Source organism: Collinsella sp. CLA-AA-H167 (assembly GCF_040095305.1).
GTDB lineage: Bacteria > Actinomycetota > Coriobacteriia > Coriobacteriales > Coriobacteriaceae > Collinsella.
Genome location: NZ_JBBNGA010000003.1, coordinates 57,672 through 170,106, shown reverse-complemented (window position 1 = coordinate 170,106; position 112,435 = coordinate 57,672). Strand labels below are relative to the sequence as shown.

General features: G+C 59.9%; 91 protein-coding genes and 2 tRNA genes (1 of these 93 running past the window's edge). 72 read left to right on the top strand and 21 right to left on the bottom strand.

All coding sequences use genetic code 11. The features are described from left to right. Nucleotides 1-260: 260 nt before the first annotated feature. From AAAT03_RS03700 to AAAT03_RS03690, 3 genes are read left to right on the top strand one after another with little or no spacing between them, the layout of a single operon-like run. Nucleotides 261-899 carry a hypothetical protein gene (locus AAAT03_RS03700; protein WP_349102618.1) on the top strand — a complete coding sequence of 213 codons (639 nt, stop codon included), beginning with the start codon at nt 261-263 and terminating at the stop codon, nt 897-899. Further along, the gene (locus AAAT03_RS03695; RefSeq protein ID WP_349102617.1) at nt 896-1,621 is read left to right on the top strand and encodes a metallophosphoesterase; all 726 of its coding nucleotides are present in this window, start codon (nt 896-898) and stop codon (nt 1,619-1,621) included. The genes AAAT03_RS03700 and AAAT03_RS03695 overlap by 4 nt, the downstream gene beginning before the upstream one ends. Continuing rightward, nucleotides 1,621-2,358, top strand: coding sequence for a metallophosphoesterase (locus AAAT03_RS03690; protein ID WP_349102616.1), 738 nt, complete (start codon nt 1,621-1,623; stop codon nt 2,356-2,358). Before AAAT03_RS03695 ends, AAAT03_RS03690 begins: the two co-directional genes overlap by 1 nt. 42 nt (nt 2,359-2,400) lie before the next feature. Here AAAT03_RS03690 and AAAT03_RS03685 read toward each other — a convergent pair whose 3' ends face one another. The 10 genes from AAAT03_RS03685 to AAAT03_RS03640 form a co-directional block, all read right to left on the bottom strand. Continuing rightward, entirely contained in the window at nt 2,401-2,970 is a 570-nt protein-coding gene (locus AAAT03_RS03685; protein WP_349102615.1) for a hypothetical protein, read from the bottom strand. A gap of 459 nt (nt 2,971-3,429) precedes the next feature. Then, nucleotides 3,430-3,816: a hypothetical protein gene (locus AAAT03_RS03680; RefSeq protein WP_349102614.1), complete on the bottom strand. Its 387-nt coding sequence runs from the start codon at nt 3,814-3,816 to the stop codon at nt 3,430-3,432. Between the two features lie 9 nt (nt 3,817-3,825). Further along, nucleotides 3,826-4,071, bottom strand: coding sequence for a hypothetical protein (locus AAAT03_RS03675; protein WP_117629696.1), 246 nt, complete (start codon nt 4,069-4,071; stop codon nt 3,826-3,828). Between the two features lie 218 nt (nt 4,072-4,289). Continuing rightward, nucleotides 4,290-5,537: a tyrosine-type recombinase/integrase gene (locus tag AAAT03_RS03670; protein ID WP_349102613.1), complete on the bottom strand. Its 1,248-nt coding sequence runs from the start codon at nt 5,535-5,537 to the stop codon at nt 4,290-4,292. Nucleotides 5,538-6,052: 515 nt separating this feature from the next. Next, nucleotides 6,053-8,020, bottom strand: a complete 1,968-nt coding sequence (gene pknB / locus AAAT03_RS03665; protein ID WP_349102612.1) for a Stk1 family PASTA domain-containing Ser/Thr kinase — start codon at nt 8,018-8,020, stop codon at nt 6,053-6,055. 132 nt (nt 8,021-8,152) lie between these two features. Beyond that, nucleotides 8,153-11,023 (bottom strand): FtsW/RodA/SpoVE family cell cycle protein, encoded by a 2,871-nt coding sequence (locus AAAT03_RS03660; protein WP_117778759.1) that lies wholly within the window; start codon nt 11,021-11,023, stop codon nt 8,153-8,155. 16 nt (nt 11,024-11,039) lie between these two features. After that, entirely contained in the window at nt 11,040-12,836 is a 1,797-nt protein-coding gene (locus tag AAAT03_RS03655; RefSeq protein WP_349102611.1) for a Stp1/IreP family PP2C-type Ser/Thr phosphatase, read from the bottom strand. Next, complete coding sequence (locus AAAT03_RS03650; RefSeq protein ID WP_006235180.1) at nt 12,833-13,249, bottom strand: FHA domain-containing protein; 417 nt, start codon at nt 13,247-13,249, stop codon at nt 12,833-12,835. Before AAAT03_RS03650 ends, AAAT03_RS03655 begins: the two co-directional genes overlap by 4 nt. Before the next feature lie 6 nt (nt 13,250-13,255). Continuing rightward, complete coding sequence (locus AAAT03_RS03645) at nt 13,256-14,269, bottom strand: FhaA domain-containing protein (RefSeq protein ID WP_035136732.1); 1,014 nt, start codon at nt 14,267-14,269, stop codon at nt 13,256-13,258. Beyond that, a complete protein-coding gene (locus tag AAAT03_RS03640) occupies nt 14,266-16,119 on the bottom strand; it encodes a serine/threonine-protein kinase (protein ID WP_349102610.1) in 1,854 nt (617 codons plus the stop codon). Before AAAT03_RS03640 ends, AAAT03_RS03645 begins: the two co-directional genes overlap by 4 nt. Before the next feature lie 395 nt (nt 16,120-16,514). Here AAAT03_RS03640 and AAAT03_RS03635 point away from each other — a divergent pair, with 395 nt between their 5' ends. From AAAT03_RS03635 to AAAT03_RS03610, 6 genes are all read left to right on the top strand, one after another. Continuing rightward, the gene (locus tag AAAT03_RS03635; protein ID WP_349102609.1) at nt 16,515-18,692 is read left to right on the top strand and encodes a LuxR C-terminal-related transcriptional regulator; all 2,178 of its coding nucleotides are present in this window, start codon (nt 16,515-16,517) and stop codon (nt 18,690-18,692) included. 109 nt (nt 18,693-18,801) lie between these two features. After that, nucleotides 18,802-19,314: a hypothetical protein gene (locus tag AAAT03_RS03630; RefSeq protein ID WP_124785772.1), complete on the top strand. Its 513-nt coding sequence runs from the start codon at nt 18,802-18,804 to the stop codon at nt 19,312-19,314. A 54-nt stretch (nt 19,315-19,368) separates the two neighbouring features. After that, nucleotides 19,369-20,250, top strand: a complete 882-nt coding sequence (locus AAAT03_RS03625) for a hypothetical protein (protein WP_089573265.1) — start codon at nt 19,369-19,371, stop codon at nt 20,248-20,250. 38 nt (nt 20,251-20,288) lie between these two features. After that, the gene (locus AAAT03_RS03620) at nt 20,289-21,086 is read left to right on the top strand and encodes a hypothetical protein (protein WP_147326479.1); all 798 of its coding nucleotides are present in this window, start codon (nt 20,289-20,291) and stop codon (nt 21,084-21,086) included. Nucleotides 21,087-21,115: 29 nt separating this feature from the next. After that, nucleotides 21,116-21,727 carry an ATP-binding cassette domain-containing protein gene (locus AAAT03_RS03615; protein ID WP_231500810.1) on the top strand — a complete coding sequence of 204 codons (612 nt, stop codon included), beginning with the start codon at nt 21,116-21,118 and terminating at the stop codon, nt 21,725-21,727. 5 nt (nt 21,728-21,732) lie between these two features. Then, nucleotides 21,733-22,392, top strand: coding sequence for a DUF5028 domain-containing protein (locus AAAT03_RS03610; RefSeq protein ID WP_117584193.1), 660 nt, complete (start codon nt 21,733-21,735; stop codon nt 22,390-22,392). A gap of 105 nt (nt 22,393-22,497) precedes the next feature. On the opposite strand, the gene AAAT03_RS03605 is transcribed toward AAAT03_RS03610, so the two are convergent. After that, on the bottom strand, nt 22,498-23,214 hold the full coding sequence (locus AAAT03_RS03605) for a hypothetical protein (RefSeq protein ID WP_349102608.1): 717 nt from the start codon (nt 23,212-23,214) through the stop codon (nt 22,498-22,500). Between the two features lie 115 nt (nt 23,215-23,329). Between AAAT03_RS03605 and dnaX the strand changes: the two genes are divergently transcribed. Beyond that, entirely contained in the window at nt 23,330-25,807 is a 2,478-nt protein-coding gene (gene dnaX / locus AAAT03_RS03600) for a DNA polymerase III subunit gamma/tau (protein ID WP_349102607.1), read from the top strand. A 21-nt stretch (nt 25,808-25,828) separates the two neighbouring features. On the opposite strand, the gene AAAT03_RS03595 is transcribed toward dnaX, so the two are convergent. Next, the gene (locus AAAT03_RS03595; RefSeq protein ID WP_006235175.1) at nt 25,829-26,302 is read right to left on the bottom strand and encodes a hypothetical protein; all 474 of its coding nucleotides are present in this window, start codon (nt 26,300-26,302) and stop codon (nt 25,829-25,831) included. Nucleotides 26,303-26,642: 340 nt separating this feature from the next. Here AAAT03_RS03595 and AAAT03_RS03590 point away from each other — a divergent pair, with 340 nt between their 5' ends. The 7 genes from AAAT03_RS03590 to arcC all read left to right on the top strand — a co-directional run bounded on the left by AAAT03_RS03590 (nt 26,643) and on the right by arcC (nt 37,312). Further along, the gene (locus AAAT03_RS03590; protein ID WP_006235174.1) at nt 26,643-26,963 is read left to right on the top strand and encodes a YbaB/EbfC family nucleoid-associated protein; all 321 of its coding nucleotides are present in this window, start codon (nt 26,643-26,645) and stop codon (nt 26,961-26,963) included. A 13-nt stretch (nt 26,964-26,976) separates the two neighbouring features. Next, nucleotides 26,977-27,573: a recombination mediator RecR gene (recR, locus tag AAAT03_RS03585; RefSeq protein ID WP_006235173.1), complete on the top strand. Its 597-nt coding sequence runs from the start codon at nt 26,977-26,979 to the stop codon at nt 27,571-27,573. Between the two features lie 243 nt (nt 27,574-27,816). Next, nucleotides 27,817-28,722: a hypothetical protein gene (locus AAAT03_RS03580; protein ID WP_349102606.1), complete on the top strand. Its 906-nt coding sequence runs from the start codon at nt 27,817-27,819 to the stop codon at nt 28,720-28,722. Continuing rightward, the gene (locus tag AAAT03_RS03575; protein ID WP_349102605.1) at nt 28,719-30,563 is read left to right on the top strand and encodes a hypothetical protein; all 1,845 of its coding nucleotides are present in this window, start codon (nt 28,719-28,721) and stop codon (nt 30,561-30,563) included. The genes AAAT03_RS03580 and AAAT03_RS03575 overlap by 4 nt, the downstream gene beginning before the upstream one ends. A 3-nt stretch (nt 30,564-30,566) precedes the next feature. Further along, complete coding sequence (locus AAAT03_RS03570) at nt 30,567-31,505, top strand: FHA domain-containing protein (protein ID WP_349102604.1); 939 nt, start codon at nt 30,567-30,569, stop codon at nt 31,503-31,505. Nucleotides 31,506-32,125: 620 nt separating this feature from the next. Next, nucleotides 32,126-35,665, top strand: a complete 3,540-nt coding sequence (gene nifJ / locus AAAT03_RS03565; RefSeq protein WP_349102603.1) for a pyruvate:ferredoxin (flavodoxin) oxidoreductase — start codon at nt 32,126-32,128, stop codon at nt 35,663-35,665. Nucleotides 35,666-36,349: 684 nt separating this feature from the next. Beyond that, on the top strand, nt 36,350-37,312 hold the full coding sequence (gene arcC, locus AAAT03_RS03560) for a carbamate kinase (RefSeq protein ID WP_260700059.1): 963 nt from the start codon (nt 36,350-36,352) through the stop codon (nt 37,310-37,312). A 279-nt stretch (nt 37,313-37,591) separates the two neighbouring features. On the opposite strand, the gene AAAT03_RS03555 is transcribed toward arcC, so the two are convergent. Next, complete coding sequence (locus AAAT03_RS03555; RefSeq protein ID WP_349102619.1) at nt 37,592-38,206, bottom strand: C39 family peptidase; 615 nt, start codon at nt 38,204-38,206, stop codon at nt 37,592-37,594. Between the two features lie 749 nt (nt 38,207-38,955). Here AAAT03_RS03555 and AAAT03_RS03550 point away from each other — a divergent pair. From AAAT03_RS03550 to AAAT03_RS03445, 22 genes are all read left to right on the top strand, one after another. Then, nucleotides 38,956-40,407 carry an APC family permease gene (locus AAAT03_RS03550; RefSeq protein WP_349102602.1) on the top strand — a complete coding sequence of 484 codons (1,452 nt, stop codon included), beginning with the start codon at nt 38,956-38,958 and terminating at the stop codon, nt 40,405-40,407. A gap of 131 nt (nt 40,408-40,538) precedes the next feature. Continuing rightward, the gene (locus AAAT03_RS03545; RefSeq protein ID WP_117584177.1) at nt 40,539-41,816 is read left to right on the top strand and encodes an amidohydrolase family protein; all 1,278 of its coding nucleotides are present in this window, start codon (nt 40,539-40,541) and stop codon (nt 41,814-41,816) included. Between the two features lie 117 nt (nt 41,817-41,933). Further along, a complete protein-coding gene (locus AAAT03_RS03540; RefSeq protein WP_349102601.1) occupies nt 41,934-43,319 on the top strand; it encodes a histidine kinase in 1,386 nt (461 codons plus the stop codon). Nucleotides 43,320-43,357: 38 nt separating this feature from the next. Then, the gene (locus tag AAAT03_RS03535; protein ID WP_349102600.1) at nt 43,358-44,092 is read left to right on the top strand and encodes a response regulator; all 735 of its coding nucleotides are present in this window, start codon (nt 43,358-43,360) and stop codon (nt 44,090-44,092) included. Between the two features lie 92 nt (nt 44,093-44,184). After that, nucleotides 44,185-45,129: a zinc dependent phospholipase C family protein gene (locus AAAT03_RS03530; protein WP_349102599.1), complete on the top strand. Its 945-nt coding sequence runs from the start codon at nt 44,185-44,187 to the stop codon at nt 45,127-45,129. Nucleotides 45,130-45,230: 101 nt separating this feature from the next. Then, nucleotides 45,231-46,490: an MFS transporter gene (locus AAAT03_RS03525; protein ID WP_022093926.1), complete on the top strand. Its 1,260-nt coding sequence runs from the start codon at nt 45,231-45,233 to the stop codon at nt 46,488-46,490. 170 nt (nt 46,491-46,660) lie between these two features. After that, the gene (locus AAAT03_RS03520) at nt 46,661-47,848 is read left to right on the top strand and encodes a glycosyltransferase (RefSeq protein WP_349102598.1); all 1,188 of its coding nucleotides are present in this window, start codon (nt 46,661-46,663) and stop codon (nt 47,846-47,848) included. Next, the gene (locus tag AAAT03_RS03515) at nt 47,845-49,188 is read left to right on the top strand and encodes a histidine kinase (RefSeq protein WP_343001629.1); all 1,344 of its coding nucleotides are present in this window, start codon (nt 47,845-47,847) and stop codon (nt 49,186-49,188) included. Before AAAT03_RS03520 ends, AAAT03_RS03515 begins: the two co-directional genes overlap by 4 nt. Before the next feature lie 72 nt (nt 49,189-49,260). Further along, complete coding sequence (locus tag AAAT03_RS03510) at nt 49,261-49,977, top strand: response regulator (protein ID WP_118080682.1); 717 nt, start codon at nt 49,261-49,263, stop codon at nt 49,975-49,977. Between the two features lie 94 nt (nt 49,978-50,071). Further along, nucleotides 50,072-50,539 carry a YfcE family phosphodiesterase gene (locus AAAT03_RS03505; protein ID WP_349102597.1) on the top strand — a complete coding sequence of 156 codons (468 nt, stop codon included), beginning with the start codon at nt 50,072-50,074 and terminating at the stop codon, nt 50,537-50,539. A gap of 409 nt (nt 50,540-50,948) precedes the next feature. Continuing rightward, nucleotides 50,949-51,026, top strand: a tRNA-Asp gene (locus AAAT03_RS03500). A gap of 344 nt (nt 51,027-51,370) precedes the next feature. After that, a complete protein-coding gene (locus AAAT03_RS03495) occupies nt 51,371-51,856 on the top strand; it encodes an Rrf2 family transcriptional regulator (RefSeq protein ID WP_118080686.1) in 486 nt (161 codons plus the stop codon). A gap of 21 nt (nt 51,857-51,877) precedes the next feature. After that, nucleotides 51,878-52,783, top strand: coding sequence for an adenine glycosylase (locus tag AAAT03_RS03490; RefSeq protein ID WP_271743082.1), 906 nt, complete (start codon nt 51,878-51,880; stop codon nt 52,781-52,783). Nucleotides 52,784-52,896: 113 nt separating this feature from the next. Further along, entirely contained in the window at nt 52,897-53,436 is a 540-nt protein-coding gene (gene rbr, locus AAAT03_RS03485; RefSeq protein ID WP_349102596.1) for a rubrerythrin, read from the top strand. Between the two features lie 438 nt (nt 53,437-53,874). After that, nucleotides 53,875-54,297, top strand: a complete 423-nt coding sequence (locus tag AAAT03_RS03480) for a hypothetical protein (protein WP_349102595.1) — start codon at nt 53,875-53,877, stop codon at nt 54,295-54,297. A 123-nt stretch (nt 54,298-54,420) separates the two neighbouring features. Continuing rightward, nucleotides 54,421-55,776 (top strand): DNA recombination protein RmuC, encoded by a 1,356-nt coding sequence (gene rmuC / locus AAAT03_RS03475; protein ID WP_349102594.1) that lies wholly within the window; start codon nt 54,421-54,423, stop codon nt 55,774-55,776. Between the two features lie 123 nt (nt 55,777-55,899). Further along, complete coding sequence (locus AAAT03_RS03470; RefSeq protein WP_271743086.1) at nt 55,900-57,702, top strand: ABC transporter ATP-binding protein; 1,803 nt, start codon at nt 55,900-55,902, stop codon at nt 57,700-57,702. 63 nt (nt 57,703-57,765) lie between these two features. Further along, nucleotides 57,766-58,431, top strand: a complete 666-nt coding sequence (gene nth, locus AAAT03_RS03465) for an endonuclease III (RefSeq protein ID WP_271743087.1) — start codon at nt 57,766-57,768, stop codon at nt 58,429-58,431. Nucleotides 58,432-58,588: 157 nt separating this feature from the next. After that, nucleotides 58,589-62,221: a transcription-repair coupling factor gene (gene mfd / locus AAAT03_RS03460; RefSeq protein ID WP_349102593.1), complete on the top strand. Its 3,633-nt coding sequence runs from the start codon at nt 58,589-58,591 to the stop codon at nt 62,219-62,221. An 87-nt stretch (nt 62,222-62,308) separates the two neighbouring features. Continuing rightward, entirely contained in the window at nt 62,309-63,172 is an 864-nt protein-coding gene (locus AAAT03_RS03455) for a phosphatase PAP2 family protein (RefSeq protein WP_271743089.1), read from the top strand. A gap of 45 nt (nt 63,173-63,217) precedes the next feature. Then, nucleotides 63,218-64,243: an aminotransferase class V-fold PLP-dependent enzyme gene (locus AAAT03_RS03450; protein ID WP_118271027.1), complete on the top strand. Its 1,026-nt coding sequence runs from the start codon at nt 63,218-63,220 to the stop codon at nt 64,241-64,243. 78 nt (nt 64,244-64,321) lie between these two features. Further along, nucleotides 64,322-64,924, top strand: coding sequence for an N-acetyltransferase family protein (locus AAAT03_RS03445; RefSeq protein ID WP_349102592.1), 603 nt, complete (start codon nt 64,322-64,324; stop codon nt 64,922-64,924). A 374-nt stretch (nt 64,925-65,298) separates the two neighbouring features. Here AAAT03_RS03445 and AAAT03_RS03440 read toward each other — a convergent pair whose 3' ends face one another. Next, on the bottom strand, nt 65,299-66,021 hold the full coding sequence (locus AAAT03_RS03440) for a GntR family transcriptional regulator (RefSeq protein ID WP_117637435.1): 723 nt from the start codon (nt 66,019-66,021) through the stop codon (nt 65,299-65,301). A gap of 205 nt (nt 66,022-66,226) precedes the next feature. Here AAAT03_RS03440 and AAAT03_RS03435 point away from each other — a divergent pair, with 205 nt between their 5' ends. From AAAT03_RS03435 to AAAT03_RS03380, 12 genes are all read left to right on the top strand, one after another. After that, the gene (locus AAAT03_RS03435) at nt 66,227-67,219 is read left to right on the top strand and encodes an SIS domain-containing protein (RefSeq protein WP_118226093.1); all 993 of its coding nucleotides are present in this window, start codon (nt 66,227-66,229) and stop codon (nt 67,217-67,219) included. Nucleotides 67,220-67,529: 310 nt separating this feature from the next. Then, nucleotides 67,530-68,612: a DMT family transporter gene (locus AAAT03_RS03430; RefSeq protein ID WP_349102591.1), complete on the top strand. Its 1,083-nt coding sequence runs from the start codon at nt 67,530-67,532 to the stop codon at nt 68,610-68,612. 183 nt (nt 68,613-68,795) lie between these two features. Then, on the top strand, nt 68,796-69,719 hold the full coding sequence (locus AAAT03_RS03425; RefSeq protein WP_349102590.1) for a PTS sugar transporter subunit IIB: 924 nt from the start codon (nt 68,796-68,798) through the stop codon (nt 69,717-69,719). Between the two features lie 36 nt (nt 69,720-69,755). Then, on the top strand, nt 69,756-70,550 hold the full coding sequence (locus AAAT03_RS03420) for a PTS sugar transporter subunit IIC (RefSeq protein ID WP_022095161.1): 795 nt from the start codon (nt 69,756-69,758) through the stop codon (nt 70,548-70,550). Nucleotides 70,551-70,563: 13 nt separating this feature from the next. Further along, entirely contained in the window at nt 70,564-71,397 is an 834-nt protein-coding gene (locus AAAT03_RS03415) for a PTS system mannose/fructose/sorbose family transporter subunit IID (RefSeq protein WP_346971924.1), read from the top strand. Between the two features lie 200 nt (nt 71,398-71,597). Then, nucleotides 71,598-72,581 (top strand): SIS domain-containing protein, encoded by a 984-nt coding sequence (locus AAAT03_RS03410; RefSeq protein WP_226790479.1) that lies wholly within the window; start codon nt 71,598-71,600, stop codon nt 72,579-72,581. A gap of 156 nt (nt 72,582-72,737) precedes the next feature. Next, a complete protein-coding gene (locus AAAT03_RS03405; protein WP_271743096.1) occupies nt 72,738-73,367 on the top strand; it encodes an HAD family phosphatase in 630 nt (209 codons plus the stop codon). A gap of 354 nt (nt 73,368-73,721) precedes the next feature. Further along, entirely contained in the window at nt 73,722-74,729 is a 1,008-nt protein-coding gene (locus AAAT03_RS03400; protein ID WP_271743097.1) for a YitT family protein, read from the top strand. Between the two features lie 219 nt (nt 74,730-74,948). Further along, a complete protein-coding gene (locus AAAT03_RS03395; protein WP_349102589.1) occupies nt 74,949-75,668 on the top strand; it encodes a GntR family transcriptional regulator in 720 nt (239 codons plus the stop codon). A gap of 307 nt (nt 75,669-75,975) precedes the next feature. Further along, nucleotides 75,976-77,958, top strand: a complete 1,983-nt coding sequence (locus tag AAAT03_RS03390) for an ATP-dependent DNA helicase RecQ (RefSeq protein WP_349102588.1) — start codon at nt 75,976-75,978, stop codon at nt 77,956-77,958. Between the two features lie 2 nt (nt 77,959-77,960). Then, nucleotides 77,961-78,716, top strand: coding sequence for a GntR family transcriptional regulator (locus tag AAAT03_RS03385; RefSeq protein ID WP_349102587.1), 756 nt, complete (start codon nt 77,961-77,963; stop codon nt 78,714-78,716). 144 nt (nt 78,717-78,860) lie between these two features. Further along, a complete protein-coding gene (locus AAAT03_RS03380; protein WP_225094173.1) occupies nt 78,861-79,829 on the top strand; it encodes an SIS domain-containing protein in 969 nt (322 codons plus the stop codon). Between the two features lie 132 nt (nt 79,830-79,961). Here AAAT03_RS03380 and AAAT03_RS03375 read toward each other — a convergent pair whose 3' ends face one another. Next, entirely contained in the window at nt 79,962-80,939 is a 978-nt protein-coding gene (locus tag AAAT03_RS03375; protein ID WP_225094174.1) for an L-lactate dehydrogenase, read from the bottom strand. A gap of 211 nt (nt 80,940-81,150) precedes the next feature. On the opposite strand from AAAT03_RS03375, the gene metA reads away from it, so the two are divergent. After that, the gene (metA, locus tag AAAT03_RS03370) at nt 81,151-82,077 is read left to right on the top strand and encodes a homoserine O-succinyltransferase (RefSeq protein WP_117583845.1); all 927 of its coding nucleotides are present in this window, start codon (nt 81,151-81,153) and stop codon (nt 82,075-82,077) included. Nucleotides 82,078-82,100: 23 nt separating this feature from the next. Here the strand turns inward: metA and AAAT03_RS03365 are convergent, their stop codons facing one another. Continuing rightward, entirely contained in the window at nt 82,101-82,697 is a 597-nt protein-coding gene (locus tag AAAT03_RS03365; RefSeq protein ID WP_225094175.1) for a 5-formyltetrahydrofolate cyclo-ligase, read from the bottom strand. A gap of 44 nt (nt 82,698-82,741) precedes the next feature. Here AAAT03_RS03365 and AAAT03_RS03360 point away from each other — a divergent pair, with 44 nt between their 5' ends. Continuing rightward, a complete protein-coding gene (locus AAAT03_RS03360; RefSeq protein ID WP_263634082.1) occupies nt 82,742-82,870 on the top strand; it encodes a hypothetical protein in 129 nt (42 codons plus the stop codon). A 215-nt stretch (nt 82,871-83,085) separates the two neighbouring features. Here the strand turns inward: AAAT03_RS03360 and AAAT03_RS03355 are convergent, their stop codons facing one another. After that, entirely contained in the window at nt 83,086-86,130 is a 3,045-nt protein-coding gene (locus tag AAAT03_RS03355; protein ID WP_349102586.1) for an insulinase family protein, read from the bottom strand. 838 nt (nt 86,131-86,968) lie between these two features. Between AAAT03_RS03355 and AAAT03_RS03350 the strand changes: the two genes are divergently transcribed. The 12 genes from AAAT03_RS03350 (at nt 86,969) to AAAT03_RS03295 (ending at nt 98,382) form a co-directional block, all read left to right on the top strand. Then, nucleotides 86,969-88,003 carry an SIS domain-containing protein gene (locus tag AAAT03_RS03350; RefSeq protein WP_349102584.1) on the top strand — a complete coding sequence of 345 codons (1,035 nt, stop codon included), beginning with the start codon at nt 86,969-86,971 and terminating at the stop codon, nt 88,001-88,003. Nucleotides 88,004-88,375: 372 nt separating this feature from the next. After that, nucleotides 88,376-89,164, top strand: a complete 789-nt coding sequence (locus AAAT03_RS03345; RefSeq protein ID WP_117790910.1) for a GntR family transcriptional regulator — start codon at nt 88,376-88,378, stop codon at nt 89,162-89,164. Nucleotides 89,165-89,172: 8 nt separating this feature from the next. Continuing rightward, nucleotides 89,173-89,877, top strand: coding sequence for a GntR family transcriptional regulator (locus AAAT03_RS03340; protein ID WP_349102585.1), 705 nt, complete (start codon nt 89,173-89,175; stop codon nt 89,875-89,877). A 215-nt stretch (nt 89,878-90,092) separates the two neighbouring features. Continuing rightward, a complete protein-coding gene (locus AAAT03_RS03335) occupies nt 90,093-90,509 on the top strand; it encodes a hypothetical protein (protein ID WP_055287649.1) in 417 nt (138 codons plus the stop codon). Nucleotides 90,510-90,522: 13 nt separating this feature from the next. Then, nucleotides 90,523-90,984, top strand: a complete 462-nt coding sequence (locus AAAT03_RS03330; RefSeq protein ID WP_099432598.1) for a PTS sugar transporter subunit IIB — start codon at nt 90,523-90,525, stop codon at nt 90,982-90,984. 27 nt (nt 90,985-91,011) lie between these two features. Then, complete coding sequence (locus tag AAAT03_RS03325; RefSeq protein ID WP_055310757.1) at nt 91,012-91,797, top strand: PTS sugar transporter subunit IIC; 786 nt, start codon at nt 91,012-91,014, stop codon at nt 91,795-91,797. Then, entirely contained in the window at nt 91,784-92,614 is an 831-nt protein-coding gene (locus tag AAAT03_RS03320) for a PTS system mannose/fructose/sorbose family transporter subunit IID (RefSeq protein WP_055310758.1), read from the top strand. Before AAAT03_RS03325 ends, AAAT03_RS03320 begins: the two co-directional genes overlap by 14 nt. Nucleotides 92,615-92,662: 48 nt before the next feature. Continuing rightward, nucleotides 92,663-93,661 (top strand): SIS domain-containing protein, encoded by a 999-nt coding sequence (locus AAAT03_RS03315; protein ID WP_055310759.1) that lies wholly within the window; start codon nt 92,663-92,665, stop codon nt 93,659-93,661. Nucleotides 93,662-93,691: 30 nt separating this feature from the next. After that, nucleotides 93,692-94,576: a PfkB family carbohydrate kinase gene (locus tag AAAT03_RS03310; RefSeq protein WP_270226973.1), complete on the top strand. Its 885-nt coding sequence runs from the start codon at nt 93,692-93,694 to the stop codon at nt 94,574-94,576. 98 nt (nt 94,577-94,674) lie between these two features. Continuing rightward, nucleotides 94,675-95,709, top strand: coding sequence for an SIS domain-containing protein (locus AAAT03_RS03305; RefSeq protein ID WP_349102584.1), 1,035 nt, complete (start codon nt 94,675-94,677; stop codon nt 95,707-95,709). A 128-nt stretch (nt 95,710-95,837) separates the two neighbouring features. Continuing rightward, complete coding sequence (locus AAAT03_RS03300) at nt 95,838-96,485, top strand: PTS system mannose/fructose/sorbose family transporter subunit IID (protein ID WP_349102583.1); 648 nt, start codon at nt 95,838-95,840, stop codon at nt 96,483-96,485. Between the two features lie 430 nt (nt 96,486-96,915). Continuing rightward, nucleotides 96,916-98,382: an ATP-binding protein gene (locus AAAT03_RS03295; RefSeq protein ID WP_349102582.1), complete on the top strand. Its 1,467-nt coding sequence runs from the start codon at nt 96,916-96,918 to the stop codon at nt 98,380-98,382. A 100-nt stretch (nt 98,383-98,482) separates the two neighbouring features. Here the strand turns inward: AAAT03_RS03295 and AAAT03_RS03290 are convergent, their stop codons facing one another. Continuing rightward, nucleotides 98,483-98,974, bottom strand: coding sequence for a hypothetical protein (locus AAAT03_RS03290; protein WP_117648206.1), 492 nt, complete (start codon nt 98,972-98,974; stop codon nt 98,483-98,485). Nucleotides 98,975-98,985: 11 nt separating this feature from the next. Here AAAT03_RS03290 and AAAT03_RS03285 point away from each other — a divergent pair, with 11 nt between their 5' ends. Further along, nucleotides 98,986-99,555, top strand: a complete 570-nt coding sequence (locus AAAT03_RS03285) for a hypothetical protein (RefSeq protein ID WP_117839824.1) — start codon at nt 98,986-98,988, stop codon at nt 99,553-99,555. Nucleotides 99,556-99,874: 319 nt separating this feature from the next. Here AAAT03_RS03285 and AAAT03_RS03280 read toward each other — a convergent pair whose 3' ends face one another. Both AAAT03_RS03280 and AAAT03_RS03275 read right to left on the bottom strand, forming a co-directional pair. Beyond that, nucleotides 99,875-100,561 (bottom strand): DUF5710 domain-containing protein, encoded by a 687-nt coding sequence (locus AAAT03_RS03280; RefSeq protein ID WP_117839823.1) that lies wholly within the window; start codon nt 100,559-100,561, stop codon nt 99,875-99,877. A 335-nt stretch (nt 100,562-100,896) separates the two neighbouring features. Then, a tRNA-Val gene (locus tag AAAT03_RS03275) sits at nt 100,897-100,971 on the bottom strand. Between the two features lie 289 nt (nt 100,972-101,260). On the opposite strand from AAAT03_RS03275, the gene AAAT03_RS03270 reads away from it, so the two are divergent. The 3 genes from AAAT03_RS03270 to glmM all read left to right on the top strand — a co-directional run bounded on the left by AAAT03_RS03270 (nt 101,261) and on the right by glmM (nt 106,160). Beyond that, the gene (locus AAAT03_RS03270; RefSeq protein ID WP_172674587.1) at nt 101,261-102,283 is read left to right on the top strand and encodes an EamA family transporter; all 1,023 of its coding nucleotides are present in this window, start codon (nt 101,261-101,263) and stop codon (nt 102,281-102,283) included. A 149-nt stretch (nt 102,284-102,432) separates the two neighbouring features. Then, nucleotides 102,433-104,745, top strand: coding sequence for a DUF4012 domain-containing protein (locus AAAT03_RS03265; RefSeq protein ID WP_117839822.1), 2,313 nt, complete (start codon nt 102,433-102,435; stop codon nt 104,743-104,745). 83 nt (nt 104,746-104,828) lie between these two features. Beyond that, on the top strand, nt 104,829-106,160 hold the full coding sequence (glmM, locus tag AAAT03_RS03260) for a phosphoglucosamine mutase (protein WP_117637400.1): 1,332 nt from the start codon (nt 104,829-104,831) through the stop codon (nt 106,158-106,160). A gap of 205 nt (nt 106,161-106,365) precedes the next feature. Here the strand turns inward: glmM and AAAT03_RS03255 are convergent, their stop codons facing one another. After that, the gene (locus AAAT03_RS03255) at nt 106,366-107,907 is read right to left on the bottom strand and encodes a carboxypeptidase M32 (protein WP_349102581.1); all 1,542 of its coding nucleotides are present in this window, start codon (nt 107,905-107,907) and stop codon (nt 106,366-106,368) included. Nucleotides 107,908-108,413: 506 nt separating this feature from the next. Here AAAT03_RS03255 and pheS point away from each other — a divergent pair. The 3 genes from pheS to cbiM form a co-directional block, all read left to right on the top strand. Continuing rightward, nucleotides 108,414-109,490 carry a phenylalanine--tRNA ligase subunit alpha gene (gene pheS, locus AAAT03_RS03250; RefSeq protein WP_349102580.1) on the top strand — a complete coding sequence of 359 codons (1,077 nt, stop codon included), beginning with the start codon at nt 108,414-108,416 and terminating at the stop codon, nt 109,488-109,490. Nucleotides 109,491-109,650: 160 nt separating this feature from the next. Continuing rightward, a complete protein-coding gene (pheT, locus tag AAAT03_RS03245; protein ID WP_349102579.1) occupies nt 109,651-112,104 on the top strand; it encodes a phenylalanine--tRNA ligase subunit beta in 2,454 nt (817 codons plus the stop codon). Between the two features lie 325 nt (nt 112,105-112,429). Then, on the top strand, nt 112,430-112,435 hold the 5' portion of the coding sequence (gene cbiM, locus AAAT03_RS03240) for a cobalt transporter CbiM (RefSeq protein ID WP_349102578.1). 1,077 nt of this gene lie beyond the right edge of the window; only the first 6 of its 1,083 coding nucleotides appear in the window; it begins with the start codon at nt 112,430-112,432; the stop codon falls past the right edge of the window.

The following is a 112,435-nucleotide window of genomic DNA, read 5'->3' as shown; positions in this document are numbered from 1 at the left end:
GGCCTCCATAGCCTCTCCACCTGCGGAAACGAGGCGATAGCCAGGTGCCGGGGGCTATTTCCGCGTTGCGCTAGCTGCGGAAACGCGGGGTCCGTTCAGACTGTTGCGTTGAGATTGAAAATCAACCGGCGTAAACTTTTAGTTGGGCAAATCCGGCAGATTGGAGTATGAAACATGAGGGATATGCACCTCATGTCGCTCATAAAACGTCTCCTGACCTCGAAGGAGAACGTTTTTTAGCGATAAAAGGAGACATAAATATGATCTGGTTTACCAGCGACATCCACTTCGGGCATGAGAACGTGCTGAAGTTCACCGACCGCCCGTGGGAGACGATTTGGCAGATGAACGACGCCATCGTCGACAGCATCAACGGCAGGGTTGCCGTGGACGACGAACTCTACATCCTGGGGGATTTCTCATTCAAGATGACCGCCCAGGACGCCTACGGGCTGCGCAAGCGGATCGCCTGCAGGCGCATCCACCTCGTCCCGGGAAACCACGACAAGGACTGGACCCAGCCGGCGGTCGCGGGCGCCTTCACCGTGGAGCCGCCGATCTGCGTGCTCAAGATCGACGGGCAGAAGATCGTCCTGAGCCATTACCCCATGGCCGACTGGCAGGGCATGAGCCATGGATCGTGGCACCTCCACGGGCACATCCACAGCAGCGGCGGCGCGTACAACGAGTTCAACCGCAAGCAGGGCCTTCTGCGCTACGACGTCGGTTGCGATGCCAACGGGCACTCCCCGGTGAGCCTCGACGAGCTGAGGGGATGGTTCGCCGGAGTCGACGAGCCGTGCGGCCGGGTGAAATGGCCCTGGTGGGTCAACGAGACCGGCGACAGGCAGGTCGAGCGCGAGCTGGCGGCGTACAAGAGGGAAGAGGTGATTCGATGACGGTCTATGTGACGGGCGACATCCACGGTGGGCTCGACATGCAAAAACTCCGCGACTGGGAGCTCGGCGACAGTCTTACCAGCGACGACTATCTCATCGTCGCCGGTGACTTTGGCTTTCCGTGGAACTTTTCCGCCGAGGAATGTGCCGACATCGCTTGGCTGGAGTCGCGCCCCTATACCGTGCTGTTCGTCGACGGCAACCACGAGCGTTTCGATCACTGGGCGGAGCGTCCCATGGAGCTGTGGCACGGTGGGCTGACGCAGCGCCTGTCGGATACCTCCCCCATACGGCGCCTGACGCGCGGCGAGGTTTTTGAGCTCGACGGCTCAACGGTCTTTACCATGGGCGGCGCCACGAGCGTGGACAAGGAATACCGCATTCCGTATTCCAGCTGGTGGCCTCAGGAGCTCCCGGACGAGCGCGAATTCGATGCCGCGCGGACAAAGCTCGACGAGGTCGGCTGGAAGGTCGACTGCGTCATCACCCATACCTGCGCCACGCGCATGCTCTCGCCGACGCTCTACCCCGACCCAGGCTGGGAACGCCCTGATGTGGACCGGCTGACCGGATTCCTCGACGAGCTCGAGAATCGCCTGGACTACAAGCGCTGGTATTACGGCCATTTTCACCGAGACGGCAACCCGGACGAACGTCATACCGTGCTGTACGACCGGATCGTGAGGCTCGGGGACAAACTCCTGCCGTGGGGCGCGTACTGATGGCTGTCTATGTGACAGGAGACGTGCACGGCAGGGCCGAGTACGGGGCCAGCAGGTTCGCCTTCAGGTCTTGGCCACTGGGCCGGACCCTGACGCGCGATGACGCGGTGATCGTGGCCGGCGACTTCGGCTTTGTCTGGGACGGCTCGAATGCTGAGAGGTATTGGCTCGACTGGTTCGAGTCGAAGCCCTGGACCACGTGTTTCGTAGACGGCAACCATGAGAACCACCACGCCCTGGCTGGGCTGCCGGTGCGGGAGTGGAACGGCGGGCTCGTCCATGAGGCGCGACCGCACGTGTTGCACCTGATGCGTGGAGAGGTGTTCGATATCGACGGGCTCACGGTCCTTGCCATGGGCGGTGCCGCGAGCAACGACAGGCGGTACCGCAGGGAGGGGAGGAGCTGGTGGCCCGAGGAGATGCCGAGCGAGGAGGAGATGGACCGTTGCCGCGCCTCACTCGACCGCGTGGGCTGGAAGGTCGACTGCGTTGTGACTCACGAGGCTCCTGCCGCCCTAGCTAGAGAGCTGTGCCGGAAGCGCGGACGTGAGTACCGTGGGGATCAGCTGCAAACCTTCCTGGGCGAGCTCGACGGGCGGCTTGACTATCGCGTCTGGCTCTTCGGCCACTACCATGGCGACGAATGGCGCGGCGGCAGGCATCGCCTTATCTACCGAGACATCGTGCCGATCGAAGATGCTGCGCCCGGTTCTAGGAACCTTCTAGAAGCGCTCTAGAAGGTTCCTAGAAATCAGCAGCCTGGCAGGAGAAGCGCGTGGCTACTCGCCCCTCATCTGGGCCATGACCTCGACCTTGGCCTCGGCCACGGCCGCACGCTGCTCGGAGGCGGCAAGGCGGTCCTTGAGGGCGGCGATCTCGGCCATCAGGTCGTGCTGGGCCAGGAGCGCATCGCTCAGCTCGGCTTGGGCTTTCAACGCGGCGTCACGCTCGACGCGCAGACGCTCGATCTCATCGGACATGGCCTCAGCCTCGGCGTGGAGCTGGACGACCTGCCTGCCGAGCTCCCTGGCATCGGCGAGGTATCTGACGCTCGCGGCATGGAGCTCATTGTTCTCGAGCTCGATGCTCGCGGTGTCGAGCTCGAACTTCTCCTCGATAAAGGCGACCCGCTCATTGCAGTCGGCCTCAAGTCTTTCGTTCCGGTCTCTCGCCTCGACGAGCTTGCGGTTGAATTCGTCGAGCTGGGCCCTGAGCAACGCGTTCTCGGTTCTGAGGTCGCCCGTCTCGCGCAGCAGCTTCTCCCGCCACGTCGCCTCGATCCGCTCGGCGGCCTCATCGAGGACGGACTTCACGCCGTAGATCTCCCTGATTTTCTTCTCGTCTGCCATGGTGCGGCACTCCAATCAACAACGGGCATGGCTCCGCCATGCCATATGGCTGGGAACAATGCACGGCCGCTGTTGATTTGTGTTCGCCCTGCGATCGGTGAGTTCTAAAAAGGCGTCTCAGATCATGCATTCACGCAGGTTTTCGGTTGGAGAAATACCGCACGTTTTCATGGTATCACGCGCCTTAAAGACCATGAATAGACGGCCATATCGATTCGTTGAAAATGGCACCTACGACGTGTTGGTGGCGGGAGAGTGATGGCGTTAAAGATGCCGAGAATGATTATGGGATTGTTTTAGATGCGGGCATGAAAAAGGGTCGAATCGAAGTGTCTGGCCGGACGCCAATTGTCCGGGAACTGTTTCGGTTCGACCCTGTTTCATTTTACATCCGCGGCATGCTCTTATAGACGCCCGGCGATTACCGACCTTCACGACCTCGATAGTCGGGCTATGGACTTAAGATTTCTTGGGCTCCCAGCCGTTTTCGATTGCGGCGGGGTAGACTGCGGCGTAATTAAGCATCCAGCTGCCATCGCCCGCTTTTTGAATAAACCCCTTATCCTTCAAAGAGGTATAGGCTCGGGAGATCGTGTTCTTACTCAGGTGGTAGCGCTCCTCAATCCATTTGCTTTTTGCGTAAAAGCCCATGGCTCGTTTGTTTTTGGAAGGATTTCCAAGCTTCCATACTAGGCCGAGGATGAGGCGCTCGGCAGCGACAGTGGTGGCACAACACGCCCAGTCGGGCACCGAAATAAAATTCGCGTTATCCATTTTCCTTCTAATCTCTCGTTGCTCAGTAACATCATCGGAATATTTGTCGGAAATCGACGGTAGCTCGCTCATGTTTACCGCCTAGTCAAGGTGGGCGGTACGACCTTCAAGCTGCTTGAAAAGTTCGTAGAAGGAGCTTTCAAACATGTAATTCGAGCGATGGATTTGGATGAGCTTGCCGGACTCGCGCATAAACTTGCGCGCGGTGTTTTCGCTCCAGCCAGTGAGTTCGCGGATATCGTTAACGCGGAGCAACCGATCGCACTGAGCGGCACCAGTGGGGAAAGTCGGTGTGGACGCCTGAGTGCTAATCTGTGGAGTAGCCATGATGAGCTATCCTTTCAATGAGGGCCCTCCCTGTGCTTGTAAGACTTACCAGGTTCATAAGCACATGGGGGGCCGGTTTTTATGACTACATGCGTAGCCATCTGACAGCTTTAGAATCTATTAAAACTCATTAGATGTCAATCAAATAAAGCGTCTACCTGCGGAAATAGTAGTATAGTACCGTAATATTATTGATGAAACGATGAATGAATAACATGCTATTTCTCGCTTTTCTGTATATAGGCGTTGATGAAGTCTTCGTAGCCTTTAACTGCTTTTATTTCTGATTGTTGAACGAGGCTTGTATACGTTTTGAGCGTGATATTGGGGTCCGCGTGGCCAAGAATACCTTGCACGCTTCTAACGTCCGATCCGTTCGCCAGCATAAAAGTGCTTACACAATGCCTGAGCTGATGCGGGCAGATGCCCTTATATAGTTTTCCGCCAGTCGAATTGTTCGGCTCATAGATTCCAAGGTTGCAGCTAACTGCGAAATCGCGAAACCAATGGTTGAAGATGTAGTTTTTCATGTGACAGACAGTAGGGACCCCCTGCTTGACAGCAATATCGCTAATGATGGGAGTGCTGCCAGTCTGGGAGAGCCCCAGAGAGGCCAGGAACTCTTTTTGTATGGCTGACCATGATTGAAGACGTTCGGCCAAGGTTTCTCCAACGGGGATTTTGCGTTGGCTTTCTTGTGACTTGGGTGCCCTCAGTTCATGGTCGTTGGTGTACTGCCTGTCAATTTTCAAGGTTTTATTGGCAGGGTCCCAATCGCGCCATTCGAGGCCCAGCATCTCGCCTTTCCGCATACCCGTATACACTAGTACTAGCGTACCAACAGCTTCGGCGGTGAGCTCAATGTGTTGAAGATGTGTGCATAGGGTAGCTACTTGGTCGATTGTCAGTGATTCTCTTTTGTTGCGTGGTCTGCGAACATGAACGGTAGCGCAGGGGTTTCGGTCAATTATTCTCTTTGCGACTGCATTCGACAGAATTTGACGCAGTTTCGAATTGATTCGTACAAGCTCTGATGGTTTGTATTTTCCCGTACGACGAGCTTCGGCATATGCTTCTTCGATTAGATCGGGAGTTAGCCCTTCAATTGTCTGAAACGCACCGAATAGGTCTTCGATATGCCTGCAATCGTACGCTTCTCTTTCATAGCTCGTTGGCGCAAGCTCGGTGTCCCTATTTTCATGAAAGGCCCAGCAGTAGGACGCAAGCAAAGTGGGCTTTTTAGTTTTAGTGATCGTGCCAGAGGAGTTGATTTCAGCCAGCTTGGCCTGCATTGCAGCCTTAGCTTCTGTTTTAGTCTTGCAACGAATTGTATAAGTTGGGGATCGTTTGTAGCGCCCCGTCTTAGGGTCCTTGACTCCAAGGGAAAAATAATAGCGATAGGTGTTAGGTGATCTCTTGTCTTTCCAACACGTGCCTCTTCCGCTAATGAGTGGCTGTTCTGACATCTTTGCACTCCGTTTCTTTGAATAGTTTTCAACAATTCATTGAGTGCAGTTTAGCTAAAGCTGTTAGTAATATGTTTGTAAAAGCGTAGACGCAGCTACCGGAGGCAAAAGACACAAACTGCTATGTTTATCTGCGGTTATATGATGTTCAATGATGCTTGATGAATGGTAGGGGGTAGCATTAAATCATATCTCCTAAAGCGGGTGTCGACGGTTCGAATCCGCCCGGGGGCACCAGAGGAATATCGAGCCCGGTACCGCTACGGTGCCGGGCTCTTCTGGTCTAAAGGCCGGATTCGGACCGTCGACACCCGCGTCACTCATTTCCCCGCGGGGGGAGTTTTCGAATCCGCCCGGGGGCACCAGAGGAATATCGAGCCCGGTACCGCTACGGTGCCGGGCTCTTCTGGTTCATGTCATGTCAAAAACGAAGCGCCCGCTTGCTGGGGGAGCAAGCGGGCGCCTGTGAGCGAATATGTTTGCGGCGGGAGCCGTAATGGGCGGTGGGGCGGCGACTAGTTGGTCGTACCGGAATCGTCGCCCGTGCTCGTGCCCGAGCCAGAGCCCGAACCCGAGCCAGAAATCGAAACCGTCAGCGTAATCGTGCTGTCGGTGGACTGCTTGCCGGTGGGGGAGACGCCCGTAACGGTGGCGTTTTCGTTGCCGCTCACGGGGTTACCGTTCTGATCGCAGAATGCGATGTTGTAGAACCCGGCGTTGTTGAGCGCGGTAACGGCGGCGGAGATGCTCTTGCCGTACAGGTTGCCCGGAACGCTGGCTTTGCCGGACTTCTTGGCAATGACGACGGTAATCGTGGCGCCAGGCTTCTGCTTGCCGCTGGGGTTCCAGCTAATCACGGTGCCCTCGGTAACCGAGTCGTTCTCCTGGTAGCTCACGTCGACGCCAAAGCCTGCCATATCGAGGGCGTTGCGCGCCTGGGCCTCGGTCATGTCGGTCAGGTCGGGGACGGACGTGGTATCCGGGCCGCTCGAGACCTTGTACGAGATGGTCGTGCCCTTCTCGACTTCCTTACCGGCTTCGGTGCCCTGCTCAAAGACCTGGCCCTCATCGGCCTCGTTGGCCTCCTCGGAGGCGTTGCCCTTCAGGCCAACGCTTGCCAGCGCGGCTTCTGCCTGGTCCTTGGTCAGGCCGACCAGCCGGGGAACCTCGACCTTCTCGGAGGGCTTGGGGCCCTTGGAGATTACCAGGTTCACCTTGGTGCCCTTGGCCTTCTTGGTGTTGCCGTTGGGCGTCTGCTCGGCGACCTTGCCCTCGTCGACATCGTCGTTGTAGCTTTGGTCGATGGTGCCGGCCTCGAGGCCGGCTTCCTTGATCTGCTCGACGGCAGTCTGCTGGTCCTTGCCTAGCACATCGGGCACGGTGACCTGCTCGCCGCCAAAGAGTCCTGTGGCAAAGGCCACCACGATACCGATGACGGCAACGGCTGCCACCACGGCGGCGATGATCTTGTTCTTGTTGGATTTGGGCTTTTCGACCTCGTAGGAGCCGGTGGAGCCCGAAACCGAGCTACGGGCGGTATTCTGGCCGCTCACGCCCGAGACGGGACGCACCATGGCGCGCGTCTGATCGGAAAGCTCGCGAGTCTTGGTGGCGCCCAGCTCACCGGGGGCACCGATGATGCGCGTGGGCTCCGAGATGTTGACGGCACGGCCCGACAGGTAGCTGTTGAGCACCTGACGCAGCTCGTCGGCGGTCTGGAAGCGGTTTGCCGGGTCCTTCTCCATGCACTTGAGGATGATGCGCTCAAGGTCGGCGTCGACACCGGAGTTGATCTGGCTCGGCGGAATAGGCAGCTCGTTGACCTGCTTGAGTGCGACCGAGATAGCGTCGTCACCGTCAAAGGGAACGCGGCCGGTGGCGCACTCGTACATCACGACGCCCAGCGAGTAGATATCCGAGGTGGGGCCGAGGTCCTGACCACGGGTCTGCTCGGGGCTGACGTAGTGGGCGGTTCCCAGCACGTTGTTGTCTTGCGTGAGGTGGCTGTTCTTGGCGCGCGCGATGCCAAAGTCCATCACCTTGATGTTGCCGTCTGGCAGCACCATGATGTTCTGCGGCTTAATGTCGCGGTGGATGATCTCGTGCTTGTGGGCGACCGAAAGCGCGGAGCTGATCTGCGAGCCGATCTGGGCGACCTTCTTGGGGTCGAGGGCGCCGTGGCTCTTGATGCCGCTCTTAAGGTCGGTGCCGCGCAGGTACTCCATGACGATGTAATAGGTGTCGCCGTCCTTGCCCCAATCGTAGACGCCCACGATATAGGGGGAGGAGAGACCGGCTGCTGCCTGGGCCTCCTGCTTAAAGCGTGCGGCGAAGGTTGCGTCGCCAGCATACTGCGGCAGCATGATCTTGACGGCTACCGTGCGGTCGAGGACCTGGTCCTGCGCACGGTAGACGGTCGCCATACCGCCTGTCCCCACCTTATCCTTGAGGAGGTATCTTCCCCCGAGGACCCTCTGTTCCATTCCTGCTCCTAACATAACTATTCGCTCAACGATGTGTGTAGTACCTACGATGTGGCCGCTGGGGCCGTGTGGCGCGTTGCCGCTAACTCTTCGGCCGCGGCGCGCCTCGGGTGTCCGATTCGATCATGGGCATCACGCTCCCTGTGCGGCGAGCGCCGCGGTCAGGACGATGCCGGCAATCTTGGCCGCCTTGACGTCGTGTTTGTCGTAATCCTCCAAGGCCACCGAGATGGCGACCGTGGGTGAATCGTAAGGTGCAAAGCCAACGAACATCGAGTTGACGTTGGTGCCGCCGGTCTCGGCCGAGCCGGTCTTGCCGGCGACCTTGACGCCGGGGACCTGGGCATCGGTGCCGGTACCGGACTGGACGACGGCGAGCATGGCCTGCTTGACCTGGTCGGCCGTGGCGGAGCTGACGGCCTGACCCAGCGAGCGGGACTGCGTGGTCTTGACCACAGTTCCGTCCGGGGCGAGTACCTGGGCTACAAAGTACGGGTCCATGACCACGCCACTGTTAGCGATGGCGGCGGCAATCACGGCGTTTTGCATGACGGTGGTCTGCGGCCCGGGCGTGTGGTCCATGCCGACAGGCTGGCCGGCGCCGGCCCAGGCGGTCTCCCACTCGGTCATGAGCGACGGGTCGGCCATGATGGAGGCCGCGGAGGTCAGGTCTTGGCCGAGCTTTTGGCCGTAGCCAAAGGCGTTGGCAAACTGCACGAGCGTGTTTGCGCCAACTTCGTTTGCCACCTGGCCAAAGACGACGTTGGAAGACACGGCAAAGGCCTGCTGCAGGCTGATGGTGCCGTAGCTCTCGTTGGCATAGTTGGTGACCGGCGCGTTGCCGATGTCCATGGAGCCGGGCGCCTGGTAGGTGCTGGTAAGGCTGGCGGTGCCGGTCTCGAGTGCCGCGGAAAGCGTAACGACCTTAAACGTGGAGCCCGGCGTGTACAGCGCGTCCATGGCGCGATTGTACATGGAGCCGTCCTCGCCGCCGCCCGCCTGCAGCAGGGCGTCGATGTTGGTGTTGTCATAGGTGGGCGAGCTGGCGCATGCGAGCACCGCACCGGTACGCGGGTCGATGACCACTACAGCGCCCTTAAAGCCCTTGAGCGCCTGCTCGGCCGCCGTCTGGATACGCGAGTCGATGGTGAGCTTGGCGGTGTTGCCCGGCTGGGTCTGGCCCGCGAGCGAAGCGATGGCGTTGTTCCAGCTGGAGTAATCCTTAGAGCCGGTGAGCGTGTCGTTCATGACACTCTCGATGGCGGTGGTGCCATACTGCTGGCTCACGTAGCCAACCACGTGCGCTGCCAGGTTGCCGTTGGGGTAGGAGCGTACGTAGGTGCCGTCCTCCTGCTGCAGCGACTCGGCCAGCGTCACGCCGTCGGACGTGATGATGGAACCGCGCTGGATGTACTTGGAGCGGGCGATAGTGTGGTTGTTGGTCGGCATATCCTGATAGTCCTTGGCCTTGATGACCTGGACATAGGTGAGGTTGCCGATAAGGATGGCGAATAGCGCCGTAAAGGCGAGCACCGCACGGGTTAGACGGTTGGCGAGCGCAACGCGGCCGAGCACACCGGATTCAGGCGTGTCGAGCAGGCGACGGCGCATGCGCGAGCCGACGGAATGGCTGCCGCTGCCGTAGGAAGACGAGGTGGCAAAGCGCGTGCCCGTCGGGGCGGCGGCAGATGCGACCTGATCATCGGTGATGGCGGCCATAGTGCCGGTGCCGGTAAGCTCGGCCTCGCGTCCGGTCGCTTCGTCACCGGCGCGCAGCAGGAGCGCGACGATGATAAAGCTCGCCAGCAGCGAGGAGCCGCCCTGGCTCATAAAGGGCAGGGTGACGCCGGTCAGCGGGATCAGGCGGGTTACGCCGCCAACGATCAAGAAGGCCTGGAAGCTGATGGCGGCCGTAAGGCCCGTGGCACTAAAGGCTGCGAGGTCGGATTTAGCGCGGGCGGCCGTGGTGAGGCCACGCACGGCAAAGAGCATAAACAGGATGAGCACGGCGCCGCCGCCCAAAAGGCCCATCTCCTCGCCGATAGCCGAGAAGATAAAGTCGGACTCGACGACGGGGATGTTGTTGGCCATGCCGTTGCCGATGCCAACACCGACCAGACCGCCATCGGCAAGCGAGAAGAGCGATTGGACGATCTGGTAGCCCTGGCCCTGGGCGTCCTTAAAAGGATCGACCCAAACCTGGAAACGTACCTGAACGTGAGACAGGAACTTGTAGGCGCCCACGGCTCCAACGGCTAAGAGCGCAAGGCCGATAACGACATACGAGAATCGTCCCGTGGCAACGTAGAGCATCAGCAAGAAGATGGTGTAGAACAGCACGGCCGAACCCAGGTCGCGTTCGAAGACGACGACGAGCAGGCACACACCCCACACGGCAAACAGCGGCAGCAGCAGTCGCAGGCGAGGGATCTTAAAGCCCAGGATCTTGCGGTTGGAGATGGAGAGCAGCTCGCGGTTCTCAGCCAAGTAGCCGGCCAGGAACAGCACGATAAAGACCTTGGCGAACTCGCCGGGCTGGATGGTAAAGCCCGCGATGCGAATCCACAGCTTGGAGCCCGAGATCGTGGTGCCGATAAAGATAGGCAGCATCAGCAGAATGATGCCGATAATGCCAAAGGTGTACTTGTAGCGCATGACCACGTCGAGGTTTTTGACCAGTGCAAGCGTTCCCACCATGAGCGCCACCGAGACAAACAGGATGATGAGCTGTGAGATGGCGAGAGCGGGGGCGAGGCGTGTCACGAACGTGATGCCGATGCCCGAAAGTATAAATACGATGGGCAGGATGGCGGGATCGGCGCCAGGCGCCAAGATGCGCACGGCGATATGTGCTGCGGCGAAGGCGGCGAAGAGGCCGATCGGTACGGCGAGCGTCTCAAAGGAGATAGCGGCGCCCGCGGTGAGGACGTACATCGCATACAGCAGGATGACGGGGAACGCCGAGGCGATGAGCAAGAGCAGTTCGGTGTTGCGGCGACTCATAAGCGGCACTCCCTTTCTAATTCTTATCGGAGGCTTCGGCCTCGGCGGACTGTTCGGCGGTTTTCTCGGAATCTGATTCGGAGGTCGATCCCTGGTCGGTGTTGTCGCGAATCGTTTGCGCGTCGATCACCTGGCGGGTCTGCTCCTCGTCGATCTGGTGGCGGTACTTGGATATCGTGTCCTGCGCATCGTCGACACTTGTTTGCGGAATGCCCGCCTTGAGGCGGTTTTGCGTGTCTTCGGGCAGGTCGGACAGCTTGATACTGGTTTCGCTTTCGAGCCAGTGGAGCTTGAGTCCGAGCGGCTTGCCGGGCAGGCCGCGCCAGACGGCGACATTGCCCTGGTAGGTACCCAGGTAGTACGAGCCGGTGACACCCGTGTAGGCCCAGATGGCAGCCGCCAGCACCAAGACGAGACCTAAGACGACGCCGATGGTGACGTTGCGGCGACGCACGCGTTGCGCCTCGCGCATAACGCCATCGTCAACCAGGTCAACGACTACTACGGTCACGTTGTCGTGGCCGCCGGCGGCAAGCGCCGCGTCCACTAGGTTGTCGACGCAGATTTGCGCGGTTGAGGACTGCGTGGCGATGTTCTCGATATCGCTATCGGGAATCATGCTCGAAAGGCCGTCGGAGCACAGGATCAGGCGGTCGCCTTCCTCGATATGCAGAGTGAAGTGGTCGGCATACATGGCGGGGTCCGAGCCCAGCGCACGGGTGATGACCGAGCGGTTGGGGTGGACGCGAGCCTCGTCTGCCGTGATCTCGCCGGCGTCCACGAGCTCCTCCACGTAGGAGTGGTCGCGGGTCACGCGGATGAGCGTGCCCTCGTGGAGCAGGTAGGCGCGAGAGTCACCCACGTGGGCGATGGCGAGCGTGTCGTTTTCGATATAGGCGCAAGTGGCTGTGCAGCCCATGCCGGGCTTGCCTAGGCCGTTCAGGGCCGCCTCGATTACGGCGGCGTTAGCTGCCTCGACGGCTGCCGCCAGGCGTGCTGCGTCGGCGGACTGCGGGGCCGTCTTGGCAATAGTCTCAACGGCGATGGAAGAGGCCACCTCGCCGGCAGCGTGACCACCCATGCCGTCGCATACGCAAAAGAGCGGCGACTGCACCAGGTAGGAATCCTCATTGTGCGGGCGTACGCAGCCAACGTCGGAGCGGGCGCCCCACATGAGTTGCGTGGTGGTGCCGGCATCATAGGTCGAGTCGGTCTCGATGCGCTCCTCGGTCAGGGGCTCAAAGCTCATGGTCGAGCCGGGGTCTTTGAGCTTGGCCTCAACGGCGGCAACGTCGATTTCGGCTGTGTCACCGGGAGAGACGGTGTCGGTCTCGGCGTTTGATTCGGAATCGCCGGTGTCCGGGGAGTCGGGCTCCTCGGACACGCGGGCGGTCGACTCGTCGTCTTGCGGGCTGACGTCTATAGGCTCGGGCGCCGGCGTAGACGCGGGCGCAACCTCGGATGCCGGGGCTATGGGAAACGCCGGCGCGGCGGGCTCGGGTGCCGCAAACACCGCAGCGCTCTCGTTAATTGCCGCGGCGACGGGCTCTGCAAAGTGAGCCGGCACCGGGGCTGCTTCGGGCGCTGTGGGCTGTTCCGCAGCATGTGCGCCGATGGGCGCCGCTACGGCATCCTCTTCGTCCTCGTTATCGGCGAGATCCGAAATATCATGCGTTACATGCGAAAGAGGCAGGGAGAACACGGTGTCCTCGGGCTCCACGGGTGCGGAGCCCGCCGGAGCGGCGTGGGCCGGCGCAGCTGTGGCGGCCGGTGCCTCGGTCATAGTTGCGGACTTGTTCTCCTCGTCGATCATCGACGGTTCACCTTCATGACCACATCGCCAATCTGGACTTCGTCGCCCTCGCGCAGCGTCGCGGGCTCCACGAGCTGGCGGCCGTTGACGAGCGTGCCGTTAAGCGAGTTGAGGTCCTCGATGATGAGCGCCGGGCCCTGCAGCGAAAAGCGCGCATGCGAGGCCGAGACGAACGGTTCGTTGATGCAGATGTCCGAAGATGGCGAGCGACCGACGATGACGGGGCCGAGCATGTCTACGTGGATGCCACGGATGCCGCGCGGGCCCTTGTCCACATCGATCGTCCAGATAGCCGAGTCGCGGCGCTGTCCGCGCACAAGTCCCACGCCGGTCTTCATGACGGCGAACAGGAAGATATAGAGCAGGGCGACCAGGACGATGCGGCCTGCAAAAAGGACGATATCGATGTTCATAAGCGACTATCCCCTAAATTCAAAGGTGCTCAGGCCAAACGTCAGCAGATCGCCGTTGCGCAGCGGGCAGCGCGTAATGCGGCGGTTGTTGACGAGCGTGCCGTTGGTGGAATTGAGGTCCTCGATCGACCAATCCGAGCCCGTAAAGGTGAGCTGGGCGTGGCGGCGCGACACGTTGGGGTCGCGCAGGGCAATATCGGAAACCGAGCGCTCGCGACCGATAGTCACCTGTGCGGAGGTGATGCTATGGCTCTCGCCGCTCACGACGTCGACGAGCTGGGCGAGCGGGCGCTGCGGGGCGCGAGTGCTCGCCATGTTGGAGGCGATGCCGGCTGCGGCGCCTAGGCCCACGGCGGCACCGGTCGCGGCGGCTCCGCCCATGCCGGCAAGCGCGTCGCGCGAGACGGTCTGCGGCACCGGGATGGGTGCTGCGGCGGGGTCGGGGACGCTAGGCGCGAAGGGGTCTGCCACGGCAAGCGGGTCGGGAGCGGCGGCGCGAGGCGTCGGCTGCTGCTGGGGCATGGCGGCGGGGCGCTGCTGCTGCGGGGCAGCAAACTGCTGCTGGCCGGCGCGCGGGGCGCTGGCGGCACGGCTTGCCGCGGAGTTGTTTTGGCCCAGACCGTTTTGATAGGCGCGCTCTTCTTCGTACAGGCGGCCGAGCGTGGGGGCATCGACGTTCTCGGCAAAGACCGAGAACTTGCCGGCGCGCAGCTGCGGATCGATCATAAAGCGCACGAGGGGCTCGCCGACAAAGACATAGCGGCGCTTTTCGGCCTGCGCCTTCACAAACTCGCGGACCTCGCGCGAAAGCTCGGGGTAGAACGGGGCGAGCATGGGATCGTCGTCGGCGGCGATCAGGATGGTATAGAGTGCCGGCGCCGTGTTGACGCCGTTGATCACCAGAGTCTGATCCTCCATGTCGCGAGCGGCCTGCTTGGCAAGCTTCTTAAAGGAGAACGGGGCACGGGTGGCACCGAAGATGCCGGCCACGTGGTCCTCGAAGATGTTCAGGAAGTTCACGAAAGATCACTCTCCGTATAGGTTCTTTGGTATCCGAGCAAATATAGGCATATCCCAACGATTATAGAGGATAGGGTTCCCGCAACCGCCGCCTTGGCGACGACCGCGGCTGCAAGGCTGGCAATTTCCATATGGCGTGCAAGACAGGACGCCGCTGCGCAGCCGATGCCGGTGACAGCGATGGCGGCGATTGCGGCAAGGTTTGAGCCCTGATCGGCACGCTTGGCATGGGCATTGAGCAGCGCGGATGACGCTGCGGAAGTTGCCGCGACCAGCACAAAGGCAGCCCAAAGGAGCGGGTCTCCCAGCGCTGCGGCAACGTTACCGAGCCCCAGCACGCCTCCGGCTGAAAGCGCGACCGTTGCCAGACGGGCAAAAAGCGCGCCCATGCCCGTTGCCGCGGCGGCGCTTGCCGGGCCGAGCCAAAATGACGCGACGCCGGCGGCGACCCCAGCTGCCAGGAAGGTATTGCCGGTCAGACAGCCAAGCGCGAGTGCACAGGTGAGCGCGGCGCTCGCGGCAGTCTCGGTGCGACCCCAGGCGATCCACCAACCGGACATGGCGGCGGCAAAGATCACCGCGACGGGCAGCATCGACAGGATGCCCTGTGCCTGCATGGTGGCGTTGGCCATGAGCACCAAAAAGCCCACAGCCGAGATGGCCGAGCCAATCTGGGGGGCCAGGCCAGCCGCCGCTCCGATCGCGATGGCCGCAATGACCAGGCCGGGAAGCGCCGCGACCCCGGCCGTTTGCATCAGCAAAAAGCTAAAGGTGCCGCACGTTAGCGCCGAGATAGCGCGCATGGTGTAGTCGCGCGCATGGCTCCAGCGCGTGCCCGCCCAGCCGAGTGCGGGGTCGACCTCGATGGCGTCGTCCTCGTAGTGCGACGGCTCGATATCGTCGAGCTCCTGCTCGTCATCCGAAAGCTCGCCAACCATTTGCTCCAGGCTGCGACGGCCTTCGCGCACGCTGCCCAGACCGGCAAGGAGCTGGTCGCAAAATGCCTCGATGCTGTTGGGGCGGTCCTGCGGCATGGGGGAGAGCGCGCTCATGAGCGCGGCCTCGGCTCCCGGGGGAAAGTGTGGTATCAGCTCGCTGGGATAGGTGGCGCCGCCGATGATGCGGCCGAGCGAGTCGGCGGGCGTGGCCGCCATAAAGGGAGCGCTGCCGCACAGGCCCTCGTAGATCACGCAGGCGAGGGCAAAGACATCGGCGCGCTCGTCGACCGTGCCGGTCTCGATATCGAGCTGCTCGGGCGGCATGTAGCCAATGGTGCCGCCGCGTGAGCCGCCAAAGCCACCGGCAGACGACAGTCGCGCCATGCCAAAGTCGGTGAGCTTTACATTGCCCGAGTGGTCGATGAGCACGTTGGCGGGTTTAATGTCCAGGTGGAGTACGCCATTACTATGGGCGAAGGTGAGCGCCTGGCCCAGGGCATCGGCAATGGCCGCGGCCTCGTCAAAGGTAAGTGAGTGGCCGTCCACGCGATGCAAAAACTCGGCCAGCGACATGCCATCGACATATTCCATAACCAGGTAGGCATAGGCTGTGTCGTGCGTAAAGTCGATGACCTGCACGATGTTGGGATGTTGAAGCATGGCGGCAGTGTGCGCCTCGCGCAGGACATCCATGATGTCGCTAGCGGGCATGCCGGCACCGTTGATAAGGGGGATGCGTTTAATGGCGACGCGGCGGCGCAGGTGCGTGTCGCGGCAGATCTCGATGGAGCCAAAACCGCCGGTCGCAAGTGTCTCGAGCGGCTGGTACCGCTTGAGCAGCTCGCGAGAGCTGGTGCCCTCCAAAGGAACGTCCGGCGAGAACCGGGCGGTATGTTGCGAGAAAAGCGGCATGGCCAACCCTCGTGCGTTTAAAGTTCGTTTGCGAGCGGCGGGCGCGGAGCCGAGCCATTCGCGGTGGCATAGATGCTGCTAGTGTAGCACGCTCGGGCAGATGGCGAGGAAACGGGGATGAGGTGGTCCGATCGATTCGGGCCGTTTCGGCTCGTTCGGAAAGCGCACCCCAGTTTTCAGCCAAATAATGGGATGCGCCTTCCAAATGGGGTGGGCTGCGGAAACTGCATCCCAGAATATTGGCCTGGAACGGGACGGACTTTCCGAATCGGCGCTCAAAAGGAAACCGCATCCCGCTTTGGGGCGGGGGCTGCGGACAAAAGCCGGACCGTGACCTGGCTCGGATTGGAGTTAGCGTGAATCGTTGATGTTGGCCGGTGTGGGCATGGAGATAGATGAGCGGATCGAGCGATATAATGACATGCTATGGAGGCCATATGCTCTTTTCCCGCCGTTCTGCTACATTTGCCTGCGCCATTGCGCTTGTCGTAATGGCGGTCACCCCTTATCACCGGTTTTCATCTTCAATCGGCCTAGCGTCAGGTGCAATGACCTGGCTCGTTATCCTGGGCGCATGCCTCGCGGCGTTTGTTCATGGTGCTGCGCTATGCAAGGGGGGAATGAGAAGGCCGAGGCATCTCGGTGCCATCGGTGTTTTCCTTGGTGTTATTGCAACGGTTCCCGAATGGGCCGACCTGGCTTTCTATGCTCGCGGAGACTCTATTCCAATCGTGTTTGCACCGATTTGGTTGTTACATGGCGTTTCGTGTGTCTCGTGCTTTGTTGGGTCGCTGCTTCTCTCATATGTTATTTGGGGCACGGCGGACTCTCCTTTGACGCAGAGGTCGACACGGACTGACGAAAGGGAAACTCGTCACCCGCAGGACGCGATTTTTACAGAAACAATAGCCGTCATGTCTTGCCTGCTGTTTTGCTGTCGAGTTTCATGGAGAGTCGTTCCCGAGCCATGGGGGATGCCCCCTGTAACGGCCGCGTCAATTGGCCTTGCGCTTTTAATTCCGTTGGTCTATCTCGCATTGACTGTGGCCCCGCCGTTTTGCCGCCCTCGTGCCTTTGGCCATGGGCGGCGCGACGTGTTTGCCTGTTCTGTGCTCGTAGCAGTTCCTATTGGTCTTATTCCGGCTGTTGAGGCGGCATACTTCGCAAGCGATGCCGTGGTCATTGCATTGCTGGCGATGGGGTCCGTTATCGCTGCTGCCTTCGTATGCATGTTGCTAAGGGGGAAACGGGACAACAATTCGGATATCGCCTGTGCGTCCGACACATTCGATGCGGGGGTGTTTTCCCCTGCCCTGTCGCCTAGAGAAGAGCAGTTTGTTCGACTGCTGCTCAAAGGGAAAACGCCGGCGGAAATTGCCAAGGAGACGGATACGAAGCCATCGACGGTGAGAACAACGCTTCACCGAGCATACGGGAAGGCGTCGGTTGCGGGCTCACGCGAGCTCGTGGCGCTGTTTGCGGGTGAGGGCGATACTGTAGGGCATGAGCTACCGCAGCGGCATGCTGACGATATAGTGGCATCAGCTCGAACGCGCCGGCTGTTTCGATACCTGCTCACATTATTCTTTATCCTCCTTGCGGCGGGGCCCTTGGTAATGGCGGATAGCGATTGGGGGTCCGGTGTTTCGCGGGCTGTCGCCTTTTCCCTCTTAAGCTACGCATTGGGTCTCGGACTGCTTCTGTCGCTACGCTACGCGGGTGGAAAAGCGAATCGTGGCGCTGCGCTGGATAGAGCGGGTGAAGCGATTTGGCTCGGAAGCCCGTACGTATGGGCGGTGCTATCTGCTGTGGAATGGTCTTTTATCTATATCGCGGCATTGATGTGCATACGCGTTCCGTTGATGGCTGTGCCGGTCCTGTTTTGCGGCGTGGCGTCTACGGCTTCGCTCGCTGTTGGGCTGCGTCCGTTTAAGGTGCATGCCCATGCTCGGGCTATCGTGCCGTTGGTGTCAATGGGCATGGTTGCCTTAATCTATGCGGTCGCTAGGGGGCGAATCCATGGACTTGCGGTGCTGACGGGGGTGCTGCTCACATATATAGTGATGCGAAGCTGTCCGCAGCGCAAAATGCTTGGGATATGGATGCTCTGCTTTGGGGCGACGGCTCCTGTTTGGGCTGTCTTGCTCAATATGGTGCAGGATCTGACGGTTTTCGAGCCGTTGTTCCTCGCGTCGTTGTTGGGGCAAAGTTCGGCTGTCAATGTCGTCGTGGCAACGGTGATTGTTTGCTGGTCTGTGCCCATGTTCGTTACGCACATCGCGCTCGCCCGCTCGGTTGAGGACGAGAAGGCCGTCTTGGAGTACCGGGCGAACGGGTCCACCGAAACGGCCCGCGTGCGCCAGCTGGCCCTGCTTACGTCGCGCTCCCTTTCTGATGTTCAGTCGCAAATTTTGCTGATGACGGCAGAGGGGGCAACGACAAAGGCCATTGCGGAGGATGTCGGTTACGCTGCATCTACGGTGCAAGCGCTGCGGTCTGCATCTTACCGCCAGTTGAAGATCAAGAATAAGGCGGAGCTAATTTTATTGTTATCGCAGGTAAATAACGTGTAAACGCCTGAGCAATCAACTCAATAGCGGGTGTTTACAGACATCTTTCTCTATTCATGCGAAGGTTGCCGTGCGTCGATGCATTGTTAACCGCTTTTGATTGGAGAAGGCCATGATTAAGCCAAGGAGCGCTATTGCTCGAATCGGAGTCGGCTTGGTGATTGCAGCTGGTCTGTCCCTAGGGGTTCCCGCTGCATCGTTTGCACAAGAGGAGTTTGACACCTCTCAGGTTTCCAGCATTACTCAAAACGCCGATACGGGAATTACGACCTGTACGAACAATGCCGATAAGGCATTTAGTTTTCAATGTGCCGGGACGAGTGCAACTGGCTACCGTCAAAAGGATGATTCCTCATCGCTCTATCTGGATATCCAGGGCCATACGGGAAATCCGCTTCGGTTATATACAGACGGTGCGTATAACACAAGCGGTAGCGGCAGCATGAATTGTACTCAGGGAACGTATCGTTCGAATCACAAGGGACAGTGGGAAATGTATAACCTCGTCCGTGAGAACGGGCGATCTGCGGCGCGACTGACTGCATGGGCGGAGTCTGGCTACGGCACTGTTATTGGCGTATGGAGCCCCGACTGCGTCGGGCATTTCCACAAGCTTCCCGCATAGTTGTTTGAAATGGCTCCCTTCCGGCTTTCTGGGTCGGAAGGGGGAGGAGGACGTATGAACCAAAAGCTCGCAAGATACGAACTGTCGAAAACGATTAGACGTCCAGCTTTTATCCTTGCTCTCTTGATTGCGGTCGCAGTTGCAATAGCTGCCGCGCTGGAGCCGTGGGCAAATTTGGAAAAAGAGCGCCACAACCTTCTTTCTTTTGGTTACGGCGTTGGCGTGCAAGCCGAAAATTATCTCGGTCAAACACGTGAAAGCAGCTTCGGTAACTGGATTGTTGTGAGCGCGAACGCGCCACTGTCTGCGTCGGTGTTTTTCTATGCACTGCCCCTGCTTGCAATGTTGGCTGGATCTTGGTCGTGTCTCTTTGAGCGTTTGAGTGGTTATGACATGCAGATATGCACGCGCGTTTCCAGAAAGGCGTACGTGAACGTAAAGATGCTGTCTGCTTTCCTCTCCGCGTTTACAGTGACTGCCATTCCTCTGCTCGTCAATTTCCTGATCGTCTCGATGCTTTTTCCTGCGTATCTTCCTCGGGTCGATGAGTCGACTTACGTAGGACTTTACCTGCATAGCTACTTCTCCGGTCTATTTTATTCGCATCCTTTGTCATATGTGCTCGCATACACGCTGTTCGATGCTGTCACGCTCGGGACTTTATCCATGGCTGTAACTGGCTTCTCAATTTTGTTTCGTAGCAGAATCAAAGCGATAATTGTCCCGTATCTGCTAATGGTTGCGTGGCATTTTGCAAATGGCTGGATCTTCGGCGTAATGGCTTGTGTGGGGTTTAACTGCAATATCCTCAACAGCATCAGGTCGGAATCGCTGAATAACTGGCCAGACATTCGAGCCGGTTTTGCGGAAATCATATTATTGACCCTTGCTTCGTTGGCTTTTTCTGGGGCGTGGAAAAGACGCGAGGTGGTCTGATGCTGTTTAGGCTGGTCGCCGCGGACCTGAGGACCGTTTTGAAGAAGAACATCATCACTTTTATTGCAATTGCGGCAGTGACCGTTGCGAACTTGGTGTACGCCTACGGATTGTCTTCTGTGTATGGGGTTAGAACGGATACCTTGGGGTTTGCGGATAATCTTGCGCTCGTGTTTGCCGGATCTGCTCCGTTTGAGCCTAGGCCCGGGGTCATGTTTGTGCCTCCGCTAGGATGGCTATTTCTCATTCTGCTTATTCTCTATACAACACTCGACTATCCGACCGAATCGTTGCACGGGTTTGGTTTGCAAGCGCTTGTTCGATGCCGGGCAAGAACCCTTTGGTGGGTCTCGCGTTTTATCTTGGTGGCGGCAGTAACGGCATTTTCACTGCTCGTGGTGGTTTGCTCTGTTGTGATTTGGAGCTTGGTGGTGAGCTCCTCGTTCAGCGCGGTCATTCATGGTGAGTCGCTTCAACTGGCTAATTTGGCGCCGTGGTTTCTCAAAGCTGCCGAGGCAGATGCGCTGCCGTTTTTCATAGGTCTCTTATTTGCTTTTGAGGCGCTTGCGTTTGCGCAGGCAGCGGTTGGGTTTGTGCTTGGGTCGTCAGTCTCGTTTGTGGTTTTAATGAGCTACCTGATCTGCTCGGCATATGCACGACATTGGGCGCTATTGGGTAACGCCTTGATGCTGTTGCGCTGGGGTGGAATTGTCAAAGAGGGAATCGCGGCGGGCTCGAGTGTCTTGTCATCAATTGGGCTTATGTCGTTATGCCTATCGTTGGGTGGACTGTGGTTTCGAAGGGCCGACCTTATAGAAAAGGGGGACAAGATATGAGTGTGATCGTAAGGGGCGTATCGAAGCGCATGGGTAAAAACGATGTCCTGCGCAACGTGTCCATCGAGGTTGACCCTGGGACTGTGGTCGGGCTTCAGGGGATAAACGGTTCGGGTAAGACCATGCTCATGCGAGCGGTTTGCGGGTTGATCAAGCCTACCGAAGGCGAAATCTCTATCGATGGCCAAAGGCTTGGGGCGGACATCTCGTTCCCGCCGAGTCTGGGGATGTTGATCGAGGCGCCTTCCTTTTTGGGATATCTGTCTGGCTACGACAATCTGAAGCTCATCGCTCAGATCAAGGGCGTTGCCACCCCCGAGGACATTCGCTCTGCCCTGCGGCTCGTGGGGCTCGATGCAGACGAAAAAAAGAAGTTCCGAGCATACTCGCTTGGGATGAAGCAGCGTCTGGGGATAGCTGCGGCAATTATGGAGAAGCCGAAGCTGCTTGTTCTCGATGAGCCAACGAATGCCCTCGACGAAGCGGGCGTTGAAATGCTCAAGCGCGTTGTGGCGATGGCGGCATCAACGGGTCGTGAGGTCCTTCTGTCCAGCCATGACGGAGAGGTGCTCGAGGAACTGGCCGATCGGGTTTACTGCATGCGCGACGGTGCCGTTGTGAAAGTTCGGGAAAGGTCGTGAGCGCGATGAAGAAGACCCTGTGGACGAGAAGATCGGCGCTCGCGCTTTTTTGCTGTGCTGCTGCCGGCCTTGCGGGCATGAGGGTGAGCGTCGTTAACGGGAACCGGACGGTCATTCCTGAGAAATATTACGCGGAGGGCGAATGGCTCTCGATGGATGGAGCGTTTCTGGGGTCGAAGGATGTGGTGACTGATGGGTATTCGTTTTGCATAGACGGGGCAGAGTTGCTCACGCCGCGCGAGTATCTCAAACGAGCACATGACGATTATTCAAAATATGGCACCGTGGATACGAAAACGAGACTGAAGGATGCCGACATCACGTGCGTTATCGCCGTAAAGATGCGTGTCAGAAATAGGGATAATATCGACGGTGGAATCAAAGCGTATGTTTGGCATCTGGTTCCGGAGTCTGCGCCAAACTATGATTTTGTAGTCAATACCGATCTGATAACGCAAGCCATGCCGGTCCTTGGCGGCTCTGCTGCGTTTGCCGTGGAGGTTGGGGCAGAAAACGAGTTGCTCGTCCCATTTATGATGCAGAACACCAACGACTATTTCGAAGGTTACGAGACCGTCCGTTTTGAGAAAGCATTTCCCGGGACTTACACGATGAAGATGACCGATCTGCCGGAGCGGAGGCTCTTAAGGTTTGAAGTGAAATAGCTCGAGAGCAAGGCAAAACGGGTCCATTGGCGGTACGCGCGCCCGATTCCAGGCGCCCCGGCCCGGAATCGGGCGCGGGACGAGGCGCCTTCGGTGTCGGCCGGCCTACCGCTTCTTCTTGCTCTTCTTCTGCTTGCGCTGCTTGCCCTTGGTCTCCTGGGGCTTGTCGCCCTGTTTTGCTTCGGCAGCGGCCTTTTCTGCCTTCATCTTCTTGCGTTTGGTCTCGATGCGGAGCTTTTTGTTGATGCGCGCCTTAAGGAAGGGGCCAAACTGCTCGGCATCGCCGCGGATAAAGGTGTCCTTAGGGATAGTCACGCCCTGGTCGGCGAACATGGCTACAAAGATGCGCTCGCCGTCGAGTACGTGGTCGAGCTTCTCAAACGGGAAGAACTGCGACTTGCCGCTCTTGCCCCAAACCATCAGGCCGTCCTCGTTGGCAGCGACGCGGCGATAGCGGCCACCCATGGACTCGTCGGCCTCGACGGCGTCGATAAAGTCACGGGCGAGCGTGTGGTGCAGGTTTTTGCTCCACCAGGCCAAAAAGGCGCCGAATACGATCAGGACGACGCCAAACTTGATCCAGTTACCGCCGGCCACCAGCATGCCAATGCCGATCAGCGCGGCAATTGCCGCGGCGACATACAGCGAACCGCGACGCCTGGGCGAGGCGACCAGGCGGGCGAAGTCGGTGACCAGGTCGTTTTCGTACTGGTACTCGTTGAGGTACAGGATGCCGTCGTCGGCTGCGGCCTGCTCCTCGAGCGTGACCTCGACCTGGTCGGCTGCTTCGGAGGGGACGAGGTTGCTCTCTGCGTCTGCCATGCTCTTTGGACTCCTATCGCGGCGGGCTCGCCGTACGGGTTATTATGAATGCAGTATGCCGTGCGACCGCATGGCCGTCGCGGCAACAAGACTCAGTATACCCGGGGGAGCACCCATGGAATCGTTGTACCGAAAGTATCGCCCGCTCACCTTCGACTCCGTGGTGGGCCAGCAGCATATCGTCTCGACGCTCGAGCACGCCATCACCGAGGGGCGCCTGTCCCACGCATACCTGTTCTGCGGACCGCGCGGCACGGGCAAGACCACCATGGCGCGCATCCTTGCCAAGGCGCTGCTGTGCCGTAATGCCGAGGCAGCGCGCGCCGAGGGCGCAAGCGGGTGCATGCCCGACGGCACCTGTGAGGAGTGCGAGCTCATCGCCGAGGGCAACCACCCCGATGTCTACGAGCTCGATGCCGCAAGCCGCACGGGCGTGGACAATGTGCGCGAGGAGATCATCAACTCCGTCAACTTTGCCCCGGTGCGCGGCAAGTACAAGATCTATATCATCGACGAGGTTCACATGCTCACGACGGCGGCGTTCAACGCGCTGCTCAAGACGCTCGAGGAGCCGCCGGCACACGTGATCTTCGTGCTGTGCACCACCGACCCGCAAAAGATTCTGGAGACCATCCTCTCGCGCTGCCAGCGCTTCGATTTCCACCGCATCAGCAACGAGGATATCGAACATCGCTTGTCCTACGTGTGTGAGCAGGAGGGCTTCGATTACGACGACGAGGCGCTGACCATCGTGGCGCGCCATGCCAAGGGCGGTATGCGCGACGCGCTTTCCACGCTGGAGCAGCTGAGCGTTTTTGGCAACGGCGCCGTGCATGCGGACGATGCCCGCTCGCTTTTGGGCGAGGTTTCGGACCAGATCCTGGGCGAGTTTGCCCGCGCTATTGCCGAGCGTGATATTGCTGAGCTCTATGGGCTCATTCGCGCACAGGTCGAGGAGGGCAATGATCTGCTTGAGCTGACGCGCGACCTGGTGGCGCATGCGCGCGACGTGTATGTGGCCTGCGTTGCCGGTGCCCGTGCCGAGCTGTTTGAGGGCGGGGCCGAGCAGGCCGAGGCGCTTGCTGCCGAGGCTGCTGCCTTTGGCGAGCATCCGGCCGACCGTCTGGCCCGCGTGCTGACGGTGCTCGACGATGCCGCGTTGGAGATGAGGGGCGCGAGCGACGTGCGCCTGGTGCTCGAGATCGCCTGTACGCGTCTGGCGCGTCCCGAGGCCGATTTAACGATTGAGGCTTTGGCCGAGCGCGTGGCACGCTTGGAGGCCATGGTTGCCAACGCCGCCGTTCCGGCGAGCGTGGCTGCTGCTCAAGCGAGTGCGCCTGCGGCTGTCGCGGCTGCGCCTGCGACGACACAACAACCGACGCTGATCTCGGGTGCCCGAGCTGCTACTCCCGCGGCGACTGCCGCCCCCGCTGCTACGCCCGCGCATCAGGGTGGCATGCCTTGGGACCGCGGCGCTGCTGTTCCGGCGGCCCAGCCTGCGCCCAAGTCCGCAGCTCCGGCTCCCGCGCCCAAACCTGTAACGCCTGCACCTCAACCCGTTGCGGCTCCGGCTCCCGCGCCTGCTGCATCGACCGTGCCGGTGTCCAAGTCCAACAACGCCGCTCAGGTTGCCGCCGCCGGTGCTGCCGAGACCCCCGCGGTCGAGGACGCTGGCGAGCTCCAGCGCAAATGGGGCGAGGTCGTCGAGCGCGTCAAGGCCCAACAACCTTCTTATGCGGCTCTCCTGTTGAACGCTCGCGCTACGGCAGACGATGGTTCTAAGCTCACGGTCTCGTTCCCTACGGCATTTGCTATCAAGATGCTCGGGCGTGCTGATACACAGGCGGTGTTTTTGCCGACAGTCAGTGCGGTCTTCGGTCATCGCACCGTCGACTATGTCCTGGATGGGGGTGGCACGCCGGCTCCTCAACATGAGGAGCATTCTCCATCTGCACGGGCTGCGGCATCTGCGGACCCGCAACCCGTGTCCTCGGTGCCCCCTGCATCCTCGAGCGCCAGCGCGACGCAGCCAAAAGCGGCGCCGGTAGCGGCACCGACCCCGTCGGCGCCTGAACCCGCTGCGCCCAAACCGGCTGCTCCGATCCCCGCGCCCAAGTCCGCTGCCGCGCCTGCGCCCAAGTCATCCGACCTGGCCAAGGCCCCTTGGCTGCGCTCCGACAACCCTGCCGGTGCTCCTGCCACGGGCAAGCTCCCGACCGAGCCCGCGCCCCGAGCGCCCGAGCGCGCGTCCGCCCCCATGGCTCAGCCGCCTGCGCAGGCTGCGCCATGGGAATCCGAGCAGGTGCCCTACGACGATGCCATGGTCGGTGGTTTTGCTGCCGATGCCGGCGGGGACGATCTGCCCCCGTTCGACGTGCCGGGTGCGGCGTCCGCGCCCAAGGCCGCTGCTGTGGCACCCGCAGCCTCTGCAAACGACGACGTCCCCGCCGCTCCCTGGGAATCCAATCCCGGTGCTGGCAGCCCCTTCGGCCATCAGGGCGCAGCCCCGAGCATCCCGCAGACCGAGGACGAGGCCAAGGCCCTCATCCGCAGCGTCTTTGGCCAGGCCACCATCTTCAAGCCGGTGGAGTAGCTGCGCAGGCGGGTATACTGCTCAAGAAGAGGACCCCTTGTCCGGGCGCATCTGTATTTCGGACATGTGTAGTGTGGTGCCGCGTATGTCGCATTTGAGCAGACAGGTGCGTGACGGTCGGCCTAGGATGCTGAGGTCGATACGATACGTCGCATGGCTGTCCGTGTACTCGACTTGCTCGGCGTTAATGGTTGCTCCGATTGCCAAATAAACGCCTAGCTCGGCATCGACAATCTTGAAGTCCTTTATCTTGACCTTGAACTCTTGATAGAGGGACGGGCTGTTGTAGTAGACGGTTCGGGTTCCGTCGGTGCACTCATCGGTCGTCTCCCATTTGACGACGGGCTGGTCCGAGCTGGCTATCAGCAGTTCTGCTCCAAAAGCTATGGCATGGGTGATGACAACCAGCAATGCCCAGCCGACAAAGAGATAGAGAACCACATATGCAACGGGGTGTTTTGAGCGGATGTTTTGGAGCGCGTTGGGGGCATTCATGGGGCACCTCCAAATTACTATCTATGGCAATCAAATTATACCCCGCTGCCATGCGCGTCACCGTGAGCAACGGATCGGCATGCAGGTCTTTAGCGGTGCACATGAAATGTCGGATTCCGGCTCTACAAGATTTAGCTTTCAATATTATGCAGATGCGAATTATTCAACTTTGCATAATCTTCGGGTGCGGCTTGCACTCCAGGACATGTATATCGACTGAGGTAGCGTGACTGCCCCGCTTGCTGGCCGCGCGCCGTGGTACGATTTTTGAGTTTGAAAGTCCCGCCGCGTCCCGGCTGCCCTTGCAGCTCGGCGTGCGGCCGCACGTAAAGGAGCCATCATGGCCGGTATGAACATGCAGCAGATGATGAAGCAGGCTCGTAAGATGCAGGAGCAGCTTGCCGCCGCGCAGGAGAACCTCAAGTCCCAGACCGTCGACGCCTCTGCCGGCGGCGGTATGGTCAAGGTGACCGTTAACGGCGAGATGGAGCTCGTCAATCTCACCATCGATCCCGATGCGCTCGATCCCGAGGACGTCGATATGCTGCAGGACATGATCATGGCTGCCGTCAACGAGGCCGTCCGCGGCGTCAACGAGCTCGCCAACAAGCAGATGGGCGCCATCACCGGCGGCCTCAACATCCCGGGCATGCCGTTCTAAGACACGCATATATATGAGTGCGAATCACAGTCTGCAAAAACTGCTCGATGAGCTGGGCCGTCTGCCGGGCATTGGTCCCAAGTCGGCCCAGCGCATCGCCTATTACCTGCTCGAGGCCGATGCCGAGGAGGCCCGCCGCCTGGCCGAGGCCATCCTGGAGGTTAAGCAGGAGGTCCACTTTTGCAGCCGTTGCTTTAACTACGCCACGGCCGACGAGTGCTCCATCTGCCAGGACCCGATGCGCGATACCACTCGCATTTGCGTGGTGGGCGAGCCGCGCGACGTTCAGGCAATCGAGCGCACGGGCAGCTACCATGGCCTCTACCATGTGCTGGGCGGCGTGATCAGCCCCATGGACAAGATCGGTCCCGAGCAGCTGCATATCCGCGAGCTGCTGGCGCGCCTGGGCCACGAGGATATCCATGAGGTCATTATCGCCACCAACCCCAATATCGAGGGCGAGACCACGGCGAGCTACCTTGCTCGCACCATCAAGCCACTGGGCGTCGAGGTGTCGCGTCTGGCGAGCGGCCTGCCCGTGGGTGGCGACCTGGAGTATGCCGACGAGCTCACGCTCGGCCGCGCTATCGAGGCCCGCCGCGCGATCTAGGCGGCGTCAGCTCCGCGGCATGTCCCGTCGGCCTGCCGCACGGGGCGCTCATAATTGGGCACGTGTTCATGCATTTGTTGTGCAACAAACCTGCTTTTCATCCGCTTATCGCGTGGATGGGTCCACTTGCACCTCGTATTTGCCCATTCGTTGCGCAACCTTTTTGGTTCGCTGATACACTCAAATGTGGATATGAAAGAATGCGCCGCTTTTAAGCGGCGTGTTTTTGTTGGAGGAGAACGCATGCGGCCCGGGGGCACTCAGACAAAGCATGGCGCCGCGGTGCGCATGCGGCGCCGGCTGGGCCTGGCGCCTCGGGCGTGTGTGCTGCTGTCCTGTTCGCTGGCGCTGGTCGTTGCCGGCGTTTCTGCCTACGGTTTGGCTGTGCCACCTATGGTGCAAGCGCGTACCGCGCGCGAGTTGCGCGTGGGGCACAAGGCCAAAAGCGATTTGGGCACCACAACCGGATACGCCTGGGCGAGCGTAGTCACGCACGTCGTGTTTGGTGTCGACGACGCGGGCAGCGCCGAGGCGTCGGACAACGAAATCACGCTTGCCAACGGCAAGACCATCGTGCTCACCAACACCAAGATCATCCATCACCTTTCCGATAACAGCGTTTCGACCGTCGTAAACAAGGCCGAGCAGCAAAAGGGTCAGGATACGCAGCAGTCGGGGAAACCTGGCGGCTCCGGTTCGTCTGGCTCCAGCTCCGATTCGTCGAACTCGAGCGGTGGCTCCGGTTCGGGCTCCGCCTCCGGCGGGTCTGGGGGCGACAGCTTGACGGGCGGCAACACCGGTGGCAATACAAGCTCCAGCGGCCTTTCGACCGCCGAGGAGGAAAGCATACACAGCTGGCTCGTGACCAAGTGCAATATGCTCGACGGCTATGTCTCTCGGGCAAATAGCGCGGTCTCGACCTATAACGCAACAGGCGATACCGGGCCGTGCGATAGCCTGGCCAACGATATGTTTGTCATCCGTGCCGAGTTTGGCCGGCAAACGTTTTCTCCCCACTCAAAGTGGTATCGGCAGTACGCCAACCTATGGGGCTGCTACACCAACCTGTGCCAATGGGTGGGGCATTACGGCGATGATGACATTGCGCTTAACAACTTCAACAATAGCCTGGCGGCGATCGCCCTATGACGAACGATCTCGCTTCTGCGGCAGCCCAGTCGCTCAACCGTGATCCCATGGTGGGCCTGCGCCTGGCGCGCGTCGACGGGTTTGAGCCGGCCGTCGCCCTGGGCACGGACGAGCTTCCCGCCTACCTTCGCCGTTTTACGATGCTATTTGCCGATGACGCCACCATGCGCCGTGGTGGTATCGGCCGTGTGACGCGTGCCGTCAACGCGCAGGGCGAGGCCGTGGCGCTCAAGCAGCTCATCTTGCCAACGCGCGACGAATTTGATGACGATGTCGCCCACGAGGCGCTGGTCACCAAGTTCAAGGCGGCGTTTCGCGAGGAATATGAATGCCATCGTGCCCTTTCGGGCCTTAAGGGCTTTCCCCGCTTGTACGGGTGGGGCGAGGTCGACGGCGTGCCCGCGATTGTCATGGAGTGGGTCGAGGGCGAGACGCTCGCTCGCCTGCGCCCACGCCTTGCCGTGGACGATGCCGGGCGTCTGTCGCCGCTCGTGGCGGCGCGCCTGGGTCGCGACCTGTTCGATCTGCTCTGCCGCATGAGCTTGGTGGGGGAGGGGTTCGTCCATCGCGACATCTCGCCGGCCAATATTATGGTGCGCACGGCGCGCCTGCCGCTCGACCGACAGCTTGCCGAAGGCACGTTCGATTTGTGCCTCATCGATTTTGGCTCGTCGCTGGCGCTCGAGCCCGCCTCTGCGGTGGCGGGAACCGGCGGCAGGGAGTCCTTTACAGAGCGCTACGCCACGTTGCGTCGCGCGACGGTTGCCTACGCTCCGCCCGAGATGCTCACCGACGATATTGCCGACCTGCGCGTTTTGCGCATGTCGCCGGCAATCGACGTGTATGCCGCGGCGAGCACGGTCTATGAGCTCATCGCCGGTGTCGCGCCGTACGAAGTAGCGCCGGGCACGTCGGGTACTTCGGGCTCGCGCAAAAAGACGCGCGATATCGCCAGCCCTTATCGTCTCAAGATGGATACGCTGCCCGATTATCCCGTCGGCGCCCACGCGCCCGGCTGCGACTTGACGCAACTGCTGCGACGCGAGCCCGATGTGGCACTTGCCGCGGCCGAACAGGCTCAGCAGCTGGGGCTCGATCCAAATTCCGAGGATCTGCGCGATGCGCTGGCGTTTGTCGACGCTCAGCTGTTCGATGTGGTGATGGCCTGCCTGTCGTGTAATCAGGGCGATCGTCCCGAGCCCGCCGCGGTGGAGGCGGCGCTTACGACGTTTTGCGACCACTACGCGCAAAACGTCGGTCGCTCGCTTCGCGGCGAGCCGCTCACGCCCTGTCCCATGGACGCGTCCGGCCGCGTGGTCCGTCGCGCTGCGATGATCGGCGCTGCGTCTGCCTGCGGCCTCGTATGGGCCGTTGTGGTGGTGTCGGCGGCACTGCTGGCGTCTGGTGCTCGTGCGACGGTTGCCGTGGGGTACATTTCGTGGTCCGGTACGCTGCCGGGTATCGTTGCCGCGCTCGCGCTGGCGCTGCCGGGCATGGCGGGTATTGCCGCCGGCGCCATGGCGCACGATCGTCGCACGGGGTTCCTGCATGGCGTACTGGCGCTTTCTGCCTGCGAGGTTCCGGTGCTGATTGCGGTTGCATGCACCGTGTTTTCCCAGCGCGCCGTAGCGAGCGGCTTTGTTGCCGCCTTAATTGCAACATACGCGCTCGTATGGTTTTTGCTGTCGATGGGTTTTGCCTTTGAGCTTCCCGTCGCGGCGCCGCGGCGCGCAAAAACCCAGACGGTGACGCCGCTTGCCGGTGGTGCCGCGGCGGTTCGCGCCTTTGTCGGGACGACCGAGACGTCGTCCGATACGAGTTCAACGACCAAGGAGGTCTAGGCCATGGCATCTCAAATCAAGCTCACCCCGTGCGGAGCCATGTTCGACATCTTTAAACGCGCAGCGCACCTGAGCCATATCGAGCTATGTGGCATGGTGCTTTCGAGCCGTCCGCTGGCCGATGGCCGCAGCCCCCAGAGCCGCGCCGCTGATCGCTCCTGGGTCTCGCGCTTTATCGTGCGCGCTCCGGTCGGCACGCTGCAGGAGCGCTATTTTGCCGATTACGGCACCTCGGCCGCGCGCATCATGTCGCATCTTGCCCTGCACCGCCGCAATCCCATGAATGCCACGGCGGTGATCAACATGGTGTGCGGCCCCGCCGGCGAGCCCATGGTGCGGGCGCTCGAGGAATGCCATCAGGATACGAGCCTCTACCGCAATGCGGTCGAGCGCCTGTCGCAGGCGGCGGAGCTTATGCCCGCCGAACGTGCCGAGGCCGTGCTGGTGCTGTTTGTAGCCGTCGGTTGCTCGGCAGATGTTCGATCCTCGGTGACCTATGCCATCGACTACGCTCATGCGACCTGCGGCGGCGCCACGTCGACGCCGCGCTCGCTGAGCACCTCGACGGTCACGGGCGATCACGAGGCGGCGCCTGCGCATCCGCTGGGCTTGCTTCGCGTGCAAAACGGCTACGTGGTGAGCGCTCCGCGCTGGATTCAGCCGAGTGAGCAGGGCGTGGAGATCGGTGCGCTGGCGACGGGGGAAGGCGATATCACCGATGTGGGCGATGACGTTTCGGCTCGCCATGCCCACGTGTGGTGCGATGGCCAAAATGTCTGGTACGTCGAGGACCTGTCGTCCACCAACGGAACCGTGGTGGTAAACGGCGCGACGAACGTCTGCACCCAGGTCGAGCCCGGCCGCTCCGCTCAGCTCAACCCCGGTGACGAGCTCAGGCTCGGCGAATCCACCACCTACGCCATCCTCCTCGGCGCTCTCTAACTCATCTCCTAAATAAGTTGCGGTGAAATAGGGACTGTTTAAGGCCGCGACCGGCAAAAACAGTCCCCATTTCACCGCAACTGCCGTGTGGTCGGCGATAGAGAAGCGAGGGTGGATTTCCGGACGCACGAGAGAGGTTTTTCGGACGCACAACACATGAGAGTGGATAATCTCCCACTTTTGGCCAAGATACAGGCAAAAAGTGGGAGATTATCCACTCTCGATGCAGGCTGCGACTTTTCCGTCCGAGGGGCCATCTCGTCCCTTGGCGGTCACCCGGGGTAAACCTTTACCGCCCACCTATATTTGCCGAAATATGGCTTGGCGGCGGGGTACAATAAACCCGCATGCGGATTTCCGTTGCGGGCGCTTCCCATCGCCGGGGCGTGCCCGGGAGCATCCGGCATGCGGCCTTTGCGGCGCTCGGCCATGTGCAAGACGGGTAGCTGGGCCTGTGGAGCGCATTAACCGCCCCGCGCCTCGGCATGCCTTCTCTCCATGCCATGTACCTGCTGCTCAGTCTGCCTGTCGGATGATTGGAAGCAACAGCGAAAATCCCATCACGCCAACATCCCGGCAATCGCCGGGGCCTGTATACCTATATGAGAGGAGAGGGGTATATGGCGCGTAAGTTTAAGTCTATGGACGGCAACGAGGCGGCCGCATATGTTTCGTATGCGTACACCGAGGTAGCGGGAATTTATCCCATTACGCCGTCCAGCCCGATGGCCGACCATGTCGACCAGTGGGCGGCCCAGGGTCGCAAGAACATCTTTGGCACCCCGGTCAAGGTCGTCGAGATGGAGTCCGAGGCAGGTGCAGCCGGTACCGTTCACGGTTCGCTGGGCGCCGGTGCTCTGACCACCACCTACACGGCTTCTCAGGGCCTGCTCCTGATGATCCCGAACATGTACAAGATCGCGGGCGAGCAGCTCCCGGGCGTCTTCCACGTCTCCGCGCGTTGCGTCGCTTCCCACGCCCTGAACATCTTTGGCGATCATTCCGACGTCATGGCCTGCCGCCAGACCGGTTTCGCCATGCTTGCCGAGGGCAACGTCCAGGAGGTCATGGACCTTTCGCCGGTTGCTCACCTTGCCGCCATCGAGGGCAAGACCCCGTTCCTTAACTTCTTCGATGGCTTCCGCACCAGCCACGAGATCCAGAAGGTCGCCATGTGGGACTACAAGGATCTGGCCGAGATGTGCGACATGGACGCCGTCCAGGCTTTCCGCGATCACGCGCTCAACCCTGAGCACCCGCATACCCGCGGCAGCCACGAGAACGGCGACATCTTCTTCCAGAACCGCGAGGCCTGCAACAAGGTCTACGACGAGCTTCCCGCCGTCGTCGAGGGCTACATGAAGAAGATCAACGAAAAGCTCGGCACCGATTACGGCCTGTTCAACTACTACGGCGCTCCCGATGCCGATCGTGTCGTCGTGTGCATGGGCTCCTTCTGCGACGTGCTCGAGGAAGTCATCGACTACCTCAACGCTCACGGCGAGAAGGTCGGCCTGGTCAAGGTTCGCCTGTTCCGTCCGTTCTCCATCAAGCACTTTGTCGACGTTCTCCCCGAGACCGTCAAAAAGATCGCCGTCATGGACCGCACCAAGGAGCCGGGTTCCATCGGCGAGCCGCTCTACCAGGACGTCGTCTCCGCTCTCTACGAGGCCGGCAAGACGGGCATCAAGGTCGTCGGCGGCCGTTACGGCCTGGGCAGCAAGGACACGCCTCCCGCGTCCGCGTTTGCTGTCTTCGAGGAGCTTAAGAAGGACGAGCCCAAGCGCGAGTTTACCATCGGCATTGTCGATGACGTGACCAACCTGAGCCTGCCTGAGGTCGAGGATGCGCCCAACACCGCAGCCCCCGGCACCATCGAGTGCAAGTTCTGGGGTCTGGGTGGCGACGGTACCGTCGGCGCCAACAAGAACTCGATCAAGATCATCGGCGACCACACCGACAAGTACGTTCAGGCCTACTTCCAGTACGACTCCAAGAAGACCGGCGGCGTCACCGTCTCGCACCTGCGCTTTGGTGATTCCCCGATTCGCTCGCCGTACTACGTGACCAAGGCCGACTTTGTCGCTTGCCACAACCCCAGCTACATTGTCAAGGGCTTCAAGATGGTCCGCGACGTCAAGCCGGGCGGCACCTTCCTGGTCAACTGCCAGTGGAGCGACGAGGAGTTCGCCGAGCACATGCCCGCCGTGGCCAAGCGCTACATCGCGAACAACAACGTCAACGTCTACCTGATCGACGCTATCGATCTGGCTGCCAAGGTCGGCATGGGCAAGCGCACCAACACGGTGCTCCAGTCCGCCTTCTTCGCGCTGGCCAAGGTCCTGCCCGCCGAGGACGCCCTGCAGTACATGAAGGATGCGGCTACCAAGTCCTACATGAAGAAGGGCCAGGCCATCGTCGACGCCAACCACAAGGCCATCGATGCCGGCGCTACCGCCTTCCGCAAGTTCGAGGTTCCGGCCGACTGGGCAACTGCCGAGGATGCCGCCCCCGTCGAGCTCTCCGAGGAGACCAAGTCCGCTATCGCCCAGCAGGTCAAGAACCTGCTCGAGCCCATCGATCGCATGGATGGCGACAGCCTGCCCGTTTCCGCCTTTGTCGATTGCGCTGACGGCCAGTTTGAGCTGGGCGCCTCCGCATACGAGAAGCGCGGTGTCGCCGTGGTCGTTCCTCACTGGGACGAGACCAAGTGCATCCAGTGCAACCAGTGCGCCTATGTGTGCCCGCATGCCACCATCCGTCCGTTCGCGATGACCGAGGACGAGGCTGCCGCCGCGCCCGAGGCTACCCGCACGCTCGACGCTATGGGCCCCAAGGCCAAGGGCATGAAGTTCACCATGGCCGTGTCCCCGCTCGACTGCATGGGCTGCACCAACTGCGTCAAGGTCTGCCCCAAGGGCGCCCTCGAGATGGTTCCCACCGAGCAGGAGATGGACCAGCAGCCCGTTTGGGACTACATGGTCGAGAACGTCTCCGAGAAGAAGGAGCTCATCGCGGCCAACGTCAAGGGCAGCCAGTTTAAGCAGCCTTACCTGGAGTTCTCCGGCTCCTGCGCCGGCTGCGCCGAGACCGCCTATGCACGTCTGGTGACCCAGGTCGCCGGCGACCGTATGTTCATCTCCAACGCCACCGGCTGCTCCTCCATTTGGGGCAACCCCGCTGCCACCGCTCCTTACTGCAAGGACAAGGACGGTCATGGTCCGGCGTGGAACAACTCCCTGTTCGAGGACAATGCCGAGCACGGTCTGGGCATGGCCGTTGGCTATGAGGCCGTTCAGAAGAAGCTGATCGCTGCTACGCAAGAGATCATCGCCGCTGACGGTCCGTCCGACGAGCTCAAGGCCGCCGGTCAGGCTTGGATCGACTCCGTCAACGACGCCGAGGCCTCCAAGACCGCTGCCGCCGCCTACGTTGCCGAGCTCGAGAAGTGCGGCTGCGATGCTTCCAAGGCGATCCTCGCCGACAAGGCCTACCTCACCAAGAAGTCCTTCTGGGTCTTCGGTGGCGACGGTTGGGCCTACGACATCGGCTTCGGTGGCCTGGACCACGTCCTGGCTTCCGGCCACAATATCAACGTCTTCGTCTTCGACACCGAGGTTTACTCCAACACCGGTGGTCAGGCCTCCAAGGCCTCGAACCTGGGCCAGGTCGCTCAGTTCGCCGCTGCCGGTAAGGTGACCAAGAAGAAGTCCCTGGCCGAAATTGCCATGAGCTACGGCTACGTCTATGTGGCGCAGGTCGCCATGGGCGCCAACCCGGCTCAGACCCTCAAGGCCATCCACGAGGCCGAGGCCTACGACGGCCCGTCCCTCATCATCGGCTACAGCCCCTGCGAGATGCACTCCATCAAGAAGGGCGGCATGCAGAACTGCCAGGCCGAGATGAAGAAGGCTGTCGAGTGCGGTTACTGGAACCTCTTCCGCTTCAACCCCGAGGCTGCTGCCGGCAAGAAGTTCTCGCTCGATTCCAAGGAGCCCGCGGGCGGTTATCAGGAGTTCCTGATGAACGAGGCCCGTTACGCTTCGCTGACGCGTTCCTTCCCCGAGCGCGCCGAGGAGCTCTTCAAGGAGAACGAGCAGGCCGCCATGGACCGCTACGCTCACCTGCTGAAGCTCAAGACGGTGTACAACGAGGCCTAGGTCTCCCACCGCAGGATCTGAGGGCTGACCTTCGCGGACGTCCTCGGACATGAAAGAACCCCCGCTGCGCACTACGTGCGGCGGGGGTTCTTTCGTCCTGTGGAATGTCCGCGAAGGTCAGCCCTCAGATCCTGCTACGACTACGTTCTCGGATTGTGTGGCTGAATGAAGGGCGTGGCTGAGGGGCCTTTTGTCCCTTTCGCTGTTTCGCGGCTTTGCCGCGAAACCTCGCGCCACTTTGGGGATGGATGGAGGTTTTGGCTGTTGCTGCCTTCTATCCCTGTGCTTTGGGGCTGGTTGCCTTTTTGGAGCTCATCTTTATTCCTTATGCTGAATGAAAAGCCCCATGTTTTTGCAGGGGTGCATACTCGTCTTATTAATGCATAGAATCTCGTATAGTGCGAGTAAGATATTACGCTGTCTGTTTTGTGTTTAGCAGAGATATAGTTTGCATAATCTGGTCGAATCCCTGCTCTATTAAAATAAAGTCGCACGTAAATGGCGTAGATATGCCTAAGCTGGGCTTCTTTACGCTGAGCGGGTAAAAATGACCGTTCACCGTTCAACTGTTTTCAAAATGAATAAAATAAGGGATAACAGGAATATAAACCTTAATAAACTCGTGTATCGCACGGACACGGGTTATTAATGGGTTGTAGGCCTTTTACAGAAAGGATTCCAGCAATGTCTAAGCCTCTTGGCAAGCCCGATCGTATTGTCGTCGCCCTTGGCGGCAACGCCCTCGGCAACAACCCCGTTGAGCAGATCGAGGCCGTGAGCAACACCGCTCACGCTCTTCTCGGCCTGATCGAGCAGGGTAACGAGATCATCATCACCCACGGCAACGGCCCGCAGGTCGGCATGATCCAGAACGCCTTCGCCGCTGCCCACGACGCCATCGGCACCCCCGAGATGCCGCTGCCCGAGTGCGGCGCCATGTCCCAGGGCTACATTGGTTATCACCTGCAGCAGGGCATCGGCCGCGAGATGCACAAGCGCTATAAGCGTTGGCACGCCGCCACCGTCGTCACCCAGATCGAGTGCGATCCGGACGACCCCGCGTTCAAGAACCCGACCAAGCCGATTGGCCCCTTCTATACCGAGGAGCAGGCCAAGGAGTTCATGGCCGAGGATCCCTCCAAGGTCTTCGTCGAGGATTCCGGCCGCGGCTGGCGTCGCGTCGTCGCTTCCCCCGATCCCAAGAAGATCGTCGAGGCTGACTCCATCCTCAACCTGCTCGACAACGAGTTCATCGTCATCGCCTGCGGTGGCGGCGGCATCCCCGTCGTCCGCGACTACGAGAACAAGGGCTGCTACAAGGGCGTTCCCGCCGTCATCGACAAGGACCTGGGCGGCGAGCTGCTGGCCGAGGACTGCGACGCCGACGTTCTGTTCCTGCTGACCGCCGTTGAGCATGTCGCCATCAACTTTGGCAAGCCCAACCAGGAGGAGCTCGAGGAGCTCACCGCCGACGAGGCCGAGCGCCTGGCCGACGAGGGCCAGTTCGGCAAGGGTTCCATGGAGCCCAAGGTCCGCGCCGCCATCAAGTTCGCCCGTTCCCGCAAGGGCCGCACCTGCATCATCGGCGCTCTGGACAAGGCCGCCGAGACCATGGCCGGCCTCTCCGGTACGCGCATCCACGAGTAGTCTCTACTCTGCTGCCTCTCTCGTGGGCGCCAGGCAAGGCGCCCACAAACTAGCCTCTCTTCATGAGCCCCGCAGTCCGCTCCGACTGCGGGGCTTTTGCTATTGAGGTAGCTGTTCATGAGAAGTAGCTGTTCATGAGAAGCATTGCAGACCGCGGAAACCCAGCACTTGGGGACGTTCCTTTCTGCCGGCATCTTGGGACAGTTCTTTTCGACAGTGCGAGCGGTCGTCTGCAAAGGCCGTCCCCAGTGGCCAGTCATTTAAGTCTGTCCCCAATGACTAGTAGTAGGCCCACATGGCTTCGATTTCGTTGAGGACTTCTACGACGCCCCAGCGGCGGGCGCTGCGGCTTTGCGAGTTGGGGTCGTAGACACAGATCTGGTCGGCGTCGTCAATCCCGTAGAGCACGATGTAATGACCAACGTTGGTAAACGTGCCGGGGCGCACGGCGGCGATTACGGGAGCACCCGAGCGCAAGGCCTGGGCCATCGAGTCTCGATCGTTGTAGAGCTGCGTCCCGTTAAGCCCCAGCTGCCATGCACCGCTCGTCATAAACGACCACTCGGTGGCACCGGTGGGCGCATAGTTGCCCGCCTCGGAAAGAGCGCACATATCGACCGGCGTCATATCGGTGTGGCCGGTCTTATAAATGTAGACCATGGTAAGACAGGTGGGGCCGCAGGCGTTTTGACGGATGGTACCGCCGGCGTAGGGCAGCTCCGACCATGCCGGATCTATCTGATAGATATGGGGCATGGTGCCGGCTTGCCACTGCGAGCGCGGGGTCGAAAACGCAAACGAGTAGCCGGGTGCAACCGGGGCCTTGAGCAGCTTGTCCTCGGCGGCGGGCTCCAGGCCGGCAGAGCCATGCGAGGCACACGACCCCAGATACACAAAGGCCAAACATACCATGATGGAGCACAGGACAAGACAGAGACGATGAATCCGCGGACTGACGGCCCTGACACGTCCCATCGGCCGTGGCTGCTTTGCGCTGCGTCCGCCGCGGGGCTTCGAAAAGAAACGGCTGATGTGATTGTCAGACTTTCGTCGATTGTTTTTCTGCCGCCGAGGCACTTCGGCCCGGCGTTGACGGGTGCCCGAGTATGGGCGATCAGCCTGACGCGCGTTGGCATTCTGCGGCATAGACGACGAGGGGCGATCCTGCGGACGCTGCGGGTTCTGCGGCTCGTCGCTGTCAGAAACACTCCTGAATGTTGGCGTGGTACGCCCGGCAAGGCGAACGTTTCGCTGTCGTTCGCCGTCGTTGTATCCGTATGCCATCTGTACCGCCTCGTCTCACGTATAACCCGTCCATCCTACAAAAAAGACGTGCAGCAAATGAGTGCGTGCGACAAAAGCTCGGTAAACGGCACGAACGGGAGCGAGCCTGTCGCCATAAAGTGGCACCCTCCGCGAGCGATCGAATCGCGTCATCAAAACGGGCACTCGCAACGAGTGGCGCCCCTCGCCGTTCGTCCCAAAAACGGTGCCGTTCGTTGTACAGTTCTGCCTTCGGTCGAGCTACAAGCGGCGCTGCTGTGCCAAGGCCGTATCTTAAAGCCACGAAATAAAAGCGCGCGGCAAAACGGACCGCGCAAGGGGTGACGCCAAGGGGCGTCAAATAGGAAAGGAGGGGAACAATGGCGGACAAGAACGCAGAAGTTGCAGTCGAGGGTGACGGCGGCATGAAGAAAACGCTTTCGCTCTGGAACTTCTTCACCATCGGTTTCGGTGCCATCATCGGTACCGGTTGGGTTCTGCAGGTCGGCGACTGGATGGTCGTGGGCGGCGGTCCCGTTCCCGCTATGATCGCATTCCTCTTGGGTGCAATCTTCCTCGTGCCCGTCGGGGCTGTTTTCGGTGAGCTCACGGCTGCTATCCCCATCTCGGGCGGCATCGTCGAGTATGTCGATCGTAGCTTTGGCCGTACGCTGAGCTACATCACCGGTTGGCTCCTGGCCCTGGGCAACGGAATCCTGTGCCCGTGGGAGGCCATCGCCATCTCGACCCTCGTGTCCGAGATGTTCGGTAGCCTGCCCGGTCTTGAGTGGCTGCGCGCCGTCAAGCTCTACACCATCCTAGGCGCCGACGTTTACCTGTTCCCGACGCTGATCGCGCTCGGCTTTGCGGTCTACGTCATCTTCCTCAACTTCCGCGGTGCCAGCTCGGCCGCCAAGCTCCAGGCCTTCCTGACCAAGGCTCTGCTCTGCGGCATGCTGCTCGCCATGGGCGTCTCGCTGTTCACCGGCTCGCCGGACAACGCCATGCCCGTATTCTCCCAGGTCAGCGGCGCTGGCGGCGGCAAGGCCGCTACCGAAAGCACCAGCCTGTTCGCCGGTATCGTGTCGGTCCTGGTTCTAACTCCGTTCTTCTACGCCGGTTTCGACACCATTCCTCAGCAGGCTGAGGAAGCAGCCGAGGGCCTCAACTGGAACAAGTTCGGCAAGATCATCTCCTTGGCCCTGCTGGCCGCCGGCGGCTTCTACATGGTCTGCATCTACTCGTTCGGCACCATCCTCGACTGGCATGAGTTTGTTAAGAGCCCGGTTCCCGCGCTTGCCTGCCTCAAGGGCATCAACATGCTCCTGTACCTGGCCATGCTCGTCATCGCCACGCTTGGACCCATGGGCCCGATGAACTCCTTCTATGGCGCCACGAGCCGCATCATGCTCGCCATGGGTCGCAAGGGCCAGCTGCCTGAGAAGTTCGCCGAGGTCGACCCCAAGTCCGGCGCTCCCAAGCTTGCCTGCGTCGTTCTGGGCGTTATCACTGTCATCGGTCCGTTTTTGGGCAAGAACATGCTCATTCCTCTGACCAACGTGTCGGCTCTCGCCTTCATCTTCTCCTGCGGCATGGTCGCCCTCGCCTGCCTGCGCATGCGCTTCACCGAGCCCGATCTGCCACGTCCCTACGAGGTGCCCGGCGGCAAGTTTGGCATCGGCCTCGCTATCGCTGCCTGCGCCATCATCATCGGCCTGCTCGTGATTCCGTTCTCTCCCGCCTCCCTCAACATGGTGGAGTGGAGCATCGTGATCGGCTGGTTGGCTATCGGCCTGGCCCTCATGGCTTTCACCAATTCCCGCAAAAAGTAACGCCTAGCCGGGGCGGATCGGGTGCGCGGAATCCTCTCTCCCGCGCACCGAACCCGGCACCACTTGGGTAGCTTTGTGAGGCCTTAACCCAACATGGCCTCGCCCACTATATGGATCCATAAGGAGGAACCATGTCCACTAAGTATGCAATCGTTGGCGGCAAGCTCATCGACGGCACCGGCGCCGAGCCGGTCGAGAACTCCCTCGTTCTCGTCGACGACAGCGGCAAGATCGAGTACGCCGGTGCTATGCAGGACCTTCCCGAGGGCGTTGAGGTTATCGACGCCGCCGGCAAGACCGTCCTTCCCGGCCTGATCGACACCCACCTGCACTTCTCGGGCAACCTGACCGACGATGACACCGATTGGGTCATGCAGCCGCTCCTCGAGAAGCAGGCCGTCGCCGTCAAGCAGGCCTACGACTGCCTCACCCACGGCCTCACCACCGTCTGCGAGATCGGCCGCTTTGGTATCCAGATCCGTGACTGCATCGACAAGGGCGTCTTTAAGGGCCCGCGCGTTCTGGCCACCGGCCTCGGCTTCTGCCGCGTTGCCGGCCACGGTGACTCCCACCACTGCACCCAGGAGCTCAACAAGGAATCCCACCCCTGGGGCGACCAGGTCGATGGTCCTTGGGATCTGCGCAAGGCCGTCCGTCGTCGCCTGCGCGAGAACCCCGATGCCATCAAGATCTGGGCTACCGGTGGCGGCATCTGGCGCTGGGATTCCGGTCGCGACCAGCACTATTGCTCCGAGGAGATCCAGGCCGTGGTCGAAGAGGCAAAGATGGTCGGTATCCCCGTGTGGAGCCACTGCTACAACAACCACGCCGCTGCCTACGATTCCGTCCGCTTTGGCTGCGAGCAGCTGATTCACGGTTTCGATATCGATGAGCGCACCATGGACCTCATGGCCGAGCAGGGCACCTTCTTCACCCCGACAATCGCCTTCCTGCCCACCTGGTACGCCACCTATCCGCCCGTCTACGTCCCCGAGCTGCACGACAAGTACGAGGGCACCCTGGTCGAGAAGGAGCTGCAGCGCAACTACGACTGCCTGCGCGAGGCCAAGAAGCGCGGCGTCGTCATGACGATCGGCTCCGACTCCTTCTCCTTCGTCACCCCGTACGGCACCTGCTCCATCGAGGAGATGTACGAGTTCGTCGACAAGATCGGCTTCACCCCGGTCGAGACCATCACCTGTGCCACCCTCAACGGTGCCAAGATGTGCCACATCGAGGACGAGACCGGTTCCATCGAGGCCGGCAAGTGCGCCGACCTGCTGGTCGTCAACGGTGACGTCGCCGCCGACATCCACGTGCTCAACACCGACAACATGGACGTCATCATGAAGGATGGCTGGATCGTCGAGGCTGGCACCTTTGGCGAGGCCAACAAATACAGCGCCTAAGATACCGTTTGTCGATGGCTGGATGCAAAACACAGTTTTTGATTGCATAATGCAATGGAGAGGGTCGCTTGCGGCCCTCTTTATTGCTATGGGTGCGGTAGATAAAAGGGGATGACGGTGGATTTAAACAGGCTGATTCTGGGTAAGAGCTACAACTCTACCAAGGTCTTTCGTACGGCCCAGCATGTGGTCCAGGCCATCCTGCTCGGTATTGTCGTTCCGGCGCTTATCCTGCTGCTTATCTGGGATTTAACCGATAATCCCAATCCCGTTCCGGGCGTTGTCGTTATTGCCGGCCTGGTCATGCTGTGCTTCTTCTTCTCGTATGTCTTTGTGGTCCCCGATGACCTCACATCGAGCGCAACCGACCGTACGCTCGCTATCGCATCAAAAATATTCGCCTACACGTCGCGCGGCCTTACGCCCGAAGCGGCCCTGGGCGCCTCCAAAATCATCCTGTCCGAGACCATCGCCTCTGCCATCTGCTTTACCGACGGCAAGCAGGTGCTGGCAAGCTGGGGCGAGGACTCGGCAAAGTGCCCTGCCGGCACCCCGGTGGTGCTCAAGACCACGCTCAACGTGATTGAGACGGGCGAGCAGAGCGTGTTTTCGCGTGACGCCTCCAATGAGACGGGCGGCTATTTTCCCCGCCTGCGCGCCGGCATTGTCGCGCCGCTTACCGTGCGCGGGCATTGCGTGGGCACACTCGAGCTGTATTACCCCCGCCTGAGCAGCATCGATATGCGCCAGACGGCCCTTGCCTCGGGCTTTGCCGATCTCATCTCCACGCAGCTCGCTAGCTTTGAGCTCGAGCGCCAGGACGAGCTCACGGCCCGCGTTGAGCTTCGCGCCCTGCAGTCGCAGGTCGACCCGCATTTTCTATTCAATACCATTAGCACGATCGTGTCGCTCGTTCGAACCGAGCCCGACAAGGCGCGATCGCTGCTGATCGACTTTTCCAACTACTATCGTCAGACGCTTTCTGACTCCGATACGCTCACCACGCTCGAGCACGAGGTGGAACAGGGTACTCGTTATATCAATCTTATGCAGGCCCGGTACGGCGACGGCCGTCTGCGCGTTTCGGTCGACATCGACTTTGAGGTGCGCGACAGCCTAGTGCCGCCATTTATCTTGCAGCCGCTGCTCGAAAACTGCATCAAGCATGCGCAGCGCGAGACCGAGCCGCTTTCTATTCGTGTTAGGGCTTTTGAGACCGATGATGGCTTGGAGATCATCGTCGAAGACGACGGCATCGGGATGAGCGAAGAAGTCTGCGCGCATCTGTTTGAGCAGCATCGCCGAGAGGAGCCCGAGAGCATTACCGCCGACGGCTCCATCAAGCGAGGTTGCGGCCTGGCGCTCTTCAACGTGCTTCAGCGCATTCATTTCTTTTACGGAGAAGATTCTGGCATGCGCGTGAAGTCCCAGGAGGGCGTGGGAACACAGGTCATCGTAGAGTTGAACGGCGAGCCGCATGAGCCGGCGCCGCTAACGGTGTAGCACGCGGTTGGATTGAGAGAAAAAGAGGGGAAGCGCATATGTCCGAAGGCTGGAACATCTTGGTGGTTGATGACGAGCCTCCCATTAGGGCTGAGCTACGCTATCTGTTGGAAAAGGATACGCGTGTAGGTCAGATTGCCGAGGCGGGCAATGTCACCGAAGCCGTGGAGTCGATTCTGTCGAACAAGCCCGACGTGCTGTTTTTAGACATTACCATGCCCGGTCGCTCGGGAATTGAGCTTGCCGAGACGCTGCAGAACCTAAAGACGCCGCCGATCGTGGTGTTTGTGACGGCATTTGCCGAGTATGCGGCTGATGCCTATAACCTCGATGCTGTCGATTACATCGTCAAACCGGTCGAGGATGCCCGCTTGTCAAAGGCACTCGACAAGATCGAGACTGCCCTGGGTGCTCGCCGTGTCGTCCACACTCCGCGCCAGCCTTTGCGCCTGACGGTGGACCGCGGGGGTAAAAAGGTGTTCATTCCCGTGGCGGATGTCTGCTACTTTGAGGCGCGCGCCGATTTTTGCAACGCCGTCTGCGCCGAGGGAACATACCTGATCAATGAGTCGATTTCCTCGCTCGAGCGGCGCCTGGCCTCCGAGGGCTTTATCCGTGTCCACCGCAGTTATCTGGTCAATTTGGAAGACGTGCACAATGTCGAGATCGGCTCCACGGGTCTTATGGAGCTCAGGCTCGATCACGTAACCTCGACGGTGCCTGTGTCCCGTCGTCGCGCTGCCGAGGTTAAGGCACACTTGGGGCTTGCGTAGGCGGTCTACAGACCGTCGTTTACCACCGCAGGTTTGGCATGACCGTGCGGTGGGCATAATGGGTGACATCGAATGAAATCGAAAGGATCATTATGCCCGCGCTCATTACGCATCATCTGTTTGGCGAGGAAAACATCGACCGTCTTCCGCAGGGCGTTATTACGTCCGACGAGGAGCGCATCGCCTTTATCCTGGGAAACCAAGGTCCCGACCCGTTTTTCTTCCACATGCTCACGCCGCGCATTTCCGACTGTATGTCGCTTGCTCAGGTCATGCACCGCTCGCGCATGTCGCGCCAATTCTCGTGCCTGCGCGACGGCGTGTCGCACCTGCAGCCGCGCGATGCCAATCTGGGTCGCGCCTTTGCGCTGGGCCTGCTGTCGCACTATGTGCTCGACCGCAATGCCCACCCCTTTGTCTACGAGCAGCAGTTTAGCATTGTAGATTCCGATCCCGAGCTCGAGGCCTCGGGCAGCCAAGTACACGCCGTGCTCGAAAGCGATCTGGACGTGCTGATGCTGCAGCTCAAGCGCGACGGGGCCACGGTCGAGGACTATCCGCCGGCGGGCGAGATCGTCACCACCGACCGCATCAATCGCGTGGCCGGCGTGCTGATGAGCTACGTCGCCGGGCGCGTGTACGGTATCGACATCCCGGCGGGGGAGTACGCCGGCGCCGTCTCGGACATGCAGATGCTCTATCGCACCATTGAGCCTGCCGGCTCGGTAAAGACGCGCGCGATTGCCCTGGTCGAGGGCTTGGTGCACGACTACTCGCTGCTCGACGGCCTTGCCCATCGCGTGACGACGGAGCTGCCCGAGCGCACCGGTAACCTGGGCCACCTGACATGGAAGAACCCCTTTACCGATGAGGTCTCGACCGAGAGCTTCCCCGAGGTCTTTGAGCGCGCGCTGGTCGATTACGAGCTCACCGTCGCCCGCTTTATCGAGACCGGCGACATGGAGGCCGTGACCGGTCATATCAACTACAGCGGCCGCGTACTCGACGCCGACGAGGAGTTCGACCGCGAGGAGTAGGGTCCGTGCGCGCCCCTTTGCCGAATCCTTACCGGTGCCTCTGTGCAATTGGGGTACGATGAACTAACTGCATATTGGGCGAATACGAAAGGGCCCTGTCCATGAAATACACCAAGCTCGAGCGTAACTGGGTTATGTACGATGTGGGCAATTCGGCCCTCGTGTTGCTCAATACCTCGGTGGTGCCCATCTACTTTAACGCCATCAATACCGGTGCTTCCTCGGCAGACCTGGTGGTCGCTTGGGGCAACGCGCAGACGATCGCCTCGCTGGTCATTGCCATGCTCATGCCCATTCTGGGCGCGCTTGCCGATTACGCCGGCAACAAGATCAAGTTCTTCTTGGGTTTCTTCCTCACGGGCCTGGTTCTTTGCCTGGCGCAGGCTATCCCAATGTCCGCCATGGCATTTTTGACCGTGTACGTGCTGTGCACCATCGGCCTTAACTCTTCTATGACGTTCTACGACGCCATGCTGCCCGACATTACCACCGACGAGCGCATGGACGCCGTGTCCAGCTCGGGCTATGCCTGGGGCTACATCGGTTCCACCGTGCCGTTCATCATCTGCCTGGCGCTCATCATGGGTGGCCCCGCTCTTGGTGTCCCCACCATGCTGGCAACGCGTCTGTCGTTTATCATCACTGGTGCCTGGTGGCTCATCTTTACTCTGCCGCTCATTCGCACCTATAAGCAAAAGTACGGTCGCGAGCGCGGTCCCGAGGACACCATCGGCCACATCGTGGGCGGTGTGTTCTCCGAGGTCGGACACACCATGCGCGAGATCGCCCACAACAAGACCGTGCTGGTCTACATGGTCGCGTTCTTCTTCTATATCGATGGTGTCCACACGGTCATTTCCATGGCCACCAGTTACGGCTCAGCTTTGGGTATCGATTCGACGCAGCTTGTCCTGGCGCTGCTCGTTACGCAGTTTGTGGCTTTTCCGTCTGCCATCATCTACGGCAAGCTCGCCGGACGCGTGGGCACGCTCAACATGATCCTGGTGGCCGTTGCCGCCTACATGGGCATTGTGCTGTTCGCCGCGTTCTTCCTAAAGACCGCCTTTGAGTTCTGGGTGCTTGCCATTATGGTCGGCCTGTTCCAGGGCGGCGTGCAGGCGCTCAGCCGTAGCTACTTTGGCCGCATTATCCCCAAGGAAAAGTCCAACGAGTACTACGGCTTCTTTGACATCTTTGGTCGTTATGCAAGCGTTATGGGCACCTTCCTGGTGTCGATCGTCACCTCGCTGACCGGCAACCCGTCGCTGGGCGTCCTTTCCATTGGCGTGCTGCTGATCGTTGGCTTTATGCTGCTGGTCCGCCTGTCCCGCATGACTCGGGCGGCGGAGCATGCCGCATAGGAGCGAGCGGCTATTGTGCCTGTCCACGGTACTCTTTTGGGGTTATCCGCAATAAACATTGCGACTTGCGAGCAATGATTTGCCCAAGTGGGTATGATGGAATCAGCTAGGTCGCGGGGCGTCGCCTGTGTTTGGCGGCGCCCCGTTTTTGTGTTGCAGGGAGGGAAGGCATGAACGCCACGGTTGTGATTCCAACATATTGGGCAGACGACGAGGCCCATGTAAACGCTCCCGGCGTCTATGACCACTCGACGAAGCTCAACGCCACCAATCCCGAGCTCGACCGCTGCCTGGCCTCGCTCGAGCAGGTGCACGACATTCCGAGGATTATCCTTTTGGTGGTCTGCCCCATCTCGGTCACGGCTGATGTGTCGAAGCGCGTCCACGAAATCGTCGACGCGCACCCTTCGCTCAAGGTCACCGTGGTTACCAACACCCAGGCATCGCGTATCGCCGACCGTGTGGCGCAGATTGCTCCCAAGGGCTCGGGCGAGTGCGTGAGTCTGCGCGGATACGGCGCCATTCGCAATATGGGGCTTGCCTGCGCTGCGGTGCTCGGCCACGATGCCGTTGTCTTTTTGGATGACGACGAGACCGTTATCGATGCCGACTTTATGAAGCGCGCGACCTATGCACTGGGCCAGCAGACGCGTCAAGGCCTGCCGATTTTGGTTAAGAGCGGTTACTTTTACGATCGAGACGGATCGCCGTTGGCGCCCACAGACAAGGTGGGCATTTGCCATCGTTGGTGGACCAAACGCATCGAGTTTAATCGCTGGATGAAAAAGGCGCTCTCGGGCACCCGTATTTCGCGTTCAAACTACGTGTGCGGCGGCCTTGTGGCACTTCATGCCCGCGCCTTTACCCGTGTGGCGTTTGACCCGTTTATCACCCGAGGCGAGGACCTAGATTACCTTTTTAACATGCGCATGTTTGGCTACGACGTGTGGTTTGACAACGAGTGGGTCGTTCGTCACCTGCCGCCCGAGTCCGAGAAGCGCTCGCCGCGCTTTATGCAGGATGTGTACCGTTGGTACTACGAGCGTGCCAAGCTGACATTTGCCGCGCACCAGCAGGAGCTCGTTCCCGTCACGGCCGCGTCGCTCATGCCCTATCCGGGCCCGTGGATTTCGCGCGAGCTCGACGACCGCGTGCGCAAGACCGCCATGGTTCGCAGCATGTTTACCCGCGAGCACGAGGGGTACCTGCGCATTTGGCGGCACGGTATTGACGAGGCCAAGACCTACGCGCGTCAAAACGCCGCAAGCTACCTGCGTTTTCAGAGCTTCTGGCCCAAGATCATGGACGGGCTCTGGCGCGACGCACAACTGACCAGCATCCTGGAGGGGACTGAATGATCGACCGCCGCGCCCAGCGCGATAACTCAATATCTATCTTTCGCGTGATCGCCGTTGTCTGCGCCATTTGCGTGCTGGTGTACTTTATTTTTGCCCTGGCGACTGGAATCGAGCCGATCGCGACCGTGGTCGCCTGCGCACTGCTGTGCATCTTTCTGTGCATTTTTATCTATTTGACGCTCAATCCCGATTCGGTGCGTTCGCAGTACACCGAAGAGACACTCTCGGTGGCCTCTGCCATGCTCGAGGACATCAAAGGCGGTCTGACGCAGGAGTCGGCGCGTCTGGTGTGCCAGCGCATTTTGCCCGAGACGCGTGCCATGACGGTTGCCATCACCGACGAGAGCAACGTGCTGGCCTGCGCGGGCGAGTTTGAGGAAAAGCTGCTGCCCGATTCGCCCATCCACACACTTGCCACGCGCTACGTCATCGAGCACGGTATCGTCCAGTCGTTCAACCGTGTGGTGGACGTGGTGGGCTCGGATGGCTCGCACAACCATGTTCCTGCCGGTATCATCGCTCCTATCAAGGTGGGCGACCGCACCGTCGGCACGCTCAAGTTCTACTACAAGACCCCGCGTGCCGTCGACCGCACTCAGTACGCGCTTGCCTCGGGTTTTGCCGAGATCCTGTCCACGCAGCTCGCCATCCACGAGCTCGAGGTGCAAAAGGAGCTCACGGCCCGTGCCGAGGTGCGTGCCCTGCAGGCACAGATCAACCCGCATTTTCTGTTCAACACGCTCAACACCATCGCGTCGTTTACGCGTACCGATCCGCTGCGCGCCCGCGAGCTGCTGCGCGAGTTCTCCTCGTTCTATCGCGCCACGCTCGACAATTCGGGCTCGCTCATTCCCGTGTCGCGCGAGGTCGCGCAGACCAAGCGCTACCTGACGTTTGAGAAGGCGCGCTTTGGCGAGGATCGCGTGCTGGCGACCTTCGACGTGTCCGAGGACGTCGAGGACACGCTGGTGCCGGCATTTGTAATCCAGCCAATCGTCGAGAATGCCGTGCGCCATGGTATGGGCGACGACGATGCACTGAGGATCGACGTGTCGGTCCACAGGGATGGCGAAGATGCGATTTTGATTGTGGTCGCCGATAACGGCGTGGGCATGGACGAAGGCACCGCTGCCAGACTGTTTGACGAACGCTCCGCCCGTCCCGACGCCAGCTCCCCGCAGGGCGGCGGCGCCGGTGTGGCCATGCACAATATTTCGGAGCGCATCCATCGCTTTTATGGACCGCACTCTTATACACGCGTCGAATCGGCTCCGGGCAAGGGCGCTAAAGTGCTCCTGCATCTCGATTTGTCGGAGAGCATCTTCGACATTCAAGAGTAGAATGATAGGTTACGGGTTTAACGCTAGTTGGCGGATGCCCGACGTAGTTAGTTGACGAAAGGTTTTATCCCTATGCTGCGTGCGATGATTGTGGATGATGAGGCCCCGGCCCGTTCGGAACTTCGCTTCTTGCTCGAGCAGACGGGCAAGATCGGCACGATCACAGAAGCGTCGAGCGTTCGCTCCGCTATCGAGATGCTTATGGAGAGCCGCGTCGATGTTGTGTTCCTCGATATCTCGATGCCTGGCGCTTCGGGTCTGCAACTTGCCGAGGCACTGCATAAGCTCAAGAATCCGCCGGCGATCGTATTCGTAACCGCGTACAGCGATCATGCGGTCGAGGCGTTTGATGTGGATGCCGTCGACTATCTGATGAAGCCGGTCGAGGAGGCTCGCCTGGATCGAGCGATCGATAAGGTTATGCAACGCGCCAAGCCTGTCACGGACAGCAAGGTGACCATCGAGCGCATCCCGGTGGAAAAGGGCGGCCGCAAGGTCCTCATCCCCGTGGACGACATTCGCTTTATTATGGCCAAGGACGATTACTCCTGTATTTATACGGTCGATGACCGCTTTTTGTCCACGACCTCGCTGGCACAGTTCGAGGCCAAGCTCTGCGACTTTGGCTTCTTCCGCGTTCACCGCCGCTATATCGTCAACTTGGCGTGTGTCACCGACGTCGAGACGGTTCCCTCGGGCGCTATCCAGCTGGGCATTACGGGCGTCGACGAACGCGTACCGGTTTCGCGCCGTCGCGTCGTACCGCTCAAAAAGGCCCTGAGCCTCTAGTACACCGGCCCCGCAGCCCTGTAGACCAAAATCGTCTGCGGAGCCGTGGGGCTTTTTGCATGAATGCACCAAATCTTTTTGCGGAAGGGATCCCATGAACAGTGCAAGCGCCAAGCGTATCGACATTATCTCGGACACCCACGGCTATCTTTCGCCTGCGCTCTTGGACGAGCTTAAGGGTGCGGATCTGATTATCCACGCCGGTGACCTTACGTCGGAGATGGATTACGAGCACCTGCGCACCATCGCCCCCGTGCGAGCGGTGCTGGGCAATAACGATTACTACCGCGACTACGGCCCCGATGTGGACCGCTTGGCACTCTTTACCTACGAAGGCCTCAAGTTTGCCGTAGCCCACTACCGTGAAGACCTCCCGGTGGGATCTGTAGACGTAGCCATCAACGGCCACACCCACGTAACCAAAGAAGCCCAAGTGGGCCGCTGCTTGGTCCTCAACCCAGGCAGCGCCAGCTATCCAAGAGGCACCCGAGGCCCCACCATGGCCAGAATGCTCGTCAAGGGCGGCAAGATTCTGAGCATCAAATTTATTGACCTAGAGTAGGTGCAACAAAAACGGGGGATGCAGATCGCATCTCCCGTTTTTCTTTGAGCCAAAGGCCGAAGTTCAACAACAATCTTAGACAACCTCGCCGAGGAGAACGGGGACCTCGAGCCGCGGAAGCGGCGAGGAACAAAGTCTTTGAAGCAAGTGACGGCAGGGAGGGTCTCCGGGGCCGGCTGGCGCGGGTTGAGTTTGTCGCGAGTTCCGCACGCAAAGGAAAGCACTTAATGTGCTTTCCGTCTTGCGCAGGACTGTAGAGCAGCAAACTCAACCCGCGCCAGCCGGCCCCGGAGACCCTCCCGGAGGGACCGAAAAACTTTTTCAAAAAAGTTGTTGCGCGGCGGACAGACTTCTGTGTATACTAATCCCCGCAGCGCACGCGAGCGGAAACAAACGCGAACGACTGCCTGGGGAGTTAGCTCAGTTTGGTTAGAGCGCCGGCCTGTCACGTCGGAGGTCGCGGGTTCGAGCCCCGTACTTCCCGCCAACGCAATTAAAGCCACGTCTTCGGACGTGGCTTTTTGCGTTTAATAGGCCCTCGATCTTATATGCCTCTTTATCCAAATCACCGCATTCGCAACGAGCGAGCCGGCCTCTACTGATATATGTGTTCAAACAGGGGGTTTGTTGCGCAACATCTGTTCAATGAAGCAGGGGGTTCGGTTATACTAAATTGCACTTTAGGCCGTACCTGATTCAGCTAGTCTTCAAGTGCGGCATTCAGTGAACACCCATTTTATAATTTGGTTGTTCAGGCGGTCATTTGGCGTCTCGACACAAGCTCGGCCCCGGAGCTCGTTCGAGCTGTTCGTATTCCTTGAAAGGGGAAACATGGACATATCGAGGAAGACTGATTATGCCCTTCGCATGCTTGCGATGCTTGCCGAGGAGCCGGAGCGGTTGCTTTCTGTTCGCACTGCTGCCGAAGAGGTCAATGTTCCGTATTCGTTTGCCCGTTCGATTCAGCACGGCTTGGTTCAGGCCGGCATTGTGGAGAGCCTGCGTGGTGTTCATGGCGGCATGCGCCTTAAGGTGAGCCCCGACGATGTCACGATCCGTCAGGTCGTAGAGGCCGTTCAGGGCCCCATGGTTATGAACGATTGCACCGCGCCCGATGGCGACTGTGCGCGCATGGGCACGTGCTGCTATCATCCCCTGTGGGCCGGAGCCCAGGCGCTGATGCGCGACTATCTCGATTCCGTTTCGCTCGGCGATATCGTCGCCCATCGCCAGTTTCCGGCTGTCGATCCCAAGTTCGCCGACCGCGATGCGTTTCCCGAGTACGCCGCCTGCGCGTATGCTTGCCGGGAGGAATAGCGCCGCATAAGGAGCATTGTCATGATTCAGGACCCCTTTCGTTCGATGATTCGTTCGGAAGGGGTCCTGCGTTATCGCGACCTTCCGTGGCGCCGCACGCGCGACCCGTATATCATCTGGCTTTCCGAGGTCATGCTGCAGCAGACGCAGGTGCCGCGCGTGGAGACGCGCATGCCGGCGTGGCTCGATCGCTTTCCGACTGTCCGGGCGCTTGCTCAGGCCGCCCCTTCCGATGTCTTGGATGCGTGGCAGGGGATGGGCTACAATCGCCGCGCCCTGGCGCTTCACAGGGCTGCACAGTGCGTTGTGGAGGACTGGGATGGGGAGTTTCCGCGTGAGATGCACGATCTGGTCGCGTTGCCCGGCATTGGCCCGGCAACGGCGCAGGGCATCCGTTCGTTTGCATTCGATCTTCCGGGCGTGTATCTGGAGACCAACGTGCGCACGGTCTTTTTGCATCATTTCTTTCCCGATGTGCCGGCCGTTCCCGATCGCGAGCTGGTGCCGCTGATTCAAGCTGCCTGTCCGGCGGCCCCCGGTGCGGCGGCGGATGAGATTGCGCCCTTTGCCGCGCCTCAAGACGATGCCGACACGCCGCGCGCGTGGTATTACGCGTTGCTGGATTACGGCGCGTATCTTAAAAAGACGCTGCCCAATCCGTCCAGGCGGTCGGCGAGCTATAGTCGTCAGTCCAATTTTGAAGGCTCGCGTCGCCAAAAGCGCGCCCACATTGTGCGCATGCTGCTGGCGGCGCGCGATGGGCAGCCGGCAGGTATTACGCTCGATGAAGCTGTTGCAGGCGTTAACGAGATGGAGACGGCAGCCGGCCGAGAGCCGGTCGAGCGCGAGCTGGTCGCAAGCATCCTTGCCGATCTGGAGCGCGAGGGCTTTTGCCGCTCCGAGGGCGATCGTTGGTTGAGCGTGTAGCCCGCTCAAATCTGAAGAACGGGATTGCAGGTTTAAATTCTCGGCTTGAGGGAATCCTAAAGACAGGGCCGCTCAAAGCCTATGGGCGGCACGTGTTGAAGGGAAGTACACCTATGGATTTTGAGAACTCTCAGACCAAGAAGAACCTCGAGACTGCTTTTGCCGGTGAGTCCCAGGCACACGCCAAGTATCGCTACTATGCATCCAAGGCCAAAAAGGACGGCTACGTTCAGATCTCGAATATCTTTGCCGAGACGGCGGGCAACGAGTCCGAGCATGCCAAGCTGTGGTTTAAGTATCTGCACGATGGCGCCGTTCCGGGCACTCTGGACAACCTGCGCGACGCCGCCGCGGGCGAGAACTACGAGTGGACCACGATGTATGACGAGTTTGCCAAGACCGCCGAGGAGGAGGGCTTTGCCGAGATCGCCGAGAAGTTCCGCGGCGTCGCCGCTGTCGAGAAGGCCCACGAAGAGCGCTATAACAAGCTCGTCGAGCGCATTGAATCGGGCGAGGTGTTTGAGCGCGAGGGCGTAAAGGTGTGGAAGTGCCTGAACTGCGGACACCTGCATGTTGGTGCCGAGGCGCCCGAGGTGTGCCCGGTGTGCAACCACCCGAAGGCGTACTTTGAGGAGCAGGTGGTGAACTACTAGCGCGTGGTGCTAGCGTGAGCTGGGCCGGGAGGGCCGGACTACCTTCCCTCCTCGCTCACGGCTTCGCAGGGTCGCGTTGAGGGAAGGTAGTCCGGCCCTCCCGGCCCGCTTCGGGTCGTCGCGTGCTCGTTACTGAAAAGCTGATTAGAAGTTTGTGTGCCGCCCCTTTTGGGGCGGCACTTTTTGTGTGGGGTCCCGGTCTTCACAATTTCCGTCAAGCTTTTGGTTAGGTTTTGGTCGGTTGGCGTAAGGGCGGAAGGGCAAAAGATCATTCGATAAAAAAGCTCAGAGAAAGTGCTGGTAGGGGAGTTGTTGAGCTTTTCGACAGTTTTCTGACTATAGAATCTTTGCGGCTATTGCCGCGGATTTCGTTGCCGCGGTCGCGATGGTGCGGGATGCTGGGCGCAAGCGTCGAATGCTCCGATTGAGGAGGCCAACATGGATCTGTTTCTTGAGACCCCGCGGCAACAAGCCGAGCGCATGTTGCGCCAGCAGCAACGGCTTATGGAGATGCAAATGCAAGGGGCGGCCGTCCAGCCTCCTGCGCAAAACGCCGCGCCTGCGATATCGTCTGCGGGCGAGGTGGACCCAGGAGCCTATTCCGTACAGCAAGATTCATATGCCCAGGAGCTCGCGTTCGATAAACGTCGTGCACGCCGCCGTCGCTGGGCCCAGCGCCTGCGTACGCTGGCGATGATCGTGCTGATCCCGTTGGGACTCGCGGCAATCTTCTTGGCCTCATATGCCCTCACGTGCATTCTCAACGGCGCCTCGCCCAGTGAGGTACTTGAACACTTGGCAGCTCTCGGCCAGCGCCTAAGCGATGTCGTAGCAACCATCCGCGCCGGCTGGGAGAGTTAGCGTTTTAGTACCTGTGGCCCAAAATTCATTTGTCCGATTGCCGCGTGACGCCCGGTGCGTGTGGCGGGGTAAGATTGATCGCGGTTTTGATTGATGATCGATTGAGTTTGTTGGGCGGAGTCTATGTCTGCTATTGATATCGTGCTTGTTGTGATTGCTTTGGTGGCGGTGGGGGTTGCTGTGGCTTGTGCCCTGCAGCTTAAGGGCCTTCGTGCCGAGCTGCAGGAGCGTGGCGATGACGGGGCAGAGATGCTGGCTGCGCTCGAGCAGGCCAACAACGCGCTCGACACCCTCAACGTCGCGTTGGCAGAAACCCGCCGCACGGCAAATGCCATCGCGCAGCAGCAGACGACCGATGCGGCCGTAGAGCAGCAGCGTTACCTGACCATCGCGCGTGAGTTCTCGCAGGCTGGCGACCGTATGGATGACCTGCGCCGCGAGACGGCCCAACAGCTCGGTGCCAACCGCGAGGGCATCGAGCACCGCCTGGACAAGGTGCGCGAGACGGTCGATGCCCAGCTGGGCGCCATCCGCAAGGACAACAACGTGCAGCTCGATCAGATGCGCGCGACGGTGGACGAGAAACTCTCCCGTACGCTCAACGATCGCCTGTCTGCATCGTTTAAGCAGGTGAGCGACCAGCTCGAGGCCGTGTACAAGGGCTTGGGCGACATGCAATCCATTGCCACGGGCGTGGGCGACCTCAAGCGCGTGCTGGGCAACGTCAAGGCGCGTGGCATTTTGGGCGAGGTACAGCTGGGTGCAATCCTGGCGGACATCCTTACGCCCGACCAGTATCTGGAAAACGTCGCCACCAAGCCCAGCGCCTCGGAGCGCGTCGAATTTGCCGTCAAGCTGCCGGTGGACGAGGGCGACCCCGTGCTGCTGCCGATCGACTCCAAGTTCCCGGGCGACGCGTACGAGCATCTGCTCGACGCGCAAGAGTCGGGTGATGCCGAAGCTGTGGCCACCGCGCGCAAGACACTCGATGCTATGGTGAAACGCGAGGCAAAGGACATCTGCGAAAAGTACCTGAGCGTGCCCGCGACCACCAATTTTGGCATTATGTTCATGCCGTTTGAGGGCCTGTACGCCGAGGTCGTCAGCCGCCCCGGGCTTATCGAGACCCTGGGCCGCGACTATCACGTTAACGTTGCCGGCCCCAGCACCATGGCGGCCATCCTCAACAGCCTGCAGATGAGCTACCAGACGTTTAGGCTGCAAAAGCGCACCGACGACGTGCTGCGTGTGCTCTCTGCCGTCAAGGCCGAGCTGCCGCGCTATCAGGCGGCGCTGCGTCGTGCCCAGCAGCAGATCGAGACCGCGGGTAAAACGGTCGAGGGCATCATCACCACGCGCACCAACGTTATGGAGCGCAAGCTCAAGGATATCGACGCGCTGGAAGACGCGCGGGAGGCCGACGAGATTTTGGGCTTGGAGTCCGCAGGCTTGCTCGCAGACCAAAAAGACGAAGACTAGCTGCATCTGACGGCGGGGTGCCTGCACAAGCACGGCGCGGGCGCTTTTCGCATCGTGCTTGCCTGAAGTGCGCTTTAGTGTGCAACAATGGCGTTTCGCCCTATCAGACGCGAAAGGAAGCCCATGTCTCAGAGAAACACCAGTCCGCTCAAACGCTCCACCGTGCGCCGCACGCTACAGCGTTTTTGGGACGTCACGCGCACACAGCCGCTGATCGTCTTTCTCTCGGTGTTCTCGTCGGCGGGCTACATCTTTTTGCTCACGTTTGCCAACACCTACGTGATGGCCCTTATCGTCGACCGCGTCCAGGCCGGCCCCGTGGCGGGCGACCAGGTGTTTGAGGTCTTTGGTCCCTATATTCTGGCGCTCGTGTTCGTTAACCTAGTGGGCCAGATCCTCTCCAAGCTGCAGGACTACACCGTCTACAAGCTCGAGATTGCAGGTAACTATCACTTGGCGCGCTTGTGCTTCGACACACTCTCCAATCAATCCATGACATTCCACACCAGTCGCTTTGGCGGATCGCTTGTGAGCCAGACGAGTCGTTTTATGAGCGGCTACACGGGCCTGGTGGACGTGACGGTGTATTCGCTCATTCCCACCATCACCTCGGTTGTCTGCACGGTGGCGGCGCTCGCCCCGGTGGTACCGACGTTTACCGTGATTTTGGTGGGCATCATGGTCGTCTACATCGCATTTGTCTGGCTTATGTACAAGCGCATCATGCCGCTTTCGGCCGCGACGTCCGCCGCGCAGAACAAGCTGTCGGGCGTGCTGTCCGACGCGGTCACGAACATCCTGGCCGTCAAGACCTGTGGGCGCGAGGACTTTGAGCGCGACCTGTTCGATGCCGCCGACCGCGCCGCGCGCGACGCCGAGACGGTTTCGATGCACGCCATGATGCAGCGCAACTTTACGACCTCGGGCCTTATCGTCGTTACTATGGCCGTGGTGAGCGTGTTCGTCGCGGGCGGCAACGCGTGGTTTGGCATCTCTGCTGGCGCGCTCGTCATGATCTTTACCTATACGTACAACCTCACCATGCGTCTGAACTACGTAAGCTCCATGATGCAGCGCATCAACCGCGCGCTGGGCGATGCGGCCGAGATGACGCGCGTGCTGGACGAGCCGCGTCTGGTGGCAGACGACGAGAACGCTCCCGAGCTTAAAGTGACCGAAGGTGCGATTGATTTTGAGCACTTGAGCTTTGCATACCGTGACGCCGCAGCGGGCGAGAGCGTGTTCGACGACCTGACGCTCCATGTGGCGGCGGGCCAGCGCGTGGGCCTGGTGGGTAAATCGGGCTCGGGCAAGACGACGCTCACCAAGTTGTTGCTGCGCCTGGACGACGTACAGGGCGGCCGCGTGCTCGTGGACGGCCAGGACGTCTCGCGCTGTACGCAGCAGAGTCTGCGCCGCCAGGTTGCCTACGTGCCGCAGGAGGCGTTGCTGTTCCATCGCTCCATTCGCGAGAATATCGCCTACGGACGCCCCGACGCCACCGACGAGCAGATCCGCGAGGCCGCGCGCCTGGCAAATGCGACCGAGTTTATCGACCGCCTACCAAACGGCTTTGACACCATGGTGGGCGAGCGTGGCGTCAAGCTTTCGGGCGGCCAACGTCAGCGCGTGGCCATCGCCCGTGCCATCCTCACCGACGCACCGATCCTGGTGCTCGACGAGGCGACGTCTGCCCTCGACAGCGAGTCCGAGGCGCTGGTGCAGGAGGCGCTCGAGAACCTGATGCGCGGTCGCACCTCCATTGTGGTGGCGCATCGCCTGTCCACCGTGGCGGCGCTCGATCGCATCGTGGTGCTGGCGGACGGCGAGATTGTCGAGGACGGTACGCATGCGCAGCTTGTCGAGGCGGGCGGCGAGTATGCGAGCCTGTGGGGCCGCCAGACCGGCGCATTTTTGGAGGCTTAAGGCCCCCGTACGTGGGACAATCGTTTCCGTGAAGTTATGTTTCTGCCGAGCCGAGGAGTTGTTATGCCACGCGAGACCAATGCCGCCAAACGCGAGCGCGCCGTTGAGGTGTGCGAGCGCCTCAACCGTCGCTATGGCCCGGTCGAGTGTTTTTTGGATCACGAGAATCCCTTTAGGCTGCTCATCGCGGTGCTGCTCTCGGCGCAGACGACCGACGCGCAGGTCAACAAGGTGACGCCGAAGCTGTTTGCCCAGTGGCCCACGCCCGAGGCCATGGCGGGGGCGAGCGTGGCCGATGTGGCCGATACCATTAAGTCGCTCGGCTTTTATAAGAGCAAGGCCAAGCACGCCGTGGAGGCCGCGCAGATGATCGTTGCCGATTACGGTGGCGAGGTGCCGGCCGACATGAAGGAGCTCGTCAAGCTGCCGGGTGTTGGCCGCAAAACGGCGAACATCGTGCTCAACGTGGGGTTTGGCATTGTCGAGGGCATCGCGGTCGATACGCACGTCAACCGCATCGCGCACCGCCTGATGCTGAGCCCCAAGACGCATGCCAAGGAGCCGCTCAAGACCGAGCAAGATCTGCTCAAGATTTTGCCGCACGAGTATTGGGAGTCGGTCAACCACCAGTGGATCACATTTGGCCGCGAGATCTGCGATGCCCGTAAACCTAAGTGCGACGAGTGCCCGCTGGCAGACCTTTGCCCCAGCGTGCGCGTAGCGGGGTAGGGCGGAACACATCTTCGTCTGGCGTTTTTTGCGGGGCTGGGTTTGCCTTTGAGCCGGAGTCCTCTCCATGCGCTACCATGACAGGCAATGAAATTCGCCGCATACCCGCCGAGCTTGCCCCGGCGGGCTTTTGGCGTTGCAATGCCGGAGGAACAGCATGCTCATTCACCGTATAGCCGCGCAGCTCTACACTGCCGAGGCCTTGCAGACCGTCGAGGCCGGACTCGATGCCGGCGAGGACGTGACGCTGGCCGTGTCGCAGTCGGGCCGTACGCTTATGGCGGCCGCCCAGTTTGCGCGCCGTCCGCGACCGACGGTCTACATTGTGAGCGGCGAGGACGCGGCCGATCGCGCCGCGCGCAGCCTTGCCGCCTACGTGGGCTTGGCGCATGTGTGCCGCTTTCCCGAGCGCAAGGACTATCCGTGGCGCGAGCAGGCGCCCGACGACGCCGTGGTGGCGCAGCGCTGCGAGGCTCTGGGGCGCATCGTGCGCGGGGACAACTGCATCATGGTTGCCTCGGCCCGTGCGCTGCTGCGCTGCGTGCCGCCGGTCGAGAGTCGCTATTGGGAGTCCACCACTTTTGCGGTGGGCGAGGAGATTCCTTTTGACGAGGTGCCGCAGCGCCTGGTGGGCATGGGCTACACCAATGCCGGCGCCGCCGACGCGCCCGGTCTGTTCCGCGTGCACGGCGACACCGTCGAGGTGTTCCCCGCACAGGAAAAGGCGCCCGTACGCATCGAGTTCTTTGGCGACGAGATTGACCGCATCCGCCGCATGGTGAGCTCCACGGGCCAAACCATCGGCAACGAGGACAGTATCGAGATCTTCCCCTGCCGTGAGCTGGCGCTTACCGATGAGGCGGTCCACAACATGCACGTGGCGCTCTACCGCGCCAGCCAGGACGATAGCAAGCTGGCGGCGCTGCTCGAGATGGTGGATGCGCGCATCGTCACGCCCGAGCTCGACCGCTTTTTGCCGGTGATGTACGGCCAGACCGTGAGCCCGTTGGCACACGTGAGTGGCAAGGCGCTTGTGGTTTTGTCCGAGCCGCGCTCGCTGTTCGACGACTGCCTGCGTGCCTACGAGGATATCGAGGCCCGTGCCGGCGAGGCGGGGATTGACCGCCTGGACGGTCTGTACGTGCGCGCTCAACAGCTCGATTTTGGTGCCCAGCAGCGCCTGAACTACGTAAGCCTCATTCGTGCCGGCGGCGCGGTGACGGCCGAGCTCAAGATTGAGCAGCCTGCCATCGCAGGCTCGGACAACCGTTTTATGACGCGCATCCAGGAGGTCGTGGGCAAGCGCTATGCCTGCGTGTTTGCCATTCCCGACCGCGGCGCGCGTGAGTCGATGGAGCTCACCTTTGGCGACGAGGGCATTACCTTTGAGGAATCGCTGACCGCGGCGCCCGAAAATGCCGGCGCCATCGGCGAGCGCGTACGCGTGGCAACGGCGGATTCTGCCGATCGCGCTGCCCGCCAGGAAGCCCATGCTGCAATTCGCGAGCGTAAGGCCGACGCACTCAACGCCCGCTCGCTCGAGGCGGGCGCGGCCCAGGCTGCCGCCGGTGCCGCCGTGCCCACCATCTCGCGCGGGCGCGTGACCTTTGTCGATGCCGCCCTGCCGCAGGGCGTGGTGGTGCCCGATGCCAACCTGGCCGTGTTCTCGATCGCCGACCTCAACGCCCGTATGGATGCCAACCGCGCGCGCAGCCGCCGCAAGGTGGACATTACGCAGATCACCTTCCCGTTTAAGCCGGGCGACTACGTGGTGCACGCCACTCACGGCATCGCACTCTTTAGCGAGATTGCGCGTCAGGAAGTGGGCGGCAAAGAGCGCGACTACTTTTTGCTGGAATATGCCGACGGCGACAAGCTCTACGTGCCGCTCGAGCAGGTCGACCGTATCACGCGATACGTTGGCCCCGATGGTGACAAGCCGCGCCTGACCAGGCTCAATACCGCCGACTGGACGCGTGCAACCAATAAGGCGCGCAAGAACGCGAAAAAGCTGGCGTTTGACCTGGTCGATTTGTATACGCGCCGCTCGTCGATTACCGGTATCGCCTGTCCGCCCGATACGCCCGAGCAGATCGAGATGGAGGAGAGCTTTCCCTACGACGAGACGCGCGACCAGTTGGAGGCCATCGCCGACATTAAGGCCGACATGGAGGCGCCCAAGCCCATGGACCGCCTGCTGTGCGGCGATGTGGGCTTTGGCAAGACCGAGGTCGCCCTGCGCGCAGCGTTTAAGTGCGTGGACTCCGGCCGCCAGGTCATGGTGCTCTGCCCCACGACCATTCTGGCCCAGCAGCACTACGAGACGTTCTTTGAGCGTTTTGCCCCGTTTGGCCTTGAAGTCGAGGTACTCAGCCGCTTTCGCACGCCGGCGCAGCAAAAGCGCGCGCTCAAGGCATTTGCCGAGGGCACGATCGATGTGCTCATCGGCACGCATCGTCTGCTTTCGGCCAATGTGAACCCTAAGAACCTAGGCCTGGTGATCATCGACGAGGAGCAGCGCTTTGGCGTGCAGCACAAGGAGCAGCTCAAGAACCTGCGCGAGCAGATTGACGTGCTCACGCTTTCGGCCACGCCTATTCCGCGAACCATGCAGATGGCCACGAGCGGCGTGCGCGACATGAGCCTGATCACGACGCCGCCGACTGGGCGTCGTCCCGTGATCGTGCATGTGGGGGAGTACGACCCCGATGTGGTGAGCGCGGCGATTCGCCTGGAGGTGGGCCGCGGCGGCCAGGTGTACTACGTGTCCAACCGCGTCAAGACCATCGACGACGCCGTGGCGCGCGTGCACGAGGCCGCGCCCGAGGCGCGCGTGGGCGTGGCGCACGGCAAGATGAGCCCGCGCGAGGTCGAGGATGTGATGATTGAGTTCGCGACCAAAAAGATCGACGTGCTCATCGCCACGACCATCGTGGAGAGCGGCATCGACAACGCGACCGCCAACACGCTCATCATCGAGGATTCGCAGCGTCTGGGCCTGGCGCAGCTCTACCAGCTCAAGGGCCGCGTGGGTCGCTCTGCCACGCAGGCCTACGCGTACTTTATGTTCCCGGGCGAGCTGCCGCTCACCGAGGAGGCGACGGCGCGCCTGACCGCACTTTCCGAGTTCCAGGACCTGGGCAGCGGCATGCGCATCGCCATGCGCGACCTGGAGATCCGTGGTGCCGGCTCGCTTATGGGCGCCGAGCAGCACGGTAACCTGTCGAGCGTGGGCTTTGACCTGTTTACGCAGATGCTGGGCCAGGCCGTGGCCGAGGCGCGCGGCGATGACGATGCCGGCGTGGAGGCGGCGAGCGTGGGCATTAACCTGCCGGCCGATTACTTCTTGTCCGAGGAGTACCTGCCGGCGGTGGACCAGCGCGTGCTCGTGTACCGTAAGCTCGCGGCGGCCGAGGACCTGGAGAGTGTCGACGAGGTGCAGGAGGAGACCGAGGCCGCGCATGGTGAGCTGCCGTTGGCGGGACTCAACCTGTTCAACCGCGCGCGCATCCGCATTCGCGGCGAGCGCCTGGGGCTCGAGAGCGTCACGCTCAGCGGCGGTCGCATCACGTTTTTGGGCGTCGACGTGCCCAAGAAGGTGGCCTTTGAGCTTAAGACCCGCTATGGCGCGGTGAACTTCCCCAAGAGCCGCAAGCTGTCAGTGCCCTACAAGGCGGGCGCCGGTGCGGGCAGCGGCCTGGGTCGTGGCCTCGACGCCAACGACGGCACCGGTCCCGTGGCAGCCGCCCTCATGCTGCTGCAGCAGCTGGGCGCTAGTGATGATGACTAACAGGTAGGGGGCGTAGCGGGATAGAGATATTGGTCGTTCTTTGTCCCACCACGTTGCGGGCCGATTCCACCCCATCGAAAGGAAAGCATGTTCGGATACATCTATAAGAAAGATGTCGCCATGATTGCGGTCGTCCTGTGCCTTTGTCTGGGCGTGGGCAGCTTCTTCGATTACCAGATCTCGAGCGCGCTGTTCAACATCGGCAGCATGTACGGTCGCTTTATCGAGGCCGCCGGCGAGCTGCCGTTTGAGCTGACGGCGAGCATCGCGGGCGTTATGCTCGTGCGCGCGGTGCGTCCCGATTCCAGGGGGAGCAAATGGCTCGCCGTGCTCGGCATCCTCGTCAACGTCGGCCTGGCCGGCTACGAGATTATCTCGTCCCTGCAGGTTGGCGGTAAGCTTATCGCAGCTCAGCTGGTACTGACGTTTGTGCTGGTTATCGCTGCCAACTTTGTCGTCTATCGCCTTACGCGCGACACCGACCCCGACGAGCTCACGCGCTGGGCGCTGATGGTGCTTGCCGTGTGGGTCGCTCAGGCCATCATCCTCAACGTCATTGTCAAGCCGCTGTGGTCGCGCCCGCGCATGCGCGTGATCGAGGTCACGCCGGGGCTCAGTTTTCAGCCGTGGTGGGTGATCGGTAACCCCGACAAGTGGGCCTATATCGCCGCCGGCGTGATCAAGGACGGCTTCAAGTCGTTTGCGAGCGGACACACGGCGCATGCGGCGATCGGCCTTATGCTCGCCGGGCTTCCCGCGGCGGCCTTTAAGGAAAAGCCGTCGCGACGCCGCGTGGTCTTTTGGGTCGCGGCGGCCGTCGCGGCGCTCGTCGCCTTTGGCCGTATCGTGATCGGTGCACACTTTTTGACTGACGTGAGTTGCGGCTTTGCCCTGGTGTTGGCACTTGAGTGCCTTGCCGCGCGCATTGCCTATCCTCACGGCGTACAATAGCCCCACTTGAATCATCTGGACGATACCTGGTAAGAGAGGATTGCCATGCTCGCGTTCAACAACGACTATTCCCACGGTGCACATCCGGCGGTGCTGCAAGCGCTCGTCGACACCAATATGGAACCGCAGCCCGGCTACGGCACCGATGCACATACCGAGCGTGCCAAGCAGCTTATCCGCGAGGCCTGTCAGGCTCCCGATGCCGACGTGTTTTTTCTGGTGGGCGGCACGCAGGCCAACGCGACGGTGATCGACATGCTACTTGCGCCCTACGAGGGCGTCGTTGCTGCCGAGACTGGCCACGTCGCCTGTCACGAGGCGGGCGCCATCGAGTTTGGCGGCCACAAGGTGCTCACCATCCCTGGCTACGAGGGCAAGATGCATGCCGAGGACCTCGAGAATTATATCCAGGTGTTCTACGAAAACGAGAGCTACGAGCACACGGTGTTTCCGGGCGCGGTGTACGTGAGCCTGTCGACTGAGTACGGCACGCTGTACTCCAAGGCCGAGCTCGCGGCGATTCACGCGGTGTGCCAGAAGCGCGAGATTCCGCTGTTTGTGGACGGTGCCCGCCTGGCCTATGCGCTGGCAGCCGACGAGTGCGACATCACCCTGCCCGAGCTGGCACAGCTGTGCGACGTGTTCTACATCGGCGGCACCAAGTGCGGCGCTCTGTGCGGCGAGGCCGTGGTGTTTTGCGGCATGCACGCTCCGGCGCATCCCATTCCGCGCATTAAGCAGCACGGTGCGTTGCTGGCCAAGGGTCGCCTGACGGGCGTGCAGTTTGAGGCGCTCTTTACCGATGGCCTGTATTTTGAGATTGGTCGCCAGGCGATCGAAACCGCGCAGGCGCTTCGTCGCGTGCTGCACGAGCGCGGCTACCAGTTCTTCTTGGAGACGCCCACAAACCAGCAGTTTGTGATTTTGCCCAACGAGGACATGGCCCGCATTCGCGAGCACGCCTCGATCGAGTACTGGGAAAAGTACGATGAGACCCACACCGTGGTACGTTTTTGCACCAGCTGGGCCACGACGCAGGAGGACATCGACGCGCTGGCGGCTGTCCTGTAGCTTGATGTAATGACGAGGGGCCGCCCTGCGCCTGGGTTTGGCGCGGGGCGGCCTTTGCTTTTGTGGGGGAAGGGTTGTATGACCGAGATGTCCGAGCCGACGATTCGCCTGGCGACGCCCGATGATGCGCCGGCGTTGCTTGCCATCTATGAGCCGTATGTGCGCCAGACGGCGATTACCTGCGAATACGAGGTGCCGAGCGTTGAGGAGTTTGCCGGGCGCATCGAGCGTACACTCAAGCGCTATCCGTATCTGGTGATGGAGTTGGACGGGCGTCCGGTGGGCTATGCCTATGTGAGCCCGCTCAACAGCCGCGAGGCATACGACTGGTCGGTCGAGACGTCGATCTACCTGGCGCGCGATGTGCGCCACGGCGGGCTGGGCCGCAAGCTGCACGATGCGCTCAGGCAATGCCTGGTCGCGATGGGTATCACCAACATGTGCGCCCTCATCGCCGTGCCGCACGATAAGGACGACGAATACCTGACGCACAACAGTCAGGATTTCCATGCCCATATGGGATATCGCCTGGTGGGCGCCTTCGATCGCTGCGCCCAAAAGTTCGGTCGCTGGTACGACATGTGTTGGATGGAGTTGGTCCTGGCCGCGCGCACACCCAACCAACCCAAGCCAACCTGGTTCCCCGCACTTGTCACCCAAGGATTCAAACCTACCATTTAGGGACAGGTTTTTGGCTGTCTTGTGGTATCAAATCGCCGCAAGAAGCGCGGCGTTCGTACGCTATTTTGACTTGGATTGTCCCCTCGGCACGCCTTGCGAGCTAAGTGAGTAGACTTTTTGGCGCAGGCTGACCACAAAGCGTATCTGCCTTAGTAAAACCGCAGGTCACGGAGGTGGCTGTTTTGAATGTGCTCGGCAGGTCGCGAAAAGTCTACTCACTTAGATTTACGGTGCTGGATATTCTGGGCAGGAACAGTTGAGCTTGGGCGGCGCGTGTTGCCAGGCGATGTTGGCATTTGCGCCATGCTGGCTTGAGATTTAATAAAAACCGCAGGTAAAACGTTTATTAGGTACATTTTGCCTCGTTTGGTGCGCTAGCCGATGGGCTCGGTGTATTTGGCGCGGTCGGTGCGTTGGATGCGCTTGGAGATGTGCAGCGGGCGGCCGTCGGTGTCGTAGACGTAGTCAGTGATAAGGATTAGTGCCTGCCCGCGCTCGACGTTGAGCAAAAACGCCTCGTTTTGCGAGGCATAGCACACCTCAAAGGTCTTATGCCCCTGTGCCGGCGCGCGATGGAATTCTTGGCGCAGCGTGGCGTAGAGCGAACCGTTGATATCGCGATCTATGAGTGCTTCAAAGCTCGGTGGTAGATAGGTGGTCTCCAGGCACAGTGGCGCATCGTCCAGGTAACGCAGGCGGACAAGTTTGACAAGCTTGCTGCCCACGGTAGCGTCAAAGAACTTGGCCACGCTGCCCATTGCTTTGGCAAAGCCCGAGTCCACCGTGCGCGTGGTGGGCTTCATGCCCCGGCCTTCGACCTGCTTGGTATAGCTCGAAAACACCAGGTTGTTCTCGTGGAGCGCGGGCGTGTCGGCCACAAAGGTGCCACGTCCGCGCTCGGTGCGCACCAGGCCCTCGTCAACTAACACCTTAAGCGCGTGGCGCACGGTGCTGCGCGACAGCCCCGATTCGTCCATGAGCTCCATCTCGGACGGCAGCTTGTCTCCGCGTGCGTAGGTGCCGGCGGCGATGCGGTCACGCAGCGTACCCGCCAGACGCTCGTATTGGGCCAAGTTCTTTTTTGACGAAGTGCTCATGCGAACAACCTGTATCTAACTTGTATGCTTATTGAACCAAGCATGTATCCAACATGACAACAAAACCGCTGGTAATGGATTGCCGAAAACTTTACCAGCAAAATTTCTAAGACAAATATAGCATACAACTAGTCGACATAGCCAAAACATGTATATAACTTGTATGCCATCGAGAGCATCAAACGAGAAGAAAGGCCGATGCACGATGACTACTCAGGAACAGGTTAAGGACGTCGTCTCCCAGGTTTTGGCTGACAAGGCGGACAAGGGCGGCATCAAGCGCGTCGTGTGGATCGGCGCCGGCGGATCCAACGGCGGCAACTATCCTGCCCAGTACTTTATGGAGCACGAGGCCACGCAGGTTGTGAGCTCCAGCTACACCAGCAACGAGTTCGTGCACGCAACCCCTGCCTACGTCAACGAGAACACCCTGGCCGTCGTCGTGTCCATGCGCGGCACCAAGGAGACCATCGTCGCTGCTCAGGTCGCCAAGGACCACGGCGCCAGCACCATCGCCATCTATGTTGACGAGTCCGGACTCACCGAGGTCTGCGACTACAAGATCCAGTATGACAGCCTGGCCGTCGACGAGTCCTGCATGGGCCGTACCAACTCCGCCGTCGTGACCATGATCGCCATGGAGCTCACGCAGCAGACTGAGGGCTATGCCGAGTACGAGACCGCCATGGCCGCCTTCGACCTGGTCGACCCCATCTACCGCAAGGCCGTTGAGTACACCCGTCCGCTCGCTGCCAAGTGGGCCGAGCAGAACGCCGACAAGCCCTGCATCAACGTCATGGCTCAGGGACCGCTCTTTGGTGCCGCCTACGTCTTTAGCATCTGCAACGTGCAGGAGATGTTGCAGATCGACTCCTGCACCATCAACACCTGTGACTTCTTCCACGGCCCCTTTGAGATCCTGGACAAGCGCACCTCGCTGTTCCAGCTCATCAGCGTTGGCCGCAGCCGCTGCAACGACGAGCGCGGCATCCGCTTCGTCAACCAGTACGGTGGCGAGCGCGTCTATCAGCTCGACGCCAAGGAGCTCGGCCTCAACGACATCAAGGACAGCGTGAGCGAGTACTTCAACCACCTGATCTTTGCCCCGATCCTCAACAACGTGTACATGCGTGCACTCTCTGCCGTCACCCACAAGGACTACATGACGCGACGCTACATGTGGAAGCTTGAGTATTAGTTACGCCGTTCTACCGAACGGCGTAACGGCTCGACGCTGCGCGGGCCGCATTTGGACAATCTGGCGTTCAACTTCAAGGGCGCGACCAGAAGGTCAGCGCCCTTTCGTTTCACACCACCTTGCCTCAAATGCGACCCGCTCGCTGACTTATGCTCAACCAACGACTAGTCATTTAAGAACGTCCCCAATGACTACCCAATGAGTATGTGGGGAAACAGATTTTCCGCTCACCGATTTGTGTCTTGAAAAATGTATATAACGACTATAACGTAGTGTGAAACATATTGGAAACAATACCGAGGAGGCTGCGTTGAAGAAAAGCAATCTGGGCTATGTACTGGTGCTGATCGCCGCGCTTATGTGGGGCAGCATCGGAATCTTTGTAAACGGCATCTCGGCCATGGGCGTTTCGTCCCAGAGCATGGCTGCCTTTCGCTTGTTGGTCGGAGCGCTTATCTTGGCGCCGGTCCTGATGTTTATGGGCTGCCGTCCGGGTGAGGGGTCTACCGTGGCTCAGGGTCCGCTGGCCCTGTTCAAGGCAAGCCCTAAAGAGCTTGTTCCCTGCGCGCTTGTCGGTATCGTCGGTTTGGCCGCCGCCAACACCTGCTATTACGAGTGCATGGGCGAGGTCGGCATGTCCACGGCCTCGGTGCTGCTCTATACCTCGCCGGTGTTTGGCGTCGTGCTCGGTCGCGTGCTTTATCGCGAGAACGTGACCCCCAACAAGCTCGTTGCCATTGTCTTCAATATCGTTGGCTGTGTACTTGCAGTGACCAATGGCGACCTTTCCGGTTTTCATTTTTCGGTTTGGGGCGTCACGTCGGGCGTGATTGCAGGCCTTTGTGGTGCGTCGCTCGCGGTGTTTAGCCGGATAGCAACCAAGACGGTCCACCCGCTGGCTGTCACGTTTTGGGGCTTTGTTTTTGGCGGTGCGGTTATGGCAGCTATCGCGGCTCCGTGGCCGGATGTCGCCGCGGCAATGTCGCCACAGTTGCTGCTGCTGTTCCTTGGCTTTGGACTCATCCCCACAGCCGTGGCTTACATCTTATATATGCAGGGTCTGTCCATGGGGCTCGAGACGTCGAAAGTTCCCGTCGTAATGTCATTCGAGACAGTCGTCACCGTACTGCTGGGCATTGGTGTCTACGCCGAGCCCGCCGGTGCGATCAAGGTTCTGGGCATCGTTTTGGTGCTCGCGTCCATCGTGATCATGAACACCGACTTTTCCAAGCTACGCGACAGTGTGTTTGTCGGCCATGTCGTTGAGAGCATGACCTTTAAGCCCAACGCGTGGTGGACGGAGAAATCGCAGGACATGGATCTGTTCCGCGAGCGCACAGGCATTACGCTGGAGCCCACCGTGCAGGAAAGCCCCTGGTACTTCGTGCGATAGGGGATTGCGCGCGGCGTCCGACCTGGGGTTATCCAGCCAGCGCCGGCCTACCAAGCCCCAACGTTTCAAGTACGTTAAGCCCGCCAACGGTCGTTTTTCACCCGCGAACGGTTTATATACTAATTATCAATATAAGCAACGTATGAGACGTTATAATGACCATAACGAAAAGGAGGAGGCAAGATGAATCAGATCATTCTCGCATCTCATGGTGGCCTGGCCGCAGGCGCCAAAGACACGCTCGAGATGGTTCTCGGCGACGTGTCGAACGTCCACGTCGTGTCGCTTGCTCGTGACGACAAGGAGCCCATCACCAATAAGGTGGACGCTATGATCGCCACGTTCAACGCGGACGACACCGTCTATGTGCTGACCGATATGCTCGGCAGCTCGGTCAACAACAGCATGGTCGAGCTTTCCCGCAACGGTGCAGCATTCACGGTGATCAGCGGTTTCAACATTCCGCTGGCACTGACGCTTGCCATGAGCCCCGCCCCCGTCAAGGGTGCCGAGCTCGCGGCCCTCATCAACGAGGCCCGCACCGGTCTGACCAACCCCAACGCACCGGTCGAGGTCGCCGCGGCTCCCGCCAAGAAGGCCAAGGCGTCCCGTCACAGCTCCGGTCCCGCCAAGATCGTCCTCGCACGTCTTGACTACCGTCTGCTGCACGGCCAGGTCGTCTTTACCTGGACCACCAAGGTTCAGGCCGAGCGCATCATCGTCGTCGACAACGCTGCTGCCAACGATGACATCAAGAAGGGCGCTCTTAAGCTGGCCAAGCCCCAGGGCGTGCGCCTGAACGTCTTCACCGTCGAGCGTGCCCTCGCCAAGATGGACAAGCTCAACACCCTCGGCGAGCGCGTCATGTTCGTCTTTGGCAACACTGCCGAGATGCTGCAGTTCTGCCAGGGCTACAAGCTCGACGCCATCAACCTGGGCGCCACCGCCAACCACGACGGTGCCGATCAGGTCGGCGGCAAGGACAGCTCCGTCTTCCTCGACGCCAACCAGAAGGCCGACGTCAACCAGCTGCTCGACATGGGCATCAAGCTCTACGTCCAGCAGACCCCTACGTATCAGAGCGTCGACATCGACGCCAAGCTGTAATCAACCAGGCTTTTGCCTGACTGAAAGGAGAAGGGTATGAATACGTTCATCAGTGCGGTGCTCGTCGGCCTCGTCGGCGTGTTCTGCATGTGGGACTCCCGCCTGCTCGGTCGTCTTAACTTCGAGCAGCCCCTCGTTGGCGCTACGCTCGTCGGTCTGCTGCTGGGCGATGTGCCCACCGGCCTTGCCGTCGGTGCCGCCGTCGAGCTCGTGTCCATGGGCCTGGTGCAGGTCGGCGCCGCCGTTCCGCCCGATATGGTCCTGGGCGGCATCGTGGCCGCTGCCTTCGCGTGCCTGACCGATGCTTCCGCCGAGACCGCCATGACGATCGCCATCCCGGTCGCCGTCCTGGGTCAGCTCCTCGGCATCGTGTTCCGTTCCATCATCGCCGCCCTCACCCATGTGGCCGATAGCGCGATCGATAACGGAAAGTTCAAGACCGCCTACCGTATGCACATCTGCGCTGGCTCCGGTCTGTACGCCATCATGTACTTCCTGCCGATCTTCCTCGCCGTCTTTGTTGGCACCGACCTGGTTCAGGCCATCGTCAACATGGTTCCCGAGTGGCTGTCCACTGGTCTTAACGTTTCGACCAAGATCATGACCGCCTACGGCTTGGCCCTGCTGCTCACCATGATGATCAAGAAGGGTATGACTCCGTTCCTGTTCATCGGTTTCCTGCTCGCCGCTTACCTCAACCTGTCCGTCATCGCGGTCGCTCTGATCGGTGTGTGCCTGGCTGTCGTCTTCATGGGCTTCAAGTTCAACGGTTCCCATGCTGCTGCCGGCGTTGATTCCGACTACGATCCGCTCGAAGACGACGAAGACTAAGGAGGAACACACTATGGCAACCGCAACCAAGGACGTGTCCCTGAACAAGAAGGTCAGCCAGTTCTTCTGGCGCTCCTGGGCCATCCAGGCCTCTTGGAACTACGAGCGTCAGATGAACATGGGCTTCCTCTACGGCATGGTTCCCACGCTCGATCGCCTCTATCCGGACGAGTCCGACCCCAAGCAGCTCGCTGCTAAGAAAGAGGCTTACCACCGTCACATGGCGTTCTACAACTGCACCCCGCAGACGAGCGCTTTCATCCTGGGTCTCTCCGCCTCCATGGAGGAGGAGTACGCCAAGGATCCCGAGAACTTCGATCCCGATTCGATTAACGCGGTCAAGACCTCCCTCATGGGTCCGCTTTCCGGCATCGGTGACTCCTTCTTCCAGGGCACCATCCGCGTTATCGCCTTTGGCCTGGGCGTTCAGCTGGCTCAACAGGGCTCCATCATGGGCCCGATCCTGGCCATGCTCATCTCCATCGTGCCTTCCGTGCTGATCACTTGGTTTGCCGCCAAGATCGGCTACCAGGGTGGCCACGAGTACCTGAGCAAGCTCCAGGGCGGCGACCTCATGGAGAAGCTCATGTATGTCTGCGGCATCGTGGGCCTTATGTCCGTGGGCGGCATGATCGCTACGCTAATCGGCGCCACCACCCCGCTGCAGTTCGCTGAGGGTACCGTCGTTATCCAGGACATCCTGGACGGCATGATGCCTCAGATGATCTCGCTTGGCCTCACCGGCCTTATGTACTGGCTCATCAAGAAGAACGTCAACACCGGTTGGCTTCTCGTGATCGCCATCGTGGGCGGCATCGCCCTCTCCGCGGCCGGCATCCTGGCCTAGTCGCGACTAAGCGCCTAACCGCTTTCCCCCGGGGGCCTGCCTGGCATCCCATACCCCAGGCAGGCTTCCATCCCCAATAATGTGACAAAGGGACAGTTCCTTTGTCGCATCCTCAACGGGCCGGCGACTCGGTCCAAACCACGGTAACCCTGCGAGCGCCCGGCAATGTGGCGCCGCAAAAATCGAAAGGAATGTGTCAGATGTACGAGATCGACCTTAACCTCCCTAAGCAGATCGTCGCTGACGTCCTGTCCAACCACGAGATCCACAGCGTCGCCTTCGTCGGCTGCGGCGCTTCCATGTCCGACCTGTACCCCGCCAAGTACTTCCTGGCCAACAACACGGACAAGCTGAACGTTCAGATCTTCACCGCTAACGAGTTCAACTACGACACGCCCTCCTGGGTCAACGAGCACACCTTCGTGATCACCTGCTCCCTCGGTGGCTCCACGCCCGAGACCGTCGAGGCCAACAAGACCGCCAAGAAGCACAACTGCCCGGTCGTCTCCCTCACCAACAAGGCTGGCTCCGCTCTGACCGTTGACGCCGACCACGTCATCGTTCACGGCTTCCACGCCAACTACGCTGCCAAGTGCGAGAAGCCCGGCTATGCTATCGCTCTTGCTCTCGAGATCCTTCAGCAGACCGAGGGCTATGACCACTACGAGGACATGATCACCGGCCTCACCAACATCTTCGATCTCTGCGAGAACGCCGCTCAGCACTGCAAGAAGCTCGCCAAGAAGTTCGCCGAGGACTTCAAGGACGACAAGATGATCTACTTCATGGCTTCCGGTGCCTCCGAGAAGATGGCTTATTCTCACGCCGCCTTCCTGTTCACCGAGATGCAGTGGATCGACGCCGCCGCCTACAACACCGGCGAGTACTTCCACGGCCCGTTCGAGGTTTCCACCGAGGGTAAGCCCTACGTCTTCTTCATGTCCGATGGCGCCACCCGTCCGATGGACGCCCGCGCCCTCACCTTCCTTGAGCGCATGGGCGCCAAGGTCGCTCTGATCGACTCCAAGGACTACGGCCTGGCTGACGCCGTGCCCGCGAGCGTCATCACCTACTTCAACCCGCTGCTGCACCTCGCCGTTATGCGCGAGTACGGCAACCAGATCGCCGAGGCCCGTCAGCACCCGCTGACCATGCGTCGCTACATGTGGAAGCTTTCCTACTAATCACAAGTAAGTAGACCTTACAGGTTGATTGAGAGGGGATGGGGTTTGCGCCCCGTCCCCTTTTTGCTTTGGGGGCGTGTCTGTCGCGTCATAAAACCCCAGATAAAACCTACCAAAATAAACCTGTCCCTTTTTGGCAGGTAGGAGGAGATGCGTATGATCAAGGCAGTGCTGTTTGACATGGACGGCGTGCTGGTCGATACCGAGTGGTTCTACAACCGCCGCCGCGTGGCGTTTATGGAAGAGAAGGGGTTCCACTTTGACGAGATTCCCGATCTTTCGGGGTCTAACGAGCCGGCCATTTGGGAGGCGCTGGTGCCCGACGATGTTGAGCTGCGCGAGCGCCTACGCGTGGAGTACAAGCAGGTCTACAGCCCGGACCACCCCGTTCCGTATGCCGAGCTGCTCAACGAGCAGGCGGAGCCGGTGATGCGTGAGCTGCATGAGCGTGGCGTGAAGTGTGCCATCGCGAGCTCGTCCTATCGCGAGTTGATCGACGAGCTGGTGGAGATTGCCGGTATCGCCGACGTGCTGGACTACACCATCAGCGGTCACGAGTGCAGTGCGTTTAAGCCCGACCCCGAGATCTACCTGCGTGCCATGGAGGCGCTGGGGGTGGAGCCTGCCGAGTGCCTGGTTATCGAGGATTCGCCTTTGGGCATCGAGGCTGGTAAGCGCTCCGGCGCCCGCGTCCTGGCGCTGCGTCCGCACGAGGGTGTCAACCTCGATCAATCGCGAGCCGATGCCGTTATCGATAATCTGACCGACATTTTGGCCGCTTTGTAGCGTCAATCCGCCGAGAGAAGCACTGATTCACGCGTCTTTTGCTGCGGATTGGCTTAATTTGTCATCTATTTGGATCCGTTTGGCTTCGATTCGGACTAAGTGAGTAGACTTTTTGATGCAAGACGAGCACAAAGCGCATCTGCTCTAGTAAAACCGCAGGTCACATGGGTGGCGGTTTTGGGTGTGCTCTGCAGGTCGCGTAAAGTCTACTCACTTGTAATTTGGGCCTTTGGTCGTGGGGTTGCTGGTCCCGCTTTGGTTGTCGAGAGAGGGTGAATTGAAGCGCCCCCGCACGCTCCATGCTACAATCGCGGACATACCCCACAACTACATCTGCCTTCGAAAGGAGCCTGCGTGGCGAACGCCATCGATCAGCTCACGGACCGAGTGCTCGTACTCGGCCGCCTCACCATCGTCCGCCGCGCCATTACTGCCGTGGCGGTCACGATTTCCGCCGTTCTCCAGACATTCCTGATCCAGGCGTTCGTTCAGCCCGCCGACCTGCTTCCGAGCGGCCTCACCGGCGTTGCGGTCCTGCTCGATCGCGTTACCTCGCTGGGCGGCGTTCGCATCGACATTTCGCTCGGTATGCTCGCGCTCAACATCCCCGTGGCGCTCCTATGCTGGAGCGGCATTAGCAAGCGCTTCGTCATCTTCTCGATGATGCAGGTCGTGCTCTCGTCGCTGTTCCTCAACGTCTTTCACTTCGCGCCGTTTTTGGGCGACAAGATCATGCTCATCATTTTTGGCGGCGTGGTCTCGGGTCTGGGCGCTGCCATCGCACTTAAATCCGGCGCATCCACCGGCGGCACCGACTTTATCGCGCTGTGGGTTTCCAACCACACGGGCAAGACCATCTGGGGCGTCATCTTTGGTTTCAACTGCTTTATCCTGGCGATCTTTGGCTTTATGTTTGGCTGGGACAAGGCGGCGTATTCCATCGTGTTCCAGTTTATTTCGACCAAGACCATCGACAGTTTCTATCGTCGCTACGATCGCGTGACGCTGCAGATCACGACGCGCAAGGCAGACGAGGTCATGACTGCCTACGTAAACCATTTTCAGCACGGCATTAGCTGCGCCGAGGTCGTCGGCGGATATAGCCGCGAAAAGATGTACCTGCTGAACACCGTTGTCTCGACCTACGAGAGTCAGGACATTATCAAGCTGGTGTGCGACGTTGATCCCGGCGCCGTGATCAACGTGTTCCACACGCTCAACTTTGTGGGCGGCTGGTGGGGTGGTCATGTCGACGAGCCCATGCCCACGGCCGTTCCCGATCCCGACAAGCCCGCACGCATGGCCAGCAGGCAGGCGCGCCTCAGCGAACAGGACAGCCTGCAGCAGGACGACGGCAAGTAGGGTATTGGCATTTTGCCGGTCCTGCGCAACCCATCCGAACGAGCCCCCCGAAAGCCCCGTTGCTTTCGAGAGGCTCTCGTTTGCCCAGATAAAACCTACCAAAATGAAGCTGTCGCTTTTTGGTAGGGAGGGTGTATCGTTTTATCATTATGAGGTAATATGAAACTAGACGTTATATACGTATTAGTTATTTCGATATTTCGATAAGAGTGATTAGATATGCCTGCGCCCAAAAATGCACCGCTTTACCAGCAGATTTACGACGAAATCAAGGATGCGATCGAGAAAGGTGTTTATGCACCCAAGGAGCGTATTCCGTCCGAGCTTGAGCTAGCCGAGCAGTACGACGTGAGCCGCATTACGGTGCGCCGCGCCGTCGAGGAGCTGTGCTCCGATGGCTACCTGGTTAAGCAGCAGGGCCGTGGTACCTTTGTCTCCACGCCGCACATCAATCGTCAGTTCCACGCTTCGACGCTGCAGACGTTTACCGCGCTGTGTGCCAGCAACGGCATGAAGGCGGGCGCGCATGTGGTCGATCGCCAGATTGTGCCGGCACGTCAAAACGAGATGGAGTTCTTTGGCCTGCAAAAGGACGCGCTGCTGCTGCATATTAAGCGCGTGCGCACAGCCGACGGCGAGCCCATCTTTGAGGAGAACATCTTTGTGCCGTTTGACGCCTACCGTGAGCTGTTGACGGCCGATCTTGAGGACAAGTCGATTTTTGCCGAGGTCGAGCGTGTTGGCGGAACGCCGATTGTCTCGGTTGGCTACCGCACGGTCGAGGCCGTTCGCGCCAATGCCGAGCAGGCGGCTGAGCTGGGCATTGCTCCACACGATCCGCTGCTCAACCTGCGTGCCGGCTTTATCGGCCCCAATGGCGAGCCGGTCCTGATGGGTAAGCAGTACTACGTGGGATCGCGCTACGTTATGGTCATGTAAGTTACGCGGTTTTACCAAACCGCGTAACGGGCCGACGCTGCGCGCCGCCCAGGGCGACAATTTGTCATTCAAAAGGCAAGGCATGACCAGAAGGTCTATGCCTTGCCTTTTTCATGCCAACTTGTTCGCCCTGGACGTCGCTCGCTGTCCGTCCTCTACCTGCGGTGTTGTTTTGCTCCAGGTAATCATTGGGGACAGACTTAAATGACTGCCCTTTGGACCGCGCTGCTCGTGGCTGGCGGCAACTAGGCGCTGGTCCGCGTGGCGGCGTATAATCGGCGGCAGATGACTTGAACGTTAGGAAACCATGACCGATAGCATGCAGCAGATGGCGCTCGACACGCTCGGCGCCCATTTTGGCTACACCTCGTTTCGCCCGGGACAGGACCGCATGGTCGATGCGATCCTTGCCGGTCGCGATGCGTTGGGTGTTATGCCCACGGGCGCCGGCAAGTCCATTTGCTACCAGGTGCCCGCGCTCATGCTGCCCGGCATCACCTTTGTGGTGAGTCCGCTGCTGTCGCTTATGGAGGACCAGACCCGTGCGTTGCTCGCGGCGGGTGCGCGACCCAGCTATCTCAACTCTAGCCTTACCCCGGCCCAGCAAAACACCGTGCTCAAGCGGGCGCGCGAGGGCCGCTATCAGCTTATGTACGTGGCGCCCGAGCGCTTGCTCGAGCCGCGTTTTTTGGCCTTTGCGCAGGAGGCCGCGGCGGACGGCGGCATTGGCGTGCCGCTCGTGGCCATTGACGAGGCCCACTGCGTGAGCCAATGGGGCCAGGATTTCCGCCCCGCCTACCTGCAGATTCGCGAGTTCATCGATTCCCTGCCGCAGCGCCCTATCGTGGCAGCCTTTACCGCTACGGCGACCGAGCGTGTGCGCGCGGACATTCAGCAGATGCTCGGCCTGCAAAACCCCGCGACGGTGGTGACGGGCTTCGATCGCAAGAACCTCTACTTTGGTTGCGAGGAGATGGGCGACAAGGCCAAGACCGCCTGGGTGCGCGACTATGTGATTGCGCATTCGGGCGAGAGCGGCATCGTGTATTGCTCGACCCGCAAGACGGTCGATGCGCTGGCGGGCGAGCTTGCCGGGGCGCTGGGCCCCAGCGGCATTCGCGTTGGCCGCTACCATGCCGGCATGGGCAACGACGCCCGTCGTCAAAGCCAGCGCGCCTTTATCGACGACGATATTCAGGTGATGGTTGCCACCAATGCCTTTGGCATGGGTATCGACAAGCCCAACGTGCGCTACGTGATTCATAACAACGTGCCCGAGAGCATCGAGGCCTACTACCAAGAGGCAGGTCGCGCCGGTCGCGATGGCGACCCGGCAAGCTGCCACTTGCTGTGGAACGGTAACGATTTTCGCATGCGCCGCTTTTTAATCGACCGCGGCGATGCCGCCGATGAGGCGCTTGACGACGAGCAGCGCGCGTGGGCGCTCCAGAATCGATATCGTCTGCTCAGCCAGATGGAGGGCTATTGCAATACCACCGGCTGCCTGCGCGAATATATGTTGCGCTACTTTGGCGACGAGGCCGCGGCCGAGCATGCTGCCGCGGCTGGTGCGGGCGCCACCGCCACGGACGAGGCCGAGGGCTGCGGCAACTGCAGCAACTGCCTCACGCAGTTCGAGGTCGAGGACGTCACCGATATGGCCCGCGCCGCTGTGCGCTATGTGGCCACGCGACCCATGCGCTTTGGCAAGTCGCTCATCGCCGACGTGCTCCACGGCGGCAACACCGAGCGCATTCGCCAGATGCATCTGGACGAGGACCGCGGCTATGGTGAGCTGTCGAGCGAATCGGTCGGGCGCATCAAGGACATCATCGGCCAGCTGTGCGGCCGCGGTTACTTGGCCGCCTCGCAGGGGCAGTACCCGGTCGTGGGGCTGGGCCCGCGTGCCGCCGAGGTCGAGGATGAGGCGTTTGCCTTTACCGTTAAGCGTCGTGCGTCCAAGCACAAGGCCTCGGCCCGTGCCCGCCGCGCGGTGGATCTGCTGCGTGAGGAGGCCGAGCTAGATCAGCGCCCGCGCGTGGGTGACGATGCCGAGCTGTTCGAGCGCCTGCGTGCCCTGCGCAAGGAGATTTCGACCGAGCTGGAGATGGCGCCGTACATGGTCTTCTCTGACAAGGCCCTGCGCGGCCTGTGCCGCCTACGACCTCAGACACGCGACGAGCTTATCCAGGTCAACGGTATTGGCGAGAAAAAGGCCGATGCCTTTGGCGAGCAGTTTATGGCGGCGATTGAAGAGTTTGAGTCCGAGCATGCACGGGATGGAGCGTAATGATGGCATCCGACGATAAAACCGAGCGCACTGAGGTGTCCGCCGTGCCGCTGTACCAGCAGGTTATGGACGACCTAAAGGGCGAGATCGCGCGCGGCGTGTACGCATCCGGCTCGCGCATTCCTTCCGAGATGGAGCTCGCGAAGTACTACGGCGTGGGACGCATCACCGTGCGCCGCGCCGTCGAGGAGCTGTCGCGCGCGGGGTATCTCAACCGCCAGCAGGGGAGGGGCACGTTTGTGTGTGCGCCCAAGCTCAAACGCAAGATTGTCCAGAAGGGTGACGTTCAGAGCTTTTCCGAGGGTTGCGCCGCCAACGACATGGTGGCCGGAGCACGCCTGGTGTCGCGCACGGTGGTTGCGGCGACGCGCGAGGACGCGGCGTTTTTTGGTGTGGAACCCGGCTGCGAGCTCATCGTTGTCGAGCGCGTGCGCACGGCAGACGGCGTGCCCGTCATGCTCGAGAACAACGCCTTTGTGCTGGCCGACCATCCCTATCTGCAGACGCTTGCCGACAAGGACCTCACGGACAATTCCATCTTTGCGCTCGTTGCCGAGCATTCGGGCCGCGCGCCGCTCAAGTCCGACCCCTGTACGGTGGAGATTGCGCTTGCCGATGCTCAGGCGGCCTCGCTGCTGGAGGTGCCGGTCGGCGAGCCGCTCTTCTATATGGAGGCGTACTTTACCGATGCGGACGAGCGGCCCTTGCTGCTCGGACGCCAAAAGATCGTGGGCTCGCGCTACGTGTTCGACATCTAACGTCCACAGATAGAACAACATAGAACAAGTTTGGTGAAATGACTTCACGTGCATCGTCGTGCGTGCTATAAATAGGACAACATAGAACGACAGCAGGTACGAGCTGCCGTCGTCCAAAGCCGCCACACAAGGAGGAACATCACCGTGAACGCACACGATCTGGTTCAGGAAATTATCGAGCGCAAGGGCAAGATTGAGAACGTCTTTTGGATCGCCTGCGGCGGTTCGATGATCGACCTGATGCCGGCCAACGAGCTACTCAAGCGCGAGGCCACCACGTTTACCTCGACGGTCTACACGGCACGCGAGTTTTGCCTGATGGCTCCCAAGAGTCTTGGCGAGAAGTCACTCGTCATCGCCTGCAGCCACAGCGGCAACACGCAGGAGGTCGTCGACGGCTGCGAGATGGCGCTGGCCGCCGGCGCCGAGGTTGTCGCCCTCACCGACTGCGAGGGCTCCAAGATCGATAACGGCAAGTGGACCACCTGGGTCTATCCGTGGGGCGAAGGCGTGCCGCAGGCCGAGGTGCCGCAGGGCATCGGCGCCCTGATGGCTGCCGAGCTGCTCGACCAGCAAGAGGGTTACGAGGCGCTTGCCGACATGTACGCCGGCCTTAAGCAGATGGATGCGCTGCTGCCCGCTGCCCGCGAGAAGGTCAACGCCGAGCTAGGCGCCCGTTTTGCCGAGCTCTGCCAGCAGCACAAGTTCTTCTATATCCTGGGTTCCGGCCCCAACTTTAGCCAGACCTACGCCATGGCCATCTGCTCGCTCATGGAGATGCAGTGGCAGCACTGCTGTTACATCCACTCCGGCGAGTATTTCCACGGCCCGTTCGAGGCCACCGAGCCCGGCGTGTTCTATTTCGTGCAGCTCGGATCGGGCGAGTGCCGCCCCATGGAGGAGCGCGCGCTTGCATTCCTCAACACGCACACCGATACGGTCATGGTGCTCGATGCGCTCGAGTACGGCGTGGGCGAGGTGCCCGCCAGCGTGCGTTCGTTCCTGGAGCCGATCTTCTTCTATGCGATGAGCTGCGAGTTGCGCGCCGCCCGCGGCAAGGTGTTCGACCACAGCCCCGAGGTCCGTCGCTACATGGGCATCGAGCAGTACTAGGTAACGGGAAAACCATTCACCTTCGATTCGTAAGGGCGCTGCGTGAGTCAAAAAAGCGGGCCGTGCCGGGGATTTCCGGCGCGGCCCGCTTAGTATCGCGCTTAGATTCGTAAGGTTGCGGCAGCCAGCGGCCTACTTTGCGTCGTAGGCCTCGGCGTCCCACCAGTCGAGCTGGGCGATGTTGTCGCGAATGTGCTGGCAGCTCTTGTGGAAGCCCTCGAGCTCGTACTCGGACAGGTCCAGCGTGTAGACCTCCTCGACGCCCTCGGCGCCGATCACGCACGGCAGGGAGGTGAAGATGCCCTCCTCGCCATACTGGCCGGTCATAAGCGTGGAGGCGGAAAGCACGGCGTGCTCGTTGTGAAGCACGGCGGCGCAGACGCGCGCGGCGGAGTTGGCGACGGCGTACTCGGTGCACTGCTTGCCCTGGTAGGTCACATAGCCGCCCTTGCGTGCAAGCTCCTCGACCTCCATGTGGTCGAAGGCGTACTTGTCGGGGTTCTCGGCCTGAAGTTCATTAAGGCTCTTGCCGGCGATGGCCGCGGCCTTAAAGGCTGCAAGCTGGCTAAAGCCGTGCTCGCCGATCATATAGGCGTCGATGGACTTGGGGCTCACGCCGACCTTCTTGGAGATCTCGGTGCGCAGGCGGGCGGAGTCCAGGCCGCAGCCCGAGCCGATGATCTTCTTGGGATCGTAGCCGGTCAGGTGCCACAACTCGGTGCACACGACGTCGCAGGGGTTGGAGATGCTCACGAAGATGCCGTCAAAGCCGGCGTCGACGATGCGCTTGGCAAAGGTGCGGGCGGCATCGGTGGTAAAGAACAGCTCGCCGTCGCGGTTGCCGGCGGCCAGCGCGACCTTGCCGGCGGCGTTGACGATGACGTCGCAGCAGGCCAGCTCCTCGTAGTGGTCGTAGCAATTGACGATCTTGGTGTTGTACGGGACAAACGAAAGGGAGTCACGCAGGTCCTGGACCTCGGACGTCACTTTGGCCTCGTTGATATCGCACAGGTACAGCTCATCGGCAATGCCCTGCATAAGTAGGCTGTTGGTGACATGTGCTCCTACGTGGCCCTGGCCGACCACGCCGATCTTACGCGTCTGGAACATATATGTATCCTTTCGACCGAGTTTTTTGCGTCGGACCATTGTAGCGTCCAGCTGTCACTTTGCTAGGCTAAAGCGCCATAGATTTTTTGGGCATGCCTTAATCTCTACTTTTGGAGTGATTTGGGCCGCTGACGGCATCGCTGGGCGATGCGCTCGCGCGGATGGGGCCGGTCGTTGTACCATAGCTGCAACTGACTCGTAAGGAGCATCCATGCCCATTCGTATTCCCGACGCCCTCCCTGCCGCCGCGCAGCTCGAGAGCGAGAACATCTTTGTCATGACCGAGTACCGCGCGCTGCACCAGGACATCCGGCCGCTGCGCGTGCTCATCCTCAACCTCATGCCCACCAAGATCGCCACCGAGACGCAGATCATGCGCAAGCTCTCCAACACGCCGCTGCAGGTGGAGGTGGACCTGCTGCGCACCAAAACGCACGAGGCCACGCACGTGAGTGCCGGCCACCTGGAGACGTTCTACCGCACGTTCGACGACATCCGCGACATCCACTACGACGGCCTGATCATCACGGGCGCGCCGGTGGAGCAGATGCCGTTCGAGGAGGTCGACTACTGGCCCGAGCTCTGCCAGATCATGGATTGGTCCACCACGCATGTGCACTCTACGCTGCATATTTGTTGGGGCGCGCAGGCGGGGCTCTACCATCATTACGGTATCCAGAAGTACGATCTGCCGGCAAAGGCGAGTGGCGTGTTCGAGCATTATCTGGTGAAGCCGCAAAGCCCGCTGGTCCGCGGCTTTGACGACCGTTTCTATGCCGTGCATTCGCGCAACACCGATGTGCGCCGCGAGGACGTGGAGGCCGAGCCGCAGCTTGAGGTCGTGGCCGTGTCCGACGAGGTGGGCCTGTACATCGTCAAGTCGACCGACAGCCGCCGCTTCTTTGTCTTTGGCCATCCCGAGTACGATACCGACACGCTGCGTTTGGAGTACGAGCGCGACGTGAAGCGCGGGCTTAACCCTCAGGTGCCGGCGCATTACTTCCCGAACGACGACCCCACCGCCGAGCCGCGCAACGTCTGGCGCAGTCAGGCTCAGCTGTTCTACACCAACTGGCTCAACTACTACGTCTACCAGACCACGCCCTACGACCTGGCCCGCGCCGGCGAGGAGCACTAGGCCGTCGGGATGTGCGTCAGCCGTTAGGCGCTGATGATGTGGGGTAGCGGCAGGTCGTGGGCGTCGGTGGGAACGTGGTCGACACGCTGCTCGTCAAAGGCGATGCCGATGATTTGGCATGCGGGCGAGAGCATGGGCAGGTAGCGGTCATAGCAGCCGCCGCCGTAGCCCAGGCGCGCGCCGGCGCGGTCGAAGGCTACGAGTGGCACGACGACCATGTCGAGGGCCTCGGCAGACACGATGGGGAAGCGGTCGCTGTCGATGTCCATGGCCGCGAAGGCCCGCGTGGGGTGGGCGATAAACGGAGCCGCGGACGCATCGCCGCCGGCAACTGCCCGCATGCACATGCGCTGGCCACAAGCTGCGGCGTCTGTTGCCGAGAGTATGCACGGATAGGCCACGCGCCAGCCGCGTTTGGCGGCCGCTGCGGCAAACGCGGCAGGATCGACTTCGGAACCCATCGCGGCATAGGCGGCAACGGTGTGCGGCGTCGCGGCATCCAAGCGATCCAACAGCTCAACAAGCCGCGCACAGATAACGGCGGACTTCGCCGCCCGCACATCCAAATCAATCGCATCGCGCCGAGCAATCGCCGCCCGTCGCAGCTCAACCTTATCCATCCCAGCCTCCTCTAGCAAACCTGCCAAAAAGGGACAGGTTTATTTTGGCAGGTTTTATCTGGGCAAACACCCAAACCACCACACAAACCATTGCAAAGGGGGCAGTTCATGGACACCTTCGTGGTGGTTTTGACGAAGAGCAGGTGTTCGCGGCGGTTTGTCTCGATCTGTAACAGTAACTCGGCAAAATCTGACCTAGATGTTACAGATTGAGACAAAGGGCCGGCGTCATCCGAAAACGTCTCGATTTGTAACATCTGGAGCCAATATTGCCGCCTAGATGTTACAGATTTAGACAAACTGGTGGGACGGGTGAGCTGCCCCGCCCAAGCAGCGGCAAAAGAAAAGGTAGATTTTCAGGCATGTCCCAAAAATCTACCTTTGTGGGTTAGGCCAGCAGGTCGACGACGTTAAAGCCGGCGTTGCTCTTGGCGATGACGTCTCGACCGCCAAAGACGCAGGTTGGCGACTCGGCTGCGATTCGCGTCACGTCGGCACCGAGCGAGCGAAGCTCACCGGGCGTGGCGGCGAGCATCTGGGCGCGGCGCTCCTCGCGTGCATGCGGATCGAGCCCGGCCAGGTAGGTCGTGTTGCGGCGTTTGGTGAGCGCGTATGGCTTCACTGGCGCGTCCATGCCGCTCACGCAGCTCACGATAAAGCCCTCAAAGGCGGCCTCGTCGGGCTCAAAGCTGCCGAGCCATTCGCCTGCGCGCGCAACGCGCTCAATCGAGGGGTCGATTGCCGGGTCGCGGTAGGTGTAGAACGCCGTCTGACGCTCGCCTGCCGCGCGGAATCCGCAGCCGTACGCGCCGCCCTTCACGCGGATCTCGTTCCACAGATAGTCGTAGGAGAGCGCGTTGGCGGCAACCGCCCAGGCGCCCGTCACGTCGATGCCCAGGCGACGCGGGTCGCACGCGCTTGCCGCAAAGCAGATGTCGCTGGGGATGACAAAGGCCTCGTGGCGGTCGCGCGGCTCCGGTACCACGAGCGTGCCGCTGCCGGCATCGGCGCCGTCGCCAGCGCCCAGCCCCAGATCGTCCGCGGCGGCCCAGTATGCGTTAAAGTCCTCGTCGCTGCCGGTAAAGCTCGCCATGCAGCCATCGGCCACAAAGATGCGGCCTGCCAGCTCGGCAAGTTTGGCGCGCAGGTCATCCAGTCGCTCGTCAAAGTGGTCGAGCAGATCGCGCAGGAACAGGTAGAAGTCCACGCCCGAAAGCTGCTCGCGCACCATGGCCGAGGACGAGCTGTAGCTCATCGCGCGACCGAGTGCCGCCGAGTGACCGTTGTTGATAAAGCCCTGCTCAAGTCCAATGCGAATCTGCGTGAGCACGTCGCGCACGCGGTCGGCGTCGGCATCGAGCAAAAGCGTGCTCGACCACACCTCGCGCGGCAGGCTCGCTAGCGCATCGATCTTCTCGGACAGGGCGCCGGCGCTCACCAGCAGGTAGGGACGCACACCGTCCACGTCGGGCTGGGTCATGACCTCGGTCGTAAAGCTCAAAAAGCCCAGCTTGCCGGCGAGCACGTTGTCGAGCTCCTCGGCCGAGTGCTCGCTCGTGGGCAGCTGTTTGAGCAGGCGGCAGAGCAGCGTCACATAGGGCAGGTCCTCAAATGCGACGCAGCTCAGGTCGAAGTACTGCATGGCGTAGGCCAGACGGTTGGTGGGGATGCCGTGGCGCAGGCAGGGGATGGGCGCAGTCGTGTCCACGACCAGCGGCGGCTCGGGGCGCGCCTCGCCAATGTCGGAAACGCGCAGGTGCGGTAGCGTGGCCTTGGCCTCGAGCGTGTCCTCGGCCTCCTGTGCGGCACGCAGCACGGCCGTGCGCTCGACCACGTCGGCCAGCTCGGCATTGGTCATGGCGTCGCGCTTGGCTGCTAGCTCGGCGGCCTCGGCACCCTCTGCGCCCTCGGCGGCGTCCACCGGCACCAGCTCGACCAGCGCCATATGGTCGTTTTCCAGCACCAGCTCGCGCAGCAGGTCCTCAAAGTAGCTGCCGTCCAGCTCGCCACGCAGCTCCTCGTACACCGGGCCGTACTTGAGCGCCAGCGTCGCGGCGTCGTCATCGTAGAGCCAGGTGCTCAGCGCGTCGCACGCAATGGCCACGCCGTCGGCGATACCGTAGTCGCGCTGGCGCAGGTCGTACTCGTTGCTGCTGATGATGGCTTCCAGGCGCTCGCGCGGAACGCCGTGCTCGCACAGGTCGCGGCAGGCGTCTTGGAACACACGACGCAGCTCGCGCGCCACGCCGGGCTGCGCGTTTTGCAGCATGATGAGCTCGTAGGGCTGCAGGCTCTCGGCCGCGGTGTAGCTCACCACGTTGCCGCCCAGGCCCGCTGCCAGAATGGCCTTCTTAACCGGCGCTTCGTTGGAGCCCAGCAGCGCTTCGAACAGGATGTCCGCCGCGATTGTGCGCTTACGGTCGAGCGCGCTGCCCAGCACAAGGCCCAGGCCCACCAGGGCGTTTTCGGGCGTGGTGGCCATCTCGACGCGCTTATACTCGCAGGTCACGGGCGCTTGCACGCCCAGCGGATTGGGTGCCAGCACGGACGGGTCCTCGCCGGCGGCAACGGCGGCGTCCATGCGGCGGCTCGCGGCACTCGGTTGCGACAGATAGCGCTCGTCCAAAAAGGCCAGTGCGCGGTCCACGTCCAGGTCGCCGTAGAGCGTGATGTAGGAGTTGGAAGGATTGTAGTGGCGCGCGTGCGTGTCCAGGAACTGCTCGTAGGTGAGCGAGGGAATCGCACGCGGGTCGCCACCGCTCTCGTGCGCATAGGCGGTGTCGGGGTAGAGCGCGGCGTTGACGGCATCGTCCAGCACGCTCATGGGGTCGGACAGCGCGCCCTTCATCTCGTTGAACACCACGCCGTTATAACGCAGCGTGCCCTCGCGCAGGCTGGCGGAGCTGCCGTCGCCCTCGCTCTCGACGCCCTCTGGCAGGTCCAGCTCGTAGTGCCAGCCCTCCTGCTCAAAAATGGTGGGCTTGGTATAGATGGCCGGGTTGAACACCGCGTCTAGGTACACGTCCATCAGGTTGTACAGGTCCTGCTCGTTGGTGGTGGCAACGGGGTAGATGGTCTTGTCGGGGTAGGTCATGGCGTTGAGGAACGTCTGCATGGAGCTCTTGACCAGATCGACAAACGGCTCCTTGACGGGGAATTTGGCCGATCCGCACAGCACCGAGTGCTCAAGAATATGGAACACGCCGGTGGAATCGGCCGGCGGCGTCTTAAAGCCAATGGCAAAGGCCTTGTTCTCATCGTCGCATGCCAGGTACAGCAGGCGAGCGCCCGAGGCAGCGTGACGCAGCACGTAGGCGTCCGAATCGAGCTCGGGCACGGTCTCGCGGCGCTCGACGGCAAAACCGTGGCAGGTGGTGCCGGGCACCAGCAGTGCGGCGGCAGCGGCGCGCGGGTCGGTTGAGGTAGTGGACATATGCAGTCTCCTTTGACGCCCCAACGGGGGCGAATCGAGTCGAATCCCCGAGAGTATACCCATATGGGGCGGCGGCTCTGCGACGAACTGGAGACGATGCCAGCGGATTGGACAAAGGCCCCGCGCGTTCACCGCACGAGCGTGGATTTTCGGACGAAATAATCCGTCGCAGACCCAAATGCCGTCCAATTATCCACTCCCGCACACCTTTCGTCTCCAACCGTGAGATAAGAGATAGACGAGAGACGTATACGAAAGATGGCTGTACAGCAAAGAGCCAAACAATTAATAGTGCTGTTTGGTTGGTGATTGTTTTTTCAGTAAAAACACTTACGAATAAAGCAAGTTGCAAACAGCTGCCCCCTTATTTCGTGCTCATTTTTAAGGCGAGAAATTGCCGTCATATGATCGGACGAGTTTCAACGATTGCGATTTAGTATTTGGCGCGGATGCGGTCGATTCCGATGAAACGCTAGTTGACCACGCGGTAGATTTCGCTTTCTCCCAGATGCCCCGGCTATGCGCAATAAGCCGGATAACGAAGCGATTGCCGGTGCGTCTATCCATAGGGAATTCCGGGAAAGCTTCTGCGGACAGTCAAAAGATTTGTCGGTCCCAAGCGGATTAAAGGTATTTGCATAAGACGTCATTTAACTAGAGTCGATGCATATTGAATCGTTCAATGAACTTGCACGCTGTGTCCAAAAACGCCGATTGTTGTTTTAAGGGGCTTGATGAAAGACCAGAACCAAAATAATACTTGCATAGTTAGTTATATAAAGTATTATAACGTTATGGGATGAACGAAGGGTTCATCTAAGTGAGTTAGGAGTAAGGGATGTTCAATTTCGATGAGCCTCGTTACGAGAAGGTTGTGAGCGATGCCCTCGCTCTCCGTCCTCAGATTGAGGCTGCCGTGGACGAGGTCTGCGAGCAGGGTTATTCCAACATCTTCTTCATCGGCTGCGGCGGCACCTGGGCCCACACGCTCCCGATGAAGTATTGGGTCGAGACCACCACGGCCGACGTCGACGTCCACTGCGAGATCGCCGCTGAGTTCCTCGCGTGCCCGCCCAAGGCCTTCAACAAGGACTCGGTCTGCGTCTTCTCCACCCGTACCGGCACCACCCCCGAGATCATCGAGGCCGCCAAGTTCTGCCAGGAGCAGGGCGCCCGCACGCTGATGTATGTCTCCAACGACAACACCCCGGCCACCGAGTACGCCGACTACAAGTTCTTCAGCTTCGCCGAGGACGACGTCCTGTGCGAGGCCATCTACACCTACCAGATCACGCTGGTCGCCCGCTTCCTCAAGAACGCCGGCGCCTTCCCCAAGTACGACACCTTCATGGAGGAGTTCGGCAACATCGCCCCGTACCTCATCAAGGCCAAGGACGCCCAGGACGAGCGCTGCGCCGCCATGGCCGAGGACTTCAAGGACACCGACTACCACATGGTGATCGGCTCCGGCATGCTCTGGGGCGAGGCCTACGACTACGCCATGTGCATCCTCGAGGAGATGCAGTGGATCAAGACCAAGTCCATCCACGCCGCCGAGTTCTTCCACGGCACCATCGAGCTGTGCGAGGAGGGCACGAGCCTCATCATGCTCTACGGCGAGGACGACACCCGTAAGCTCATGGACCGCGTGGGCAACTTCACTCACATGCTCGCCGACGAGAAGGGCGTCCATGTCCGCGTGAACAAGTTCGACACCGCCGAGATCGAGCTGCCGTTCAGCGACCCCGAGTTCCGCAAGATCGTCTCCCCGATGGTCACCTACACCATCACCGAGCGCCTGAGCTGCCATCTCGAGCACGTCCGCAACCACCCGCTCACCACGCGTCGCTACTACCACCAGATGAACTACTAAAGCAGCTTTCAGCGGGCGTTATTTTGCTCGGAAATAATTCGTTATGTTGCGTTCGTAAAACAATGCAAACAAATGTCGCAGTCTCGTTCTAGGGAGCCATGCCGTAGCTGGCCGCTTGAGGTCGTATTTGCTTGGACTCGACCATGCGGCTCGTTGGCATTTCACGGTAGCGACTTCAAGGCGAAATGGGGCATTTTTGCCAAATGCCCCTCTTGTTTGCGCCACAAGTGGCATTCGACACCTTCATATGGAGTGTTTGATATTGTAGACGGTTCAAAAATAAGATTGAACCGTCTATTTATTTCAAAATAATACGTAATAGGTTATCTTATAACGTATAGAAGTTTCATAGAATGTTATACGGAGAACGTTATGATTAACCCGACTAGTGCTGTGCCGCTATATGTACAAGTAGCTGATGATTTGCGCCGTCGTATTGAGATGGGCGAGTTTTCCGAAAGTGGCGTGTTGCCTAGCGAAAATGGTTTTTGCGAAGAATACGAGGTTAGCCGTGCGACGATACGGAAGGCAATTCAAACTCTTGTGGATGACGACGTGCTTGATACGCGTCATGGCAAGGGCACATTTATCCGGCAGCCTAAAATCGTCTCGAGCTTGAGCACGTTTAAGGGTTTCACTTATTTTTGCCATGAAAATAATATCGAAACCTCGTCTCGTGTTCTCGCTCTTCAGGAGGTCGAGCCGCCCGTTGCCGTCCGTCGTCATTTGCGAATGGAAGAGAATGAATCTGCGGTTTACCTCAAACGCGTGAGGTCAATTAACCACATAAATGCAATGATTGAACATATTTATCTTCCAGTAAAGAACTTCGGGTTTTTACTGGGTGTCGATATGGAGAACGCATCACTTTATGAAACGATTGAGAGAGAGACGGGGCTGCGACTAGAGGATAATTGTTTCCCGTCTATTGTGCTTGAAGCAGGGCTTGCTACGGATGAGGAGAAGCGCATCCTTAATATCGCAGGAGAAGCTGCGATGTTTATATTGAGTGAGACCGTTTATATGAGCACTGGTAAGCCAGTGCACTTTACTAAGCAGGTGATGTTGGGTGATTATTTCAAATACTTCTTTTCGATTAAGGCTAATCAACTCGGCATCAATTGGCGGGGACTTGAAGCCGTTGAGTGTAGAAAGCAATAGGTTGAATAATGGTTAAAGTGGAGAGCGCTGTTCCATTGTATAAGCAGATCGTTCACGATCTTGTGAGTCGAATAGAAAGTGGCGTATATAGCGAAGGGGATAAGCTTCCTACTGAGACGGAGCTTATGAAGGAATATGGCGTTAGTCGTATTACTGTTCGATCGGCAATCAAGGAACTAGAGGATGCCGATATCGTTGAGCGCACGCGAGGGAAAGGGACTTTTGTTACCACGACACGCAATGCCTATGCAGCCGATGACCAGGAAAGCTTCACCCATTCCTGCATTCAAGAAAATAAAAAGCCTTCTACCGTAGTGCTCGAAGTAGCTTGGATTTATCCTACGCTGCGCGACGTGCGTTTTCTTCAGGTCCAGGAGGACGAGAATATTCTTCAGACTAGACGTTTGCGCTTAGTCGATGGCGTGCCAACGATGTTGGAAACCAATAGCTACACTCCTTCTCTTGCCTTTTTGGAACATGAAGATTTATCGGGTTCTCTACTTGAGGTGCTGGGAAGACGCCATATCGAACTTGGCAATAACGAGCGAACGTTGCAGGTGTGCTTTGCAAGTGCTTACGAGGCAGAACATTTGAATGTAAAGCCGGGATCTGCCCTTTTATTATTTGTAGATAAGCGTTGCAGCGCGCAGGGAGTGCCATTGTTTATTTCGCGGCAGGTGTACTGCACTGAGCGCTTAAAGTTTTATCTCTAGCGAAAGCCAAACCCCGGATCTTTCTTAACCGAATAACAAGAGATTGAAAACGCCCCGACAAAGGGGCGTTTTTTTTGCCGTTTACGGGCGAATTATTACCGCTTAGGAAGCTTGATTGATCTGTCTTGACAAAGCGAAAGTTTCGAGGATACTGTAGATAACAATACAAAATATAACGTTCTATTAACAGATGATTGACTGAGATTGGGAGATAAATGAGGAAGTTGCTCTTGGCCAGCCATGGGCCACTTGCTAGAGCGATGCGTGAAACGCTCCAGCTATTTTGCGGTGAAGATCCTCGCGTTAAGGTGCTATGCGCATATGTCGATGAGGACACGATGGATGTAAACGAGTTGATAGATTTTTGGGACCGTTCTCGCGACCCAGCAGACCAGTGGATTGTCATCACTGATGTCTATGGTGGGTCAGTGAATAACGCTTTTATGGAAAGGTTGGGTGACGATTCTCTAAGGCTCATTGCCGGCATGTCGCTACCACTAGTGCTCGAAGTGTTTTCGAAATTGAGCACACTTGATGACGCCGAGCTCGCTGCATTGGTTTCAAGTGTCCGCCAAAAGGGCACATGCCTATGTTCGCTGCCAAATTCGGTAGAAGAAGACGAGGATTTTTGAGAAAGGAACAAAGATGATTAAGCTGCTGAGAGTTGACCATCGCTTGCTTCATGGTCAGGTTGCCATGACTTGGACGCAAGAGCTTGACACCAATTGCATTTTGATTGCCTGCGATGCGGTTGTGAAAGATGACGTGCGCAAGACGACGCTTAAGCTGGCACGTCCGGCAGGCGTCAAATTGGTTATCAAATCGGTCGATGATTCTATCGAGGCTCTTAGGAGCGGTGTGACCGATAAGTACCGTTTGTTCATTGTCGTTGAAAGCATCGAAGATGCTTACCGCCTGGCAAAGGGCTACAGCGAAATCGAGCATATCAACATTGGAGGAACGAAGCCGCGTGAGGGTGCAGATGTACGCCTATCTTCAACGGTTTTCGCTACCGATCGCGACGTGGAGCTTCTACATGAGCTCAGTGATGCCGGAATCGAGGTGGAGATCAGGCAGGTACCTAGAGACGAGAAGATTTTGATTTAAGCACATACAATAGAAAGGGGATCCCTCATGTTGACTCAAGCGATCCTTATCGGCCTCGTCGCAATGTGCGTGACATTTGAGTGGGCACTTGGCACTTGCCTTGCTTCTCGCCCGATTGTCACGGGCGTCCTCATCGGTCTTGTGATGGGTGATTTGCAGACGGGCATTATTGTCGGCGCCACGCTTGAAATGGTGTTCATTGGATCGGTTACCATCGGGGCGGCCGTTCCGCCTGACGTTATCACCGGTGGTATTTTGGGCACTGCCTTTGCAATTTCGACGGGTCAAGGCGCTGAAGTTGCGCTGACGCTCGCTTTCCCGATTGCGTCGCTTTATCTCATCATTGATAACGCGCTTACGCTGATCGTGATGCCGTTTTTCGTCCATAAAGCGGACGACTGCGTGGCAAAGGGCGACCTCAAAGGTATGGAGCGGATGCATCTGCTTGGTGGATTCATCGTCAAATCGCTTCCTCGCTTTTTCGTGTGCTCCCTTGCTTTCTATCTCGGAACGCCGGTTATGAACGCGGTGCTTAACGCAATTCCCGAGTTTGTAAGTAACGGCCTGGTTATTGCGGGTGGATTCATCCCTGCGCTCGGCATTGCACTGCTCGCTTCAATGATTGTCAACAAGCAGACTGCTATTTTCTTCGTGCTCGGGTTTGCGCTCTGTGCCTACATGAGCATTCCAATCCTTGGTATTGCCATCATTGGGCTTTGCCTCGCAGTAATTCTCGTGGTGGTCCAGCCAAACTTCATTGCTCAGACGCCACAGCTTAGTTCGGAAGGGAGCTTCGACGATGACGACTTCTAATGACACCAGTTCCAACAAGATTACAAAGCGTGATCTAAAATCGGTATTTTTCCGTTCGCTTACGATGGAGTACTCCTGGAACTACGAGCGCCAGCAGCACATGGGATACTGCTTCTCCATGCTTCCCATCATTCGTCGCGTGTATAAGAATAAGGATGACCAGGCTGCTGCTGCTAAGCGTCACATGGAGTTCTTCAACACCACTCCTTATGTCTCAACATTAATTCTGGGCATTTCGGCAGCGATGGAAGAGGCAAACGCTAACGAAGAGGATTTTGACGAATCCTCCATCAACAGCGTAAAGGCCGCTCTTATGAGCCCGCTGGCCGGCATCGGCGACTCTCTGTTCTGGGGAACGTTGCGTGTCATCGCCACTGGCTTGGGTGTGTCGCTTGCTATGCAGGGTAACATTCTCGGCCCGCTTCTCTTCCTTGTCGTATTCAATGTTCCGCATTATCTGATTCGTTGGTTCTGCCTTAAATGGGGCTATGGATTCGGAACCAGTTTCTTGAGCAAGATCGAGAAATCTGGTCTTATGCCAAAGCTCACTATGGGGGCTGCAATTCTCGGTCTTATGGTTATCGGCGCTATGGTGCCCAACCTTGTATCGGTCAGCGTGGCTGGTTCTCTCGGTACCGGCGACAGTGCGCAGACTATCCAAAGCATCATCGACGGTATCATGCCGAGCCTGCTGCCGCTGCTTGTGACACTTGGAGTTTACGAACTCGTCCAGCACAAGGTCAAAATTGCTTGGATTCTCGTTATTCTCATGGCGGTTGGTATCGTCGGCTCCTTCTTCGGAGTGTTTGCAATCTAAATGGTTGATTTCGCCGTCTGGCCCAATTGAATTAGAAAGGTATATCTCATGGTTTCATTTGATGAACAGGCAATTCTCGACAACGGTGCTTATATCTACAATCAACGTGCCGAAATTGAACGCATTGCTGACGAAATTTGCGAAAAGGGTTTCGATTCGATTTTCTTCACCTCGTCAGGTGGCTCGCTTGCGATGATGCAGCCGTTTGACTATATGGTTTCTGTTATGTCCGATATTCCCGTCCAGTCCCAAGTTTCGGCAGATTTCCTCACGGTTGGCAATCGGCGCATCGGTAAGGGGACCTTGGCGTTCATGGCGTCCAAGTCGGGCGACACCAAAGAGACGGTCGCGGCGGCAAAGGCGGCAAAAGACGCAGGCTGCACCATTGTCTCTACGCTTGGCGTGGACGGTTCACCGCTTGGTGAACTTTCCGATTATGGAGTGATCTATAAGCAGGGTCGTCCTATGGAGCTCGTGCTGTACCTTCTGATTGGAAAGATTCTCAAGAACAGGGGCTTTTTCGATGACTACGATCGCTTCGCTGATGAGCTTGTGAATCTCCCCGCTGCTCTCGTTTCCGTCGGCAAGAACGCTGACGAGATGGCTCGCGCATATGCTCTGAAGCACAAGGACGATCCGTATCAGATTTGGATTGGTTCTGGCAATCTGTGGGGCCCCACGTATTCGTTTGCCATGTGCGTGCTCGAGGAGTCCCAATGGCTGCGCACCAAATCCGTTACATCGCCTGAGTTCTTCCATGGCACTATCGAACTTGTTGAGCCGGGCGTTTGCGTCGCGCTCGCAATGACGGAGGCGCAGACTAGGCCTCTTGATGAGCGCGTTGCACGCTTCTGTAAGCAATATGCGGATGATTTCACCGTATTCGATACACATGATTATGAGTTGCCGGGTATCAGTGATGAATTCCGCTGGATGCTTTCTCCGGTGGTGCTCAATGCCATTCTCTCGCGTGTGAGCAAGAATTTCGAGGAAATTCGTGACCATTCGCTCGACATCCGCCGTTATTACCGCAAGGTCGAGTACTAATAAAGACCGTACGTGATGGGAGGCGTTGAGGTGAAAATCGCAGCAATTGGTGACAACGTTATTGATCGCTATCTCAACAAAGGCGTTATGTATCCTGGTGGCAATGCCGTAAACGTCGCTGCCCATGCAAGCATGCTTGGCGCACAGGCTGCGTATATTGGGGAGATCGGCAACGACCTGGGAGGGCGAATAATCACCGATGCCCTTTCTTCGCTGAACGTTGACCTTTCGCAATCATGCATGCCTGAAAAAGCAACAACCAAGACTTGCGATGTAAATGTTTACAACGGTGAACGTGTCGAAGTTGGTTACGATACGGGGGCTTGCTGGGCGCACAAAACCCATATCAACGATTCTGATGTCAAGTTTCTTCAGGGATTCGATGCGGTTTTTACCAGCGTCAATGCAAAGCTGCAGGATGATGTGCACCTAGTTCAAGATCTTCCCGCTGTGGTGGTTTACGACTTTTCCGTTAAAGATAAGTATCGAACCGACGCATATTTCGATCTTGTTTGCCCTGCTACAACCCTTGGTCTGTTTTCCTGTTCCGGCGAGAGCGATCAACAGATTCAAGTTCTATTGAAGAGGGCCATAGAGCATGGTTGTCGCTACACGATTGCTACACGGGGATCTGCAGGGCCTGTGTTCTTTGACGGTTCCCGATGGTACCAGGGAAATATAAGACCCGTAGATGCGCTTGACACCATGGGCGCGGGAGATTCGTATATCGCTGCGTTTGTTGTGAGCTGTCTCTCGCATGGCTGGAGTAAAAAGCAACCGCTCGATGCGGAGATCATTCGGGATGCAATGGAATTCGCTGCTGACTATTCAGCTAAGAATTGCCTTAAACCCGGCGGCTTTGGATTCGAGCATAAACTCGCCGAGATGAAAGACGGCCAAGCTTCCATTTCCTAGAAAGGTATTTTTTTAGGTCATTAAGTATTAATACGTAGTGAAATGACAAGTTGTCAATTGAAACGAATTTCACTCTATTAAACGAAGGGATATTAGATATGTTCAATTTCGATGAGCCTCGTTACGAGAAGGTTGTGAGCGATGCCCTCGCTCTCCGTCCTCAGATTGAGGCTGCCGTGGACGAGGTCTGCGAGCAGGGTTATTCCAACATCTTCTTCATCGGCTGCGGCGGCACCTGGGCCCACACGCTCCCGATGAAGTATTGGGTCGAGACCACCACGGCCGACGTCGACGTCCACTGCGAGATCGCCGCTGAGTTCCTCGCGTGCCCGCCCAAGGCCTTCAACAAGGACTCGGTCTGCGTCTTCTCCACCCGTACCGGCACCACCCCCGAGATCATCGAGGCCGCCAAGTTCTGCCAGGAGCAGGGCGCCCGCACGCTGATGTATGTCTCCAACGACAACACCCCGGCCACCGAGTACGCCGACTACAAGTTCTTCAGCTTCGCCGAGGACGACGTCCTGTGCGAGGCCATCTACACCTACCAGATCACGCTGGTCGCCCGCTTCCTCAAGAACGCCGGCGCCTTCCCCAAGTACGACACCTTCATGGAGGAGTTCGGCAACATCGCCCCGTACCTCATCAAGGCCAAGGACGCCCAGGACGAGCGCTGCGCCGCCATGGCCGAGGACTTCAAGGACACCGACTACCACATGGTGATCGGCTCCGGCATGCTCTGGGGCGAGGCCTACGACTACGCCATGTGCATCCTCGAGGAGATGCAGTGGATCAAGACCAAGTCCATCCACGCCGCCGAGTTCTTCCACGGCACCATCGAGCTGTGCGAGGAGGGCACGAGCCTCATCATGCTCTACGGCGAGGACGACACCCGTAAGCTCATGGACCGCGTGGGCAACTTCACTCACATGCTCGCCGACGAGAAGGGCGTCCATGTCCGCGTGAACAAGTTCGACACCGCCGAGATCGAGCTGCCGTTCAGCGACCCCGAGTTCCGCAAGATCGTCTCCCCGATGGTCACCTACACCATCACCGAGCGCCTGAGCTGCCATCTCGAGCACGTCCGCAACCACCCGCTCACCACGCGTCGCTACTACCACCAGATGAACTACTAATCCTTTCAAATTGCTGCTGTTGCCTGCAGGCGAGCTGTTCTGAACGTCTCGCCTGCAGGCTTATTTCTGGGGTTAATCAGAATAGTTGCCCAGTACCTCCTAGTTGCGCTGGTCGCATTTTGGCGTCTATGGACGAGCAAGCATTTGGCATTACGATGCTTGGTCGTCCGCTGTTTACGAGCCTGTTTGTCGGCTTGATCCTTGGCGATGTCCAGCAGGGAGTTATCGTCGGCGCTGCTTTGGAGTCTATGTTCATGGGCGCCATCATGGTCGGCGCGGCGGTTCCTCCCGAGGTCTATGCCTCCGGCGTGCTTGGCTGCGCGTTTGCCGTCATTACGGGTACGGGCACGGCAACTGCCGTCGCGCTCGCCCTTCCCGTCTCCGTCTTCCTTCTCTACTCCGTGATTAACTTTGCAACGCGTATTGTCGCAGCCCATCTGGGATACGACCTGGGAACCAAGTTCCTGCAGCAGTCCGAAGAGAACAACCTTATGTCTCGCATGACGCATGCTGCCGGTGTCCTCGGAATGACCGTTATCGGCGCCATGATTGCGGCGCAGGTCTCACTGTCCACTGCTTTGACCTTTGACGTGGGTGGTTCGGAGATTGTCCTGCAGGATCTGTTCGATTCGATCTTCCCCGGTCTGCTGCCCTTGCTGGCAACCTTTGCCTGCGTCGCCCTCTACAAAAAGGGCGTCAAGACCATTTGGATCATCTTGGGCATCTTTGCGATCTGCATTATCGGAACGTGCTTGGGAGTGTTCGCAGCGGCGTAATGTTGACTGCTATGCTCGCGCGTTGGATAACTAACTGACCGTTTGAAAACGGGGCTCGGCGTAAGGCCGGCCCCGTTTTTTATTTGAGGGATTTTCCGACCGTCCAATAATCCACGCCCATGCACCACTCACGCATCTCTCGTCTCTCATTCGTCACTAATATGAGAGATAACAGAAAGACGAGAGATAATTATGAGAGATAACTGAGCAGCAAAGAGACGAGCAATCATGGTATTGTCTCAATATCGATTGTTCTACCAGCAGAAACATGTTTAAATGAAACAGATGGCAGACATCTCATCTTTCACCTCTCACTTATCTCTAACATGAGAGATAACAGAGAGACGAGAGATAATTATGAGAGACAACTGAGAGACGAAGGAAGTCTATCCATGGCATTCTCCGCAAGGTCGAGCGAAAGGACGTGCAGATGAACGAAAACGAGCTGGCCGGTTTGCTCGAGTCTTTAAAGCGCATGGGTTCGGATGACCTTAACGTCGAGGTCAAGGAGAGCGCCACGACGCTTTCCCGCGACGTATGGGAAACAGTTAGCGCATTCGCGAATACTGCTGGCGGAATTATCGTGCTCGGCGCGAGCGAGCGCGCGGGCTTTGTCCCGGTTGAGAACTTTGAGACCGAGAAGGTGCTCAACCAATTCGTAGCGGGCATGGGTGATGCCGGCGGTCGCGGAAAACTGGCCAATCCGCCCAAATACACCATTGAACGCGTGGAGCTCCAGGGCACCGTGGTTCTGGTCATCACGATTGAGGAGCTCGACCCGTCGAGCAAGCCTTGCTATGTCATGGAGCGGGGCGCTCAAGGTGGCAGCTACAAACGCATCGATGACAAAGATGTCCCGCTTTCGTCGACCGAGGTTTTGGCACTGTCGTCATATGAACGGACGAGTCCTAGCGATCGCGATGCGGTGCCCGGCACGAGTGTGGGCGATCTCGACGAGTCGCTGGTCGACCGCACGATAGAGCGTGCCTATTCGTTGACGCCTCGAGCGATGCGCGGTGCGGCGGACAAGAAGACAAAGATGGAGCGTCTGAATTTCCTCGACTTCCAGGGCAATGTTACCAAGGCCGGCCTCCTTGCCGCGGGCGTTTACCCTCAGCAGTTCTATCCCAAGCTCTTCATTGATGTGGCTGTCCACGTGGGAACTCAAAAGGGAGCTGCGGGGCCACTAAGGTTTATGGACCGCACAATCTGTGAGGGAACGTTGGGCGAGATGATCTCGGATGCTGTCGCGGCCGTCGCCAAGAATTTGCGGCGAACCTCGACCGTCCAAGGCGTCTCGCGTGTCGACTCGCTGGAGATTCCCGAGGAGGTTCTGCGCGAGGCAATCGCCAACGCCGTAATCCATCGAGAATACGGGGATCGGTTCTGTGGACAATCGATTGCCGTCGACGTCTTTGACGATCGTGTCGAGGTGACGAATCCTGGCGGCCTTTACGGGGGAAAGACTCGCGAGAACTTGTTTGACGGCAGCTCCCGATGCCGTAACGCGACGTTCGTGAAACTCATGTCGATTGTCCCGCTGCCGGATGGCGCAGGTTCGCCGGCTGAGGGCAATGGCTCGGGCATCCCGATGATGATCGATGCCATGCGCGCGCATGGTCTGGCCGAGCCCCTGTTCTGCCCGGGGTTCGATCGGTTCAAGGTCGTACTTTACCGTCCAAAGATCGAGCCGGTCGATCATGGCGGGGACTTGATTATGACGGCACTCAAGCGCTACGGCGAATTGGGGACGCGCGAACTGGCGGAGCGCACGGGACTCACGGTTTCCCAGGTTAGGGCACGCGTCAATGCGCTCATTGAGCAGGGTGAGCTTGAGCCGACGGCGCCGTCGACAAGCCGCAACCGCAAATATAGACTGTCAGAGCGCGTGGAATAAATGCGTTAGTGGACGAGGCGACCCAATAATCGACCCTCGATTGGCGCCCACTAAGGTAAAGCGGTTGTTGCCCAGTCGACGGTGATGCTAAAGACTCGGCTTACGCCGGCATGGCCCCGAACCCGTCCATCAAGAACAGCCTAAGAACCAGCTTGATGACATATCCCGGTTTGATTTCTGCCGTGCCAAAGACGCTGCGCTCGGCGAGCTCGCTGCAGTATGCGTAGATGTCGCGGATAAGGTCCGCGCCCGAAAGCGTAAACATGTAGCCTGCGTCCGAAAGCGCATTGGGCGCGGCGGGCAACTTGGCCATGTGGCAGAACGTTTGCAGGTCGGGCGCCATGGCGTTCTGGTAGTCAAGGTGGCTGCCGTCTTCTTGCGCGGCGAATTCCAGCTGGCGTACTCGATCAAGCGCCGCTGCCAGCACAAAGCTCGGTGTGGGAGCATTGACGTCCTCCGTGCTCGCCACAAGCCTGCCCGCCGCCTGCGTGACAAGCCAAGCGACCTCGCGCTGGCAACGCACGGCCTTGCGCGTAACCGGCTTGATGGACGAAGAAGAAACGCTCCCCTTAGGCGGATTCGAAGCAGCCATAAGACCCTCCCATGAACGACCCGGTCCAACAAGCCCGGATGAAACACGTGCTACATCAGTATACAGGGGAGTGGGGTAGCGGGGTACAAGCGCGCCAGCGGCAAACCGAGAGCATCAACAATGTGCCTCCGCTCTATTTGGACGATGGTACGTGGGTCATTAAGTACTCGGTTCAAGCGTCGGGTACCGTTGGTTTTCGAGACCAGAATTACAACCGTAAAATGCTCAACTGCATGGAATGTGACGTCCCAGTCGGAGTCATATTTGCAACCGAGGTGGGCTATAAGGTGCTCGGCCTTGCGTTTGTTGAGCGGTTCGAGCCCGAAAACGGATGGTTTGTTCTGCACGGTCCTGTTCATAAAGGCGGACCGGACCCTCGTTTTGCGCCCGACATGAGTTATCTGAAGCACATACCCGTCGATATTGAGTTTGCCGGACAGGGTGCGACCGACGATGAAATTTGGCTTTGGCGGTCTTTTACGATCGTGCTGTTTGATCGGATCGCGTGGCGATGCAATCTCGCACACGCCTGCCGGTGCATGCTCTTCCTGATTTGTATAGCGAGAGGGGAGCGAACGTGAGCTGGCGAGGCGATATTGCGATGGGGAAGTACGGAAAACTGCCGTGCGCCCTTATAGACAACAAAATGTTTCCGAGCGTAGAAGTTGATTGCGGGTCGTTTGTCGTCGCCTGTCCTTGCTGCGGCTCGCAAATACCGTGCCTCGACATTCGGTTCATCGATGCGTGCGACAGACTTAGCGACGAAGTGAGAAAACGGACAGGCGTTCATATGCCGGTTTATCAGGAGAAATGCCCTGTTTGTGGCCTCGATATCGTGTACGACGCCGGCGACGAGGGATAGGTGATGCGGAGGAGCTGGCTGTGAAGGCATCTCTGTCCCTATAAATAAATCCCCTCACCGAGCTGCTTGTGGAACTTGGCGTGATGGTCGCGTGCCCAGGTAAAGAGCGCCTGGTCAAAGTCGGTGCGTGTGGCCGGGACGCCGAAGACGCCGGCAACTTCGACGCGCACAAACTCCAGTGCCGGCAGTTTGTTGATGGCAGTGAGGGCAAACGGGGACGAGGGCTCCTCGAACAGATAGCGGCTGCCTTGCAGCGCGTCGCAACTGGTGCACGTGTTGCCGAGCGACGGGGCTTTGGAGGCTCGCGCGCCTACGGGCTTGTAGCCGCAGCGCTTAGAAAGATAGTCGCGGATCTCGCCCGGCACGCAGCCAAGAGCGGGAACAATGGCGAGCGCGTTGGCATTGGCCGTGTCGATGGTAATGTGCCCGGCTTCGTTGGGCGCGTGCGCGATGGCGATGCCCTTGTCGTCATCGATTCGATAGGGAATGCCGAAGGCCGCGACCGAGGTCTCTTTGTGACACTTCCAGCACTCGCGCTTGCCCAGTACTAGATATATATACGGCGCTGAGGGGTCGGATCGGTCAACACCGGGCAGCCACTCGGCAAAGGGCTCGGGGTTGACGCCGCTGGGTACATACCAGATCTTCTTGGTCCGGTCCCATTTGGCGCCCAGCGCCTTGGCTTCTTCTTTGTGCGAAAAGGGGACATCGAGCTCGGTGCGCATGGCGGCTCCTTGGTGCTGCAGGTGCGAGTGGCTCAAGGATACCGCAGGGCGCAGACATCGCGGCGTTTTGTTGAGAAGTTGCGGCGCGGACTGCTTGGTTACGCCGTTAGATAAATTGGCAAGTAGATGGTCGGCTTTTGACCAGTTGGGCGGTTGGAGCAGCTTGCGGCGCAGTTTTGTGCCTGGCTATTGTTGATGTTGGGGTATTGAATATATTTGGCTGCCATTCGTCAGGTGAATTGTTGTTACGTTGCGATGACGGTTGGAACTGTCAGCGGATTTAGCGACAAAAAACAAAACAGCCCAGAGGACATAGCCTCTGAGCTGCGAACATTTGGTGGGCGTTAGAAGATTTGAACTTCTGACCTCTTCCGTGTCAGGGAAGCGCTCTCCCCCTGAGCTAAACGCCCGATCAAGGGTGCGCAAGCGCGCAAGGGATAATATAACGGAGCCTGAACTCGGTGGCAAGAACATTTTTAAAAATCGCTTACATTGTGGAATTCGGGGGCTTTGTCATATCCATTTCAAAAGAGCCTGCTGCCGCGATTTGACTGTCGCATAATGCAAGGCCATTGCGGTATCGAGCTATGGAAAGACGTCTGCGGAATTGTCCTACCGATAAGCGGACAAGCCTCCAGCTGGTGCCTTCGCCGTGGTAAGGTAAGCCGAATTGTTTCCAGGCTGCTTCGAGGGAATGGAATGAGCAAAGAGCGTGTCGAGCAGGTCGAAGGCGCAGGGGCTTCGGTGCCGATGACCGATATATCGAACATTGATGTGCCCGAGGGCACCGATGAGCTCAGCCGTAGCACCCGCCGCGCTTGGCGCGAGCGCCTGAACAGCGCTTCGACGCGCAAGATGATCACGGGCGTCTTGGCTACGCTGGTGGGCGGTTCGTTTTGGGGCTTCTCGGGCACCAGCGCGAGCTTTCTGTTCGATACCTACCACGTCGACACCTTGTGGCTTATGAGCGTGCGTCAGATTCTCGCCGGTCTACTCTTTATGGCCGTGGTTGTTACGCGCGACCGCGAGCGCCTGATTAAGCTCTGGACCACACCCGCCGATCGCAAGCAGCTGCTGCTCTTTACCGCCTTTGGTCTGCTGTTCAACCAGTTTTGTTATCTTTCGGCCGTGCGCCTGACCAATGCCGGAACCGCGACGGTGCTCCAATGCCTGCAACTGGTCATCATTATGGGCTACACCTGCGTGATCGACCATCGCATGCCTCGCGTGCGTGAGGCCGTTGGCATTGGGTTGGCCCTGGGCGGCACCTTTTTAATCGCTACCGGCGGCGACCCTACCAGTCTGAGCATATCGCCGCTTGGCCTGGTCGCAGGCCTTATGTGTGCGGTCAGTGCCACGTGTATGGCGGTGATTCCCGCCAAGATCCTGCCCGAATACGGCAGCCCCATCGTCACGGGCTCGGCAATGCTCACGGCGGGCGTGGTCTCGTGCGTCTTCGTGCAGCCTTGGGCGCATATGCCGGCACTCGACGCTGCCGGCGTCGAGGCGCTCGCGGTATTCGTGGTTATCGGCTCGTTTTTTGCTTACATGCTCTATATGCAGGGCGTTAAGGACATCGGCTCGGTGCGTGCGAGCCTCATCGGAACTGTGGAGCCGGTTTCGGCGACCATCACCAGCGCCGTTATGCTGGGCACGGTGTTTTTGCCGACCGACCTTATCGGCTTTGCCATGATCATCGTGATGATGTTCCTCACGGTGTAGCTGGCGCCGCCGCCAAGACGGAAAAGGCGTTGTGCCACATTTTCGCCAATTGATGTCCGTGTCTGGAGTTTAGCTGTCGATGCTCAAAATGCCATAAACTAGTAACGTTATGGACTTTTTCATTGCGACTCAATTGCGAGGATTTCTTTATGGCTGGTAATCACTTTAAGGGCAGCGATAGCGGCCGTCCTGCAGTTCCGCCGCGTCCGAACGGGGCTGGTAAGGCCGGCACGCCGGGCGGCGCTGGGCAGGGCGGTTCCGGTAAGCGCGTGTCCCCGGGCGAGACGGCGATGTTTACCGCTCTGTACGAGCAGTCTCAAAAGGCAAAAAAGACCGGCCGTGCAAGAGGGAATGTCTTTGCGGGCGGTGCAACCTCCACGTCGCAGCCGAGCGGGGCCCCTTCGATACCTGCGAACAACGCAGGTGCTGCCAACGCCGCGAATACCGCCGGCAACGTTAATGCCGGCAAGGCCGCCAACAATACTCCCTCTGCCGGTGGCGCGGGGCTTACGGGTAACCTTGGCACGATTTACACCGGCGCCTCCGAGACTGGCACGTTCGCCCGCCTGGATGATAGCGGTGCCGAGTTTGCGGGCTCGGGTTCCAAGGAAGATTATTACGATTTTGGCTTGAACTACGGTAGCGACGCTTCGTCGAGTTCGACCTCTGACGGTCTGGTCCGTCATCGCCATCGCAAGGGCGAGCGCAAAAAGCGTCACACTGGCGCCATTATTGCCGCTGTAGTCGCGGTGCTTCTCGTTGCGCTTGGCGCAAGCGGCTTTATGCTGCTTAACTCGGCAAAGACCGTAAAGAGCGAAGCGAAGGAGGCTGTCGAGATCGTCGGTGGCCTTAAGGACAAGGTCACGTCGGGCGATTTTTCGACGCTGCCTGACGACGCGAAGAAGATTGATGAGCTCTGCGACAGCATGAAGGCGGAGACCTCGAGCCCGCTGTGGACGGCGGCTTCGTTTATCCCGGTGTATGGCAGCGACATCAATGCTGCCCGCACCATGATCGACGCCCTGTCCGATGTCTCTAGCGGCGCGCTGATTCCCATGGCCGACAACCTCTCGCGGGCAACGCCCGGCAAGCTGTTCCAGGATGGCATGATTAACGTGTCCGCGCTGCAGGCGGTCGCCGATTCGCTTTCCAACAGCTCGAAGGTGTTCAAGAGCGCCAACGAGAAGATCCAGGGCATTGGCGATACTCATATTTCCCAGGTGACCGAGCTGGTCGATAAGGCCAAGGACGGCTTTGCCACCCTCAACGGCGCGGTTGACGCGGCGGAGAAGGTCGCCCCCGTCCTTCCCCAGATGCTCGGCGCCAACGGCCAGACGCGCAACTACCTTATGTACGCCATGAACAACGTCGAGATTCGTGCCTGCGGCGGCTTTGGCGGTTCGCAGGGCCTGATTTCGGTCACCGACGGCCAGATGTCGATCGGCGAGTTTGTTCCCCGCATTGGACTCAGCGAGGATGAGGCAGTCGAGAGCGTCGACGAAGAGGATGAGGCGCTGTTCGGCAACCACAGTAACCTGTACAACTCGGGCAATACCTATTCGCCTGATTGGCCCCGCAACTCGCAGCGTGTCGCAGCCCTGTGGAAATCTCAATATGGCCAGGACGTTGACGGCGTCGTGGGTATCGACCCGGTGTTCCTGCAGTATCTGCTGGGCCTGGTCGGTAACGTGTCGCTGCCCGACGGAACGGTTGTCGACGGCACCAACGCCGCAAAGGTCCTCATGCACGATGTGTACTGGAACTATCCGGTCGAGGAGTCGGACGGCATCTTTGCATCCGTCGCCAGCGCTGCCTTCGACAAGATCCTTGGCGGTATCGGCGATGTCGATGTTACGAAGCTTGTCAGCGCCGTTGAGCGCGGTGCCGAAGAGGGCCGCCTGATCGCGTGGATGAAAAACGATGACGAGCAGAACGCTATCAAGGAGATGAACATCGACGCCTCGCTGCCCGATCCGGATGACCCGAGTGAAGATCCCGTTGCTGGTGTCTACTTTAACAACCTGAGCTTCTCCAAGCTCGACTGGTACCTGAATGCCGATACGCAGATTGGCCAGGGCATCAAGAACGGTGACGGCACATGCTCGTATCGCATCACCGTTACCCTGACGAACATCATGACGCAGGAGGAGGCCGGCAAGCTGCCCGACTACGTCGCGGCGAGCGCGCCCGATGCCGCGCGCGACGACGAGCGTCTGAATGTCTCGTTGTTTGCCCCGACGGGCGGCAACATTACTGATCTGACCGTCGAGGGCACCCAGTTTGGTCTTGGCGCCGCTACGTGGCATGGAATCCCCTTCTATTCGGGCACCGTTGACCTGCATGCTGGCGAGACGACGACGATCACATATACGCTGACCACGTCAGCCGAGGCGGGGGACAAGCCGCTTACGCTGCGTCAGACTCCTACATGCCAGGCGGCTCGCGACAGCGCGTCGGCGTAGGGTTTTTCTGGTAGCGCAGATAATCGAGTACCATTTTGGGGCGGACAGGCAATCTGTTCGCCCCTATTTTGTAAGGAGAGCGCATGAAGTACTTTGGCACCGACGGCTTTCGCGGTGAGGCTAACGTTGGGCTGACGGTAGAGCACGCTTATAAGATTGGCCGTTTTGTGGGCTGGTATTACGGCGCCAACCGCGAGCGCAAGGCGCGCGTCATCGTGGGTAAGGACACGCGTCGCTCGAGTTATATGTTCGAGGCGGCGCTGGTGAGTGGCCTGGTCGCGAGCGGTGCGGACGCCTATATGCTGCACGTGATCCCCACACCGGGTGTAGCGCATCAGACCGTGGAAGGCTGCTTCGATTGCGGCATCATGATCAGCGCGAGCCACAACCCGTTTTGCGATAACGGCATTAAGCTCGTCAATAGCGACGGTTTTAAGATGGACGAGGACGTACTGGAGCTCATCGAGGACTACGTCGATGGCAAGAGCGAGGTGCCGCTGGCCACGGGCAACCACATCGGCGCCACGGTGGACTACATGCAGGGCCGCAACCGCTACATTGCCTCGCTCATCGCCAGCGCGAACTTTTCGCTGCAGGGCGTCAAGATCGGCATCGACTGCGCCAACGGCTCGGCGTCCTCGGTGGCCAAGCCGGTGTTCGACGCGCTGGGCGCCGACGTGCGCGTGATCAATGCCGCGCCTGATGGTTTTAACATCAACGTCGACTGCGGCTCCACGCATATGGAGCGTCTGCAGCGCCACGTGGTGGAGCAGGGCTTGGACGTGGGCTTTGCCTATGACGGCGATGCCGACCGCTGCCTGGCCGTGGACGAGCGCGGCCGCGTGGTCGATGGCGACCAGATCCTGTACGTGTGCGGCGTGTACCTGAACAAGCACGGTCGCCTTTCGGGCGGTACCGTGGTTCCGACGATTGCCAGCAACTTTGGCCTGATCAAGTCGTTGGAGCTTGCCGGCCTAAGTGCCGTGACCAGCGGTGTGGGCGACCGCCACGTGTATGCCAAGATGCGCGAGGGCGGTTACAGCCTGGGCGGCGAGCAGACGGGCCATACGATCTTTGGCGATATCGAGCGCACGGGCGACGGCATTATGACCTCGCTGCGCGTGATGGAAGTGATCCGCGCCGAGCGCGAGACGCTCTCGCAGCTCACGGCTCCGTGCAAGCTGCTACCGCAGGCGCAGGTGGCCGTGCGCGTGGCGGACAAGGACGCCGCGCTCGAGAACATGGGCGTGCAGAACGCCATCGCCGAGGCCGAGGCTGCGCTGGCAGGCGAGGGCCGCGTGCTCGTACGCAAGAGCGGAACCGAGTCGGTTATCCGCGTGCTGGCCGAGGCGCCCGACCAAGCATCCGCCGATGCCGCCATGAAGCGCATCGCCAACGCACTCGAGGCTCTGTAGTTACGCGGTTTTACCAAACCGCGTAACTGCTCGACGCTGCAAACGCCCCTAAGCGGCAATCTGACGTTCAATTTCAAGGGCGCGACCAGAAGGTCAGCGCCCTTTCATTTCACGTCACCTTGCTCGCTTAGGGTCGTTTTCGCTGACGTTGCCAAGACATTGGCGTCAACATAGTTGGCGTTGGCGATGGCGTGCTGGTCAATCCTTACAGCTCGTACAGCGTGGTGAACTTGTCCTGCAGGTAGCTGCAGTAGTAGCGGGCGTCAAAATCCATGCCGCAGGCACCCTTGATGAGTTCCGGCGCGTCCTTGGCGCGGCCCCACTGCCAAATGTGCTCGCCCAGCCACGCGCGGACGGGTGCCAAGTCGCCGCTCGCGCAGGCACCGGTAAGGTCGACGCCGTCGCGGCACATGGCCGGCACAAACATGGCATCGTAGGCGCTACCCAGCGCATACGTGGGGAAGTAGCCAAACGAACCGCCGCTCCAATGCGTATCCTGCAGGCAGCCGTGCGTGTCGTCGGGAACGGGAATGCCCAGGTACTCGTCCATAAGGCGGTTCCAAAGCGCGGGGATGTCCTTGGCCGCAGCCTCGCCGGCAAACAGCATGCGCTCGATCTGGTAGCGCACCATAATATGCAGCGGATAGGTGAGCTCGTCGGCCTCGGTGCGGATCAACGACGGCTGCGCGATGTTCACGGCGCGGTAGAGCGTGTCTTCGTCGACGTCGCCGTAGACCTCGGGCGCGTGACGACGCAGCACCTCGAGCAGCGGGCCCATAAAGGCGCGGCTGCGACCCACGGTGTTCTCGAAAAAGCGGCTCTGGCTCTCGTGGATGCCCATGGAGGTGCCGCCCTCCAAGCACGTGCGCGCATAGGCGGGATTGACGCCCAGCTCGTACATGGTGTGCCCCGCCTCGTGGATGATGCTGTAGACGTTGGAGATGCAGTCGTCCTCGTAGATGTGCGTCGCGATGCGCGCATCACCCACGGCAAAGCCCTCGCTAAACGGATGCTCGGTAAAGGCAAGCGTGGTGTCGTCCAGGTCCAGGCCGACAAGCTTCATAAGGTCGAAGCTCATGGCGCGCTGGGCAGCCTCGGGCACGTGGGCGTGCAAAAAGTCGGCAGCCGGCTGCTGGCCGCGCTCGCCGATGGCGTGCACGAGCGGCACGACCGTGGCCTTGACCTCATCGCAAAACGCGTCGAAGCTCTTGGCGGAAAGGCCGCGCTCGTACTGGTCGAGCCAAACGTCGTATGGATCGCGCTTGGGGTCCATGAGCTCGGCCTGATGCTTAAGTTGGGCGACGATTCTATCCACATAGGTCTCAAAGCTCGCCCAGTCGTTGGCAGCCTTGGCCTTGTGCCACACGGCGTCCGCCTCGCAGGTGAGCCTGGTCCAGGCCTCGGCTTCTTCGGTGGGGATGGCACTGGCCTCACGTTGATCGCGGCCGAGCACACGGATCTCGTCGAGCAGCTGAGGGTCGTCGATTTTGCCGCCGGCGACGGTCTCGCGCGCTAACGAGCGTACGAGCTCAACGGACTTCTCGCTGGTCAGCAGCTTGTGATGCTCGCCGGCAAGCGTGCCCATGGCGTCGGCACGCGCTGCTGCGCCGTTGGCAGGAGCAATCGTCGCTCCATCGAACTCGGCAATCTTGAGCAGGTACTCGCGAGTCCACAGCTTGCCTTCGAGCTTGCGGAGCTTCTTGATGCTCTTGCCCGCCTTGGCTTTCTTATCGAGTTTCTTTCCCATACCTATATCCTTGATCTCGCAGGTCGAGCGCCACGGGTGGGCGTGCGGCCAGTTTGCACAGCTACCCGCCTTGTACCCAGTGCGAACAAAACGGAACGCGGCGATGCACACGCAGAATGTGTTATCCTATAGCCCAATGCGTTGACGGAGAGGGTTTTGCCCGCCGCGTCGCCGGCAAGAGAGGGAAGGTCATGGGCTGCGAGCCTTCCTGCGGTGACAAGGGCCAAGCGTTCACTCCCGAGCAGCGACCTCAACGGGCACGCAGCCAGCGGCGGCGAAGCCCCAGTAGGGAAGCCGTGAGCCTCGCGACAAGGGGCACAGAGTGGGCGCGGCGGGCCAGACATCCGCCGGGTCAAACAAGGTGGTACCGCGGAATTCAACCGTCCTTGGGCAATGCACATGCCCGAGGACGGTTTTTTTATTACCGAACCGGGCCGCGTTTTCACAACGCCAGACGGTGGCAGCCGCCTCGGCAAACGGAGAGCGCGAGAGACGAAAGGGAAGACATGAGTCTGATTGATGATCTGGTCAAACTCGAGGAAGAGGCCAAGGAGCTCGTCGCAGGCGCCGACGACGCAGCCAAGCTCGAGGCTGCGCGCGTTGAGCTGCTCGGCCGCAAGGGCCGCATCACCGGCCTGATGCGCATGATGGGCAAGCTCGCCCCCGAGGATCGTCCCGTGATGGGCAAGCGAGCCAACGAGATGCGCCAGCTGATTGAGGGCATGCTCGACGAGCGCAACATCGAGATGAAGGCCGCCGCCCTCAAGCGCGCACTGGAGCACGACGCCGTCGACATCACGCTGCCGGGCATCCGTCCGCAGATCGGCCACCAGCACCTGATCAAGCAGATTATCGAGGAGGCCGAGGACATCTTCTGCGGCATCGGCTACACCGTCGAGTCCGGCCCCATGGTCGACACCTCCTACTACAACTTCACCGCGCTCAACGCCCCCATGGATCACCCGAGCCGCTCGGCCCGCGATACCTTCTACGTGGTCGACAACAACCCCGGCAGCGTCGCGCACCCCGAGGCTCACGCCCACGGCGAGTCCGACGTGCTGCTGCGCACCCAGACTTCGGGCGTGCAGATCCACACTATGGAGTCGCAGAAGCCGCCCATCTACATGATCTGCCCGGGCACCGTCTATCGTCCCGACACGGCCGACGCCTGCCACCTGCCGCAGTTCAACCAGATCGAGGGCCTGGTCGTCGACGAGGGTATCACCTTTGGCGACCTCAAGGGCACGCTCGACTACTTTGTTAAGTGCATGTTTGGCGAGGATCGCAAGACGCGTTACCGCCCGCACTTCTTCCCCTTCACCGAGCCCAGCTGTGAGGTGGACGTGAGCTGCCACGTCTGCGGCGGCAAGGGCTGCAACTTCTGCAAGCACAGCGGTTGGATCGAGATCCTGGGCTGCGGCATGGTCGACCCCAACGTCCTGATCAACTGCGGCATCGACCCCGAGAAGTACACCGGCTTCGCCTTTGGTATTGGCGCCGAGCGCGTCGCGGCCCTGCGCTACGACCTGCCCGACCTCAGAACGCTTATGACGGGCGATATGCGCTTCTTAAATCAGTTCTAGGCCCGGCGGCTTTCCCAAGCACCGCACCTTGCCTTTCAATCGTCGGTTGCGTACCTAAGTACGCGGCCCTCCTCTTTCAAGGCAATCTGCGGCACTTGGAAAACCCGTCTCCGTTGCAGTTTTTGGCTCAAAGCCGCATTTATGAAAGGAGACCAGTTAGATGCGCGTTTCTTACGACTGGCTCAAGACCATGATCGATATTCCGGAGGATCCCAAGACCCTTTCGGACGAATATATCCGTACCGGCACCGAGGTCGAGGCGATCGACACCGTGGGCGAGTCCTTCGACCACGTGGTGACCGCCAAGGTGCTCACCAAGACCCCGCACCCCGATAGCGACCACATGTATGTGTGCTCGGTCGACGTGGGTGACAAGAACCTCGACGCCGACGGCAATCCCGCTCCACTGCAAATCGTCTGCGGCGCGCAGAACTTCGAGGCCGGCGACCACATCGTCACGGCCATGATCGGCGCCGTGCTTCCCGGCGACGTCAAAATCAAGAAGAGCAAGCTCCGCGGCGTCGTGTCCATGGGCATGAACTGCTCCGCACGCGAGCTCGGCCTGGGCGGCGACCACTTCGGCATTATGATCCTGCCCGAGGATACGCCCTGCGGCATGCCGTTTGCCGAGTACGTGGGTTCGAGCGACACTGTGCTCGACTGCGAGATCACGCCCAACCGCCCCGACTGCCTGTCCATGATCGGCATGGCCCGCGAGACCGGCGCCATCTTCGACCGCGATTTCCACGTTGAGCTGCCCGCCATCAAGGCCGAGACCGGCCGCGCGACCGACGACGAGCTTTCCGTCGAGATTGCCGACGAGGGCCTGTGCGACCGCTACGTCGCCCGCATCGTACGTAACGTGAAGGTCGGCCCCTCGCCCGACTGGATGGTCAAGCGCCTCAACGCCCTGGGCGTGCGCCCGCACAACAACATCGTCGACATCACCAACTACGTGATGATGCTCACCGATCAGCCGCTGCATGCCTTTGACCTGTCTACCTTTGCCGAGCGCGATGGCCACCGCCGCGTGGTGGTTCGCGCCGCCCAGCAGGATGAGAAGTTCACGACGCTCGACGGCGAGGAGCGTACGCTCGACGCCGGCATGGGCCTTATCACCGACGGCGAGCGCCCCGTGGCGCTGGCCGGCGTTATGGGCGGCATGGATTCCGAGATCGAGGACGATACCGTCGACGTGATGGTCGAGAGCGCCTGCTTCAACGCCGGTCGCACCTCGCACACCAGCCGCGATCTGTCGCTGATCTCCGACGCCTCCATTCGCTTTGAGCGCCAGGTCGACGAGACCGGCTGCGTGGATGTCGCCAACGTTACCTGCGCGCTGATCGAGGAGATCGCCGGCGGCGAGGTTGCTCCCGGCTATGTCGACGTTTTCCCCGCGCCCAAGACCATCGACAGCATTAAGCTGCGCCTGGCCCGCGTGCACGCCATTTGCGGTGCCGACATCGAGCCCGACTTTATCGAGCGTTCGCTCACCCGTCTGGGCTGCACCGTCGAGCGCGACGGCGAGGACTTTATGGTTACCCCGCCGAGCTTCCGTCCCGACCTGCCGCGCGAGATCGACCTGATCGAGGAGGTCCTGCGCCTATGGGGCATGGGCCGTGTGGCGGCGACCATCCCGGCCGCTAAGAACCACATCGGCGGTCTGACCCGCGAGCAGAAGCTCACCCGCAAGGTCGGCGAGATCCTGCGCGCCTGCGGCCTCAACGAGACCACGACCTTTGGCTTTGCCGCCCCGGGCGACCTGGAGAAGATCGGCATGCCCACCGAGGGTCGCGGCTGCCCCGTGGTGCTCATGAACCCGCTGGTGGCCGAGCAGACCGAGATGCGCCGCTCGCTGCTGCCGGGCCTGCTGCAATCCGTGGCCTACAACGAGGCGCACGGTACGCCCAACGTGCACTTGTACGAGGTCGGCAGCCTGTTCCATGGCCGCGAAAACGCCAGCCTGCCCAAGGAGACCAAGTCCGTCGCGGGCGTGCTTTCGGGCCAGTGGAGCGAGCAGTCTTGGAACATGAAGTACCGCAAGCTGCGCTTTTTCTTTGGCAAGGGCATTGTCGAGGAGCTGCTCGCCCAACTGCGCATCGAGAAGGTTCGCTTCCGTCCCGTCGAGGGCGAGGGCTACGCTTTCTTGCAGCCGGGTCGTGCCGCCGAGGTTCTGTCCGGCGGCACCGTGCTGGGTTGGGTCGGCGAGATTCACCCCGAGGCGCGCGAGGCGATGGGCATCGATGAGGTCGTCGTTGCCTTTGAGCTCGATCTGGACAAGCTGATCAAGGGCGCCCGCAACCAGGAGAACTATCGCGAGTTCTCGCAGTACCCGGCTGTTGAGCACGATCTTGCCATTGTGGTCGACAACGCCGTGACTTGCGAGGACCTTGAGCGTCGCATCACCAGCGCCGGCGGCAAGCTGCTCGAGGGCGTGCGCCTGTTCGATGTCTACCGCGATCCGGTCCGCGTGGGCGTGGGCAAAAAGTCCATGGCCTTTGCGCTCACGTATCGCTCAGACGACCACACGCTCACCAGCGAAGAGGTCGAGAAGGCGCACCAGAAGATTGTCACCAAGGTGTGCAAGGGCGTAAACGGCGAGGTCCGCTCGTAATCTTTGCCGTTTGGAACCCGCCCCCTGCGGGGTTTTACGGCAACGTCCTCGCCGCTTCGCGGCTGCGGGATGTTGCCTTAGAAAACCCCTCTCGGGGGCGGGTTCCTGCGTTAATCTTGTTGCGAGCGGACCGCACCTTCTTCCGGGTGACCGGAAAGTTGGGAGTGCATGGGCCCTTTATTGGGCGGTGTGTGGACTTGGGTTAATAACGTACGTATTGCAAGGGCGTGCTGCGTTGTGGGCGGTGCGCCTTTTTGTTAGTATGCAGAGTCGGTGTTACGGATTGTTGGAAACGTAACACGCAACGTTCTGATTGAGAGGGCTCATGCAT

Coding starts and splice junctions, on each gene's coding strand:
- pknB (WP_349102612.1), bottom strand. CDS start 8,020: ATGGAACAGAGGGTCCTCGGGGGAAGATACCTCCTCAAGGATAAGGTG.
- rmuC (WP_349102594.1), top strand. CDS start 54,421: ATGTCTGCTATTGATATCGTGCTTGTTGTGATTGCTTTGGTGGCGGTG.
- metA (WP_117583845.1), top strand. CDS start 81,151: ATGCCCATTCGTATTCCCGACGCCCTCCCTGCCGCCGCGCAGCTCGAG.
- AAAT03_RS03510 (WP_118080682.1), top strand. CDS start 49,261: ATGCTGCGTGCGATGATTGTGGATGATGAGGCCCCGGCCCGTTCGGAA.
- AAAT03_RS03590 (WP_006235174.1), top strand. CDS start 26,643: ATGGCCGGTATGAACATGCAGCAGATGATGAAGCAGGCTCGTAAGATG.
- pheT (WP_349102579.1), top strand. CDS start 109,651: ATGCGCGTTTCTTACGACTGGCTCAAGACCATGATCGATATTCCGGAG.
- AAAT03_RS03525 (WP_022093926.1), top strand. CDS start 45,231: ATGAAATACACCAAGCTCGAGCGTAACTGGGTTATGTACGATGTGGGC.
- AAAT03_RS03660 (WP_117778759.1), bottom strand. CDS start 11,023: ATGAGTCGCCGCAACACCGAACTGCTCTTGCTCATCGCCTCGGCGTTC.
- AAAT03_RS03535 (WP_349102600.1), top strand. CDS start 43,358: ATGTCCGAAGGCTGGAACATCTTGGTGGTTGATGACGAGCCTCCCATT.
- AAAT03_RS03635 (WP_349102609.1), top strand. CDS start 16,515: ATGAGCGGATCGAGCGATATAATGACATGCTATGGAGGCCATATGCTC.
- recR (WP_006235173.1), top strand. CDS start 26,977: ATGAGTGCGAATCACAGTCTGCAAAAACTGCTCGATGAGCTGGGCCGT.
- AAAT03_RS03625 (WP_089573265.1), top strand. CDS start 19,369: ATGAACCAAAAGCTCGCAAGATACGAACTGTCGAAAACGATTAGACGT.
- AAAT03_RS03375 (WP_225094174.1), bottom strand. CDS start 80,939: ATGTTCCAGACGCGTAAGATCGGCGTGGTCGGCCAGGGCCACGTAGGA.
- AAAT03_RS03575 (WP_349102605.1), top strand. CDS start 28,719: ATGACGAACGATCTCGCTTCTGCGGCAGCCCAGTCGCTCAACCGTGAT.
- AAAT03_RS03545 (WP_117584177.1), top strand. CDS start 40,539: ATGTCCACTAAGTATGCAATCGTTGGCGGCAAGCTCATCGACGGCACC.
- AAAT03_RS03520 (WP_349102598.1), top strand. CDS start 46,661: ATGAACGCCACGGTTGTGATTCCAACATATTGGGCAGACGACGAGGCC.
- AAAT03_RS03350 (WP_349102584.1), top strand. CDS start 86,969: ATGTTCAATTTCGATGAGCCTCGTTACGAGAAGGTTGTGAGCGATGCC.
- AAAT03_RS03595 (WP_006235175.1), bottom strand. CDS start 26,302: ATGAATGCCCCCAACGCGCTCCAAAACATCCGCTCAAAACACCCCGTT.
- AAAT03_RS03405 (WP_271743096.1), top strand. CDS start 72,738: ATGATCAAGGCAGTGCTGTTTGACATGGACGGCGTGCTGGTCGATACC.
- AAAT03_RS03505 (WP_349102597.1), top strand. CDS start 50,072: ATGAACAGTGCAAGCGCCAAGCGTATCGACATTATCTCGGACACCCAC.
- AAAT03_RS03680 (WP_349102614.1), bottom strand. CDS start 3,816: ATGAGCGAGCTACCGTCGATTTCCGACAAATATTCCGATGATGTTACT.
- AAAT03_RS03270 (WP_172674587.1), top strand. CDS start 101,261: ATGAGCAAAGAGCGTGTCGAGCAGGTCGAAGGCGCAGGGGCTTCGGTG.
- AAAT03_RS03700 (WP_349102618.1), top strand. CDS start 261: ATGATCTGGTTTACCAGCGACATCCACTTCGGGCATGAGAACGTGCTG.
- AAAT03_RS03455 (WP_271743089.1), top strand. CDS start 62,309: ATGTTCGGATACATCTATAAGAAAGATGTCGCCATGATTGCGGTCGTC.
- AAAT03_RS03345 (WP_117790910.1), top strand. CDS start 88,376: ATGATTAACCCGACTAGTGCTGTGCCGCTATATGTACAAGTAGCTGAT.
- AAAT03_RS03470 (WP_271743086.1), top strand. CDS start 55,900: ATGTCTCAGAGAAACACCAGTCCGCTCAAACGCTCCACCGTGCGCCGC.
- AAAT03_RS03395 (WP_349102589.1), top strand. CDS start 74,949: ATGCCTGCGCCCAAAAATGCACCGCTTTACCAGCAGATTTACGACGAA.
- AAAT03_RS03290 (WP_117648206.1), bottom strand. CDS start 98,974: ATGGCTGCTTCGAATCCGCCTAAGGGGAGCGTTTCTTCTTCGTCCATC.
- AAAT03_RS03515 (WP_343001629.1), top strand. CDS start 47,845: ATGATCGACCGCCGCGCCCAGCGCGATAACTCAATATCTATCTTTCGC.
- pheS (WP_349102580.1), top strand. CDS start 108,414: ATGAGTCTGATTGATGATCTGGTCAAACTCGAGGAAGAGGCCAAGGAG.
- AAAT03_RS03650 (WP_006235180.1), bottom strand. CDS start 13,249: ATGAACATCGATATCGTCCTTTTTGCAGGCCGCATCGTCCTGGTCGCC.
- AAAT03_RS03410 (WP_226790479.1), top strand. CDS start 71,598: ATGTACGAGATCGACCTTAACCTCCCTAAGCAGATCGTCGCTGACGTC.
- AAAT03_RS03690 (WP_349102616.1), top strand. CDS start 1,621: ATGGCTGTCTATGTGACAGGAGACGTGCACGGCAGGGCCGAGTACGGG.
- AAAT03_RS03390 (WP_349102588.1), top strand. CDS start 75,976: ATGACCGATAGCATGCAGCAGATGGCGCTCGACACGCTCGGCGCCCAT.
- AAAT03_RS03440 (WP_117637435.1), bottom strand. CDS start 66,021: ATGAGCACTTCGTCAAAAAAGAACTTGGCCCAATACGAGCGTCTGGCG.
- AAAT03_RS03695 (WP_349102617.1), top strand. CDS start 896: ATGACGGTCTATGTGACGGGCGACATCCACGGTGGGCTCGACATGCAA.
- AAAT03_RS03305 (WP_349102584.1), top strand. CDS start 94,675: ATGTTCAATTTCGATGAGCCTCGTTACGAGAAGGTTGTGAGCGATGCC.
- AAAT03_RS03610 (WP_117584193.1), top strand. CDS start 21,733: ATGAAGAAGACCCTGTGGACGAGAAGATCGGCGCTCGCGCTTTTTTGC.
- AAAT03_RS03615 (WP_231500810.1), top strand. CDS start 21,116: ATGGGTAAAAACGATGTCCTGCGCAACGTGTCCATCGAGGTTGACCCT.
- AAAT03_RS03320 (WP_055310758.1), top strand. CDS start 91,784: ATGACGACTTCTAATGACACCAGTTCCAACAAGATTACAAAGCGTGAT.
- AAAT03_RS03675 (WP_117629696.1), bottom strand. CDS start 4,071: ATGGCTACTCCACAGATTAGCACTCAGGCGTCCACACCGACTTTCCCC.
- AAAT03_RS03365 (WP_225094175.1), bottom strand. CDS start 82,697: ATGGATAAGGTTGAGCTGCGACGGGCGGCGATTGCTCGGCGCGATGCG.
- AAAT03_RS03315 (WP_055310759.1), top strand. CDS start 92,663: ATGGTTTCATTTGATGAACAGGCAATTCTCGACAACGGTGCTTATATC.
- AAAT03_RS03330 (WP_099432598.1), top strand. CDS start 90,523: ATGATTAAGCTGCTGAGAGTTGACCATCGCTTGCTTCATGGTCAGGTT.
- AAAT03_RS03415 (WP_346971924.1), top strand. CDS start 70,564: ATGGCAACCGCAACCAAGGACGTGTCCCTGAACAAGAAGGTCAGCCAG.
- AAAT03_RS03580 (WP_349102606.1), top strand. CDS start 27,817: ATGCGGCCCGGGGGCACTCAGACAAAGCATGGCGCCGCGGTGCGCATG.
- AAAT03_RS03605 (WP_349102608.1), bottom strand. CDS start 23,214: ATGGCAGACGCAGAGAGCAACCTCGTCCCCTCCGAAGCAGCCGACCAG.
- AAAT03_RS03685 (WP_349102615.1), bottom strand. CDS start 2,970: ATGGCAGACGAGAAGAAAATCAGGGAGATCTACGGCGTGAAGTCCGTC.
- AAAT03_RS03530 (WP_349102599.1), top strand. CDS start 44,185: ATGCCCGCGCTCATTACGCATCATCTGTTTGGCGAGGAAAACATCGAC.
- nth (WP_271743087.1), top strand. CDS start 57,766: ATGCCACGCGAGACCAATGCCGCCAAACGCGAGCGCGCCGTTGAGGTG.
- AAAT03_RS03340 (WP_349102585.1), top strand. CDS start 89,173: ATGGTTAAAGTGGAGAGCGCTGTTCCATTGTATAAGCAGATCGTTCAC.
- dnaX (WP_349102607.1), top strand. CDS start 23,330: ATGGAATCGTTGTACCGAAAGTATCGCCCGCTCACCTTCGACTCCGTG.
- arcC (WP_260700059.1), top strand. CDS start 36,350: ATGTCTAAGCCTCTTGGCAAGCCCGATCGTATTGTCGTCGCCCTTGGC.
- AAAT03_RS03445 (WP_349102592.1), top strand. CDS start 64,322: ATGACCGAGATGTCCGAGCCGACGATTCGCCTGGCGACGCCCGATGAT.
- AAAT03_RS03280 (WP_117839823.1), bottom strand. CDS start 100,561: ATGCGCACCGAGCTCGATGTCCCCTTTTCGCACAAAGAAGAAGCCAAG.
- AAAT03_RS03335 (WP_055287649.1), top strand. CDS start 90,093: ATGAGGAAGTTGCTCTTGGCCAGCCATGGGCCACTTGCTAGAGCGATG.
- AAAT03_RS03480 (WP_349102595.1), top strand. CDS start 53,875: ATGGATCTGTTTCTTGAGACCCCGCGGCAACAAGCCGAGCGCATGTTG.
- AAAT03_RS03255 (WP_349102581.1), bottom strand. CDS start 107,907: ATGGGAAAGAAACTCGATAAGAAAGCCAAGGCGGGCAAGAGCATCAAG.
- AAAT03_RS03325 (WP_055310757.1), top strand. CDS start 91,012: ATGTTGACTCAAGCGATCCTTATCGGCCTCGTCGCAATGTGCGTGACA.
- AAAT03_RS03495 (WP_118080686.1), top strand. CDS start 51,371: ATGGACATATCGAGGAAGACTGATTATGCCCTTCGCATGCTTGCGATG.
- AAAT03_RS03420 (WP_022095161.1), top strand. CDS start 69,756: ATGAATACGTTCATCAGTGCGGTGCTCGTCGGCCTCGTCGGCGTGTTC.
- AAAT03_RS03285 (WP_117839824.1), top strand. CDS start 98,986: ATGAACGACCCGGTCCAACAAGCCCGGATGAAACACGTGCTACATCAG.
- AAAT03_RS03295 (WP_349102582.1), top strand. CDS start 96,916: ATGAACGAAAACGAGCTGGCCGGTTTGCTCGAGTCTTTAAAGCGCATG.
- mfd (WP_349102593.1), top strand. CDS start 58,589: ATGCTCATTCACCGTATAGCCGCGCAGCTCTACACTGCCGAGGCCTTG.
- AAAT03_RS03425 (WP_349102590.1), top strand. CDS start 68,796: ATGAATCAGATCATTCTCGCATCTCATGGTGGCCTGGCCGCAGGCGCC.
- glmM (WP_117637400.1), top strand. CDS start 104,829: ATGAAGTACTTTGGCACCGACGGCTTTCGCGGTGAGGCTAACGTTGGG.
- AAAT03_RS03450 (WP_118271027.1), top strand. CDS start 63,218: ATGCTCGCGTTCAACAACGACTATTCCCACGGTGCACATCCGGCGGTG.
- nifJ (WP_349102603.1), top strand. CDS start 32,126: ATGGCGCGTAAGTTTAAGTCTATGGACGGCAACGAGGCGGCCGCATAT.
- AAAT03_RS03300 (WP_349102583.1), top strand. CDS start 95,838: ATGGACGAGCAAGCATTTGGCATTACGATGCTTGGTCGTCCGCTGTTT.
- AAAT03_RS03630 (WP_124785772.1), top strand. CDS start 18,802: ATGATTAAGCCAAGGAGCGCTATTGCTCGAATCGGAGTCGGCTTGGTG.
- AAAT03_RS03385 (WP_349102587.1), top strand. CDS start 77,961: ATGGCATCCGACGATAAAACCGAGCGCACTGAGGTGTCCGCCGTGCCG.
- AAAT03_RS03655 (WP_349102611.1), bottom strand. CDS start 12,836: ATGATCGACGAGGAGAACAAGTCCGCAACTATGACCGAGGCACCGGCC.
- AAAT03_RS03550 (WP_349102602.1), top strand. CDS start 38,956: ATGGCGGACAAGAACGCAGAAGTTGCAGTCGAGGGTGACGGCGGCATG.
- AAAT03_RS03490 (WP_271743082.1), top strand. CDS start 51,878: ATGATTCAGGACCCCTTTCGTTCGATGATTCGTTCGGAAGGGGTCCTG.
- AAAT03_RS03670 (WP_349102613.1), bottom strand. CDS start 5,537: ATGTCAGAACAGCCACTCATTAGCGGAAGAGGCACGTGTTGGAAAGAC.
- AAAT03_RS03640 (WP_349102610.1), bottom strand. CDS start 16,119: ATGCCGCTTTTCTCGCAACATACCGCCCGGTTCTCGCCGGACGTTCCT.
- rbr (WP_349102596.1), top strand. CDS start 52,897: ATGGATTTTGAGAACTCTCAGACCAAGAAGAACCTCGAGACTGCTTTT.
- AAAT03_RS03435 (WP_118226093.1), top strand. CDS start 66,227: ATGACTACTCAGGAACAGGTTAAGGACGTCGTCTCCCAGGTTTTGGCT.
- AAAT03_RS03570 (WP_349102604.1), top strand. CDS start 30,567: ATGGCATCTCAAATCAAGCTCACCCCGTGCGGAGCCATGTTCGACATC.
- AAAT03_RS03265 (WP_117839822.1), top strand. CDS start 102,433: ATGGCTGGTAATCACTTTAAGGGCAGCGATAGCGGCCGTCCTGCAGTT.
- AAAT03_RS03355 (WP_349102586.1), bottom strand. CDS start 86,130: ATGTCCACTACCTCAACCGACCCGCGCGCCGCTGCCGCCGCACTGCTG.